The organism is Streptomyces sp. NPDC050287 (genome assembly GCF_044459385.1).
In the GTDB taxonomy this organism is placed as follows: Bacteria; Actinomycetota; Actinomycetes; order Streptomycetales; family Streptomycetaceae; genus Streptomyces.
Genome location: NZ_JBITIY010000003.1, coordinates 922747 through 1018652, shown reverse-complemented (window position 1 = coordinate 1018652; position 95906 = coordinate 922747). Strand labels below are relative to the sequence as shown.

The following is a 95906-nucleotide window of genomic DNA, read 5'->3' as shown; positions in this document are numbered from 1 at the left end:
TTCCTCAGCGCAGTAATCCAGACATCGGTTCCGCTCTGCCTGGCTCTCCGCTCACCTATGGCAAACCGGTGAACGTTGCCGGTCACAGCACTAGCCGCCTGGGTCTGTCAAACGAGCGGTGGAACTGGGTAGTTGGGGTTACTGACGGGCTGCGGAGAGGCGGCCGTCGAAGGTGATGTCGAAGGCGTTCAGTGCGGTCTTCCAGCGCATGGCCCAGCGGACCTGGCCTCGGCCGGTGGGATCGAGGGACATGATCGCCATGTAGACACATTTCAACGCGGCCTGCTCGTTGGGGAAGTGTCCGCGGGCCTTGACCGCCCGGCGGATCCGCGCGTTCACCGACTCGATCGCGTTCGTCGTGCAGACGATGCGGCGGATCTCGGTGTCGAACCGCAGGAACGGAGTGAACTCCTCCCAGGCGTTCTCCCACAGTTTCACGATCGCCGGATACTTACGGCCCCAGGCGTCGGCGAACTCGGCGAACCGGTCCAAAGCGGCCTCTTCGGTGGGAGCGGTTTAGACGGGCTTGAGGAGCTTGGCGATCTTGTCCCAGTCCTGGCGGGCGGCATAGCGGAACGAGTTCCGCAGCAGGTGCACCACGCAGGTCTGCACGATCGTCCGCGGCCAGACGGTCTCCACCGCCTCGGGCAGGCCCTTGAGCCCGTCGCAGACCAGCATGAGGACGTCGCTGACGCCGCGGTTCTTGATCTCGGTGAGGACGTGCAGCCAGTGTTTGGCGCCCTCGCCGCCGTCGCCGGCCCAGAGCCCCAGGATTTCGCGCCGGCCCTCAGTAGTGACGGCCAGGGCCACGTAGATGGGCCGGTTGGCGACCGCGCCGTCGCGGATCTTCACGTGGATGGCGTCGATGAAGATGACCGGATAGACGGCGTCGAGCGGGCGGCTCTGCCATTCGGCCATGCCCTCCAGGACCTTGTCGGTGATGGTGGAGATGGTCTGGCGGGAAACGTCGGCGCCATAGACCTCGGCCAGGTGGGCCTGGACCTCGCCGGTGGTCAAGCCCTTCGCGGCCAGCGAGATGACCATCTCGTCGACGCCGGTCAGGCGCTTCTGTCGCTTCTTGACGATCTTCGGTTCGAAGGAGCCGTCGCGGTCGCGGGGCACGGTTATCTCCACCGGGCCGACGTCGGTCAGCACGGTCTTGGAGCGTTTGCCGTTGCGGGAGTTGCCGCCGTTCTTGCCCGCCGGATCGTGCTTGTCATAGCCGAGGTGGTCGGTGATCTCGCCTTCCAGAGCGGACTCGAGCAGCCGCTTGGTCAGCTGCTGGAGCAGCCCGCCCTCGCCGGTCAGTTGCAGGCCCTCGGCCTGGGCACGGCCCACCAACTCGTCGATCAACTGGTCGTCCACGGCCTTCACCGACGCAGCCTTCGTGGGCTCGACGGTCTCGGACTCGGACACGTTCTCACTGGTCATCGATGCATCTTCCATGATCGGGAGTTACACCGAACGATTTACAGTCCCAGCCGCCTAGTTGTAGGAGGCCATGACGTTGCTGACGCCTTCGCGTAGCCGTGATGCTGGTGGCTGCCCGTTCGCTGTGCTGTGGGGGCGGTGGTAGTTGCAGTGGATGTTCCAGAACGCGAGGGCTTCCCGGCGTTGGTTTTCGGATGTCCAGGTGCGGGCGTAGAGGAACTCCTCGGAGATGATCCGGTTGTAGCGCTCTACTTTCCCGTTATGCCGGGGCGTGTATGGAGTGATCCGTTGATGCCGTGTCCCCAGGAGAGCCCGGGCGAACCCGTCGGCTCGGTAACAGGCACCGTTGTCTGTGACGATCCGCTCGATGTGGGTGATGCCGTGGGCGGCGAACCAGGCTCGTGCTCGGTGGATGAACGCGATCGCGGTGGCGGCTTTCTCGTCCGGGAGGGCTTCGGTGTAGGCGAGACGGGAGTAGCCGTCGATCGCGGAGTGGAGGTAGACGTAGCCGCCGCGCTTGGTCTTTCTCTTCGAGCGCTCGGCGTCTTCCGCCTTGGCGCTTCCGCGTCCGTGGACGCGCCAGCCACCGCCGTCGGGAACCTTGCCGACCTTCTTCACATCAACGTGCACCATGTGGCCAGGCCGCCGGGCGACGATCTTCTGTGGTTCACGGTTGGTGTCGCCGCTCGGGTCGATGAACTTGCGCCTGTTGAGTCCAAGGTCGGCCAGGTGGCGGCTGATCGTACGTCGGGAGACCTGGGTCCCATCTGCTGCGAGTTCGTAGGCGATGCGGGCCGCTGACCACTTGTCGGTACGCCGCATCTTTTCGATTCTCGCGACCATGTCGGGCGCGGTCGCAGTCGGTTGGCGATGTGGCGTCGAGCTTCTGTCGTGTAGCCCAAGCTCGCCGTGGTGGCGGTAGCGATTGACCCACTTCGATGCGGTCGCCCTGGAGATGCCCATCTCTGCGGCGACGTGCGCGATGGGCCGAGTGCGGCAACGTTCGACCAGACGCCGGCGTCCTTCAACACTCAGGGGTGCGTTGGCGTGCGTCATGGCGTGGCCTGAGTGTTGCGGAATGCGTGGTGTCGGGCCCCGGCGACGACGAGCAGGCTGACTGCCCCGAGGACGGCGGCTGACACGGCGACCACGGTGACGCCCGAGCTTTGCAGCAGGAGACCACCGATGATGCCACCAAGGGCCATCGCGGCGTTCCAGAGGGTGACGAGGACCGCTTGCGCGGTGTCAGCGGCAGCGCTGCTGCGCCGCATTCCGGCTTGTCCGGCTGCGGTTTGCAGCAACGTCGGTGCACCGCCCCACCCCAGGCCCCAAAGAACAGCGGCGACCCAGACGATCGCGTGTGTTGTGGTGACGGCAAGAGCTGCGGTGGCGAGAGTGAACAGCACCGCGCCGGTGACCATCAGAGCCCGTAGCCGGCGGTCGACATGGCGTCCGACGTACCAAATGCTCACCAGGCATGCGACACCGAAAGCAAGGAGAACCGCGTCGGTCGCTGACCCCAGCCCGGCGTGCTGTAGGTAGGGAGCGATGTAGGCATAGATGATCGTGTGCCCGAGAACGAACGTCGTGACCGTGACCATGATTGCCGCGACACCGGGCACCGCCAGGGTCTGCCGCAGGCGCGACTTCCCTGATTCTGGTGCGGGGTCCGAACGGTTGGCGTCAGCGTGTTCAACGGCGGGTTGCCCCACGCCGGGGACGGACACGCTGATCCAGCCGATGACGGCAAGAGAGACCAGGGAGACAGCGCCAAACGCCGCCCGCCATCCCACCTGTTCACCGATCAGCGTGCCGGCCGGAACCCCCAAGGACAACGCCACAGGGATCCCGGTCATCGCCACTGCGATGGCGCGGCCTTCCAAGCCGGCAGGTGCGATACGGCGGGCGTAGCCGGCGAGGATCGCCCACGCCAGGCCCGCGGCCACACCGGCGAGGAACCGGCCCGCAAGCAGGACGATGTATCCCGGTGCAGCCGCAGTCAGCGTGTTGGCCACCAGGAAGACGGCCATGGCGCCGAGCAGCAGTGGTTTCCGCGGAACAGACGCTGTCGCCGTGGCGAGCGGGATCGCGGTCAACGCCGTACCGGCCGCATAGACGGTGACGGTCTGACCGGTAGCACCCGAACTGGCGCCCAGTGAGGCCGACATCTCGGGCAGCACACCGGCAGGCAGAGTCTCCGTCAAGCTCGTGATGAAGACGGCAGTCCCCAGTGCCAACAGCGCCGACCATGGCAGGCCGACCTGTCGCGTACGAGACTGTGCGTCAGAAGACGTGGTGGTCATGGACCAAATCTTGAAACCTTCACATAGATGTGATGGTCAAGTCGAGGTGCGCCGAGTAGCTTCGGCGGGTGTGAGAATCGGTGAATTGTCGCGACTGACGGGTGCGTCCCGTCGGCTACTTCGCTACTACGAGGAGCAGGGGCTGATTGTCCCGGACCGGGGCGCGAACGGCTATCGGGAGTATGACGACCGCTACGTGGACCGGGTCAACCAAATCCGTGGCCTGCTGGATGCGGGGCTCCCCACTCGCATCATCAAGCAGATCCTTCCGTGCCTGGACAAACCTCGATCGATCCATTTTCCCGATGCAACACCGGAGATGCTGGCCTTGCTGGCCGCCGAGCGGGACCGGCTCACCGAACGGATCGACGTCCTCATCCGCAACCGTGACGCGATGAGCGAGTACCTGACTGAAGTCGGACAATGCCGAGCGCTGGCCCCTGACAGCTCTCACGGAACACCGAACTCCCCATCGGTGGTGTCACCAACGTCATGACCCGCAACAGTTATTGCGGGTCAGGACGTTGTGTACGCGAGTTGTCGGCGCATCAGCTTGTCTGCGAGCTGCGCTGCCTCCCACAGGTCCTCATGGGCCGTGTCAGACTCCGCGACCGGACCTGGCATTGACACCGCCGTCATCACGGTGGCCGAGGACACCGACCCCATGGCCGTCACGTGGCATGAACTGCGACGTCTTGCCCAAAACGGCCGGAGGGATGACACCGGTTGCCGAGGTCCCTCGGGTGGGTGCCGAAAACCCGGTGAACCTGCACACCGTTCACTGAAGGGTCGTACAGAACCTGAACGATCGTCACGTCGGTGTCGGCTCCAGAGGGCAGTGGGCGCGGATACTTCTTCTTGGGCTCCGTGGGCAACCGTCGCGGGTGCAGCACGACGGCAGGCCACGTGAAGGAATTGGCGTAGCCGGTCACCGCGACGTCACATCAATCAAGCCGGCTTGCACAGAGCGACCCGTTTGAGTCTGAGCTGCTGGCCGCAGCTTTGCCAGCGTGCTTTGATCCTTCGAGTGGCGAACGTCGTCGAGTAAATCCCAGTTTTCGGGGAATCAGGCGAACTCTGCCATTCAGGAAATGCTCACTCGAAGGGAACCGTCGTTATGAAGCTTGCCCCTCAGGTTGCAACCGCTGAGATGTCCGAGGCCGACCTGGACACTGTCTCCGGGGGCCTCGCGGCCGGCGGCTCCGGCGGGCTCTTCATGGAGACGCCGGTCGCAGACCTGTGCGCTGACGCCCTGGCTGTCGCCTCGCCCGAGGGCCTCGCGGCGGGCGCGGGCGTCCACACCACCGCTCTGTGACGACAGCTGCGCCACCCGTGGGGCCCGGATCACCTGATCCGGGCCCCATGCTGTGGGACGCCACTGCCGACGTCGCGCAGCCGACCGGAAAGTCGCGAGCAGAGCTGGTACTTGGTGGCCCGCATCGAGTTCGCAGCGGGCACCGCCGGGGCCCTTTGCGGACCGCTGCGGATCCGGCCCGCTGCGGCAGGTGCCCGGGCGGGATCCCTCCCGCCACTGCACGGGCCGGGCTGCCTGCTTCCCCGCGGCGACGGCCGGCTCCTTCACGCTCCTGGGCGCCTCGGGGTATGCAGGCTGGGGCGGGCGCCCGCGGCCGCTGTGGGGCGGGGCCTCGGAACGGATCACCGAAGCCACCATCGTTCACGTTTTCCTGAATTCAGGGTTTCCTGTACCGTCGTGAGGTGCTGTCTTTCGCCTCTGACATCGACGCCCTGACTCGATTCGGGCGCGCGCTCGCCGACCCGATCCGCTGCCGCATCCTGCTCGCCCTGCGCGAGGCACCGGCACACCCGGCCGACCTGGCCGACCGGCTGGAGATCTCCCGCACCCGCCTGTCGAATCACCTGGCCTGCCTGCGTGACTGCGGCATCGTGGTCACCGTCCCGGAGGGCCGGCGCACGCGCTATGAACTGGCCGATACCCGCCTCGGACACGCCCTGGACGACCTGCGCGGCGCCGTTCTCGCCGTCGAAGCCGACCGCACCTGTGTGGACGCCGCCGAGAAGGGATGCTGCTGATGAGCGCGCCCACCTCCGTATCCCCGGGCCCGGCCCCGGATCGCCGGGCCTCACTCACCCGACGCATTCGGCTCCTGGTCGCCGCCACCATCAGCTACAACGTGGTCGAGGCCATCGTCGCGATCACCGCAGGCACGGTCGCCTCCTCTACCGCCTTGATCGGCTTTGGCCTGGACTCGGTCATCGAGGTCTCCTCGGCTGCCGCCGTGGCCTGGCAGTTCTCCGCCGCCGACCACGCCGTACGCGAAGCCCGGGAGAAGACGGCGCTGCGAATCATCGCCATCTCCTTCTTCGCCCTCGCCGCGTACGTCACGGTCGACTCCGTACGCGCCCTCACCGGCACCGGTGAAGCCCAGCACTCCGCCCCCGGCATCGTGCTGGCCGCCCTCTCACTCGCGATCATGCCGTTCCTGTCCGCCGCCCAGCGCCGCGCCGGACGCGAACTGGGCTCCGCCTCGGCCGTCGCCGACTCCAAGCAGACCCTGCTGTGCACCTACCTCTCCGCCGTCCTGCTGGCCGGGCTGCTCTCCAACACCCTGTTCGGCTGGACCTGGGCCGACCCCATCGCCGCCATCGTGATCGCCGCCGTGGCGGTCAAGGAAGGACGGGAGGCATGGCGGGGTGACAACTGCTGCGCCGTGCCGCTCGGCACCATCACCGAAGCGGAGCAGGACAGTTGCGGCTGCGGCCCGGGGTGTTCCTGCTGTGAGTCTGGGGTGGAGCCGAGCGGGTGATGGCTGGCTGCGCTTGGTCCTCACTCGTCCTCCACCGGACGTGGCCGGTGCCGGCCTTCGGGGGCGCGCTGATTCAGCGCCACCACATCGGCGACATCGGCTTCCCCTGGCCTGCTTCAGGTCCGGCACCCGCCAGCAGGTCATGCCCGAACCAAGGGTGGGTTCCCTCGGCAGATGCGCTGGGTCGATATCGGCCGCCCGCCCAGCTCAGCATCCTCATCAAGGGCCCGAGATGCTGGAGTCCACCCGCCATGGGACGGATGACCCTCCAGGACGCGCACGTCGCCGAAGGGTTCGACGGATCTCGTCGGTGTTCGTCGGGAAGAACAGCATGCGGCTACGGTCCTTCAAGCAGCCGCATGCAACGCTGGTCCGCACCGTCCTGCCGCAAGGCCGCTACCGAGTGTGGCTCCTTGCCCAGCGAGGGCCGCCGCCGCGCGGTATGACCGCCCTGCGGCGCCCCTCCCGACAAGCCCCGCAGGCGCTGGCACCGTCACCGTGTCCAGCGACGGCCACCGCACCCGTCGGCGATCAGAATGGCCGCAACGACAGGCGAGAACTCCGGGTAACTGCTCCGCGGGAACAGCAAGGTTCTACGGCCACAATCCGATGGTCACGGACACGACCTACTATGGCGTTTAGGTTTTCGCAAGGCAGTCGTGGCGGAAGGGCGGTAGCGTGCGGGGTTTCGGTGAACTCGAGCAGGCGATCATGGATGTCGTCTGGGTCGCTGACGCACCGCTGACCGTGCGTGACGTGCTGGGGCGGCTGAATGAGCACCGGTTGCAGCCGCTGGCGTTGACGGGCTTCGTCCGGGACGCGGACTTACTGCCGCGCCGGTGTGGTCCCGGTGGCGGTCTCCGCGCCGGCCGCGGCACCGAATCGGACGAGGTCGGCCGCACGCTCCGCGAGCATGATGGTCGGGGCGTTGGTGTTTCCGCTGGTGACGACAGGCATGACCGAGGCGTCGACCACTGGTACTCGCGCTGCCCCGGGGCGGAGTTCCGGTCGCGTACGAAGTGGCCCGCCTGCTCGGCGTGCCGTTGGACGTGCTCGTGGTGCCCAACCTGGGCGTGCCGTGGCAGCCGGAGCTGGGTTTCGGCGAGGACGGCGTCCACGTAATCGGCCAGGACGTACTGCGCGAGTCGTGCCGTCGGGTGATGAGTCGGGGGGGCGGGCCTCGACCAGCGCGGCCGCCTCCGTGTCACTGGTCTGTGCGAAGTCGTGATACCAGGCCGCTCGGCACGCTGCTGGATCTGCTCACCGAGAACGAGGCACGCGACCGCCACGACGTCTTCGGCATCATCCTGCTGGCCCGACGCCTGCTTGCCGTCGCCCCCATGGCTGCGCCGCCAAACGGCCCTGCCCATGGGCTACGTCCGAGCCGGCACGGGCGCGGGCGCCGTACCGGAGACCGGCGCGGGAGACGACGTCCGGGGCGTCGTCTCCCGCGACGGCCGTCCGGACCTGGCCCGTCCCGCGGCACTTGCACACGTCGGTGCTCCGACGCTGCTGCTCGTCGGCGGACTCGACACACGGATGCTCGGCCTCAACCGGCTCGCGGCCGACTGGATGCCCTGCGTCCACCGAATCGCCGTGGTACGGGGCACCGGCCCACCTCCTCAACGAGGCCGGTGCCCTGGACACCGTCGCGGAGCTCGCCTGTGACTGGTTCGCCGCACACCTCACGCACCCGGACGCGGAGGCCCGGCCGATCAGGCCGGCATGAGCAATATCCCGATCCCCCATGGCGTCTCCACTCGGCCATGGGGGCTCGGTCATCGGGGCTCGTCCTCTCCCTGACTTCTACCGGCTCACTGCCTTCCTATCGGCTCTCCGCGCCGGCCAGTTCCTCGGCAACGCGTGCCGCCCACGTTTCGATCGCGGCGAAGTCACGGAAGTCCCCGCCCTTGCCGGATCGCAGGATCATCCGGGCGATGCGCCCTTTGCCCCCCTCTTCAAGGCAGCCTCCGAAGGTGACGTGCTCGGTGGTTTCCACTTTGTCCATGACGCGCCGCACTCCAGGCGTGGGCGGGACGTCCCGCTCCGAGGCCGAGGCGTCGAGCGGCCCACTGCTGAACAGCCAGACCGGGCGTCGGGCAAGGGACCGGCGGTGACGGCGGACGAAGCGGCGGGCGTCCCGGTGCCAGCGACCGGCGTACAGTCCGCCTCCGACCACCACGGCGTCGTAGGACGCCACGCTCGTCACGGACCGAGCGGGCAGGGCCTCGGCCGCGAACCCCCGCTGGTGCAGAACCTCGGCGACGGTGACGGCGATCTGTGCCGTCGACCCGTTCTTCGTGCCGTAGGCGACCAACACTTTCCTCAGCATGTCGGTCCCCTCCTCTCCTTCACAGACGGCGCAGCCAGTCGTCGGCCACGCCGTGCAGTGCCTGTTCGTCGGGCTGGAGTCGCGCGTCGTCCAGCCGGTAGGTGAGCTGGTCGACCACGTCGACCACACCGTCGATCCGCCGGGCCATGGACACGGCGATCTCGGTCTCGCTCCTGTGTTCCATGTCACCGTGCAGGGTGACGACACCTTCCGTCACCAGGACGTCGACGCTCCTCGGCGCCAGCAACAACCCGCGCACCAACACCTCCTCGATCACTTCCCTGCGGATCTCCGCGTCGGGGCGCAGGAAGACCTGGAGCAGGTCGCGGCGGGTGACGATGCCGACCAACCGCTCCTCCTCGTCGAGCACCGGCAGCCGTTCCACGTGCCGCCCGGCCATGACCCGTGCGGCCTCCACGATGGAGTCGTCCGCGTGCACGGTGACGGGCGGCTCGGACATCAGCTGTCCGGCCGTGCGGGCCTTCCCCTTCGCCGCCCGGCGCTTCGCGCCTGGAGTCAGCGCGGTGAACCGGAAACGCCGGTTCGGCTCGTACGGGTCCGGAGCCTGCGCCTGGTGCATCATCAGGTCGGTCTCGGAGATGACGCCGATGACATGTTCGTCCTCGTCGACGACGGGCAGTCCGCTGATCCGGTGGTCGGCGAGCAGCCGCGCGACCTCCTTGAACGGCGTTCCGTACTCGGTCCGGACGACATCGGTGGTCATCACGGAGCCGATCTTGTTGTGCTTCATGACCGTTCCTTCCTCAGCGCAGTCGGCGAAGACAGGGGTCCTGCGGCCGGCGCGGCAGCAGACGTATCCGTGCGTCGAGCACGGTGACCGAGCCGGGTGTCGCGAGGACCGGGTTGAAGTCGGCCTCCGCCAGCTGCGGCAAGTCCTGCGCCATGCGGGACAACCGCAGGAGCAGCTGCTCCAGACCCTTGAGGTCGACAGGCCCGCTGCCGTGCGCACCGAACAGGAGCGGGGCACACCGGGGGGCGGTGATGAGGTCGTGCACGTCGTGATCCGTCAGCGGCGCCAGGCAGGCCGCGTGGTCGGCGAGCACCTCCGTGGCCGTGCCGCCCAGCCCGAACAGGACCAGCGGCCCGAAGACCTCGTCCTGGACGACTCCGGCGAACAGTTCCGTGCCGCGCTCGGCCAGCGGCTGCACGACGACCCCGGTCATCACGCCGGCGAAGCGGGCTTCCAGATCCCTGAAGGCGGCACGCACCTGGGCCTCGCCCCGCAGGTCGAGGTGGACAGCGTGTTGTTCGCTCTTGTGCAGCAGTCCCGGCCAGTGAGCCTTCATGACAACGCGTCCGTCCGCTCCGCGCAGCCGCTCGGCGGCGAGGACGGCCTCGTCCTCTGTCTCGGCCCACGCCCAGCGCAGTTGGGGGATGCCGTAGCAGGTCAGCAGATCGGCGCAGGTGTCCGGCTCCAGCCAGCCGCCTTCCGGATGTGCGGCGAGGTAGCTCTCCACGACCTCAAGCGCGCGTGCCGGGTCGATTCCCTCCAGAGCCGGTACGGTGCCCGTCGGACGGCCGAGCCAGGCCGTACGACGCGCCGCGTGGGCCAACGCCCGTGCCGCCGCGCGGGGTTCCGCGTAGGAGGGGACCGTGCCGCCGTCCGTCGTGGGCAGCAGCCTGACCGGTACCTCCTGCTCCAGGCGTACGACGGCGACCGGTCGTGTCCGCCGCGCCGGTCCCCGAGTGACCGCCCGCACCAGGTCGTCGCCCGTTGCCGCGGCGACGGCGGTGGGAACGAGAGCCAGAACGACGGCGTCGACGCCAGGATGGCCCAGGATCCGGTCCACGCAGGCGCGCAGTGCGTCCTCCGTGACGACGGCGGTGGCATCCACGGGGTTGGCGAACGTCGCACCGGCGGGCAGCACGGCCTGCAGATCGTCGACCAGTTCGGAAGTGAGCTGCGGCAGCACGAGTCCCGCCTCCGCGCAGGCGTCGGCGGACAGGACTCCCGCACCACCGGCGTTGGTCACGATCACGACATGCGCACCCGACGGAAGCGGCTGGGAGTGGAGCAGGGCGGCGGTTTCGAGGAGCTCTCCCACGGAGTGGGTGGCGGTGATGCCCGCCTGGGTGAACAGAGCCTGCCGGGTCATGGTGCGCGAGGCCGCGGCCGCGGTGTGCGAGGCGGCAGCTCGCCGTCCCTCGTCCGTACGGCCGGCATCGACGGTCAGCACCGGCATGCGGCGGGTGACACGCCGGGCGGTACGGGAGAACGCCCGCGGATTGCCGAACGACTCCACGTGCACCAGGGCGAGGTCGGTACGCCCGTCACCCTCCCACCACTGAAGCAGGTCGTTGCCGCTGACGTCGTACTTGTCACCGAGGGAGACAAAGGACGATACGCCGATGCCGAGCCGGGACAGCCCGTCCAGCAACGCGACACCCACACCTCCGGACTGCACCGCCACGCCGGCCGTACCGGGTAGCGGATGGTCGGCGGCGAAGGTCGCGTCGAGGGCCAGTTCCGGTTCGGTGTTGGAGATGCCGAGGCAGTTCGGTCCGACCAGGCGCACGCCGTACGTGCGGCACGCGGTCAGCAGCGCCCGCGCCTGAGCACTGTCCAGGTCGGCGGAGACGACGACGAGGGCCCGTACTCCTGCCTTGCCGCACTCCTCCGCGACATCCGGTACCGCTGCGGCGGGCGCGGCGATCACCACGAGATCGGGGGTCATGGGTAGGGCGCTGACGGAGGCGTACGCGTGGACGCCCAGGATGACGGACGCGTTCGGGTTCACCGCGAACAGGCGTCCCGTGTAGCCGCCCGTGTGGAGGTGGTGCAGCAGAGCCCGCCCCACCGAACCGGGCCTGCGTCCGGCCCCGACGACGGCGACCGACTTCGGCCGCAGCAGCGGCTCCAGGCTGGCCACGTCGGCCGCCCGGCCGCGGGCCTCCACGGCCGTGAGGTAGGTGTCGTCCTCGTCGAGGGCGATGACGCAGCGCACCTCGGGCCCCTGGAAGCGCCGCGTGGCGCGCAGACCGAGGTCGGCGAAGAGCTGGAGGACTTCGCGGTTCTCGCTCAGTGCGTCAGCCGCGAAGGTGATGATGCCGTCCCCCCTGGCCGCCGACACCAGATGTTCGACGAGAAGGGTGCCCACGCCCCGGTGGTGCAGCCCGTCGGCGACGGCGATGGAGATCTCTGCGGTGCCCTCCTCCTCCCCCACCTCGTACTCGGCGAGCCCGATCACCTGCCCCATCGATTCGGCCAGCAGGGCCCGGTATCCGGTCCGCGGCGGGGCGCAGGCCCGGTCGGCGGCCATGGTGCCGGAACGGCGGCTCATTCCGAAGAACCGCAGGCGCAGGTTCTCCGGGGACATCTCCTGATAGAGCCCCTCCAGCTGATCGTGGTCGCCGGGCGCCGCTGGACGGATGCACACGGTGGTGCCGTCCGTGAGCAGGGCGTGGACCGGGGAGCGGTTGAGCGTGTCGTCCGACATCACAGATCTCCTTTGAACCTCTCGACACCTTGAGCATCCAGCTGTCCGCGGCACGGACCCATGGGCTGTCCGGGGCCTATGCGGGGCCGGACGGCCCCAAGCGGCACGATCGTCATCCGTCACCGACGCGTGGCGCACGGTCGAGGGGGGCGTCGACGTCCGGCTCGACAATCACGCGTCGGTGACCTCTCCGCTGCCGGCCGGCAACCGGAGGTCGTGCTATGACGGCGAAGGTAGGGATCCTGCTGCGCGGCGCTGGAACCGTTGCCGAGTTCCGCATCAGGTGAACGTGCCCGGGAGACTCTCGGCAGGGTGGCCGGACCGCCACCGTCGTCTGACCGGCTCAGGGCCGGCGGCTCGGCGGCTCCGGGTCGAGGACCGTCGGCGCGGCGCGCCGCGGGGTGGCGGGGCCTTCCGGACCGTAGCCGAGACGGATCAGCATCTGCGCGTGCCCGGTGTGCTCCGGGGCGTGGCTCAGTTCCCGGCGCAGGTCGGGCCATTCCATCGGCTGGTGCAGCAGGGACGTGCGCAGGCTGTGCGCCGTGGCCAGCAGCAGCACGTGTTCGAGCGCCTGCCCGGCGCGGAGCCAGTCGGCGCGACGGTCGTGCATGGTCGTCAGCAGGGCGATGACCGGGCCGGTCTCGAAGTCCTGTGCGGGCAGTCGCTCGGGATGGCGCTGCGCGGTGAAGTCACGCATGGGGATACGCTCACGCGCGTCCTGCGGACCGAGCGCGCCCTGCGGGAGACCACTGTCGGCGGAGTCGTCCGGGTCGAGGTGCACCCAGCGGCGGCTCTCCGTACCCCGGGCGGAATCCGCGTGGTTGCGGTGCTCGGCCTCCGCGGTCACCCGGAGCAGGCGTGCCGTCTCGGCCGCGTCGGGGAAGACGAGCGAGGCGCCCTCCGTGTGGGCGGCTTCGGCGAGTTCTGCATGTGTGTGCGATTGCAGCGGCCGACCGGAAAAGGGAAAACGGCTGCTGTGCCTGCGCCAGATCGCCGGGTAGAGGTCCGCACGGTGCCCCGTGGGATGTGAGCTGTGCGATTCCGTGAGCCGTACGGTGGCGAGCAAGCCCGTGTCCTGGGGACGCGGCAGCAGGCGAACGACGGGGGACCAGCCTGAATGGGCCACCGCGACGCGGAGGTTGAAGACGGACGCGCCCACCGACAGGTGCAGGGCGCGCGCCACGGGATCTACGTGGCGCAGGCCCCGTTCCGGGACGGCACGAACCTCGAAGGTGAGGGTGTCAGGATCCAGCCTGAAGCGCCACGGCTGGGTGTTGAAGATCGAGGGCGCGGCCACGGCGGCCGAGATGCAGGCTTCCAAGGTCGCGGCGTCGAGCGGCGCAGTGGGCATGGTGGCCTCCTCCCTTACGGACATCGGTCAGGTACCGGTGTCCTTCGAGGGTGGCGGCGCGGCGTGCGCGGGCAGAGGGGCCGTTGGTCCCTGGCCGGCGACCGGACAGGATACGGTCGGCCGCCGCGGTGCGAGGGCGGGGTGCGCAGCGCCGACCGGGGCACCGCGGCCTTCCGACCGCCCTGCCGCCACCGGACCGAAGGGCCCCTCTCGGGCACGGACTTGGGTCCCGGTCGGCCCCGCGATGCCCTCTGTTCGACCCATGCGGCTGACTGCTTCCACCTGTCACCTTCCTGACAGTGACTACGAGGAGGAGGTGCGGTCCGATGCGTGGCGGCATGCATACGAAGAAGCGGCTGTGGCGGTGGCGGAGCAACCCGCTACGTCGACGCGACGACGTGCTCGAGGCGTGGCTCGTCCTGGCCGTATGGGCGCTCATCGCGGTAGGCGGAACGCTCGCCGGGGCGGTGACGGCCCGGGCCGCCGACGATGTCTTCGCGCAGGAGCGCGCCGAGCGCACCCACGTGCGAGCCGTACTCCTCGTGGACACCCCGCACGCCGCATCGAACAGCTACCGGGTCGTGGCGAAGGTCCGCTGGACCGCCCTGGACGGTGTCGTCCACACCGAGAAGACACCTGTGGGCGCCGGGAAGAAGGCCGGGACCGAGATCGAGGTCTGGACGGACGCCCAGGACGAGTTGACCACCGCTCCGCCCAGCCGGGACGCGGCGGCCGTCGAGGCAGGCCTTCTGGGGGCCGCGGCCGCCCTCACCGCGTCGGGCGTCGCGTTCGGCGTCGGCGGGCTCGCGCGCTGGCGGCTGGACCGGCGGCGCGTCGATCAGTGGGACAGGGAGTGGGATCTGATCGGCCCGCAGTGGGGACACAAGACCGGCTGATCATGCCCGTAGAATCATGGGTCGTCAGCCGTGTGTCCGCGCGGCTTCTACTGCGTGGACACGTCCTCCGTCCAAGTGCACGGCCCGTGGGCCTCGTCCGAGGAGACACCAGCCACCGGCGAACCGGGCATCGCCCCCATCGACACCGGCCGTTCTGTCGCCGGCGCGGCGATAGCACTGGCAACCGGCGCCCACCACCCTGCCGCCGTCCGGCCCTGCAGATCGCAGCCCATCAGCCCGTCCAGCGGGAAGTCGAACTCCGATGTCCTGCTGACCTGCCGGCCTGTCTCGAAAACCGGCTCTGCTGCCGGTAGTTCCGGTCACCCTCCATAGGGGCGTGTCACGGCTCGTCCGTCACCGGCACCCGCCACACCAGAACGGTTCCGCCGCCGGCCGGGCTGTCGAACTCCAGCTCCCCGCCCAGTTGCTGGGCCCGTTCGGCCAGGTTGCGCAGTCCGCTACGGCGGCCCTCGGGTGGTATCCCCACGCCGTTGTCGGAGACCGTCAGTCGCACTTCGCGACCGTCGGTCTCCAGCGCCACGTCGGCACGGTCGGCACGGGCGTGCCGGGCGATGTTGGTCAGCGCCTCCGACAGGACCGCCTCCACCTGGTCCGCGATCGGGCTGGGGATCTCGGTGTCCACCAGGCCTTCCATCCGCACGCTGGGGGCGAAGCCCAGCACCGGGGCGGCTTCGCCCGCCACGCGCACCACGCGGGCGCGCAGTCCGGATCCGGCGCCCCCGTCGCGCGAACGCAGCCCGAAGATGGTCGACCTGATGATCTTGATGGTCTCGTCGAGGTCGTCGACCGCCCGGGCCACGCGGTCGGCGGCCTGCGGATGCTCGATGAAACGGCCCGCGCTCTGCAGCGTCATCCCGGTCGCGAACAGCCGCTGGATCGCCAGATCGTGCAGGTCCCGGGCGATCCGGTCGCGGTCCTGGAGCATGGCGATGTGCTCCGCGTCGCGCCGGCGCTCCGCCAGCTCCATCGCGATCGCGGCCTGGGAGGCGAAGGCCTGCAGCGGCTCGGTCTCCTTCTGCGTGAACACCGGCCGGCCCGCCTCGCGCACCAGCAGGACGACACCGCGCACGCTGGCGGCCGTTCCGATGGGAACGGCCACGGCCGCTCCGAGACCGTTGAAGCGCGGGGCGGTGTCGGACACCCGCTCGTCCTGATTGACGTCCGCGCTCGTGACCGGAGAAGCGGTGGAGAAGGCCCGCCCGATCAGGCTGCCTCCCACGGGAAGCACCAGGCCGCGGTGCTCCTCCGCGCCCTGCCCCATGGCCAGTTCCACTGTGAGCGAGTCGGTGTCCTCCATGGGCATCGCGACCACGGCCAGGGCGGCATCGGTGATCTCCCTGGCCCGCTCGGCGATCAGTCCGAGCGCCTCCGCGCGCTCACTGCCGGACATCAGGCTGTGGGTGATCTCCGCGTTCGCCTGCAACCAGCGCTCGCGCAGCCGGGACTCCTCGTACAGACGGGCGTTGTCGATGGCGACGCCGGCGGCCACTGCCAGCGTGGACAGGACCGACTCGTCCTCCTCGTCGAAATCCGTTCCCCCCTGCTTCTCCGTCAGGTACAGATTGCCGAAGACCTGGTCCCGCACCCGGATCGGGACGCCGAGGAAGGTGTTCATCGGCGGGTGGTCGGCTGGGAAGCCGTACGAGGCGGCGTGCTCGGAGAGCTTCGTCAACCGCAGCGGCTCGGGATTGCGGATCAGCTCTCCGAGGATGCCGTGGCCCTCCGGATAATTGCCGATCTGCGCGATCTGCTCCTCGGTGACCCCCACGGTGAGGAAGGCGGACAGCCGCTTGCCGTCCGGGCCGATCACGCCGAGGGCGGCGTACTGCGCGTCGACCAGCACGGCCGCCGCCTGCACGATGCTGTACAGCGCCTGTTCGAGGTCCAGCTCCCGGCCGACCGAGAGCACGGCCTCCAGCAGGCTGTGCACCCGGTCCCGGGTGCCGCGGGCCGCGTCGATGCGTGCCTGCAGCTCTTCCAGCAGGTCGTCCAGCTTCAGCTGCGGCAGCCGTACACGGGCCCCCTCAGGACTTCCCACCAGTACTCCTCACCCTGTCGGCCTCCGACGGCCGACCGTTTCAGTCACATGCCACCGTAATGGTGCGAGAGAAGTGAGGGTAAGGAATCGGCCCTGGTCATCCTCAGAAAGTCCGGCTTCCCGGTCAGCCTGGTCACCACGTCCTCGGTGAGGCCGGGCGGGCGGTCGGTCGGTGGAGCCCCACTCGTTTTGTACAACCGAAGACCTTCGGCGGCTCCCATCGGATGCCCTTCAGCGGCCGTTCGGCTGCCTCCCGAAAGCGGCGTCGACCTCGTCGACGGAGACGGGCCGGCTGAGCTCCGGGGTCCGGTGGATCGACGGTGTTGCTTGACGCTGTTGACACCCGCGCCCCCGCTCATGTCCGTCGCCCTGCCGATCGACTGTCCGGCGTGTACCGCACGGCTCGCGAACACCGGGACGGAAGGGGCCTGGGGCGGGCCCGGGCGCGTTCTGCCCTGGTTCCCGCACCGCGGTCGTCGAGGCGGGCTTCAGCGTCCTGCGTTCTTCAGCCGGTCCTGTGCCTGGGTGGCGATCACCGCGGCCTGGATGCGGCGCTCCACCCCGAGCTTGGCGAGCAGTCGGGAGATGTGGTTCTTGACGGTCTTCTCGGCGAGGTAGAGCCGCTCGCCGATCTGGCGGTTCGTCAGGCCCTCGCCGATCAGGGCGAGGATCTCCCGCTCACGCTCGGTCAGACCCGGCAGCGCCTCCGGCTCCGGTTCCCAGGTCTGCTCACCGCGCAGCCGGGCCATCACCTTGGCCGTGGCACTCGGGTCCAGCAGGGACTGGCCCGCGGCCACCGTACGGACCGCCGAGACCAGGTCGGAGCCCTGGATCTGCTTCAGTACGTACCCGGACGCCCCGGCCATGATCGAGTCCAGCAGGGCCTCCTCGTCGTCGAAGGACGTCAGCATCAGACAGGCCAGCTCCGGCATGCGCGACCGCAGCTCCCGGCACACGCTCACCCCGTCGCCGTCGGGCAGCCGGACGTCGAGCACCGCCACCTGGGGGCGCAGCGCGGGGACCCGTACGAGTGCCTGCTCCACCGTGCCGGCCTCGCCGACCACGGTGATGTCCGGCTCGTCGTTCAGCAGGTCGTGGACGCCTCGGCGTACCACCTCGTGATCGTCCAGCAGGAAGACCCGGATCGGTCCGCCGGTACCGGGCGTACCGGGCCGCTCGCTGTCCGCCATCAGGTGCTCCTTGTCATGCGTGGTACGTCGTGGCCACCTTCCGGACGAGATCGCGGCCCACCGGAGATCTTTCTCGTCTCCGGGCCGGACGGCCAGGGCCGGTCGGCCCTGTTTCGCCCCCGCTCGGTCCCCGCACCGGTGCCCGCTCATTCCACGAACGAAAACCGGCACCGCCACCGAGGGCCGACCGGCCCACCGCACGGGACCACCGGCACCTGCCCTCGCGCCCACCCTCGAAGGAGGCTGGCGGTAACCAAGGGCCGAGAAGCCGTGGCATGCGAGGCCGAGGAGTACAGGTCATGGTCCGTTACGTGTACGACTTCACCGAGGGCGGCCGCCACATGGCCGACCTGCTCGGCGGCAAAGGAGCGAACCTGGCGGAGATGACCCGGCTGGGCCTGCCCGTGCCGCCCGGTTTCATCGTCACCACCGAGGCCTGCCGGGCCTTCCTGGCCACCGGCGCCGAGCCCGAGGGGATGTCCCGGGAGATCTCCCGGCACCTGTCGGCCCTGGAGGCCGCCGCAAGACGGCTGCTCGGGCAGCCGGACGACCCGCTGCTGCTGTCGGTGCGCTCCGGGGCTCGGTTCTCCATGCCCGGCATGATGGAGACGGTCCTGGACATCGGCCTGAACGACGACTCCGTCCTCGGTCTGGCCAAGACCTCGGGCAGCGAGCGCTTCGCCTGGGACTCCTACCGTCGACTCGTCCAGATGTTCGGCAGCACGGTGATGGGCGTCGACTCTTCTCTGTTCGAGCAGGCCATCACCCTGCTCAAGGAAGTGCGCGGCGTCCCGGACGACGCGCACTTGGACGCGGCCGACCTCGCCCAGCTCGTGCAGACGTACAAGAGCCTGATCGAGTACGAGACCGGTGAGCACTTCCCGCAGTCCCCCGCCGAGCAGCTGCGCCGGGCCGTCCTCGCCGTCTTCCAGTCCTGGAACGGCGAACGGGCCCGCCTGTACCGGCGACGCGAGCACATCCCGGACGACCTGGGCACCGCGGTCACCGTACAGCGGATGGTGTTCGGCAACCTCGGCGCCGATTCCGGCAGCGGGGTGGCCTTCACCCGTGACCCGGCCACCGGGCGGCCCGGTCTGTACGGCGACTACCTGGTCGACGCCCAGGGCGAGGACGTGGTCGCGGGCATCCGCAACACCGTGCCTCTGACCGACCTGAAGCGGCTGGACCCCTCCTCCTATCTGGAGCTGCGTGCGCACATGGAGACCCTGGAGCACCACTACCGGGACCTGTGCGACATCGAGTTCACCATCGAGCGCGGGCGGCTGTGGATGCTGCAGACCCGCGTCGGCAAGCGCACCGCCGAGGCCGCCTTCGCCATCGCCGCCGAGCTGGCCGACGAGGGGCTCATCCCGGTGGACGAGGCCCTGACCCGGGTGAGCGGGGACGGGCTGGCCAGGCTGATGTTCCCCCGGTTCGACACCTCGGCCGTCGGCGAACCGCTGGCGCATGGCATCGCGGCCTCGCCGGGTGCCGCCGTCGGAGCGGTGGTGTTCGACTCGGCCGAGGCGGCACGGCGTGCCGCAGCCGGCGAGAAGGTCGTTCTCGTGCGGCAGGAGACCACCCCGGACGATCTGCCCGGCATGGTCGCCGCCGAGGCCGTGCTCACCAGCCGGGGCGGCAAGACCAGCCACGCGGCCGTCGTCGCCCGCGGCATGGGCAAGGTCTGCGTGTGCGGCGCCGAGCAGATCGCCGTCGCCCCGCAGGAACGCCGCTTCACCGTGGGCGGCACGACCGTGCGGGAGGGCGACGTCGTCTCCGTGGACGGCTCCGCGGGCACCGTGTACCTGGGCGCGGCTCCGCTGGTCGACTCCGCGGTCATGCGGTACCTGGAGACGGGTGCGCACGACGAGCGTTCCGCCCCACTGGTCGACGCGGTGGCGAGGGCCCTGCGACGGGCCGACGACGTACGGCGGTTGGAGGTGCGGGCCAACGCAGACACGCCCGAGGACGCCGCCCGGGCCCGCAGGTTCGGCGCGCAGGGCGTCGGGCTGTGCCGCACCGAGCACATGTTTCTCGGCAAGCGCCGCAAGCTGGTCGAGGAGATGATCCTGGCCTGCGACGACATGGAGCGCGCCCGCGCCCTGGAGGCCCTGTTGCCCCTGCAGCGGCAGGACTTCATCGGCATCCTGGAGGCGATGGACGGCCTTCCGGTCACCATCCGGCTCCTGGACCCGCCGCTGCACGAGTTCCTGCCCGACCGCACCGATCTCGCCGTCCAGGTCGCCACCACCGAGGCACGGGGAGAGCTGCCGGAGCCGCACGACGTCGAACTGCTCGACGCGGTCAACCGGATGCACGAGGAGAACCCGATGCTCGGCCTGCGCGGCGTGCGCCTGGGCCTGGTGGTACCGGGCCTGGTGGCCATGCAGGTACGGGCCGTCGCCGAGGCGGTCGTCGAACGCGTCCGGGCCGGCGGCGACCCCCGGGCGGAGATCATGGTGCCGCTGGTCGACACGGTCGAGGAGCTCCGCCTGGCACGCGAGGAGGTGGACGCGGTGCTCGCCGAGGTCGGCAAGGCAACCGGCGTCCCCGTCCGGTGCCCGGTCGGCACGATGATCGAGCTGCCCCGGGCGGCCCTGACCGCGGGCCGGATCGCCGAGGAGGCGGAGTTCTTCTCCTTCGGCACCAACGACCTGACACAGACCGTGTGGGGGTTCTCCCGCGACGACGTGGAGGCGGCGTTCTTCTCCACCTACCTCGACAAGGGCATCTTCGCCACCTCCCCGTTCGAGACCATCGACCGCGCCGGCGTCGGCCGACTGATCGAGATCGCGGTCGCCGAGGGCCGTGCCACACGCCCGGACCTGAAGATCGGCGTCTGCGGCGAGCACGGCGGCGACCCGGAATCGGTTCACTTCTTCCACGCCGCCGGACTGGACTACGTCTCCTGCTCACCGTTCCGCGTCCCGGTCGCCCGTCTGGAGGCCGGACGAGCCGCCCTGTCGGGGGCTGCGGACAGCGACAGCAGGTGACGGGGCCGGGCGGCTCACCGGCCGGCTTGCCACACATGGCACCACGATCACAAGGAGCACGTCACATGACCGACCCAGGAACCCGCGCCCAGAACGTCCCGGACGCGGTCCGGGTACGGGCCACGGGCGACGTGGACGACACGGCACTCGCGTACCTGCGGGAGAAGATCGCCGCCGCCCTGCACCGGCCGGGGCTTCCGGCCGTCAGCGGCGAGGTCCGACTGGAGCGGGCCGCCGCCCACCACGTCGAACTGCCATGGTCCGCCGGGGCGGAGATCCGGGTAGGAGCCGATCTGGTGGTCGTGCACGCACGCGAGGCGAGCGCGCGCGAACTCGCCGACCGGTTGGAGGACCGGCTGCGCAGCCGACTCGAGCGGACCCCGCACCACACGGACGCTGCCCGCAGGTCGGCGGCGCCGCCGTGGCGAGGCGGACGGCCCATCGGGCAGCCGGCCCAGGGCTCTGCGGCCCGTGCGCCGGACAGCGATGAGGCGACTGGCTGATGTGGCCATCTCCTCCCTGGAGACACCCCTGAGGTTCCACGCCCCGGCGTGACCGTCCCGCTGGGCCTCGGCATCGTCCGGCTGGTCTTCCGCGCCCTCAACCTGGTCGAAGCGCTCCTCGCGGCGGTGGTCGTCGTGTCCGTGGCGACCGGCTCGCCCGGCGTCTCGGCCACGGTGTCCACCGCCGCGGTGGTGCTGTTACTGGACATCCAACTCGCCGCGCTCCGTCCGGCCCTCAACCGGCGCAGCGACCGGGTACCGGCCGGTGAGGAACTCCCCCGCTCCCGCGCCCACCTCGTTTACATCGGCCTGGACCTCCGCAAGACCGCGGGGCTGATCGCCCTGGGGACGGCGGCCCTCGCAGCGGCGTGAAACGGTCCCGGGCGCCGCCGCTGGCGCGCGGCGGTGCCCGGGACCGGACCGGCGGCTCAGCCGTCCCAGGTCCAGGCCGTGAGATCCACCCCGTAGAGTGTGCGTCCGCCGAAGAGTTCCCGCCCGGTGACGAGTTCCGCTGCGATACGGACGAAGACCTGCCGGGGCCAGGGCGCCCACGAGCGGGGGCCGTTGCGTGCCAGCCGTTCGTGTTCGAGGGGATCGGTCACGACCGTGGCCGGGCCGGTGACGACGACGCTCCAGCCCGAGTGGGCGGCCGCGTCGACCTCGTCGGCCTCGAAGGCGACCACCGTGCCGTCGACGGCGCGGACCAGTTCCGAGGTGGCGGACGTGCACAGCACCACCGCGTCGTCGCCGTCCAGACAGAAGGTGACCGGCAGAACGGCCGGCAGGGCCTGGCGCGTGTACACGATCCGGCCGACCGGCACCTTCCCCAGCAGACGCAGGCACTCCAGCCGTCCGAGTTCACGGAAACCGTCGTTGCTGTACATGGCCAGTCCGTCTTTCGCTCAAAGCCGCGGTGGTGCCCTCCCGATCCATCCTCTGCCGGGCCTGGGACGACGGTGAGGGCCCCTCGGTCCCTCCTCGGCCGAAGACCGGCCCCTGTTCACACCGTGATCCGGCGCCCGGTGACAACATCGGGTTCCGATACGGATCCATAGGTCCCGTTGCCCTCCGGCCCAGGGCACGCTGTACACCCGTTCCGTGAGCCGGTGCGGTGCCGGCGGCCGTACGGAAGACGATCGCCCCGTCGACGCGCCGTAGTCGACCGGCACGAGGAGCGCCCGGCGGGCATGGTCCCCGCCAACGGGCCCACCCCGTGGGTGCCGAGCAGCTCCCGGCACTCCCGCTTGATCAGCTCGGTGAACTCCACGCTGCGGGCGGCCCGCCCGCGGCCGGGAGGCAGGTCGGCATGGCCGTCGGCGAGTTCCGGGGCGTCGTGCCCAGACGCCGGCCAGCCGCATGAGGGCACCCCTGCGAGCCCAAGGTCAATGCGGCGGCCGTCGGGCAGAGCCCGCAGTGGATCGCCGAACGGGCCGGCTTCAGCGTGCCCGAGGGCACCTCGATCATCCTGGTCGAGGCCGAACGGGTCGGCCCTGACGAGCCGTTGACCCGCGAGAAGCTCTGCCCGGTGCTCGCCGTGCTGCGGGCCGGCTCGCAGCAGCAGGGCTTCGACCTGGCCGCCGACATGGTCGCCTTCCACGGGCAGGGTCACACCGCCGTCGCGCACACCGAGGACCGCACGGTGGCCGAGGCGTACGGCATGCGGATGAAGACCGTACGGGTCATCGTCAACGCGCCTTCCTCGCAGGGCGCGATCGGCGGCATCTACAACAGCCTGCTGCCGTCGCTGACACTCGGCTGCGGCTCCTGGGGCAGCACCTCGGTGTCCAACAACGTCTCCGCCGCCCAACTGCTGAACATCAAGCGGGTCACCACCCGGCACAACAACCTGCAGTGGTTCAAGGTCCCGCCGAAGATCTACTTCGAGCCGGGGTCCATCCGCTACCTGGCGTCCATGCCGGACGTGCACCGCGTCACCGTCGTCACCGACGCGACCATGACCAGGCTCGGCTTCGTCGACCGCGTCTCACGCGTCCTGGAGCGCCGTCCCGAGCGCGTGACGCTGCAGATCATCGACAACGTCGAGCCCGAGCCCAGCATCGACTCCGTCCAGCGTGGCGCCCGCCTGATGCGCGACTTCCGCCCGGACACGATCATCGCGCTCGGCGGCGGCTCGCCCATGGACGCGGCGAAGGTGATGTGGCTGCTGTACGAGCAGCAGGCCTCCGGCACGGACCTGGACTTCGCCGACATGCGGCAGAAGTTCTCCGACATCCGCAAGCGGGCCTTCCGTTTCCCGGTCCTCGGCAAGCTCGCCCGCCTGGTGTGCATCCCCACCACGTCGGGCACGGGCGCGGAGGTCACCCCCTTCGCCGTCATCTCCGACGCCGCGACCGGAAAGAAGTACCCGCTGGCCGACTACGCGCTCACGCCCAGCGTGGCCATCGTCGACCCGCTGCTGACCGCCGACCTGCCGCGCGCCCTGGCCGCCGACAGTGGCTTCGACGCCCTCACCCACGCCATCGAGGCGTACGTGTCCGTGTACGCCAACGACTTCACCGACGGCCCGGCCCTGCACGCCATCCGCCTCGTCTTCGACCACCTTGAGGCCGCCGTGAACGACCGTGCGGGCAGCGCCGAGGCCAGGGAGAAGATGCACAACGCCGGCACCATCGCCGGTATGGCGTTCGGCAACGCCTTCCTCGGCATCGTCCACGCCATGTCGCACACCCTCGGCGCCACCTTCCACATCGCCCACGGGCGCACCAACGCCGTGCTGCTGCCGCACGTCATCCGCTACAACGGGACGGTGCCGAGCAAGCTCACTGGCTGGCCGAAGTACGAGAACTACCGTGCCCCGGAACGTTTCCAGGACATCGCCCGCACCCTGGGCCTGCCCGGCGCCACCCCGGCCGAGGGCGTCGAATCCCTCGCCATCGCGGTGGAACGGCTACGGGCAGCCGTCGGCATCGAGCCGTCCTTCCGGGCTCTCGGCGTCGACGAACGCGCCTTCCTCGACGCCCTGCCCCAGCAGGCCCTCAACGCGTACCAGGACCAGTGCGCACCGGCCAACCCGCGCATGCCGATGCTCGACGACATGCGGCAGCTCATGCGGGCCCTACCTTCTTTCGCACGGCCCGGTCGACATGCCCGGCGAGTAGGGCCGGTCGGACGCCGGCGTGGGCCGAACGGCCCCAGCGAGGCGAGATCGAACACTGTTTGATCGACCTCCTGGGGCCTGCCCACGGCCCCGCCACCCTCCCTGTCCGTACGCGGTGGCAGGTCCAAGCCTCGACCCACCGAAGTGAATCAGGGGTGCCGTGACCGGAGGCGTGAAGTGAGCGACGAGTCCGTACGGAAGTCGGCCATGAGAATCCACAACGGCCGGGAGACCTCTCCCGGGCCGCGCCGGAGCGTCGATCTCGACAGCTCCGAGGCCCTTCGGTTGCTCGGCAGCGTGTCCCTGGGGCGGATCGTCTACACCCGGCACGCGTTGCCGACCGTCCGCCCCGTCAACCACGTTCTGGACAACGGGTGCATCATCATCCGCACCCACGAGGGCACGGCACTCACCTCGCACACCCGCCAGACCGACCCACTCGGCGTCGTCGTCGCCTACGAGGCCGACGCCATCGACCCGAACACGCACCTCGGCTGGAGTGTCGTGGCCACCGGATACGCCCACTTGGTGACCGACCCGCTGGAGCTGACCCGCTACCGCGCAATGCTGCATCCCTGGGTACAGCAGACCATGGACTACGCGGTCCGTATCCGCCCCGACCTGGTCACCGGCATCCGGCTCATGGAGACCGACCGGCCCGCCGGCCTTTGAAACAGGACGCGGCGAGGACGTCAAGTACCAGTCACGCCCTGACCCTGACGCGGTGAGCGGGAACGCCGCTGCCCGGTGCCATTCCCGACAGCCCCGGTCCTCGGACTGGCCGGGCCCGCGTGAGGACTGCGGGCACATCGATGCCGCCGCGGGTGTGCGGCGGAAGGTCCACGGGCGTTGTGCGAGGAGGGCGCCCGTGTCGCTGCGGAACCAGGGCACGCACGGGATCGGGGCGAGGCGGTGCGATCCCGTCCTCGCCTGAGCGCCATTCTGGATGCATCGCTCGCGCATCCCTGCTCATCCGTGCCCATACGACATCTCAGTCGTGAGGAACCACCGCGGCCGGTGCGGTGGCGTGGGCCAGCACCGTGTGTGTCACCGGGCCGATGACGGCTTCCTCCGTCCCGTCGGCGGCGGGGAACCTCTCCCGCCACGGGCGCAGTGTGTCGGCCAGTCTGTTCCGCGGCCCGGCGGCCGGTTCGTCCTCCAGCCCCGCGTCCGGTTTGCCGTCCGAGCTCGCGGGGACGCAAGCCGGCTCCGGCCGTGGGTGACCGCAGGGTGGTGGCGCGCTGGGTGGCGGTGTCGAAGGTGAACCCGAGGACCGCGCCGTGGGGTCCGTGCAGGTCGAGGCCGAGCACGACATCGCGGTACGAGGTGGTCTGTGAACCGGTCCCGGGAGTGTCCGGCATGAGTTCTTTCACGACACCGCCCCAGACTGGTACGAGGACGACCGGCCGCATGGCCCAGGCCACCACAGCCGACGCCACGTCCCTGGGTGCAGCCGACAGGCCCGGTGATGACACTGAGGTGCCCCGGTCTGCTGGCTGCGGAAGTCAGAGCAGCCAGCGGTTGCGGCTGACGAACGGCAGTCGCGCCCACACCTTGCCCAGGCCCCAGGTCGCGCCGGCGCCCGCGGCCGCGAGGGCGATCAGGACGACGGCGTAGACGAGGTGGTAGTCGACGAACGGGTTCGTCGACATGCTGGCCGCACCGTCGGACAGGTGCTTGGCCGGCGGCCACTCCGCTATCCACATCAGGGTCATCATCGCGGTCCCGGCGACGGCCGCGAGCCGCAGCCCGATACCGGCGGTGACGGCGAGGCCGATGCCCAGCAGACCGAGCATGAACAGCCAGTCCACCCAGGCGTCGCCCGCCCAGGCCTGGAGGGTGGACTCCATCGGCCCGACGGCCACACCACTGAGAAAGCCCTTGGTCGGCGAGCCGCCGTCGATCCAGCCGTTGCCGGAATGGGTCGCGTAACCGAGGCCGAAGGTCTTGTCCACGAACGCCCACAGGAAGACGAATCCGGTCAGGACGCGAAGCCCGGCGAGGACGTACGCGCGGGTCGCCGTCGCCGCCGCGGTGGTCGTGCCGACGGACTCCGGTGCCGCCGTCCGGGTCCTGCGCAGGGACGGGAAGTGGAATCCCGGGTGCCGTTGCGGGTGGTTGTGGACTGCCATGATGCTCATCCCTTCCAAGGGGTGAATTCTGCGGGGTGTCGGCAACTCTCTTTGCGTCTCCAATGTCCCGCTCCAGCAGGGGAGTTCGGAGAGGCTGCAAGGCCCGGCAAGCTGGGCCGAACGTCCCGGATCCGCGGTCAGGCAGGACAAGCGGCGCCTGCGCCACCAGGTTGGGAGCCGCCTCATGGGCCCCGAACCGGAGCGGGCTGCCGCTCAGTGCTTCCATCGGACAGGAAAACGGCCCGGTTGACGGATTTCCGACCGGGCCGCTCACGTCGAGGCCGATGCCGGGTTTCAGGCCACCGAGGTGTCCTGTGCGTCGCCGCCGCGCTTGGCGGAACCGCCGCCCTACAGCCCTCCGAACACGCGGGGTGGCCTCGTCCGTCTGCCGGCGCGGGTGGCCCGGGCGGGCAGCCGTCCTCCCGCCGTGATCCCTCCCATCCTGGCGCATCCTGGTGAGGACACAGCCGCACCGGGACCAAGCCGTTCAGAACGCGGTCAGGCCCCGTTGCCGGAACTGCTCCCGGACCCGCCGGACCAGTTCGGGCCCCGGACTGGGAGTTTCCCGAAGGGGGAAGGGCAGGCCGAGAGCGTCGTATTTCGCGGCGCCGAGTTCGTGGAATGGCAGGATCTCCACGCGGTCGATGGTGCCGAGGCCGGCCAGGAAGCGGGCGAGGCCGTTGATGGCTTCCGGGTCGTCCGTCCAGCCGGGGACCAGGACGTAGCGGATCCACATGCTGTTGCCGAGGCGGTCCAGGCGGGTGGCGAAGTTCAGCGTGGGTGAGAGTTCGCCGCCCGTCAGTTTTCGGTAGGTGGTGACGTCGAAGGCCTTGATGTCCAGCAGCACCAGGTCGGTGTCGGCGAGGAGGTCGTCGGGGGCGCGGGCGCCCAGGAAGCCGGACGTGTCGAGAGCTGTGTGCAGCCCGGCCTCCTGGCAGCGGCGCAGGACCGCGGCGGTGAAGGCAGGCTGCAGCAGCGGCTCACCGCCCGTGATGGTCACCCCGCCGCCTGCGGTGCTGATGAATGCCCGGTACTTCTCGATATCCGCCATGACCTCGTCGACCGTGGCCTGCCTGCCGTCGCGCATGTGCCAGGTGTCGGGGTTCGCGCAGTACAGACAGCGCAGCGGACAGCCGCTGACGAACAGAACGAACCGGGTCCCGGGACCGTCCACTCCCGTGGACAGGTCCCAGGAGTGGATCCGGCCCGTCGTCCGGTCGGTCGTGGTGCTCACAGCGAGCCGTGGAAGGTGCGGCTGATCACGTCGAGCTGCTGCTCACGGGTCAGGCGGACGAAGTTGACGGCGTACCCGGAGACCCGGATCGTCAGCTCCGGGTACTTCTCCGGGTGTTCCATGGCGTCCTCCAGAGTCGCCCGGTCCAGGACGTTGACGTTCATGTGGAAGCCGCCGGAGGCCATGTAGGCGTCGAGGATGCCGACCAGGTGGCCGGGCCGCTCGTCCGGGTTGTGCCCCAGCCCGTCGGGAGTGATCGTGGTCGTCAACGAGATGCCGTCCCGGGCCTCCTCGTACGGCAGCTTCGCCACCGACAGCGCGGAGGCGGCCACCCCGTGCCGGTCGCGGCCGTTCATCGGGTTGGCGCCGGGCGCGAAGGGCTGTCCGGCACGACGGCCGTCGGGGGTGTTGCCGGTGTGCTTGCCGTACACCACGTTCGAGGTGATGGTCAGCACCGACTGGGTGTGCTCGGCGTTCCGGTAGGTGGGGTGGCGGCGGACCTTGGACATGAAGGACTTCACGAGGTCGACGGCGATGGAGTCCACACGGTCGTCGTTGTTGCCGTACGCCGGGAACTCGCCCTCGATCTCGTAGTCGACGGCCAGGCCGGTGTCGTCCCGGATCACCTTCACCCGGGCGTGCTTGACGGCGGAGAGACTGTCGGCGGCCACCGACAGTCCTGCGACCCCGCAGGCCATGTAGCGGTACACCGGGTGGTTGTGCAGCGCCATCTCTATGCGCTCGTAGGCGTACTTGTCGTGCATGTAGTGAATGACGTTCAGGGTGTTGACGTACGTGGCCGCCAGCCAGTCCAGCGTGCGGTCGTACGCGGCCGCCAGTTCCCCGTACTCCAGGTACTCGCCGGCCAGGGCGGGCGCCTCGGGTGCGATCTGCTCGCCGGTCATCTCGTCCCGGCCACCGTTGATCGCGTACAGCAGTGCCTTGGCGAGGTTGACGCGGGCACCGAAGAACTGCATCTGCCGGCCCACCGTCATCGCGGAGACACAGCAGGCGATCGCGGTGTCGTCGCCGGTGCGCGGGCGCAGCAGGTCGTCGGACTCGTACTGCACGGCGCTGGTGTCGATGGACACCTGGGCGCAGAACTCCTTGAACCCGGACGGCAGCCCGGGCGACCACAGCACGGTCAGGTTGGGCTCCGGCGCCGGGCCGAGGTTGTACAGCGTCTGCAGGAAGCGGAAGGAGGTGCGGGTGACCAGGGTGCGGCCGTCGCCGCCTATGCCGCCGATGGATTCCGTCACCCAGGTCGGGTCGCCGGAGAACAGCGCGTCGTACTCGGGGGTGCGCAGGAACCGCACGATGCGCAGCTTGATCACGAAGTCGTCGATCAGCTCCTGGGCCCGGGTCTCGTCGATCAGGCCCTCCTCCAGGTCCCGCTGCAGGTAGACGTCCAGGAACGTGGAGGTTCGCCCCAGCGACATCGCGGCGCCGTTCTGCTCCTTCACGGCGGCCAGGAAGCCGAGGTAGAGCCACTGCACGGCCTCGTGGGCGGTGGCAGCGGGGCGGGAGACGTCGCAGTGGTACGAGGCCGCCATCTCGGTCAGTTCGCCCAACGCCCTTATCTGTTCGGCCAGTTCCTCACGGTCCCGGATGACGTCCGGGCTCGAGAGCCGCGCGTCCAGCAGCGCGCGCTCGGCCCGCTTGGACTCGACGAGCCGGTCGGTGCCGTACAGCGCGACCCGCCGGTAGTCGCCGATGATCCGGCCGCGGCCGTAGGCGTCCGGCAGGCCGGTGATGATGCCCGCCTTGCGGGCGGCGCGCATCTCGGGGGTGTAGGCGTCGAAGACCCCGTCGTTGTGGGTCTTGCGGTAGGTGCCGAAGACGCGGGTGACGAAGGGGTCGGCCTGGTAGCCGTACGCCTTCAGACTGTTCTCGACCATGCGCAGACCGCCGTTGGGCATGATGGCCCGCCGCAGCGGGGCGTCGGTCTGCAGGCCGACGATCAGTTCCCTGTCGCGGTCGATGAAGCCCGGCCGGTGCGAAGTGATGGTGGAGGGGATGCCCGGGTCGACGTCGAGGATTCCCTTGCGCCGCTCCTCGGGGAACAGCGCGCTGACCTTGTGCCAGACCGTGAGGGTGCGCTCGGTCGGACCGGCCAGGAACGCGGAGTCGCCCTCGTACGGCGTGTAGTTGGCCTGGATGAAGTCGCGTACGTCGATGCGGGCCCGCCAGCGTGTCCCGGCGAAGCCTCGCCATGCCCCGGCCCTTCGGCTGCCCGCTGTCACCGTGGTGGTCATCGCCGGATGTCCTCTCCCTGTTCGGCTACGTGCGTCTCTCACCGCCGATATTTGCCTTCCGCCGTGCTCGCGGGCAGTGCCGGGCAGGCCTGTGGACGGTGCCGTCCGTCCCCCGGGCCGTAGGGCCGTTCGGCCCACCCGCCCCGCTCTGACGGACCTCAGCCGATGGACAGCTCGGGGCGGACGAGCGTCCCCGACCTGCCGTGGACGATCTCGTAGGCCGCGTCGAGGGCGCCGATGGCGGCCAGACCGCCGGTGCGTTCGACGAATCGGGCGGCGGCCTCCGTCTTGGGTCCCATCGAGCCGTCGGGGAAGCCGCCGCGCCGCAGGGCGTCCGGGGTGGCGTCGAGGACGGGGCGCTGGTCGGGGGTGCCGTAGTCGGAGTAGACGTTCGGCACGTCGGTGAGGATGAGCAGGAAGTCGGCCTTGAGTTCCTCGGCGAGCAGAGCGGCGGTGAGGTCCTTGTCGATGACCGCCTCCGCTCCGTGCAGTGCGCCGGTGTCGTTGTCGGCGGTGACGGGAACACCTCCGCCGCCGGCGCAGATGACGAGCGCGCCGCAGGTGAGCAGGTCGTGAATGGTCTCGGTCTCGACGATCCCCTGGGGCGCGGGCGAGGCGACGAGCCGGCGCCACCCGGCGGCGTCCTTGGCGATGTGCCAGCCGCGCCTTCGCGCGAGGGAGCGGGCGACGTCCCGGGGGTACACGGGGCCGACGCGCTTCGTGGGCCGCGCGAAGGCCGGATCGTCGGCCCCAACCAGGGTGTGGGTGACCAGTGCGGCGATCTTGCGGCCGGGCAGCGTGTCGTACAGGGCCCGGACCAGCAGCGATCCGATCAGGCCCTCGGTCTGGGCGCCCAGCAGGTCCAGCGGACAGGGGGAGGTCAGGACCGGGTCGGCCGCGCTCTCCATGGCGAGCAGGCCGATCTGCGGCTCGTTGCCATGGGTGATGACGACCTCGTGTTCGAGAGCGAGTGCGGCGACGGCGGTGGCCACCCGGTCGACGTTCGCCTGCCGCACGGCTGCGTCGGGGGGATCACCCCGACGCAGCAGCGCGTTGCCGCCGAGGGAGATGATGATGCGCACGGTTCAGTCCTCCAGAGTGACGACCAGCACGGCCTCGACGGCGTGCAGCCGGTTCTCCGCCTCGTCGAAGGCGGTCGTGGTGGCGGGGGAAGAATCAAGTTGGTCCACCTCCAGCCCGTCGAGGCCGTGGGAGCAGTCCCAGTCCGGGCGAGTGCCGTGGTCGTCGGGCGACGGCACTCGCCGGGAGGACAGGGAGAGCCGGTTCAGGCATGCGGTACGACTGCGACGGGGCAGGCGACATGGTGCAGCGCCGCGTGCGTCACGGGGCCGATGTGCGTGCCGAGGTGGCCGCCTAGTGTCCGGCGCCCCACGACCACGAGGGAGGCCCCGGACGACGCCCGCACCACTGCGGCGGCCGCCCTTCCCTCGGACACGGTCTCGGTCACGGAGACGTCCGGGAACTTCTCGCACCACGGACGCAGCGTCGCGACGACGACGCGTTCCTGTGCCGCGAGAATCTCCGGCCCGGATCCTGTGACCGCGTGAAGGTCCGCACCATCGGCCGACGGCAGGTTGAAGGCATGGATCACGTGCAGACCGGCGCCGTAGCGGTGAGCGGCCTCGAAGGCGAACTCGATCAGTTCGTCACAGGGACGCCGGGTGTCCAGCCCGAGGACGACATCGCGGTAGGGGACCTCGGGAATCTCCTCCGGCGAGACCCCGTCGGACACCGGAAGGTGTTCGTCGGCGGAGGCCTCGCCCGAGCGGACAAGCACCACCGGGCGCTCGGACCCGGCGACGACCCGCTGGGACACGGAGCCGACCACGACGCCGGCGACACCGCTGAGCCCGCGGGAACCGAGCACCACAAGCTCTGCCTCCGCCGCCGCCACGAGCAGGGCGGCCACCGCGGAGTCGGCCACCAGCCGGTCGACGATCCGCAGACCGGGATGCGCGGCACGAACACTGCCGACGGCTCGGTCCAGAGTCTGCTGGGCCCACTCGCGCTCGCTGAGGTCCGCCGGTACGGAGGAGGGCGGACGGGGGTGCCACTTCCACGCGTGCACCAGCCTCAAGGAGGCTCCGCGACGCAGCGCTTCCCGGGCCGCCCAGTGAGCGGCCGCGAGACTCTCGGTGGAACCGTCGACACCCGCGGTGACGTGGCGAAGCATGCTGTTTGCCTCCTTCGTCCCGAGCCGAGCCTGATTGCTCGTCCGGTTCGAGCGTGGGGCGGGAACGACTGTGTGGGCAGGTGCCGTACAGCCCCCCCTCGTCAAGCCTTTCGGCTCCGCTCCAGCCCCGCTGAGCCACGTTCCGCGCACTTCCGTGACCTCAGCGGTGGACCAGACGCCTGTCCGGCCAACGCGACCCTCCGGTCGTCCGCGTGAGCCCCGTCCGGCCGCGGACCCGTCGTCGCTGCACTCGTAGCGCCAGCGCGTCGAGCGCGGCGCTGAGCACGAAGGTGACCGCCGCGGAGATCACCAGGAGAATGGCGAACAGCCTCCAGAACTCCGGCGTCAGTGATGTACCCACGATGCACACCCCTTCCAGGGGTTTCCCTGTCGTCTTCATCGAACCGCCGTGCGCGTCCCAGCGCACGGGGCTTCCTGGGCCGTCACGGGGCACCGAGCGGCCCGACCAATGGGGCCGGGTGGCCCATCGCCCGGCCCCAGGCACAGGCACACGCTGGACGTAGCAGGTACAGACGCCCTGATCGGAGGCCCATCATGAACGCTCCGCCCACGGCCGGCATGCTGCGGGCGCTGCCCGCCGAGCACCGGCATCGGCTGATGCGCTTCGCCCGAGAGGTGTCGTTCCCCCAAGGCACTCGTCTCTTCGAGGAGGGGGCCCACGCCGACCGGTTCTGGATCATCCGCACCGGCACCGTCGCCCTCGACATGCACGTGCCCGGCCGCCGCGCGGCCGTTATCGAGACCCTCGGACACAACGAACTCATCGGCTGGTCCTGGCTGTTCGCCCCGCACGCCTGGCACCTGGGTGCCCAGGCGACCAGCCCCGTGCGGGCGTATGAGTTCGACGCCACCGCGATCCGTTCGCTGTGCCAGGACGACCCCGCACTCGGCCAGAGTGTCACCCAGTGGGTCGGCGACGTCCTCGCCCACCGCCTGCGCTCCGCCCGCACCCGACTGCTGGACCTGTACGCGCCCTACGGCAGCGGCAGCCTCCTGTGACCATCCCTGTGAGCCGAAGCGACAGTCACCAAGAGAGATCACGCACGGCACCCCGCGCATCGTGAGCGACGTCATGAGTGAGACGGTCGCCGCCATCGGCCGCGAGGCCGCCTTCAAGGAGATCGTGCGGATGATGGAGGACTGGAAGGTCAGCGCCCTGCCCGTCCTGGAAGGTGAGGGCCGTGTCGTCGGGATCGTCTCCGAGGCCGACCTGCTGCCCAAGGAGGAGTTCCGCGACGGCGACCCCGACCTCCCCCCGTCTCGACTTCGCTCGACCGGGGGACCCCCATCACCAAACTGCGACGCCTGTCCCACCTCGCCAAGGCCGGTGCGGCGACCGCCGGGGAACTGATGACCTCGCCGGCCCTCACCGTCCAGGCGGACGCGACCCTCGCCCAGGCCGCGCGCACCATGGCACGCGCCAAGGTGAAACGGCTTCCGGTCGTCGACGAGCCGGGCATGCTGCAGGGCGTTGTCAGCCGAGCCGACCTGCTGAGAGTGTCCCTGCGCGACGACGAGGAAATCGCCGAGGAAGTCCACCACGAGGTGGTGTCGTACCTCCTTCCCGCTCCGGCGTCATCCGCACGCGTGGCGGTACCGGACGCGGTGACGCTCAGCGGCGGCATCCGGGACGCGGTCTCGCCGATGGACCTTGAGTCACTCACCCGCCGGGAGGCCTGCCCGGGCCAAGGACGAGATGCTCGTGCACGCCGAATCCCGGAGGCGCCCTGGTACATCGTCGAGAGCGACGACAAGCGCCGGGCCCGACTGAACATGAGCGCCCACCTGTTGAACTCCGTGCCCTGCCAGGAGGTGCCGCCGCCGGTGCTGAAACTTCCCCAGCGGCCGCCGTCGACCGGCTGCCATCGCCCGCCGCGCGGTCTGCGGACCTACGTCCCCGACCACCCGGCGAGAGCCTCTGGAACAGCCAGTACCTGTCTCACACCCGTTCCGGCACGACGGCGACCGGGCAGGCCGAGTAGTGCAGGGCCGCGTGGGCGACACCGCCGAGCTGGAGCCCGAGACGTCCCTCGCGTCGGCGGGCGCCGATGACGAGCAGCTCGGCATCCCGGGCCGCGCGCGTCAGCACCTCGCCGGGACGGCCGCCGATCTGGTCCGCGGTCACGTCCACGCCGGGGTGACGCAGACGGAGCCCTTCAGCCGCCTCGCGCGGGATGCGCTCGCTCCAGGGCTGCTGAGTCTCGGCACCGAGCAGCGGGGCCTGTGCCATGGGCTCCGGGACGGGCTCCCAGACGTGCATCAACCGCAGCGGCAGGCCGCGCAACTTCGCCTCGCGGGCCGCCCATTCGGCGGCCGCACGGCTCTCGGACGAGCCGTCGAGGCCCACGGTGACGTTGCGGGACATACTGTCCACCTCCTGCATCGGGGTTCTGATTCCAGGATGTGGGCGGGGAGGGAGACAGAGCAGAGGCCGCAAGGTCCCCGTCGAGGGCCGATGGGCCCCATGGGCTGAGAGGCCCCCCGTGTCGCAGTGCCCGCGATTGCTGCCAGCGCCGGAGCGTCGCGCGCAGCCCCACCATGTCGGTGCCGAGCACCTCACCCCGGGAGCGGGGCATCGTCGCTGCCCGGCTCGTCGACCACGGCCGAACCCGGAGACGATGTCCTCGCGGGCCGTTCGGCATCTGCCGGGGGCCCAGGACCCGGAGGATCCTGATCCTTCGGCAGAAGGAGGATCATGTCCCAGAACTCGGGCCGCCCTGCTCCACGATGGCGCCGGAAGATGCCCGGGCTCGGGACACTGCTCGCCTACCAGCACTCGTGGCTGAAGAGTGACGTACTGGCCGGGGTGACCGTCGCCGCCTATCTCGTCCCGCAGGTGATGGCGTACGCGGGCGTGGCCGGCCTGCCGCCGGTCACCGGGCTGTGGGCCATCCTGCCCGCCCTCGGCCTGTACGCGCTGCTCGGCTCCTCCCGGCTGCTCTCGGTCGGCCCCGAGTCCACGACCGCGCTGATGACCGCAACGGTCGTCGGTCCGCTGGCGGCCGGTGATCCGGCCCGGTACGCGACCCTGGCGGCCACGCTCGCGATCACGGTCGGCGTCCTCTGCGTGGCGGCGTGGGCGGTGCGGCTCGGCTTCGTCGCCGACCTGCTCTCCCGGCCCGTCCTGATCGGCTACCTGGCAGGCGTGGCACTGATCATGATCGTGGACCAGTTGCCCAAACTCACCGGCATCCGCACCTCAGGCTCCGCTTTCTTCCCCCAACTCTGGTCCTTCGCAAGGCACCTGTCGCGGCTCCACCTGCCCACGGTGTTGTTCGCCGCCGTGGCACTCGGGATCCTCTTCACGATGGCGCACTTCTTCCGCTCGGCCCCCGGCCCTCTGCTCGCCGTCGTGTTCGGCACCGCGGCCGTGGCCGTCTTCGACCTCGACGACCGGTACGGCCTCAAGGTGATCGGCGACGTCCCGTCGGGCCTGCCCGGCGCGGCCGTGCCGGACCTGACCGACCTGCCACACCTCGTCCTCCCCGCCCTGGGCGTCCTCCTCGTCGGCTACACCGACTTCGTCCTCACCGCCCGGGCCTTCACCCGGCGCGACGACGAGGGCCCGGGACTCGACGCCAACCAGGAGTTCCTGGCCCTGGGCGCGGCCAACCTCGGCGCCGGTGCGCTGCACGGCTTCCCGGTGAGCAGCAGCGCAAGCCGCACCGCGCTCGCCTCGTCCGCCGGCGCCCGCAGCCAGATGTACTCGCTTATCGCCGGGGCGGTGGTCCTGGCAGTCCTGCTCTTCCTCAGTCCCCTGCTGGCCCGCACCCCGTCGGCCGTCCTCGGGGCGCTCGTGGTGTACGCCGCCGTCCGCCTGATCGATGTGACGGGCTTTTGGCGACTGGCGTCCTTCCGCCGCCGGGAACTCCTGTTGGCGCTGGGCTGCCTGGCCGGGGTCCTGGCCCTGGACATCCTGTACGGCGTACTGGTCGCCGTCGGCCTGTCCGTGGCTGAACTGCTCACCCGGGTGGCCCGACCCCACGACGCCGTCGAGGGGCTGGTGCCCGGCATTGCCGGCATGCACGACATCGACGACTACCCCCAGGCCAGCACCATCCCAGGCCTTCTGGTCTACCGCTACGACTCCCCACTTTTCTTCGCCAACGCGGAGAACTTCCGCCGCCGGGCGTTGGCCGCCGTCGACGAACAGACCAGTCCGGTCCGCTGGTTCGTTCTCAACACCGAGGCCAACGTCGAGGTCGACATCACCGCTCTGGACGCCGTCGACGAACTCCGCCGCGAACTCACCGAGCGCGGGGTCGTCTTCACTCTCGCCCGGGTCAAGCAGGACCTGCTGGACGACCTGACGGCGTACGGCCTCACGGACACCGTCGGCAGCGAGCGGATCTTCCCCACCCTGCCGACGGCCGTGGCCGCGTACCGCAAGTGGTGCCGCGACCAGTAGACCGCCCAGGGCGCCAGGCACCGCAGCCCGCCGCTTGCGAGCTGCCTGAGAAGGGCGCCGCAGTCGGCGCTCACCCCGGTAGTTGTACAGGACAGGGCCGTCGGGAGGTCGCCCCCAGGCCGTGTGGTCCTGTGGCGAAGCGCGTCGTGGGGGCCGATGTTCCCGAATCGATGGGGCCCTTCGGCCCCTCTTCGCCCAACGCCGCGAAACAGCGCCGAAACATGGTCCGGTGCCTGCTACACAGAAGATGCCGCCCGATGCGATGCGGCGCACTTCTCACCTCGTCCCACTGCCCGGGAGGCTCCATGCTGTCCGCAGAATCCGCCGCCGTGATCCGTGCCACCCTGCCCGCCGTGGCCGGAGCGCTCGACGAGATCACGACACGCTTCTACGGCGCGATGTTCCGCGACCGGCCGGAGCTGCTCGACGGTATGTTCAACCGGGGTAACCAGGCCAGCGGGGCCCAACGCCGCGCCCTCGCCGGTTCGATCGCCGGATTCGCGACCGCACTCCTCGACGACCCCGACACCCGCCCGGACGCCCTGCTGGACCGCATCGCGCACAAACACGCCGCGGTCGGCGTCACCGACGACCAGTACACGATCGTGCACAAGTACCTGTTCGGCGCGATAGCCGAGGTACTGGGCGAGGCGGTCACCCCTGAAGTGGCGGCCGCCTGGGACGAGGTGTACTGGCTGATGGCCGGTGCCCTGATCGGCCGTGAGGCCCGCCTCTACCAGGACGCAGGCATCGAGCCCGGCCGCATCTGGCGGCAGTGGACGGTCGTCGAGCGCCGCACCGAGACCGCTGACACCGTGTCCATCCTGCTGCGCCCGGCCGACGGCGAACCAGCCCCTCCTGCACGGGCCGGCCAGTACGTGAGCGTGCGCGCCCTGATGGCCGACGGTGTGCACCAACTGCGCCAGTACAGCCTGTCCTCCGATCCGGGAGCGGAACTGCGGCGGATCACCGTGAAGCGGGTGACGGGTGCGGCCGGTGAGCCGGACGGCGAAGTCTCGAACCTTCTCCACGCCCAGGTACGCCCCGGCAGACGAACTGACGCTGTCCGCGCCCTTCGGCGACGTCTTCCTCGACGACCCTGCCGACACCACCACCCCGGTCGTGCTGGTCTCCGCGGGCATCGGCTGCACCCCCATGACCGGCATCCTGGCCCACCTCGCCGCCCTCGCCTCATCCCGCCCGGTCCTCGTCCTGCACGCCGACCGCTCCCCCGCCGACCATGCCCTGCGCACCGAGACCCGCCGGCTCGCAGACCAACTGCCGGACGCCCGCACCCTGTTCTGGTACGAGCAGCCGGGCACGGAAGAACCCGAGGCCCGTACCGGCCTGATGAACCTGGACGGCATCGAACTGCCCGACGACGCCATCGTGTTCCTGTGCGGCCCGCTGCCGTTCATGCGCGAGGTGCGCGGACAGCTGCTGCGTACCGGCGTTCCGGCCAGGCGCGTCCGGTACGAGGTCTTCGGACCCGACCTGTGGCTGCCCGGCCCGTCGGCCTGAACGACGTCGCACATCCGCCGAAATGGCAGGCCATGATCGCACCACGAGCAGCGAAGAATCCCCTGGCGGGCCCCCGCCCTGACAGCCGACCACCGCCACTCAGCGCCTCATCGGCCCGACTGTTCGCCGCGCCAACCTCATCCGCAAGGCGAACCAGCGCGCAAGCTCACACCACCCTGCCCAGCGGCAACACGCTCGACAACCTAAAAGGGTGCGGATTCGACCCGGATTCGACCCGAGGGCCCCAGAAGCCACAACGAACAGTAGTTGACCTGCAGTGATGCTGATTCTTGCCGCTGTACCGAGCATCCGCCGACAGAGGAGTTCCACAATTTAAACTAAGCGGACATTTTCGGGCGATTGATGCCGCGCAGTGAGTAGTAGCACTCGCCGTCGCCGCCTACGGCTCCCCCGAGCGCGAACCGAATGGCCGCACCACGCGGCACTCCACTCTGGCGACTAGGGGTTGAACAGAGCAAGGCTCTGACCAGCCGCTTTACAGAAGTTCTTCCGCCTGACAGAAGCCGCCTTGCCGAGCCGACGCAACCTTCACGACCCTGATTCCAACCACGGCAAGCGGGGCGACGAGGCCCCGCCGAAAGGGACGGGAACCCCATGCCCCACATGACCGCCTTCGCCAGGAACCAGTGGTACAGCTAGCGCACCTTTCTGACCTGCGCTTGTGCGGGGGCGATGAGGCTGTGACCTGCTAGGACGGGTTGCAGAGGCGATCTGAGGCAGTCAGAGGAAATCGCTCTGATTCGACCCCGATTCGACCCGGGTCGCTCGGAGGCAGTCAGAGGCATCAGCCTCTGCAACTGGTCTCTGAGGGACCTGAGTTGGCCGGTGTGGATCAAGAGTGGACCACTCTGGCGGGGCTCTGTTTCGACCTCGGTCGAGCTGCGAGGGGGACGCCTGCCTCCGCTCGGGGCCAGGCAAACGAGGGCCTCCAGGACGGCCATTCTGGAGACCTTGCTGGCGCCGATGGAGGTCGGTTCCGGACACCACCCGTGGTTTTAGCGGGCCTGGGTGGCGTCCACGTCTTTGCGAGACGACCCCACCGTGCCAAACAGCACCCATCAAGCCCTCTCTCAACAACACTTCACCCAATTCCGCGGAATTCTCAGCCCCGCCCAACTTCCGTCGGCCGCGACCGATCTCATTCTGCTCGGAGACCTCACCGGCCGCTACGCCACCGGCAGTTACAGCAGGCTCGCCTCCGACGGCCGGACCGTGTCGCTGCGTCCAGACCGCCAGGGTACGGCCGAGCACGGTCACCGGATCACCGCGGCCATCGCCTGCCACGTGGCCCGTGCTGGCGGAACCGTCGACCAGCTGACGCAGCTCCTGCTGCACCCCGAGCACGACGGCGGCCGGCACACCCGGAACATCGCGCTGCGCTCCGGGCAGTCACGCGCCCTGGACTACATCCACCGGGTGTGGGCCAGCGCCTCGGAAGCGGTCAGCACCACCAGGGCGTTGGGATCCCGGCACGACGCGTACGAGGTGCTCGCCGCGCTGCGCGACCGCATCGAGACCACGCCCTGGCGCGGGGAGCGGGGACGGACCGCGCTGCGGGTGCTGCGGGCACACCTGAACTTCGCCGAGATCGCGGGCGGTCTACTGCACCACGCCAGTGAACGGCAGACCGCCGAAGAGGCAGGCATCTCCCGCACGACGCTGCGGGCTGTCTACGAAACGGTCCTCAAGCCGCATGGCTGGCTGCGCCGTCTGCGAGTCGGCCACGGCCGGGAGGGCTCCACCTGGTACCTCAACGCTCCGCCGTCTCGTTTCCGGACCACTCAGTTCCCCCCCGACCCGGCACTTGAGGAGTGGCCCACCCCTGAGACCGGCGCGGCGGCCGACATCGACTCCACCGTCATCGGCCGGCTGATGGGCCACGACGCCTTCGCCCACCACGGCCTCGGCAGCTCCGCCCTCATGCTCATCAGCGCTCTGCACCAGCGCACCCACCAGACAGTTGCTGAGCTCGTCAGTACCTCATCGGTCTCCCGCGCCACCACCTATCGGACCCTGCGACGCCTGACCAGCCACGGCCTCGTGCAGCACACCGGGGAGACCTGGGCCCTCGCACCGCATGCACTGGAGGGCCTCGGCAGCAACCTCCACCCCACTCCCCCTGCTACCAGGCTCGACACCGTGCCGGCACAGGGCTGGGACACGGTGGCCGAGCGGTACGGCACCACAGGTCTCGCCACCCAGCGCAAGGCCTTGCACGCTGCCCAACGCGCCGCGTACCGGGAGGCGTTGGATCGGCTTACGGACCACCGCAGCAAGGCCGTGGTGATCGTCCGCGACGGCCGCCAGGTCCTGATCCCCGCGCCGCGTCCCGACGAGATCCCCTCCGCCTGGCACGCCCCCGGCGGGTCTGTCCTCGATCCGGTCACCGGCCACACGATCCCCGACTGGCGGGTCGCCACCGACGGCCGCCTGATCCTCATCACCCCGGCTGATCAGCGCAGTTACGACGAGTTGGCCGCCGCCCATGCCGAAGCCCTCAGCGAATGGGAGTCCGCCGCATGACCGCACAACACCCTCCGACCACCTCCGCCGAGGGGCAACGTATGACCCCGGAGGCCTTGCGCGAGCAGTACGAGTCCGGTGCGACGGTCGACGACCTCGTCACCGCGAGCGGCTTGTCGTACGGCACGGTCCTCAACCGGCTGCACGGCGCCGGGACCGTGATGCGCACCTCGTGGCAGACCCGCAGGATGCGCCAGGACCCAGAGGCACGCCAGCGTCTCGCCGCCCGGCTTCGCACCCTGTACGAGAAGCACGGCTCCACCCTCACTGAACTCGCCGCAGCCGCGGGAGAGACAAGGCGTGCTGCCCGACGCCTGCTGATCGAGGCCGGCGGCACCGTGCGCACCACGCAGCAGACACTGCGAATGCGCACCGCAGGGCGGGCCGCCGAGCGGCAGAAACTCGCGCTGTCTCTGCGGGCGCGATACGAGGCTGGAGCCACGGTCCCGGAGCTTGCCAAGGAGTGCAACTACTCCGTGGCCACGGTCTACCGGCTCCTGCACCAGGCAGGCACTCCCATGCGGCCGCAGCACCGACATGGCCCCACTCGCCACGACGGGCAGCGGCCATGACCGCACCAGACAGAGCCCTCGACCGCTCCCATCGCGCCGATCAGATGCGGAAGTTACCCGTAGCCCATCCCGGCCGCATCTGTGCGGCGCGGGCGCCTCCCGACAGACCCCTCACAAGACAACTCCCCTTCCCTATCTAGGAGATCAAGCACACGTGAACGAGAACACCCGTCACAAGACCCTGGCTGCGGCCACAGCGAGCGCCTGGGACGCCTTCGTCATCGTTGTCGGCATGCTCAAGGGCGGCACCGGCAAGACGACCTCCGCCTGGTTCATCGCCCTCTACTACGCCGTCGTTCTGGGCCTGCCGACGCTGCTCCTGGACGCGGATGCAACCAGCCAGTCCGCCTATGACTGGTTCAAGGTCGCCCAGGCCGAGGGCTTCGAGATCCCAGAGCACCTGGTGGTCGAGCGGTACCCGTTCGATGACATCGCCGAGTACATCCGTGAGAAGCGTGCCGAGTTCGGCGCGATCGTGGTCGACGCTGGCGGCGGGAGCGCGAAGCTGTTCCACGAGGCTGTTACCGAGGCGAACCTGCTGCTCGTGCCGGTCGCCCCCACCAAGATCGAGCGCCGGAAGCTCGTGGCCACCTTCGACGAGGCCGAGCGCGCCGCGGCCCGCAACGACCGCGGCGTCACCGCCCACGTCGTGCTGGTCAAGGCCGACGACCGCACCAGCCTGCCCCGCAACGCAAAGGACAGGCTCCTGGATCCCGCCGAGGGTGAGGGCATCGGCCCGGACCGCGACGAGCCGTTCCCGCTCGCCGAGACCGTCATCCATTCCTGGGTGCACTACATGGAGGCCTTCGGCGAGATCCCCACCGAGCTGAGCGAGTACGCCAACCTGATGAAGGAGCTGACCGAGGCATGAGCGACAAGAACGAGAGGCCGAAGCCTCCAGCCCGCCGCGCCGGTCGCACGCTGGGCGGGGCCAGGAATGCGGCCCCGCCTCCTCCCCCGGCCGCTGAGCTCACCCCCGAGCAGTTCGCTGCTGAAGAGGCCGCCGCCCTGGGCGACAGCCGTCCCGGCCGGACCGAGACGGCCCCGGAAGTGGCGGAGCTCTCTGCCCAGCCGACGGTTGAGGTCACGCGGAGCGGCCCCGTGCCGGAGCCGGCCACGAGTCAGCCGGTTCGCCCGGCCGTCGTCGCCCCAGAAGCGGGGGCCGGGGCCGCTGGCGAGCCGGTGGAGCGGCAGGCCCCGCCTGTGGTCCCGGCTGCCGAGGTGGCCATTCGCCCAGCAGCTCCTCCAATAGCAGGCGGCACGACGTTCCCTGTGAGGACCGAGGGCCCGGGATACCAGGAACAGAACGCTCGATCGCAGGAGGCGCCCAGCGAGGGTACGCCGTATGCGCACGGGCCCGGTCGCCCCTCGGACGTTCCCGACGCCGCCGTCGTTCTCAACCAGCGCATCATCGCGCGCGAGAGCCTCGACTCGTCGGTCCCCGCTGCACTGAAGCTCAAGAAGCGGATCAAGCGCTTCGCGCTGGACAACGAACTCGATCACCTGCCCATAGGCGACATTGTCTCGGTCGCGCTGGATGAGTGGCTTACCGCCCGCGGCTTCTGAACACGACCGCAGCGCGCAAGGTGGCCGCATCCACGCCAGGGCGCGGCCACCTTCCCTGCCGACTATTCCAATAGCCCAATAGGCGGATAGCTATCCGCCTAGGAGGATCAACCGGAGCAGCTCTCGTGCCCAATCACTCCCGTCACGCACGCCTACTACGTGAAATCGCCGACGCTCTCGACACCGAGTTCCAGCCAAGCGACGACGCTCTCACGCCCCACCCGGACACGCTCGACATCATCAGCAACCGGCATACCAAACGCGGACAACTCAACTACGCCGTCCCCGATGTCCTCCACCTCCAGCGACGCATCCGCCGCTACAACGCCGAGACCGACATCGCCCACGGAGACATCGTCGCCCTGGCCCTCGATACCTGGCTCCGGGCAAAGGGCTACCCGCCCGATCCCGATCTCTCATGCCCATGACCGACATCCTGTAAGTCGGCGCCTACCATGCACCCTTTGCGCCATTCATTCAGGACCACTTGCACCGTTGTCGCCCATGTTCCGATTCCCGAAGTGCACCCACGGGAAGTGCCGCCGTCGGGGAGTTTCAACCTCAGGTGACTCAGTACTTGACTCCCGCCACAAATCGGGAACACCCGTGCGAATTAAATGCCACCTCCGGGGGAACGAATTCGCCTGACCGAATATGGCAGCTGCATGTTTGGCGGGAATACGCCTTTATCTCCGCCTCCTGGACGCTCGTAGCCTTGTGGGATCTTGCGGCCTTGCCGTGACCTAAGTTCACCGTTCGGGGGATTCAATGGGAGATCAGCTGTCGCTCGCGACAGTGGCCACGTCAGCCATGCCTCAGATATTCACCTTTCTCTTTGGCCGTCTCGGTGCTGTGCTCGACCGCCGTAGCGGAAATGACACCGCGGCCACGACCGAGCCGGCCACCTGCCCAGTCCTGGTTGAACCGGAAGCTCCCCTGCTCATTCACGACGAGGAGCTGACCGAGCAGCGGATTCGCCGGCTGGAAGCTGTGGCCCGGGAATTGGCCGTCTACCACCGCAACCCCGCTCTGATTCGACGCGATGACGAGCACCTGCTGCAAACGATGAGTGAACTGCGCGACGACCTGGAGGCGATCTACGGGCAGCCTCTGTCCTTCACGGGCGAACGGCGTTCTGCACCGGGCGTGAGAGTCAGGCAGATCCTTGACGAAGTCGAGGCAGACGGGGTGGCCCGGGCAGTCAAGGTGGGACAGGTGACCGCCGAAGCGTCAGCCGACATCGAACAGCGGACCCGAGTTGTGCGCCAAGGCGGCGAGGTCACTGCACTCGAAATCGACGGCACGCTCGGATAGCTCTCGCAGTCTGACTGGGATTCCGGGCGACACACCACGGGGGTACGGGTGAACGATCAGCAGGACTACGGGCTGAGGCCACCTCACGAGAACGGCCAGCGGTCCGAAGGCCCGCGCTGGGGCGAGACCAGCTCTTTCAAATCCACGGACACATCGCAGACGCCGGACAGCGTACCGCCGGACGCGGATGAGCAACTGGATGAGGAGCTGCAGGAGCGCCTCAAATACCTTCTGGACACGGAGGCGGTTAAGCGTCTCCGGCAGATGGCCCTGCTCAACCTGGGCGAAATGAACGCCCTGAAAGTCACGGCGAGTTTCGAAAACCCACTTGATCACAATGAGTTTTCGGACACCTACCTCAATGCGCTCCGCACCGTTTACGTGCACCCGCAGGGAGGTGACTCGTTCGACGACATCTATCAGCGGTGGAAGAACCCCGGATCTGTCGTGGTACTCGCCCAGAAGCCGAGCACGGGGCGCACGACCAATGCGTGCGCGCTCCTCGCGCAATTGCGTCATGAATTCCCGGCCGTGCGCGTGGGACCGCTCAGCTTCGGCGGTGGTCTGGAGTTCCCCTTGCGCCGCCTGCCGCAGGCGGAGAACCGCGGCTACCTGCTCGAACTCCCTCCTGATGAGGAAGGATTCGAGATAGCCGACACGTTCGGTGCAACGATCGAGCGATTGCAGTACACGCTGAAACGTCGCAGTGCCCGGCTCGTGGTGCTGAGCACACCGGAGCAGTGGCGCCGCGTGGGCGGTGGTGCACCTGACGGCATCAAACCCTCCCTGGGGGTGCCCTCGCCCTTGGAAATCGCTCGCAAGTGGCTGGGCGCGGAAGGTCCACCTGATCTGCCGTTCGACCGATGGTTGACCGATGACGACATCATCGCCTTGCTGAATGGTCAGCCACCGGTGGAGGCCCTGGAGATCGTCAGTCTCATTCTGGATGCGCACCATGCCAACGACAGCAACCTGCCCAACCTGGAGGCGCTGGCACGTAAACGGAAGAGCGGCGGTGACACACCGTTCGACCGGCAGGTTCTCAGCGTCATCGCGGCCCGCAACAACTGGCGTCCCCAGCTTCTGGCTTGGCACAAGGAGTCCGGCCGTACCAGCTTCCAGCGCAACTTCCTGCTGGCCTGCGCCACCTTGCGCGGAGCATCCGTTGCGCACGTCTACGCCAGCACGGCCGACCTGGCATCCGTCTTCGGGGACGGTGACCCATCCCTGAGGGGACAGCAGGAACCCGGCGTCATCGAGATGGTCGACTCGATCAATGCCGAACTGCTGGCCGACGACACCGTCACCTTCAACCGCCCCGAGTGGGACGACGCGGCACTGGAGTACTTCTGGGTCGATCGGCCCCTGTCTCGGGTGAAGTTCCTGGAGTGGCTGGCGGACGCCCCCTTGAAGAAGCCCAAGGCCGCGCTCGAAACGCTCACTGATGCAGAGCGGCAGACGATGGCCGAGCGCATCGGGAGCTTCGCTCTGCGGTGGGCGGTACGTCATCGTCGACAAGAACCACTGCGCCAGCTGGTCTGGTGCTGGCACAACACCCCGCTGTGGCCATCGGCCGTGGAACTCCTCACGTCAGCCTGTCTACAGACGGCCAGCGCCTCCTACATCCACGAAATGCTCCTGCAGTGGGCCAGGACAGGCAACGCCGCCCAACAGCTGGCCACCGTGCAGGTGTGCGCCGGGGAGTTCGGGGTCCTCCACACCGGCAAGGCGCTGCGGCGGCTGCGCCATGCAGCCGGCTCGGGAGACCCGGACGTGCGCCGAGCGCTGCAAGGAGCCGTGCACAGTCTGTGGAGCGATCCCAGCGCGCGCCGGACGCTATTCGGCTACGTCATCGACTGGTGCAGGGATGGTGGGACCAAGCTGGTAGCCGGGCAGGAAGCATTCAGGGCCCTGGCCGAGTCGACACACCCCGATGCTCCCACGCTCCCAGCCCTGCTCCCCCACAGCGACGAGGCGGAATTCACGGCTCCCATCGCCGATCTGATTGTCGGCTGGCGAGCACTCCTTCAAGGTACGGAAGGAGTCGAGCAGGACGGCCAGGCATCGGCAGTCGTGCGTCTGTGGCTGGAAGCGGCGCTCAGTCATCCCCACATACACGCTGACGTGCTGAAAGTCTTGAGCACAGCGGTGAAGCTCCCGGAGCAGGCCGACACGCCAGGCGAGAGCCCCCGCGACCGGCTGCGGGCAATCGCACGGCAATGGGCCAAGGCCGCCGCCCTCCAGCAATCGGCAGGCCGCATCGAGCTCCCGTCTGCCGGGCTGGCCCACCGCGCCGTGTACACGGAGCTCACACAACTACTCGACGACGGCATCATCGAGACCTTCCAGCAAACCCTAACTGAGGCCGGCAACGAGGAAGAGCCTGCATGATGCGACGCCGCACGCGCCGCGACAACCCTTCCGAGCTGGCCCGCCAGACGTGGACGTCCGTCTTCCACGACCGCCCGGAAAGCCGTGATGCAGGCCTGTCATTCGATGCAGTCATCCGCGTTGAATGGCGTCACTCACCGCATGGTCCGACGAACCCGGACGCCCGCCATGCAGCAAGCCGCGTCGCACGGCTCATGGTGGAAAAGCAACTGGCCAGCGACTCAGTGCTCCGCATCGCAGCCGCCGAACAGGAACTCGCAGCGGCGCTACGTGACCAACTGCCCCTCCATCGTGACGGCATTGAACTACTCAACGTCAGCGTGACCCTGCGCGTCGACGACGACGCAGCGGAACGCGCTCGCCTCATAGAACGCGCCCGGCATGAGTTCGAACTCGACGAGATGGACCGCCGTCAGGCTCGCGCCCGCGTGGAGTTCCTGCGCGAGGAACTCCTCGCGAATCCAGCAGCAGCACGCCTGTACATGCTGCTCCAACACTCCTCCCGCATCGGCGGCCCACCCGAGGGAAGCGATCCCGAAGAGCTGGTTCGGCAGATCCATCAGTGGCATCCGCATTCCCGCTGGGTGCTCATCGCCCAGACACTGCACACGTTCGTCGGCAGGCTCACGGAAGACAACGCGCAGGACTTCCTGAAAATCCTGCGCAGCGCGATGACCACACTCGGCCACCGGCACCTGGCCGAGGAGATCGCGGCCGCTGAGGAAGCGGAGTGAACCTCAGCCTGCTGCGCTGGGTACTGGACCCGCGCACGAGCCTGCTCGCGCGCCGCATCCGCAAGAACAGAGGTCACGAAATGTCCCCGGACACAGCCTGGCGGCTGGCCCGGTTACAGCTGCACCCCGACGAGGTGCCCTACCGCAACCATGGCCACGGCCCGCCGTCTTGACCAACGCCGGCTGACCGGGCTCAGCGCCTTCACTCGCACCTTGCTGACGGCTTGAGCTCCGAATCAAACGGTGGGGAGCGCATTGCGCGCGTGGATCTCGAGGACAGACCAGCCGCGGGCCGTCATCGCCTCGACGTACGGTTCGGCTCTTGTGCGGTGCGCGGCGAAGGCGAGCAGGTGAGTGGGGCGGGTGGCGCCCACGAAGACGAGTTGCGCTGCGCGCTGGATCGTGACCAGGGCCTTGGAGGCGTCCTGCTGTCGGCTCAGGAGTCCGAGGACCTCGTGTACGTCGTATTTCTTGCCGCTGCGTTCCAGGCATTCGAGGATGAGTGTGGCCGCGTGGGTTTCGCCCTTGGCGCTCTGGATCGATCCCGCGACCGACGCCACCACACCCTGGTCCGCGTCAGCCGACGCATCGGGCACGGGTGCTGGCTGGGCGACGTACGGGATGTGGGCAAGGGGATCTGCGAGACGGGCAACCCCCTTCAAGGGGCTCTGGGTCAGGTCGGGCAGGAGCCGCAGAAGCCGGCCAGTGAGAACTGCCCATTCGACGTGGCTGTCGAGTGGGCTCGTCAGCATGTCGTGCAGGAGCAGGCGTGCCCGGCCTCCAACGGTGGCCGGGTCTCGGTCCAGTCGCCTCAGCAGGGGCAGGCTGCCGGAACTGGCGAGTCGGGCTACGTCACGGATTGCGTTCCACAGGAGTGTGACGGCTGCGTGGTTGTCGCCGGATTGCCGCTGATTCTGGGCGGCGCGGGTCGTCGTGATGAGACTGCCGGTTGTCTGGGCAGGCGTGGTGGTGAAGCCGGGTACGTAGCAGGAGAGGGATTGGGGAAAGGCCTTGGCGCTTCCCCGCGTGAGGCGGGCGCCCAGGACGCGGGGTGGGTTGTCCAGGAGCAGCTGGCGGGGGACTGTGGCCGCTGCCATCCGTTCGAAGTTCGGTACGACGTCGGCGACGGTGTCGTCGTCGAAGAGCAGGAGGGCGACGGTCCCGTCGTGGCCGGCGCCGTCGATGCGTTGGCGGCGGTGGACCGTTAGGTCGCTGGCGAGTGCTGCGATCTTGCTGCCGAACCTGCGGCTGACGGGGAGTTGGGCGGCGTGCGGCAGGGGGAACGACGAGGGCTGTGCGGCATCCGGTGCGTCGGCGAAGATGCGCTGGTTGACGTCACCCACGCGCTGGACGACCGTGCCCGGCGGGCCGAAGACCTTGTCGAGCAGGCGTTGCTGGAGGTCGCTGGTGTCCTGCATTTCGTCCAGGAGGACGAAGGGGAAGCGATGGGCGGCGGCCAGCGCGAGCTGGGGGTGATGAAAGAGGTGATGCTCGGCGAGGGCGAACATGTCGTGGTAGCGGAAGATGCCTCGCTCGGTGAGCGTTTCCTTGAGCGCGGCGAATTGTTGGCCACTGTCACTGGATGCTTTGAAGGGCGGGGTGCCGTCAGGTCCTGTCGCGATCAGGTCTCCGGCGTCGCAGACGTAGCGGGCCTCGGCGACGAGTGCGGGGCCGTTCGTGCGGTGCCCGAGTGCGGTGTTGAGTTTCCGGAACCGGGGGTGGCGTTCGAGCAGCCGGAGGGCTTCGTCCGCGTAGGCGTCGTCGTCTACGGTCTGGACTTCAATGCCCCCGCAGCGCAGGGCCGGCAGGGCGAGGAAGGTGTTGGTGAAGGCCTGGATCGTGCCGATGAAGTGCGGGTACTGCAGCAGGCGGCGTCCCGCCGGTGTGGCGGTGAGGCGGTGGGTGATCTCGTCCTTGGCCGTGTTGGTGTGGGACAGGACGCAGATGCCGCGTGTAGGCGAGGCCCATGCCTGACCCAGGAGGGCCAGCTTGAGGCCGATCAGGCTGGTCTTGCCCGAGCCGGGAGCTGCCTGGAGGTCCAAGGATTCCGCGCTCTGGATGAAGTTCCACTGTTCCTGGTGCGGCAGGTCGAGGCCAAGTTGCTGGGCGAGGGCTTCGACCTTGTCCTTGATGAAGGCGTCAGGCGCGTACAGGGGTGTCATCGCTCAGACCTCGCTGCACAGGTACGTGAAGGCGGCCACGAGGTAGTGCGGCAGGTCCTCATCGGTCACGGGCGTGGTCTGCAGGAGCCGTGCGGCGTGCTGGGCTGCGATCGGCTTGTTGGCCCGGCCCATACGCAGGGGCTCGTAGATGTCCAAGGCCGCCTTTTCCAGCGGTACTTCGTCCTCGCGCCACTTCTTGACCTGTTCCTGGGCCAAGCGGTCCAGGTCGGCGAGTTTGTCCGCGGTGGGCCAGGTGGTCTTGGAGGCGACGGCGGCGCGGACGGCCTGGTGCATGAGGGTCGCCATGGTCCAGGAGGCGGCGGCCAGGTCGTACTCCAAGGTCCAGTGGTCGGAGACGAAGGTGCGCACGTGGCCGCTGTCCCTTTCCTTCAGCCCGGCAACGTACTCGGAGATCTGCTGTTGGGTCATCTCCGCCGAGCACTTGAGCTCCTTGCGCATCTCTGCCGAGGTGCCAGCGGGCACCAGATCCCGGTCCCGGATGCAGGCCACCGCGACCGAGATCTGCTCGCCGTCGCGTTGGAAGATCCGGCTGTAGCGGAAGAGACCGACGCCGCCGACGTTGACGACGCTGACGCCGCATTCGCTGAACGACCGGCCGACCGCCTGGGCGAGGGCGGGCAGGAGAATGGCTTCGGCGTCGCCTTCGACGATGGCGACGCTGCGGGCGAAGAACAGGTTGGCCTTGGTCACGTCGAGGAAGCGGGTGAGAAAGGCGTAGTCGCCCTCGTCGAGCCGGGTCAGCCCTGGGGCCAGGCGGAAGGTAGATCCGCGGGCGACCAGGGTGAGGTGTTCCACCGGGATGGCCGAGGCCAGGTTCGGACTGTGCGTGGTGAGGATGACCTGGACCGGAGGCGTCCCAGCTGTCTGGGCGGCCTCGGCACGTTCCCGCAGCAGGTCCATGATGCGGGTCTGCAGCTGCGGGTGGAGGTGGGCTTCGGGTTCCTCGATCAGCAGCAGGGGCGCGAAGGCGCTGTTTCCGAGCAGGAGCAATTCGGCTGCCATGAACAAGGCGTTGTTGTAGCCCAGGCCGTGCCGGGTCCACTCCCCCGTTCCCGCGAACAAGGTCAGCTCCAGCCGCTCCAGCGCACGGGCCAGGGTGGCGTCGCCGGCGACTCCGATCTCGCCGCGCAGGATGTCGGAGCCGATGGAGAACTTCTGCAGGTAGCCGGTGTTGATGTCATTCCGGGCCGCCTTCACCGCATCGTTGTCGCTGATGTGGTGTTCCGCGCGGCGCAGGATTCCGACCAGGGTGCTGGCGCTGTCACTCTCCTCGTCGAAGTCGTTCTCGCCCTGGGCGCGCATGGCCGGGTAGCCGGCAAGGATCTGCGACAGCCGCGATCCCCGGCCGGAGCGCAGCTCCGCCTCCGCATCCCGCAACGGACGTAGGTAGGTGGCCTTCAGCAGTTCACGCGCGGCACCGTCCAGGGCCGGCCCCTGCCCCTCGCGGCCGGTGCGCGTGGTCACCGAGACGCGGTGCGGAGGCAGCGGGTCCATCAACTCCGCCTTGACAGTGACGTAGAGGGCGACGTTGCCGTCGTCGTCGGTAGTGAGCAGTTCCAGGAAGACCGCTTGTTCTTCCGTCGTCAGGTCCGTGAAACCACAGGTGATCTTGAAGGTGTTGGCGCGTCCGTCCGGTGCGACGTGGAAGTCGTCACGGGTGATGCGGTAGAAGTCCGCCGCTGTCGTCAGCAAGCAGAGCCGGATCGCATCGATGATGGCCGTCTTCCCACTGTCGTTCTCGCCGACGAGGACATTCGTGGCGGGACCGAACTCCAGACACAAGCTGGCGTCCGCGTCGCCATCCTTCCTCGGCGTCGAACCGAAGATCCGAAAGTTCTCCGCGTACAGACAAGCCAGGTACAACTACGCCCCCGAGAGCCTGAGGCCCGCGCCCTCGACGACACAGGCGGTCGCAACCGCCTCAAGTTCCCCACCCGTACGCGGTCTTGACGCATCATACGATTGACCCCAACACTTGCGCCCCACGAACGAAATACATCCCCACTGCTAGAAATGGGCACGTCAAATAACGTCGGCCGCCTCCAGTGTCAGGGCACGACAGTCAGATCACCCTGGCGCGGCCGGAAGAGGGATCAAAGGGAAGCACCCACAGTCGGCACGCACGGCAGTGCGTCAAGAGCTGGGCGCCTCGACGGGCGCCTGCACACCACACGCGCGGGCCTCAGGACGAACCGCCAGACGGCAAGAACAGGCCACGACCCCACAGGTCTGACGAAATCACGATCCTCGGATTGTCAGCTCGAACCACCAGGGGCCGATTTACCGGATTCTTCCTGGGCGATGTGATTGACGGGTTCCCCCGGTTCTACATCGAGCCCTGAAGCGATGTCCAAGAGCGTAAGAACGCTGGGGCTGCGCTGTCCGTGCTCGATATAGATGAGGCCGCGGAAGCTCAGCCCGCTGCGCTCTGCGAGTTCTTCCAGGCTGTATCCCCGTTCCTCCCTGAGGCGACGGATTTGCATACCCAGGGACAGGAGTCGCGGGTCCGGTGACGGTTCACGTGCTGGCACACGGCGACTCGACCGTCACACCTTTGCGCGCACCATGAACAGCTGTGCATAACTACTGGTTGTAGCGGACAGCATCGCTCTGACGGACAGCAACAAGCCGTCGCGCACGTTCCCTAAACTAGGTCCGCCCCACTGTTGCCCGCCCCTTGAATACGCCACTTGCCGCCCCCGATCGGCACACAGCGCCGCCGCATGCTCTCACCAAGGACATCGGGCCAACGCGTTCGCTCTGACCAAACGACCTCGGTCAGGTCTGCGTGGCTCAGGTTCGCGCCGGCCAAGTCCGCGTGGCTCAAATTCGCGTCGGCCAGGTCCGCGCCGGGCAGATTCGCGCGGGCCGAGTTCGCGCGGTCAGGTCAGCGCCGGCGCTGCCGCCGCGCTCGCCATTGGGCCGCCGCCGATCACGTACCCGGTAGGTGACCCAGGTCCGTATCGGTGCGTGTGACCCATTCGGGTTCGTGGACCAGAAGGCTCAGCTGCCGGTCCTGGAGGTCGACGTCGACGACGAACCGGAAGCCGACCGCCTCCGCGTGTTGCTGGGCGACGCGGTCTCCCTCCCCCACCGCGTACACCACCCGGCGACAGCGTGGATCAGCTACTCGAACGGCTTCCAGCAGTGTTCGCAGAAGGGCAGGTACCGTCTGTGCGCGCTGATCCGACTCCAGGACGAGTTCCACGTCATGGGCCGCGACGGGATAGGCGTCCCGGAGCCGGCCGGCCGCGCAGCGCTCCACGCGGACGAGGACGTCGGTGTCGCGCCGGCGCAGGCGCAACGTGCCCGTAAGGCGGCTCCATGACTCCCTCGTCGTCTGCCATGTGCCTTCGACGTCCAACTGTGGGAGCGCGGGGATCGAGAGCACGTCAGCCGTCCCTTCCGGCCAGGTGTCGGACGTGGGCCTTGTCGAGCTTGCCGGAGGCATTTCTGGGGACGGCGGGCACGATCGTCAGCCGTCTCGGCAGCTTGTAGCGGGCCAGGCGTCCGGCTGCCCAGGCGTGCACAGCCTCCAGTGTGATCTCCGAGGCCTCCTCCACGCTCACCACCGCCGCCACGGTTTCCCCCCATTGGTCGTCGGGCACTCCGACGACGGCGACGTCGACCACACCGGGCATGGCGGACAGGACGCGCTCGACCTCGGCGGGGTAGACGTTCTCGCCGCCGCTGATGATCATGTCCTTGAGGCGGTCGACGATGTAGAGGTAGCCGTCCTCGTCGAGGTAGCCGATGTCGCCCGAGTGGAACCAGCCGTCCTCGTCGAAGGCCGCCTGGTTCGCCTCGGGGTTGTTCCAGTAGCCGGCGGTGACGTTCGGGCCGCGGACGACGATCTCCCCGCTCTCCCCCGCCTTGACCGGCAGGCCGGTCGCCGCGTCGACGACGCGGACTTCAGTGAAGGGCATGGGTATACCGGCGGAACCCGTTTTCTCCAGGGTGCGTTCGGCCGGCAGGTGGGTGGCGAAAGGAGCGGTCTCGGTCAGTCCCCATGCCTGCTGGAGCAGGATGCCGTGCTGGGCGTAGAGCTCGATCAGGGAAGGCGGCACCGGCGCTCCCGCGACCACGACGGACCGCAGTCGGCTGAGGTCCGCCTGGAAGACGCCGTGAACGCGGGCCAGCGCTGAGAACATCTGGGCCACCCCGAATATGGAGTTCACCTGGTGGGTGACGAGGTCGTCGAGACACGTCTGTGGCTCGAAGCCCCGCCGGATCACCACCGTGCCGCCGCGCACGAGGGTGCGCATCACGAAGCTGTTCAGGGCACCGATGTGGAACAGCGGGGCCGCGGCATACGTGACGTCGCCGCGCCGGGTGTCCAGGCGCAGCTCCACGTTCACTGAGTTCCACCAGATGTTTCCGTGGGTCAGGACGACGCCCTTGGGCGTGCCGGTGGTTCCGGAGGTGAACATGAGCATCGCGGGATCGTTGGCGCCCTTGGCCGGGACACCGGCGGCCGGCTGGGCCGCCCCGAGCAGTGGCGCCCAGGGCTCCCATCCCGGCGCCCCCGTCGTCGGGGCTTCCGGGTCGTCGTCCACGAGAAGGAAGCGGGCGAGGCTCGTCCGGCCGCGTACCTTGTCGACGCTCTGCCGGTGCCCCTCCTCGCAGATCAGAGCCGTGGCTCCGCTGCCGTCGAGCACAGCCTCCAGCTCCGCTTCGGCGAGCCGGAAGTTGACCGGCACGAAGACGGCGCCGAGCCGGAACGCGGCCAGCATCGTCACCAGGAAGGAGCTGCTGTTGAGACCGAGGTAGGCGACCCGGTCGCCGTCCGCGACGCCGCCGTCGGCGAGGACTCCGGCCAGGCGGGCAGCCTTGTCGTCAAGTTCGGCGTAGGTGAGGTCACCCCCGGGGTAGCGGATGACGACGGTGTCACCGTGGTAGCGGGCGTTGCGTTCGACCGCGGCGGCAGGGTTCAGGTCGACCCGCAGGCCGGAGTTGGCCGGGTGCGGGGTCACGGCTGAGAGCGTGGTCACGAGCGGCTCCTCGTTGAGCTTCAGAGATGGTCGCCGCCGGCGGCGGTCGCGAACCCGCGTACGCCGATGCCGCCGTCGACGGTGATCGCGTGCCCGGTGATCGGGCCGCTTTGGGCACGGGAGGCGAGCAGCACGTACGGCCCGGTGAAGTCGCGGGGGTCGGTGCTGCAGTCGTGCAGGGGGATGGGCGGCGGCGGGGAGCCCGGTGCCTTCTTCGCGAACGATGCCGAGATCGAGCGGTCGGCGAGCGCCAGCGCTGAGGGGCCGCGCAGGTCGGTGTTCATGCCACCGCAGGCGACACCGTTGACACGGACTTTGGGGGCCAGCTCGTAGGCGAGCTCGCGCATCAGGCCGAGGCAGGCGTGCTTGCTGGCGGTATAGAGCGGGCCGCCTCCGTTCACGTAGAAGGAGGCGTTGGACAACGTCATCACAATACTGCCGCGGGTCTTCACCAGCTCGCGCCAGGCGGCCTCGGCGGCCAGGAGGTAGCCCTTGACGTTGACGGAGAAGATCTCGTCGAAGGCCGTGTGCAGTTCCCCGCCGGTGAGACGGGTGAGCTGTCGCTGGTAGTCCCAGACGCCCGCGTTGGTGACGAGTGTGTCGAGTTTGCCGAAGCGTTCGACGGTCTGCTCGACGGCGGCGTGCATGGCCTCGCTGTCGCGGACGTCGGCCGTGACAGTGTGGATCCGCTCCGGGTCGGCGGCCTGGCGTACGACGTCGTCGAGCCGGTCCTTGTCCCGGCCGAGGATCGTGACGGAGGCGCCCTCGGCGAGGAAGCGTTCGGCGACCGCGCGGCCGATGCCGGAGCCGCCGCCGGTGATCAGCGCCGCGTACCCGTCCAGCCAGCCGCCACTCATGATCGCTCCGTGAGGAAGCCGGTGATCAGTTCCTCGAACTCGCGCTGCCGCTCCATCTGTACCCAGTGGCCGCAGCGGCCGAAGACGTGCAGTTGTACGTCGCGGATGTGCTTGAGCAGGAGCTGGGCGCCGTCGAGGGTGATGGTGCGGTCGTCGCGGCCCCACAGCAGCAGCGTCGGCGCCTTGATCCTGTGCAGGTCGCGCCAGAGCGGGTCCATGCCGCCGCGCTTGGCGAACGCGGCGTTGTAGTGGTGGTAGAAGGCGCTGTGGCTCTCGTCCAGGGAGGCCTCGTAGCGGGCGCGGACAACGTCCTCGCCGAACTGCCTGTGGTCGAAGACCATGGTGCGGATGAACGCGGCCATCTTCTTCTCGCTGGGCCCGCCGCCATTGTAGTAGCGGAACATCTCCTTCTGGCCCTCGGTGGGCGTGGGGCCGAAGGGCAGCCAGCCCCCGCCGGGCGCCATGAGGACGAGCCCGGTCACCCGCTCGGGGCGCTGCTGGGCCATGGCGATGGCGGCGGCCCCGCCCAGGCTGTTGCCCAACAGGTGGAAGGTGTCGATGCCGAGCGAGTCGAGTGCCTGGTACAACGCGTCGACCGTGATCTCGGTGATCGACCGCTTCTCCAGGTCCTCTTCGGTGGGCCGGTAGCTGCCGCCGAAGCCCGGCTGGTCCGGCAGGACCACACGGAAGTTCCGGGCCAGGGCCTGAAGGTTCTGGTGATAGTTGCTGACGCCGGAGGCGCCGGGCCCGCCGCCGTGCAGCATCACCAGCACGGGGCCTTCACCGGTTTCGGCCACGGTGATCTCACCGAGGGTGGTGGGAACGCGGTGGTGCCTGAGGTCGAGGTCGGTCACGAGGTGTCCCATCAAAGTGGAGCGGCGGCTCAGAAGAACGTCGAGATGTTCTTCGCCAGCAGGATGTTCTGGTCGAGGAGGATGGTTCGGCGGGCGACCTGGAGGCGGCCGCCTGTGGTACGGCGCAGAAGGTCGGTCCGGGAACCGGCGAAGACGTTCTCCTCGCGCTCCAGGCGGTTGCGGTAGACCAGGAACGCCGATTGCGCCCACAGATCGTTCTCGCCGACCCCGTCGTGTTCGGCGGGGTCGGCGTGCCGGACCATCACGTTGGTCACCAGGTGGCGGGTGCGCGACGGCGGGTCCTCGGCCCAGGCCATGCCGGAGTCGAAGCGGCGGATGCGCCAGGCGAGGCTGTCCTTGGTCTCGTCGTAGAAGGCCGCCTCGCCACGTGCCGCGACGGACAGGGACTGCTGGCGGCGCAGGCGGTTGGTGCGCGTGGGCATCCAGTAGTCGAGGTCGTCGGCGAGCAGGTCGAGCCAGTCGGTGTAGCGGCCGGCGTCGAGGAGGTCGGCTTCCTCGTAGTAGAACTGCTCGACCTCGAAGTGGGTGTCGCGGTCGGCGCGGGCGCCAACTTGCGACCGGGTCGGCTCAGTGGTTGTGCTCACGGTGTCATTCGATCCCTTCTCGGACCGGGGGCGGTACGCGCCGTGCCGCTGTGCGGCACATCAGCCGCGGAGCAGCGCGCGCAGGTTCACGGACGGGTCGGCCAGCCGGGCGGCGTCCACGGGGAGGCGGCGGTCGATCATGCGCTGTGCCGCCCGTACGGCCTGCGGGTCGTCCACCGACGCAGCAGCGACCACGTGCCCGTCACGCAGGCCGAAGACCGAGAAGCTGGGATTGTCGAAGGAGCCGCGTACGACCCTCTCGGCGGCCTCGTGCATGTGACCGACACTCTCGAGGTGGCAGCCATGCCGGTCGGACCAGAACCACGGTGCGGTGGGCGCCGGCGGCTCGGCACCGAGAAGGGTGGCCGCCGCGCGGGCCCCGTCCTGCTGGGCCGCCTCCCAGTGCTCGGTGCGTGGCAGGAGGACGCCGTCCAGGCTGGTGCGCGCGGGGTCGCCGACCGCGAGCACGTGCGGGTTGGAAGTGACCTGGTCGGGGCCGACGACGATGCCGCGATCCACCTCCAGCCCTCCTGCGCGGGCGAGTTCGGTGTGCGGCACCATGCCGACGCCAAGCAGCACCGCGTCGAAGAGCCGGGGCTCGGCCGCTCCGGCGAAACGGGCTTCGATGCCGTCGGCGTGGTCGGTGAAGGACTCCACGGTGGCCTGTGCAGTAGCCACGTCGTGGCGGGCGTGCTGCGCGTGCAGCCAGTTGGCCAGCTCCGGGCCGACCGCGGTGGACAGCGGCGCGGCCACGGGGTCCACCAGCAACACCTCGCAGCCGAGCTGTACGGCGGTGGAGGCGGTCTCGGCTCCGATCAGGCCGGCGCCGACGACCAGCAGACGGGCGCCGGGCACGAGTGCCTTGCGCAGCCGGTCGGCGTCGTCGGCGGTGCGCAGCACGTGGACGCGAGTGCTGCCCGCGCCGGGGATGGGCGGGCGGGCGGCGGCGCCTCCGGTGGCGAGCACGACACCGTCGGCGGGCAGCAGGCCGCCGTCGGCGAGTTGGACGGCCCCCTCGCTGGGCCGCAGGGCGGTCACTGTGGTCCGGTTCACCAGCCGGACCCGCTGCTCGTCGTACCACTGCGGGGACTGGAGAGCGATCTGGCCGATGTCCTTGGTGCCGGCGAGGAAGTCCTTGGACAGCGGGGGCCGGTCGTAGGGGAACTCGCCGGCGTCGACGAGGGTGAGGTCGCCGTCGAAGCCGCCCGCGCGCAGGGCGCTGGCCGTGCTGACCCCGGCGACGCCACCGCCCACGATCACCACACGGTTGCTCACGGCGTCTCCCCCGGGAAGAGGTAGACCTCGCCGTTCCGCACCACGACGCGGTGCGGGGAGACGTTCCTGGTCGCGGGCAGCCCCTGGACCTCGCCGTTCTTCAGGCAGAACTTGCTGGAGTGCAGCGGGCACTCGACATAGCCGTCCTCCACCCAGCCGTCGGCCAGCGAGGCGGTCTCGTGGGTGCAGGTGTCGTCCAGGGCGTAGACGATGTCGTCGGTGTCGCGCAGCAGGGCGATGTTGTCGGCCGTTCCGGTGATTGCCTTGTCGATGGCGATGCCCTCGCCCTGCGGGATGTCGTCCAGGGCGGCGACGCGGATGCCGTCACTCATTTTTCGTGCTCCTCGTGCCAGGCGGGGGTGTTCATCAGTTCGCGCCAGCGCCCGTAGAAGGCCCTCCCTGCGGCGTCGCTGTACAGCTCGCTGGTCGTGCCGGGGTGGCGGCCGTCCTCGCGTTCGGAGTCCATGCCCATCTGGTAGTTGAGGGCCACGTTGTTGGTGACGAAACCGTGCGAGATGGCCTGCACCTCGCTCCAGTTCTCACCGTCGTCCTGCTCGAAGATGCCGCTGGGACCGAAGGTGCGCAGGTTGTACAGGCGCTGGGCCTCGCGCACTTCCTCGGGCATCGACGTGTTGACGATGGTCCAGGACCACACCTCCATGCGGTCGGGTCCCTTGGGGTGCCAGACGCGGATGGAGCCGTTGACCGGCAGATAGGAAAAGTTGGGGAAGACGGTGGCGTGGCCGTTGGTCAGTGGGCCCTCCACGCGGGCGTCACCGAGGCGTTCGCGCAGAGCTTCATAGTCCGTCCATTTGTGCACGGTCTGCGCGTCGAAGCGGTTCTTGGGGTGGACCGGGAAGCCGGCGCCGTTGCCATTGGCGTCGGAGTACTGGCGGCCGGTGCGGTGCACGACCTCGGCCTTGGGCGTCTTCCCGGAGGGCGAGAGGACCATGAGCGCCGAGGCGTGGCTCATGTTCACGTGGTACCAGTCGGTGGCGAACTGCTCGGCCGCCAGCTTCCAGTTGCCCTCCAGCACCCACTTGTGGACACCGCCCACCACAACGGTGCCGTGCTCGTCGTGGTCGAGCATCGCGTCCAGGTACCAGGCCATGTCGCCGAGCTGCTCGCGCAGCGGCACCGCGTCGGGGTTCCAGGTGCCGAAGACCAGCCCGCAGTAGGTCTGCACGTGCGGCACTTCCACCAGGCCCCAGTCCTCGGTGCGGAAGGAGTCCGGGTAGCCGTCCTGGTTGGGCACGCTGACCAGTGAACCGTCCAGGTTGTACGACCAGCCGTGGTAGGTGCAGGTGAAGTTGCGGGTGGTGCCGACGTCGGCTCGGCAGACACGGGCGCCGCGGTGCCGGCAGGAGTTGAGGTAGGCCCGGATCCGGCGGTCGCGGTCGAGGGTGACGATGACCGGGTCCTCACCCATGTACGTGGTGAAGAAGTCGCCGGGCTTGTGGAACTGGTCGGTGTGCGCGAGGAACAGCCAGCTCGGTGCGAAGACTCGGCGCAGTTCCTGCCGGTACAGCTCCTGGTCGGTGAAGATCACCCGGTCCAGGAGTCCGCCCTCGGTGTCCACGAGCCCGGAGACGTCGATGGTGCGGGCCAGGTCCGCCGGGCGCCGCAGGGTTCCGCGCGGCGTGGTCGGCGCCCCGCCCTGGGGTTCGTTCGTGGAGGTCATGGCGACAGGCAACAGCAGTACGACAGATCCCTGCCACGGCTCGTTCCGTACGGCGGCACGCTGACTGTCCGCGGACCGTACTGCCGGGGGAGCGTGGCCGCATGCTTGCTGCAACCGCCGTCGCCCAGAGCGCGACCAACCCGCTGGCCGGGCTGGTCCTGGGCGACGTTCCCAAGCCCGAGCCCCGGCCCGGCTGGTCAATCGTCCGCGTCGCGGCGTCCTCACTCAACATGCACGACCTGTGGACGCTGCGCGGGGTCGGCCACCCGCCCGAGCGGCTGCCGATCGTCCTCGGCTGCGACGCCGCGGGCTACGACCAGGACGGCAACGAGGTCCTCGTCCACCCGGTGATCGCTGACCCGGACGCCGGCGACGGCGACGAGACACTCGATCCCGGCCGTGCCCTGCTGTCGGAGCGGCACAACGGCGCGTTCGCCGAATACCTGTCCGTCCCCACCCGCAACCTCGTCCCCAAGCCGTCCTGGCTGACCTTCGACGAGGCCGCCTGCCTGCCGGTCGCATGGGGGACGGCGTACCGGATGCTGTTCACCCAGGCACAGATCCGCGCGGGCGACCGGGTGTTGGTGCAGGGCGCCGGCGGCGGGGTCGCCTCGGCCGCAATCAAGCTGGCGGTGGCTGCGGGTGCCGTGGTGTATGCCACCAGCCGCAGCGTCGACAAGCGGGCACAGGCCGAGTCCTGGGGTGCGCGCAAGGCCGTACCCACCGGCGAGCGGTTGCCCGAGCGGGTGGATGTCGTGGTGGAGACGGTCGGCGAGGCGACCTGGGCCCACTCGATGCGCTCCCTGCGTCCCGGCGGCACCATCGTGATCGCGGGTGCCACCAGCGGCACTAACCCGCCCGCAGACCTGGCCCGGATCTTCTACCTCCAGCAGCGCATCCTCGGCTCGACCGGCTGCACCCGCAGCGAGCTCGTCGGACTGCTGAAGCTGATGGACGGCACCGGTGTGCGCCCAGTGATCCATCGCACGTTGCCGCTGGACGAGATCCACAAGGGCTTCCAGCTCATGATCGACGGGCGGCTCACCGGGAAGCTCGTCATCCGCCCCCAGGGAGAACCGTCGTGAACGCTGCCGCCATAGGGCTGTCCCACTCCCCCCTCATCGGCAAGAACGACCCCGCTGCAGAGGTGGTCGCCTCCGTCGACGAGGCCGTCGAGACGGCACGCGGCTTCGTGCGCGCCTTCGATCCCGACCTGGTCGTCCTGTACGCCCCGGACCACTACAACGGCTTCTTCTACAAGGAGATGCCCCCCTTCTGCCTGGGCACGGACGCGCACGCGGTCGGCGACTTCGGCTCGAGCGCCGGCCCGGTGTCGGTCGACACCGACGCCGCCCGGACGCTGGCCCGCGGCGTCCTGGACCGAGGCATCGATCTGACCGTCTCGGCCCGCATGACCGTGGATCACGGTTTCGTCCAGCCCCTGGAGGTCCTCTTCGGCGGCATCGACAACGTCCCGGTCGTCCCCGTCTTCGTCAACGGCGTCGCCACACCGCTCGGCCCGGTCGGCCGTATCCGCGCCCTGGGGACCGCGCTCGGCGAGGCCGCCGCTGAACTGGACCGGCGGGTGCTCTTCCTGGGCTCCGGCGGCCTGTCGCACGACCCGCCGGTACCGGTGCTGGAGGGCGCTCCGCCACGGGTAGCCGACGCCCTCATCGAGGGCCGTCCGCCCACGCCCGACCAGCGGGCCCGGGGCGAGCAGCGGGTGATCCAGGCCGGGCACGACTACGCGGCGGGCTCGACCTCGATGGTCCCGATCAACCCCAACTGGGACAACCACGTCCTCGACACCCTGGAAAGCGGCCGCCTCACCGACGTGGACGACTGGACCGTGGAGTGGATGGCCAAGGAGGGCGGCGGCTCCGCGCACGAGGTGCGCACCTGGATCGCCGCGTTCGCCTCGCTCGCCGCCACCGGCTCCTACCGCATGACCTCCCGCTTCTACACCCCGATCCCCGAGTGGATCGCGGGCTTCGCCGTCGCCACGGCAGAACAGGAGCCGACCCGATGACCGACCACGCAGAGGCGATCACCGCCGCCGTCGACCGGCTGCGGACCGCCGCCGAGAAGGGGCAGCCATGCGCCCCGGTCCGCGAACTGCTGGGCACCGCCGACCTCGACGCCGCCTACCGGGTCCAACGCGGTCTGACTGAGCACCGGTTGGCCGCCGGCGCGGTGGTGACCGGCCGCAAGATCGGACTCACCTCGCCGGCCGTGCAGCAGCAACTCGGCGTGGACCAGCCGGACTTCGGGGTCCTCTTCGCCGACATGGACGCCTCCGGCCTCGCTGAGGTGCCCACCTCCCGGCTCTTGCAGCCGAAGGCGGAGGCGGAGATCGCCTTCGTGCTGGCTAAGGACCTGGACCGGGACGATCTCGGCCTGTCCGCCGTCCGCGCGGCCGTCGCCTACGCGGTCCCCGCCCTGGAGATCGTGGACAGCCGCGTCGCCGACTGGGACATCTCTCTGACCGACACCGTCGCCGACAACGCCTCCAGCGGCCTCTACGTCCTCGGCGAGACATGGCTTCCCCTCGACGCGTTCGAACCGCGCGAGGTCACCATGCGCATGTACGCCGACAGCACCCTCGTCTCCGAGGGCAACGGCACCGCCTGTCTCGGCGACCCCCTCAACGCCCTGCTGTGGCTGGCCCGTACGGCCCGCGACTACGGAGACCCGCTGCGCACCGGCCAGGTCGTCCTGTCCGGCGCGCTCGGCCCCATGGTCAGCGTCTCCCCCGGCATGACCGTGTCCGCGGAGATCTCCGGCCTCGGCACGGTCAGCGCCACCTTCACCGCCAACCATTCTTAGGGACCCGTCATGACCGTCATGAAGAAGACGAAAGTGGCCGTGATCGGTTCCGGCAACATCGGAACCGACCTGATGATCAAGATCCTTCGGCTGTCGCAGACGCTGGAGATGGCCGCGCTGGTCGGCATCGACCCCGACTCCGACGGCCTCGCCCGCGCCCGCCGCCTGAAGGTGCCGACGACACACGAGGGCGTGGACGGCCTGATCGCCCTGGACGGCTTCGAGGACATCGACATCGTTTTCGACGCGACCTCGGCGAAGGCGCACGTCGCCAACGCAGCACGGCTGCAGCCGTACGGCAAGACGTTCATCGACCTGACACCGGCGGCGATCGGGCCGTTCGTCATCCCACCAGTCAATCTCGACGCCCACCTGGGCGCCAGGAACGTCAACATGGTCACCTGCGGCGGCCAGGCCACCATCCCGATCGTGCACGCCGTCGCCCGCGTCACCCCGATCCCCTACGCCGAGATCATCGCCTCCATCGCCTCCAAGTCGGCGGGCCCCGGCACCCGGGCGAACATCGACGAGTTCACCGAGACAACCTCCGCGGCCATCGAGAAAGTGGGCGGCGCCGCCCGCGGCAAGGCCATCATCGTCCTCAACCCGGCCGAACCACCGCTCATCATGCGGGACACCGTCTTCTGCCTGATCGGCGACACCGACCACGACGCCATCCGCTCCTCCGTCACCGACATGGTGGCCGAGGTGGCGAAGTACGTGCCCGGCTACCGCCTCAAGCAGGACGTCCAGTTCACCCCCGTACCGGCGGACGAACCCGTACACACCCTGCTGCCCGAAGGAGCGCCCGCGGTGACCACCCGGGTCTCGGTGTTCCTGGAGGTCGAGGGCGCCGCCCACTACCTGCCCGCGTACGCCGGAAACCTCGACATCATGACCTCGGCCGCCCTGCGCACCGCCGAGCGCATCGCTCAGCACGCAGACCAGGGGGCAACGGCATGACCACCGACCTGTATGTCCAGGACGTCACCCTGCGGGACGGCATGCACGCCGTACGGCACCGGATCGCGCCCGCCGACGTGTCCCGGATCGTCGCGGCCCTGGACGCGGCCGGCGTCGACGCGATCGAGGTCGCCCACGGCGACGGCCTGGCGGGCGGCTCGGTCAACTACGGCCCCGGCAGCAACACCGACTGGGAGTGGATCGAGGCCGCCGCCTCCGTCCTGGAGCGCGCCACCCTCACCACGCTGCTGCTGCCCGGCATCGGCACCATCGCCGAGCTCCAACACGCCTATTCCCTCGGCGTGCGGTCCATCCGCATCGCCACCCACTGCACTGAGGCCGACGTTTCGGCCCAGCACATCGCAACGGCCAGGGAACTCGGCATGGACGTCTCCGGGTTCCTGATGCTCAGCCACATGGCCCCCGCCGAGAAGCTGGCCGAGCAGGCCAAGCTCATGGAGTCGTACGGCGCGCACTGCGTGTACGTCACCGACTCCGGCGGTCGGCTCACCATGGACGGCGTCCGCGAACGCGTCCGCGCCTACCGGGACGTGCTGGAGCCGGAGACCCAGATCGGCATCCACGCCCACCAGAACCTCTCCCTGGCGGTGGCCAACTCGGTCGTCGCCGTCGAGGAGGGGGTCACCAGAGTTGACGCCTCCCTGGCCGGGCACGGCGCCGGCGCCGGCAACTGCCCAATCGAGCCCTTCGTCGCGGTCGCCACCCTCCAGGGCTGGAAGCACGGCTGCGACCTGTTCGCTCTCCAGGACGCGGCCGACGATCTCGTACGACCGCTCCAGGACCGCCCGGTCCAGGTCGACCGCGAGACCCTCACCCTCGGCTTCGCCGGCGTCTACTCCAGCTTCCTGCGGCACGCCGAGGCCGCCGCACGGCAGTACGGCGTCGACGTCCGCACCATCCTGCTGGAGGTCGGCCGGCGCGGCCTGGTCGGCGGCCAGGAGGACATGATCGTCGACATCGCACTCGACCTGCTGGAGCGTGAGCCGGCCACGAGGTGAGGCCGGCACCGAAGCATGGAGCGGGCGGCCGGGGACGAGATGTCACCGGCTGCCCGCGCGCGCCTGCTCAAGGCATTCCCGACCCGCCGTCACATCCGCCGGGCCCACGCCTGCGACGCGGCGGCGGCGATGCGGCGGACCTGGCCGCTCACCTGTCGTGTGTCGATGTGCCCGCGCCGACCGGCGACTGACAGCGCCGCCACCGCCCGTCCGCTGCGGCTGAGAACCGGTACTGCCACGCAGGCCAGACCCGGCTGGTACTCCTCGTCGTCGAGGGCCACCCCGGTGCGGCGGATGCGTTCCAACTCAGCGGAGAGCGCCTCGGGTTCGGTGATGGTGCGGTGGGTGAAACGCGGCAGCGGCCGTCGCACCGCCTCTTCGGCCGCGTCGACGTCGAAGGCCAGCAGTGCCTTGCCCACCGCCGTCGCGTGGGCCGGGAGGCGGCCGCCGATGCGTGAGGGCACGGCCGTCGAGCGGTGACCGTACAGCTTGGCGAGGTAGGCGGCGTGGGTGTCGTGGAGCACCGCCAGGTGCACCGTCTCCCGGGTCAGCTCGTACAGGTCGGTCAGGAAGGGCAGCAGGACGTCGCGCACGTGCTCGGCTTCCGGGCCGTGCACCGCTTGTCCCAGGCGGTGCAGGCGCTCGCCGAGTCGGTACCCGGTGCCGTGACGCTCCACGACGCCATTGCGTTCGAGCATCCCCAGCACGCGGTAGGCGGTGGACTTGCTCAGCTGGGCCCTGCGAGCGAGCTCGCTGACGCCGGCTCCCCTGCCGGACCGGTCACCCAGCGCCACGAGAAGACTCACCGCCTTGTCGATGGCGGCCCGGTCGTCACGTACGGCGTCGGCGAGGGTCGCGGTCATGGTCATTCACCTCGGTTCCCATGAGCGGCGTCACTTTCAGTTGACCACTCGGACATCTTTACGTGACAAGAATGCGAACCAGACCCTACGTCCGTCAATAATGACGCCATGCACATTAAAAGTGACACCCCGCGTGAGACCGAACTCGTGGCCCGCAATGTACGGCGCTTCCGGCTGGAGCGGGCGATGTCTTTGGGCGAGCTCGCGCGCCGGTCGGGCCTGTCGAAACAGACCCTGTCCAAGATCGAGCAGGGCTCGGGCAATCCCACGGTCGAGACGCTGTCCCTGCTCGGTGCGGCACTCGACGTCCCGGCGCGCCGACTGCTCACGGAATGGGGCACACCGGTCTACGTACAGCGCCAGGACGAAGGTGCGTGGGCGGACGGGGCCAACTGGACGGAGCGCCTCTTGGACGAGACCTACGGCTCCGGGTATGTCCGCACTCTGCTTCTGCGCCTCGAGCGCAGCGGCAAAGCCCCGGAAGTGGTCCCGCCCCACGCCTCGGGCACCCTGCACCATGTCTACGTGATTACCGGCAAGCTGCGCACCGGACCGCTCAACGAACCGGTGGACCTGGCCGCGGGCGACTTCGTCCGCTTCCCCGGCGACGTCCCGCACCGGCTCCTCTGCCTCAGTGAACGGGTCGCGGCCCACATGGTGACCACGATCCCCCAGGTCCGACAGTTCGGCCCGACCATCACCAGGGGAGTCACAGCGGCAATGGGCGACGCGTCCCCAGATTCCGTCGCGTAGCCCCGGGGAGGCGATCTGAGCAAGCGGACGCGTGGTGACCGAAGCGCGCGGACCGGAGCGAACCCACCGCCACCAACGGTCTACCGACCCCGCGGTACCCCGAGCGCCGCCGCAGCCCGCTCCCGTGGGTGGCCAGCCCGACCGAGGCGGCGTAACCCGTCGACGGAAGCAGCCACACGAACGCTCCCTGCCGCTCGAACTCCTGTTCGCCCGATGTAGGAGCCGGTCACCCGGGCAATCCGCTCGGCGGCGAGCAGCACGGCCAGCCCGGTCTCCATCGCCCCGCAGTTGTTGGAGACCATGCTGAGACCGCCGACCCCGCGCTCTGACGTGCAGCTTTCACGATGCACCGTGCTCACTCGTACTGGAGGTTCAGCCAGTGCATCGCGTCCAGGGCGATGCCGACATTGGTGCCGTGCCGGTCCAGGGTGACGGGAAGGCGGTCCTGGGCGCGTCGAATGCGTTGCAGGACCGTGTTTCGGTGGGCGAACAGAAGCTCTGCTGTCCGCGATGCGTTGTACCGCTGGTGGATGAACATCCGCAGTGTGTCACGTAGTTCCTGTGGACCCGAGGCGAGCGGGCCGAGAATGGCGTGAATGAACTCGCGCAGCCGGGCGTCGTCTCGGGCCAGCAAGAGGACGGCCGCGACCTCGTCATAGAAGGCGACCTGGTGGGCGTTGTGGGTCTGCACCAGCCGCTGGGTCTCGACCGCACGGTCGTGGGTGCGTCGGAAGCCGTCCACCCCCTCGTCCAGAGAGCCGATCGCAAGCCTGACGTCGCGGTAAGGGGCTACGGCTGCCTCGAGCGCCTCGGGCGAAACCGGGATTCCGGGCGTCAGCCACAGCCACAGCGACGAAGCACTGGCCTGGACGAGCAGTTGGTTCCTGGACTCCGCGACCCGGCCGAGCCGGCTCGCGACCTGCACGAGTGTCTCGCGATCGGCGACCTGTGCTGGCGCCCAGAGGATCACGCCCAGGTGTTTGGCCCGCAGCGGGTATCCGAGTCTCTGGTCAACAGCGGTCGCGGGAACCGGTGCCCCGCCCAGGATGAGATTGATCAGCTCAAGGCGTCTCACGTGCTGGTCGCCCGACAGAGCTGCGCGCTCCTGCTCGAGGATGTCGATCAGGGCACTGACCGTGCCCTCGATCCAGAACGACAGTGAGCGGGAGGCCCGGTCAAGAGCAGGCAGCAGGACGTCTGGTTCGTCGCACAGCGAAAAGGCGATCTTCATCCAGATGGACCACATCACCTGCTGGCCGGCGTGGTACGAGGCGCGGAAGGTGTCCTCCTCGCCCCAGCGATATCCATCGCGAGCGATGCCGACGATCTGGCTGGTCAGATTGGGCTCGACGTCCCGCTGCGGGTCTTCGTACATTGAGCGTGCCCAATGCTGGGCGTTGGCCCGGGTGGCCTCACCTATCGCCTCTGCAATGGAGGGGTCCGATCCGAAGCGGCGGTCGGTGGCGTTGGCGACAGCTTCCTGGATAGGCCGCAAGAGGGTCGGATCGGCCAGGAGCACCTTGGACGTGTTGCGCAGCAACACATCCGTAGCGCCCCGCAAACTGCTGCTCGGCATTGGTAGTCAGGGGCGCCGGTGCCGCCGCCTGGCGGTCCGGGTTCCCCATCCCCCTTTCAATCCGTACGTGCGGTTTTCCCGCATATGGCGTGCCGACGGTCTTCTATGCATGGTTACGCTGCCTTCGGGTAGCGGATGGTGCCCATGAGCTGGTGAAGCCCCTGGTCGTGGAACCAGGTCCGGGTCCAGCGCCCCACCTGTCCGGCGCGTAGGTTGTGGCCCCTGCTTCTTGATCAGAAGCCGTTTCAGCCGCCACGCGACGTACCGGTCGAGCTCGATGAACTTGTCGGCTGCGTTGCCAGTGCGGAAGTAGTTGCCCCACCCCGAAGGAACAGGTGCAGGGCGTCGATGACGTCCTCCAACTTCATCCCGACCCGGCGACGATCGGTGAGGTCCTTGAACCTGACCCGCGCCCGTTTCATCGACCGCTGCGAGGCCAACGGTGCAGGTAGTAGCGGACGACCCGCTTTTATTTCCACAGCCGACCCAACATGCAGGCATGCAGGCATGCAGGTGACAGCCCAGGAAATCGAACCCCTCCCTGCCCGGCCGCAGACGGGTCTCTCCTGCCTCCAGACGAGACCTTGATCATGTGCCATCTCCCCTACCCCGGCAAGACCCGACAGGCGAACCCCGGACCAGGGCCTGCCGGACATGGCCTTCGCAGTGACATGAACGGCTCGGCTCTTTCGCTGCACTTCTGACGAGCCTGCAGAGTTCGCTTAACGCTACGGCCCGCGATCTTGCTCCCTCCGAACCAGGACGCGACACGCAACAATACAAGACCCACCTGTGCAAGTAGCACAGATCACCCGCCCAAGAATGTGCAACCCGACATTGAGTAGCGCCCGTCACTGATCGACCATGAGTGCACCGGTGCTCTCGGCCCGGCCCGCGATCGGACAAAGACGAACGGCGATGGGAGAGTCAGATGACTGGTGTATCAGGGCCTCGGACTGAAGCGCGATTCAGGTCCGGGGACGGCGAGTGCGAAGCCTCGATCTTCCGTCCCGCCGCTTCCGACGATCGAGGGCTCCTGCCGATCGTCGTGCTCGCGCACGGGCTGTCAGGAGTCAAGAGCCTCCGGCTCGACACCTATGCCGAGAGGTTCGCGCGACGCGGCTACCTGGCGATGACGTTCGACTACCGCCACTTCGGCGCGAGCACGGGCGAGCCAAGAGAGTTCGTCGACATCCCGCTGCAGCTGGAGGACTGGCGAAACGCGGTGGCGTTCGCCCGGACCATCGACGGCGCCGACCCCGAGCGTGTGATCCTCTGGGGCACCTCCTTCGCCGGTGGACACGTGATGATCACGGCAGCGGACGACCACCGAGTCGCCGCGGTGATCGCGCAGTGCCCCTTCTCGGACGGAAAGGCCACCGTGAGCACGATGCCTAAGAAGGCAGCCCTGCGCCTGATGCGGACCGCACTGAAGGACCGGGTGGTTGCAATGCTCGGCCGTCCACCGGTGCGCGTGGCCGTCGTCGGAGCCCCAGGTGACGTGGCGGTGATGACGTCCCCGGATTCCCTCCCAGGGTTCCGTGCGATCTACGCGGCCGCAGGGATGCCCTTCGAGATCCCCCAGATTCCAGCTCGGTACATGTTCCAGGTCCCAAGCTACCGGCCCGGTCTTCGCGCGACCGACGTGACGTCGCCGCTGCTGATCTCGCTGTGCGAACGGGACGTGGTGACCCCTGCCAAGGCAACCGAAGAACTGGCTCGCCGCGCGCCGCGGGGCGAGATCAAGCGATACGACGCCAGCCACTTCGACATCTACGTCGGTGACTTGTTCGAGACGGTGGTCGCCGACCAGATCGAGTTCATCGAACGCCACGTGCCCATCGGCACCACCGCACCGCGCTGACGAAGGGTCAGAAGATGGACGCCTCGACGAACGACCGGCTCGGCGAACTCCTGGCCTCGCGCAGCGAAGATCCCCGGCGCCCTTCCGCGGTCTCACGGCGTGCCGACCTGCTGACGGATCGTAGGCCGGGGGCCGGTCGTGGGCGCAGCCGAACCCGGCATCCCGCCGGAGCCAGACCTGCCCGATGATCTACGCCATGGTCATCGGCCGCCGTCCAGCACGAGTACCCAACTCGCCATTCACACCAGACCCGTGACCTGCAACTTCACGATGCACACCGCTCATTGAGCCTGGCGGCGACGCCGCCCACTACCCGTCTGCCAGCAGTGCAAGGCGCCCTCTGGTGAGACGCTGCGAGGGCACATCCAGGGCAATGAGCCTGGGAAACGACGTTGACCCGCGGGACTACGGAGAGAAGTTTTCCCAGGTCAACGCACATTTCCCTGCGAAGCCCCAGGTCAGCCCCCTCCCGCCACCAATCGCTGGGCGTTCGGCAGCGAGGTGCCGTCCGCCAGGGCTTCACAAGCCACCTGGAGTACCTCGGTGCCCAGCTCGGCCGCCGTGAGGTTGGTCAGGGCCGGCAGCCCGATGGTGCAATGGGAGTGCAGTCCCTCCACGGCAGCAGCGGATCGATCCGATCCCACGACACATCGACACTAGCGATAGGACTCGGTGCCGGTCTCGATGAGGGTGGCGTCCCTGGACGACGCGGGTGTCGACGCCATCGAAGTTGCTCATGGCGATGGACTCGCCGGCTCATCGGTGAACTACGGGCCCGGCTCGAACACTGACTGGGAGTGGATCGAGGCGGCCGCCGATGTTCTCGAGCGCGCGCGTCTCACCACGCTTCTCCTCCCGGGAGTCGGCACGATCCACGAGCTGAAGCAGGCTTACCAGATGGGCGTCCGTTCGGTGCGAATAGCCACCCACTGCGCTGAAGCCGACATCTCCGCGCAGCACATCGCTGCAGCTCGCGAGATCGGCATGGATGTCTCGGGTTTCCTGAGGTCGCGAACTCGGTCACGGCTGTGCAGAACGGCGTCCATCGTGTTGACGCATCGCTCGCCGGGCATAGCGCCGGCGCGGGAAACTGCCCGATCGAGCCGTTCATCGCGGTTGCGGACCTGATGGACTTCAAGCACGGCTGCGACCTCTTCGTACTCCAGGACGCCGCCGACGACCTGGTGCGACCGTTGCAGGACCGTCCGGTACGTGTTGACAGGGAGACCCTGACCCTGGGGTACGCCGGCGTGTACTCGTCATTCCTGAGGCACGCGGAAGTTGCCTCTGAGCGCTATGGGGTTGACGTGCGGGACCTGCTGATGGAGTGCGGCCGTCGCGGGCTCGTCGGTGGTCAGGAGGACATGATCTACGACATCGCCCTTACCGAGGTTTCCGCGCCGGAGCACAAGGCATGAGGACGCGCTGATCCTCAGGCAAGCGCGGCTCCGCCCGCGAAGCGAACCTGGCTTGTGCCGCTTGCGGATGCGATCGGCTGTCTTGAGCGCTGCGGGCTCGATGGTTCCCCGGGCCGCGTCCACCACGCGGTCTGGGAGACCATCAGTTGGCAGGGGCGACGGCGGGAAACTCCGGGACCGCCAGACCGCCGACGTCGGTGGCGGCGATGAAGCGGTCCGGTCGTACGGCCAGGACGCGTACGCCACTCTCCTCCAACCACGGGAGCAGCGTTCGTGCGGTGTCGACGCACGTATCGGGTCCGGATGCGTGCGCGTTGGCAGGACTGACTGTCACGTAGCGGGCGCCCAGCCCATCCCACCCATCCTTCTCGGCAGGGCTCAGCACGGTGGCGGGATCAACGCCAGCTCCAAGCAGCACGAAGCCGTCGCCGAGAAAGTCGTCGAGAAGCATTCGCCGGCCGTGCGTCGTGGTGACCAGCGGCTGCGGGATCATCCGACCTACGAGTGAGCCGGACGAGAACTGACCTCGGAGCCAGCCGGCCGCTAGCCGTGGAGTGGAGCGCTCCACAGTCGAGTCCTGTGCACCGGTTCGTGGGGTGAGGCGAGCTTGCTCCTCCGGGGAGAGCTCCTGCTTGATGATGCGGCCGAGCTGTACGGCGAGATCGGTGTAGTAGGCGACGTTCGGGCGCCGCTCTACCTCGTAGGTGTCGAGCCACTGCGGTGACAGCCTCCCGTTGAGCACCCGACCAAGTTTCCAGCCCAGGTCGTGAGCATCACGGATGCCGGACTGCATCCCGGCGCCCGCCCATGGCGGCATCATGTGGGCCGCGTCGCCGGCCAGGAAGACGCGTCCAACTCGCCAGGTGTCCGCCATCCGCGTGTGGTGCTGGTAGAAGGCGTGCTGAAGAATCTCCACGTCATCCTCGGAGACGCCGAGGGCCTGGAGCAGGTTCCAAACCTCCGTGGTGGTCGGATAGTCCGCCGGCGACTCGTCAGGCCGCAGCGGAATCTCCCAACGGTGATTGCCTGCCGAAAGGGCGACGTCCACGGCGGGGCGGTCCTTGTCGGACCAGAAGGTCAGGATGTCGCGGTCGGGCCACCAGCGCTTGACCCGGCAGTCGATGACGACCCACGTCACATTCAGCGTTTCGCCGACCAACCGTGCACCGATCGCCGAACGCGTCTTGGAGGAACCGCCGTCGGCTGCGATGGCATAGCGCGCTCGCACGGATGTCGATCGGCGGGTGGCGACTTCGGTAGCGGTGACGGTCACTCCGTTGGCGTCTTGATTGACGTCCGTGACGTTGTAGCCAAAACGGGTGTCGATCTCAGAACGCTCCTCGGCGCAGGCGCGCAGCTCGGCTTCCAGGGCTGGCTGGTAGATGTTGTAGAAACGCGGTTCCTTGCCGAGGAGCGACGGGGGGTGCTCGACGCGGTAGATCTCAGCGTGGTCGTAGGTCAACCAGCGCGACGCGCGTTGCGGTTCCAGCGTAGGTGCAACCCGGTCGTCGACCCCGAGGGACTGAAAGATCCGCACCGTCCAGTCGTTGACCGTCATGGCCCGCGCTCGCTGGTAGATCCCTTCCTCGCGTTCGAACACGATCGTCGTGGCACTCTCGTGCGCCAGCGACAGGGCCGCCAGGACCCCGGTCGGTCCGTAGCCGATGATCGCCACATCGGCGTCGAACTGGTCGTCCATCTTCATCCTTCTCAATATTCCGTAGATCCCACGGCGATGCTGGTGCTGGGCCGTTACTACGGGTTGGCCGGCCGTTCCTTCTATGAACGCGGAGGTAGTGCCTTCTCAGGCGACCTGGAGGTGGCGTACACGACTGCGCCTGCTGCGAGATCCAGCTCGATGGCAGCAGAGGACACGCCTCCTCCGGTGCCCTGGACCAGGACTTGATCGCCGGCGCGGACCCCGGCTTGGGTAAAGAGCATCCGATACGCCGTGCCCCAGGCGACCGGCATGCAAGCGGCCTCGTCCATGCTGAGCCCGTCCGGCACTGAGTACTCCGCTCCGATCTCGGCGATCTCACTCGCCGTCAGTCGGCGTTGTGGGCCTGTCAGAAATTCAAAGTTCCTGACAGACCCGAGCGTGGAACCTCGACGGCTCCACGCTCGGCCAGGAGGTCTTCACCCGTCTACCAGCGGATCACACCTCGTCCGAGGTCCGTCAACAGCACACCTAGCGGGACACCGGGACGGTCGCGTTCTCGGCGAGCCACTCCGCGGATCGCGCGACGAGCTGCTTGTACCCATCTCCGATGAGGACGGCGTAGTGCTGGCCGTGGTGCTCCTCAAGGAGCTTCGGGCTGCGCACCTGCTCGAAGAACTCGCGGGCGTCCTCAACCCGGGAGATAGTGTCCTCGCTCCCGACGATCAGCAGGAGCGGGGCGGTGATCCTGGCAGCGAACGGCAGCAGCTCAGTCTCGAAGAGGCGACCGAGTGACGTCAGGGACACCTCGTTGCGGTAGCTCGGCAGCCCGTCGAACTGTTTGATGAACTCCGCGCCGATGGGGTCGTCGAACATGACCTCCGGTCCGCCGGGAACACGCTCGCCAGTGGCCTGCAGGACGGGGGACTGGCCGCCGAGCAACTGCTCACGGCGACCTGCCTCGACCGCGGCGTCGACCGCCGGCAGCGCCTCCGGCGGGAACAAATCGCGCGCCGCCAAGCCGCTGATCGGGGCGACGACCGAGACGACACCAGCAACCCGACGGTCGACGCCGGCGACCAGCAGATCGATCATCCCGCCGAGGCTGAACCCCGAAAGGGAAATCCGTCGCTCATCGACGTCGTCGCGATCCGCGAGCAGCGTGATGACGTCCCGGAGATCGCGGGCGAAGAGGAGCGGGTCGACTTCCTGACGCAGGTCTCCACCGCTGTACCCGAACCCGCGGTGGTCGTAGAAGAGGACAGCCAATCCGAGGCTTGTGAACAGGTCAGCGAACCCGTAGTTCCCTTCCGCCACGCTGCCGAGGCCCGAGTGGAAGATGACGACCGGGTGAGGGCCGTCGCCGTCCGGTCGATAGATCCGGCCGTGGAGCTGCACGTCCGGGAGCGAGAAGGTGACGTCTTCGTACATGGGATTCCTCTGAATCATTCCGGTGATCGGGGAGGCGGTTGATCCGCCGACCCTCTCGTCGGCATAGCGGTAGAAGCCCTCACCGGTGCTCCTGCCGAGCTTGCCGTTGTCGATGTACTCCGTCTTGACGAGCTTCGCGAAGCGCTGCTCGACCTCGTTGCCGACCGAGTAGACGTTGTAGACGGTCGTCATGCCGACCATGTCGAGGAGTTGGAACGGCCCAAGAGGCGTGACCATGGAGACACGGAACGCCTCGTCGATCGTCGGCATGTCCGCGACCTCGTTGAGGTAGAGCTCGATGGCCGCGCGCAGGGTCGCGAACAGGATCGTGTTGGCCACATATCCCGGCTGCTCCTTCTGCACCCGGATCGGAATCATGCCCTGTTCCTCAGCGAAGGTGACGACCTGCTGGAAGACGTCCGGGTCGGTGTACTCGGTGCGCATGACCTCGGCGATATTGCGCTGCCAGATGTTGTTCGCGTAATGCAGCGCGAGGAAGCGGTCCGGCCGACCGGTAGCGAGGGCCATCGAGCTGGGCAGAAGGCTCGAGGTGTTGGTCGCGAAGATCGTCTTCTCCGGCGCGGCCGCGCCGACCTTCGCCCAGACGTCGCGCTTGAGCTCAAGGTTCTCCGGCACGGCCTCGATGACGAGATCGGCGTCCTTCACGGCGTCGGCGAAGTCGCTCGTCCCGCGGATCCGCTCGAGCGCGGCCTGCGGGGCATCCGGGCTCGGGAGCTCGACCTCAGAGGCGTAGACGCTGGCCAGCTGAGCGAACCGCTCCTTTGCCCGTTCGAGGGCGGGACCGTCGATGTCCCACACCGTCACCTGGAACCCGCGGAATGCCGTCTGATAAGCGATCTGCGATCCGAGGACTCCCGTTCCCAGCACGGTGATGTTCTTGAAAGTGGTCATGTCAGAAAGCTCCATCGCTTTCGATCGGTGGTGGCCAGTTCGACCTCGCGATCCTTGGCCCGGGGCCGCGGCTCATCGAGTCGTCGCCTCGCGTAAATGTGAACTGGGGCATGCCCCAACGAACTACCGTGCCTTTGTCGTTAGGACCTGCGAGACAACTGTCGACCATCACAGGCGAGCGAACTAATCGTCGTTCCGCAGTGCGGCACACAGATCGGGTCGCCGACCGCAATCCCTGCAGCTTTCGCGAAAGGATCCTCGGCGAGACAGGCTGACGAACAGGCCACGGCCTCCCGCGGCGAACGTCTACGTGCCAGTACCTGAACGTGGTGTCCGCAATTGGAGCGCTGTGCAGCGTCGCCGACTCGAGCGCGAGCACCCGGTGCCGCACTACTGGGACCACGTCAAGTGGGTCTGGGGCTACGACGACCTCGATGAGTTCATCGCTTTCGCTGACACCATCCACCTGGACGGTGTCGTCGAGAGGATCACCGTGCCGTTCCTGATCGTGCACGGGGAGAACGACCGCCAGATCCCACTGGAGTACGCGCAGCGCTCGTACGACCTGGCGGACAACGCGCCGTCGCGCGACCTGCGCATCTTCACCCGCGAGGAAGGTGGCGCCGAGCATGTCGGTCTCGACCACTTTCCGCAGGTCAGCACGTACATCGCCGACTGGGTCAGCGACACCTTCGCCGCACGCGTGCCGGCAGGCTCCTGACCGTCGACCTCTCACGTCTCCCGACGAGAGCGCCATTGTCCACGTACGACGACGTCGACACCTCCAGCCCGTTCTGTACACCAACCGCAGAGGCCGCCATCGCCCAGACGGCAGCGCGGGTGTCCCACAAGGTTCGGTGGGGTGCTGACGAACATCCTCGGCACCATGGACTTCATCGACGACGCCAAGGGCGTCGAGGGAGCCGGCCTCGTCCGGCGCGGAGCGGCTTTCCCGCTGGCCCCTGGCTACGACAGCAACGGCCCGCAGACAGGTGGCGCCGGCGCATGAACCCGATCCACACGATGGTCGACAGGCGTCGACGCCGAGTGCGGCCCGGTCGACCTGCCGCACGGCAACGGCGGAGTTGACGACTGCACCGTGATGGCGGCGATGCTTCAGGGTTGTCGGTCACGACGGCCGGTTGGCTTCATGAGCGCGAGATCGCCGCCGTGGCCACAGACACCTGGGTGTTCGAGGTGCGTCCCCACACGTTCGAGAACGCCTTGCAGCCGTTGCACCACGTGGTCATCCTTCATAAGGCTGTACATCGGCGAGAGGCGGGACCTCGACGAGCTGGCCGCCGACGTTCGGCCTGCGGTCACGACGGCGCAGACGGCCGAGTCGAGCATCCGCTGGGGGCCAGCAGGTGAGGCGGACGTCTGCGAGGTCAGCCGCGGAGGGTGTACCCGGCCTCAGCGAAGGAGGCCGCGCCGAGGTATCCGATGATGTGCTCTGACGGCTCCTCGCGCTCCATCGCTCGGAGCCCGTGCCACTCGTCAGCCGGGATGTACACGAGGTCGCCGGGCTTCAGCGCCGACTCTCCCTCTTCGCTCAACGCGTGTGCGGTGCCGGACATGACGTACATGAACTCGTCCCGGTCATGTCGATGGAGCTCGTGCGAGCCCTGGTTGGAGGCGAAGCGCGAATGGCCGACAAGGACCGCACGAGCTGTGACCGTGTCCGAGGTGACGAGTGGGCGCGTCACGATGTTGAACATGCCCATCGCCGGGTTGGTCATCGCCACGCCCCCAGCGTCGTCGATGCTTGTCAGCACGACATCGGAGGCCGCACCAGACGGCGGTAGACCTGCGGGCAGGGCGGTCGACGCAATCCAGAGCATGCGCGTGGGCTCAGTGACGCTGAGTCGGCAACCGACGCCGCGGGGCAGGAACACCACAGTCCGGGCGCGCGCCGGGCGCTCGCCGCTGCTCGTGCCCAGCACGAGTTCGCCGGAGAGCACCACGAACACCCGTTCAGCCTCGGGAACAGCGGCGACGTGCTCGGTGAAGCCTGGATCCAGTTCGCGGGCAGTCACGACATCGCCGTCACCGCCCACGTAGCCGTCGCCGACGTGCCACGTACGGCATCCGGCGATCGACTCTCCGGCCAGGCGGTTGCTGTCGGTAGGTGGTGCACAGCAACTCCTCCTGATCTGCACTAGTGCATCCGGATACCACCGTCGACGTTGAACGCCGCGCCGGTGATGTGCCTGGCCCGGTCGGAGGCGATGAACGCGATCATCTCCGCGATGTCGCGGGGAGTCTGGTACTCGCGCTGGGGAACGAGGTTGCGGAAGTGCTCCTTGGCTTCCTCCAGTGTCATGCCTTCCCGCTTTGCCCAGTCGTCGAAGTCGTGCATTCCGGTCTCGAGCAAGCCCGGGTACACGGAGTTCACCGTGATGCCGCGCGACGCGTATTCCGCCGCCAGAGCATGGGTGATCCCGATGATCGCCGCCTTGGACGCGGTGTAGGGAAGAATGAAGGGCGTTCCCATCTGACCCACGATCGAGGAGAGGTTGATGATCCGCCCGCTGCCTTGCTCGATCATCCCGGGCAGGAACGCTCTAGTGGTCACGAAGGTCCCGCGCGCGTTGGTGTCCATCACGCGGTCCCACTCCTCGTCAGAGATGTCGGTCACCGCAAGCGTGGGCGAGTTGACCCCGGCGTTGTTGACGAGGATGTCCACCCGACCGAACACGTCCTTGGCGCGCGCAGCGAGAGCGACCCCGGAGTCGCTATCGCGAACGTCGTGCTCCACGCCGATCGCTTCGCCCTCGAGCGCAGCCGCAACCTGCGCGGCCTCCGAGCCGCGCAGATCAGCCACCACGACCCTGGCGCCCTGCTCTGAGAGGCAAGCAGAGGTTGCTCGGCCAATGGCGCCGGCGCCACCCGTCACCACCGCCACGCGTCCATCGAGGTCCGGCATCATGCGCTCCCTTCGATGGAACCGACTGACGATCGACCAATATCGAACGGGCGAGCGATCGCGAGGTCGAGCGGACAGCCCCCGTTCCGTTGCGTTGCCGCGGACCCCATCGAACGTTGCACTACGAACCTCCCGGTATCGACTCGAGATGTGACCTGCCAATGGACACTAGTCTCACGTGTTACATCCTGCTAATAATGATTGGTGATCTCTGCGTATTGACGAGGACAATGCCTCGTCGCCGAGTGGCTCGTCGTACGAGGCCGTTGCCCCGGATCTGTGAATCCCACGTTGTGATGACGCAGCAGCTCGCATGTAGCCCCGCTTGGAGCCAGCGCCAGCTACCAATGACCCCATAGGAGCTCGAGAATTCCGGCGGCGCATCGCACGGTGCCACGCCATCCGCGACCGTCCTCCGAGCACCCGGAGGCGAGAGCCGGGCGATCACGTCCGGCTCTCGCCGATCACGACTGCCCGGACAGTAGCCGGTTACTGGGACACGCTCCTAGGCGCTCGTCGTCCAGTCGGCATCGTGACCGTGGCCTCTGTGTGCAAGAGACATGCTGCGAGACTACGTCGACCAGGTCGCAGGAACGTCGCCCGAGAGGGCTGCTCAGAAGGTTTCTGTCTCCCGCGGCTTGAGCTCGGGCGGGTAGCCCTTTGCGCGGAGCCAGATGTCGAGGGCGAGAGCGACGATGTCTCCGTGCGGTACGCCAGTGTCGGCGTTGCAGCGGCGGATTCGGCGCTGGAGCTGGAGGATTTCGGGGACGGCATGGTTGAGCTGTCCGCGTTTGGTGTGCCGGTTTCTGATGACGTCCAGAGTGTCCGGATGCGGTTTAAGGTGGAGTTCGGGATAGGCTGGCCAATCGGCAACGGCACGCACGTCAACGGTCGTACGGTTGAAGCACGTTCAGCAGGAAGACGGCATGCGCGCCTCTGCGGCCCGGTGTGGTGCGCCGAGGCGCGGCACTCAGGCCGACGGGTAGCTGCTGATAAGCTGGCCCATGCTCATGAGGGCCCGGTTCAGGGTGCCCGAGTCGGCGATCACGGTCTGGCCTGTCATCACCTTGTTGTGCCGGGATGCGAGGAGTGCGTAGAAGGGCCCGTACTCCTCCGGGGTGGGCAGGTGCTGAAGGGGCGTGCCCCATTCGAACTCCGCGCGGAAGGCGTCCGCAGGAATGTCCGACTGCTTGGACTCGTGCAGGTCGAGAGCACCGGGCCCGCGGAGCTGACTGCCCGCGATGCCCGTAGGGGCGACGGCGTTGACCCGTACCCGCGGGGCGAACTCGAACGACAGCTGGTTCACCAGGCTGACCACCGCCCCCTTGCTGGACGTGTAGGCCGCACCGCCGCCGTCGGCTGCGAACGCCGCCTGGGACGCGGTGAGCACGATCGCCCCTTCCTCGGCCTGCAGCAGGTCGTGCATGATCCGCGCGGTCAGCGCGTAGCCCTTGACGTTGATCGAGAAGACCTCGTCGAACAGTTCGCCGACACGCTCGACGGGGATGTCGGCCAGCCGGACGTTACCGTCGAAGATGCCCTGCGCGCCGATGAGGGAGGTGAGCCGGCCGTAGCGGTCCTCGATCTGAGATCGGCAGGCACGAAGATCGTCGATGTTGCGTACGTCGCCGTGCACGACGAGGATATCGTCGCCGAACTCCTTCTTCAGCCCGAGTACCTTGGCCTCGTCGTACTCGAGGATCGCGATCTGCGCGCCCTCTTCGAGACAGTGGCGGGCGACGCCGAGACCGAGGCCGGAGCCGCCGCCGGTGATGAGTACGACGTGGTCGTCAAGCAGCTTCATGGGTGGTGCATTCCTTTCGGTTGACGCACGACACGGTGGTGTCGAGCGCGGGATTGTTCGTGCGGGCGAGAGCGAGTGCCTCGTCCCAGGTGCCGCCGCGTGCGAGCAGCTTGCGGTAGTCGCGCAGCGAGCGGACACGCCCGCAGGCGAACGCGGCGTGGAACTCGCCGGCGTGGCCGAACAGGACGAGAAACTCGCCCGCGTCGAGGGACCCCTCGACGACGAGGCTGCGGTCGCCCGCACGGCGGCGGCCGTAGCACTGGAACCGCATGCCGTACTGGTCGGTCCAGAAGTACGGCACTCCTTGGTAGGGCCTGGTCTCGCCGCGGGCGATGTTCAAGCCGATGTGCCGGCCCTGCTCGACCGCATGGGTCCAGTGCTCCACGCGTACGCGCTGTCCCAGCAGCGGGTAGTGGAACGCGGCCACGTCACCGGCGGCCCACACGCCGGGTACGTTGGTCCGGCCGGCGGCGTCGGTGACGATCCCGCCGGTCACCTCGATCCCGGAGCCCGCCAGCCAGTCGACGGCGGGTTCGGCGCCGATACCCGTCAGCACGAACGGGGTCCGGTGCACACTTCCGTCCGTGAGCCGGACCTCGTACGCCCCTGGTTGTCCCGTGACCGACGCCACCGCGACGGCACCGCGGAAGCGGACCCCGCGTGCGGTGTGCAGGTCGCGGAGATGGGTGGCCAGCTCGGTCCCCAGTACGGGCTCCAGCGGCAGGGGGAGCGCGTCGAGGACCGTGACCGCCACGCCCCGCGCGACGAGAGCGGCTGCGACCTCCAGTCCGATGAAGCCGGAGCCGATCAGGGTCATCTCGCCGTATCGCGCCGCGGCCTCGCGCAGCACCCGCAGGTCCTCGGGGGTGCGCAGGGCCGGCAGTACCTCGCCCGCGAGGCTCCTCATCTCGCGGGGGCGGCTGCCGCAGGCGACGACCACAGCGTCCCAGGGAAGCGCCTCGCCGTACGTGGTCACCACATAGCGGCGGTCGACGTCGAGCCCCGCCGCGGCGTGCCCGAGACGCAGGTCGAGGCGGTTCGCCTTGATGCGTTCGGGAGAGCGGAGTTCGAGGAGTTGCGGGTCCTCCTCGGCGACAAGCAGGGCCTTCGACAGCGTGGGCCGGTCGTACGGCTGGTGCAGCTCGGCGCCGAGGACGGTGATGGAGCCGGTGAATCCGGCCTCCCGGAGGCCGTCGGCGGCGCTGAGGCCGGCGGCGGAGGCTCCCACCACGACGACTCGCTCGGAGCCGCCGGTCACGGCTTGGGTCCCGAGTTGAGCGCGATGGCCTGTGCGGGGCAGGCGCGGGCGGCCTCTTCGAGGTCCTCCCGCTCGTCGGCGTGGACGGTGTCGCGCAGGAGAACAGCGGTCGGGCTGCCGGGCGGGGTGTCGAAGACGTCGGGCATGACGCTGACGCAGATGCCGTAGGCCTTGCAGCGGGTGCCGTCGAGGGAGACGGAGAGGTTGTCGCTCACAGGAAGACTCCAAGGTTCGGAGTGGCCAGCGCCGTTTCGGTCAGTACGATTTCGCGGGACAGCAGGCGTGGGCCCGACGGTGTGAGGCGGAGCTGGTCGTAGCGCCTGCACGGGATGAGATCGAAGTGCGGGTCGATGCCGCGCTGGCGGTAGACCAGCAGGGCGCTCGACACCTTGATGACGTCGGGGCGGTCGATCTGCTCGACCTCGACGCTGCCCACGATGCGCAAGGTGCGGGACGGAGGTATTTCCGAGTACGCGTGGTCGGTGTTGAGCCGGTCCAGGCGCGTGCGTACGTGGGCCTTGGTGTCCCGGATCCGGAAGGCGTTGCGGTCGATCTCCTGGGAACGCGGTTCCGCTGCCTGTCGGATCGGCACGGTGTAGAGAAGTTCGTCGTCGAGGAGTCCGTACCACTCCTCCTCGCGGCCCTCGTCGAGTAGCCGGGCCTCCAGCGCCAGGAACTGGGTGGCCAAGGCCTGAAGTTCGGGGTTGGCGCTCACGGGCGGGACGATGCGGGGTGTGTCGGTCGTGGTCATGCTGACTCGGCTCCCTCGGTGCCGGCGCCGGTGTTCCCGCGCATCACGTTCAGCCAGTGGCGGTAGAAGTGGATCTGCGCGTGCTCGCCGTAGCCGGTGTTGCGCTTGCGGCCCGGGCCGGACCACGAGGGGTCGTGCGACTGGTCGACCTGACTGTTGTTGCCCTGCTGGTAGTGGAACTCCATGCCGGCCTTGCGCATCCACGGACTGCGGGCGGCGCGCGGTGCGCCTTCCCAGGCGACGGTGTCGTCCTGCTCGAAGATGCCTGCCGAGCCGAAGGTGAACTGGCCGGTGACGTAGGAGTCGCGGGCCTCGTCCTCCGACATGCAGTCCCAGACGAACTGCCAGTTCCACACTTCGATCTCGCCGGGGCCGATCGGCTGCCACTGCCGGAAGGTGGTGATCACCGACAGAGGACCGCCCGGCACAGACGGGGCGTTCGCCCGGAGGAAGCTGAGGTTCGGGAAGATCGTTCCGACCGTCGGCGGCTCGTGGTTGACCACGTGGAGCTGTGCCTCGTCCAGGCCCGACAGGTCGAAGTGCTGGGTGATTTCCGGCGCGTAGCCCCAGAGGACGTAGCCGGGATGGACTGCCTTGGTCCAGGCGTGGCCGGCGAAGGCGTGGCCGTTCTCGAATTCGTAGATGCGCGCGATCTCGCTGTTCATCTGCAGCCCCTGGGCGATCGCGATTTCTTCCGTGCTCCAGTGCAGCGTGTCGACGTGGTAAACGTCGCCGGCGAAGTTCTCGGCGGCCGTCTTCCAGTCGGCGTGCAGCCGGTAGCGCTCCGGAGGCCCGGCGACCCGCATGCCGCCGGGTGCCAGCCCGACGATCAGGTCGAGCATCCACCCGGCGCCGCCCAGGTACTCGTCCAGCGACGGTCCGTCCGGGTCCAGCGAGGCGAAGACGAAGCCCTGCCGGGTGGCCACCCGGGGCGCGCGTATCAGGCCCCACGCCTTGGGGTCGAGACGCTCGCCGTAGGCGTCGTGCATGTGCGGGGTGCCGACCAGGTCGCCGTTGTTGCTGTAGGTCCACCCGTGGTAAGGACACTTGAAGAACCGGGAGTTGCCGGCATCGGTCTGGCACACCTGGGTGCCCCTGTGACGGCAGTAGTTCGACAGCACGTTGATGCCGCCCTTGCCGTCGCGCGTGACGATCACCGGATCGAGGCCGATTCTGCGCTGCACGAAGTCACCCGCCTTGGGGATCTCGCTCTCGTGCGCCACGAAGACCCAATACTTGGTGAATATCTGCTCTATCTCGGCGCGGAACACCGCCTCGTCGTTGAAGATTTCCACCGGGACGAGATCGTTCTTCAGCGAGGCCTCGACGCGGTCCAGGATTGCAGCGGCATCAGCCGTTTCTGGAGAGATGGCAGTCATGGGGCTCCCTTGCCTCAGTCGTGCTTGGCAGGGACGATCAGCGGAATTCCGTGGCCCTGCCTGCGGCTCGAGACGTCAGGTTAGGACTGTCATCACATGGTGAAAAACAACTCCTGTCGATGCGTCGGCATTGATCCAATCGATGGAACGCGGCCAGGCTCCTCCTGACCGGTCCTGTCTCAGCCGGCTGCCGGGGCGGGCGGTGTGCCCTGGATGTAGGCATCTGCGAAATGGTGCATGCGCTGCCGCAGCCAGGCGTGGCCCGGATCGTCGTCCATGCGTTTCGTCCAGACCATCATTTCGGTGGCCCACGGCAGCTCCATGGGAGGTTCGAGCAGCCGCAGGCCTGTCGCCGGGGCGATGCGGCGCCCGAACGTTCTGGGGATCAAGGTGATGAGCCGGGTACCGCGGATCAGGAACGGGGCGATTTCGAAACTCGTGGTGACCTCGACGCGGCGCGGGATGCCGAGCATGTCGAGTTGCAGTTCGGCCAGGGCGGGTCGTCGGTCGGGGCTGATCGCGAGGTACGGCAGCTCGCTGAACTCCTCGACCGAGATGCTCTCGCCCACATCGGGGTGCTCCTGATCGACCGCCAGCATGTAGCAGTCGGTGTACGCGGCCTCACTGCACACGTCCAGTCCGCTGGGCACCATCTCGCGCGGAACGATGACGAGGTCGATCTGGTCGCGGGCCAGCTGTTCCGCGTACTCCTCCGCGAAGGGCTGGATGCGCAACCGCACGTTCGGAGCCTCGGTAGGCAGCTGCGCCAACATCGGATGCAGTACAGCGACGGCCGAGTAGCTGGTCGCCATCACCGAGTACGTCCTGTGGTTGGTCGCGGGATCGAAGCTGTCGCGCTGTGACAGCAGCGACTTGATGTCGGTCAGCGTCTTATGCACCGGCTGCACCAACGACTCGGCAACCGGTGTGGCGACCATGGTCCGCCCCTGCCTGACGAGGATCGGGTCGTTCAGGAGCTTGCGGAGCCGAGCCAGCGTGGAACTCATGGCCGGCTGTCCGACGGACAGACGCGCCGCGGCCGCGGTCACGCTCCGTTCCGCCATCAGGGCGTCGAAGGCGACGAGCAGGTTCAGATCCACCCGGTTGAGATCCAGGGGCGCATTTGTGGTGGGCATCGACCGGAATTCCTGTCTGTGCTGAAGGCATGCCGGAAGAAGTCGGCTGCCGCGGCTCGACGGTCGACTTCGACCACGGATTGATGTCATCAATCCGAACGCATCACTATCGATTGTTTGTATCGAGGAGTGCGTCTGTCTAGCGTCTTGCAACGGGAAAAGCGACGCGAACGTCCTGTTCAGCGTCACTGGAGAGCAGGAGTCGACGATGACCGCGGCCTTCCGTCCGATCACCCATCTCAGACATGTGGGTATCGGTGTGCCCGACTACGGCAAGGCTCTGGAGTTCTACAAGAACATCTGGGGACTGCAGCCGGTGGCCGACGACAGCGGTGTGACCTTCTTCGCCACTCCCGCGGACCCGGAGCAGTACGTCCTTCGCGTCCGGCAGGACCAGGACAAGCGACTGGACCTCATCGCCTTCGGTGTGAACTCTCCCGAAGAAGTCGACGAGCTGGCCCGGCGGCTGGCGGCCGGCGGGATCACTCTCGACCGGGAGCCCGACAAGCTGGACACCCCGGGCGGCGGATACGGCGTCCGGTTCTTCGACCCCGACGGCCGACTCGTCGAGGTGTCCGCCGGCGTCGCGCAGAAGCCCTTCCGGGAGCTCGAGGAACGCGAATCCGTCCCGAAGAAGCTCAGCCACGTGGTGATCAACTCCACCGATGTGGCCGCGACCAAGGCGTTCTACGAGACGTACCTCGGCTTCCGCCTCTCGGACTGGCTCGGCGACCTGATGTGCTTCATGCGCAGCGGGACCCAGCATCACATCCTCGCCATCTCCCGAGCACCGAGCGTCTCGCTGAATCACATTTCCTTCGAGATGCGCGGCATCGACGAGTACATGCGCGGGACCGGGCGTCTGATGCGCGCCGGTCACCGCCCGCTGTGGGGGCCAGGCCGGCACGGCCCGGGAGACAACACCTTCACCTACTTCCTCGACCCGAACGAGAACGTCGTCGAGTACACGACGGAGCTGGAGACGATCGAGGACGAGGAAGCGTGGGAGCCCCGCGTCTTCGACAGCACCTCTCCTCAGTCGCAGGACCAGTGGGGGACCGGTGGGTCGATGACCGAGACCATGCTGCCGGTGCTGCTCAAGCAGACGGACGGCGGTCTGTGGACCCCCGCGCCGATCTGATCCCTCCCCCTCCTTCGCAAAGGCCACTGAAGTGACTCTTTTCCTTGATGACGCAGCGGTACGGGCGGCCTTCGACTGGGAGCTGGCTACCTCGGCGGTGCGCGAGGCATACGCGACGAGCGTGGACGGAGCACGCTATCCGGCCCGCGGCATGGCCCGCGGAGACCACGGCTGGCTGCGCACCCTCACCGGCGTACCGGCCGGCCGCGAACTGATGGGAGCGAAGATCATCGCGGCCGCGATGCCGACGCGCCGCGCCTCCTACCTCATCCCCCTGTTCGACCAGCGGACGGCCGAGCTGGTGGCCCTGCTCGACGGCCACTCCATCACCGGTTACCGGACGGCGGCCACCTCGGCCGTCGCGGCGGACCTGCTGTCGCCGCCCGGCGCCCTGACCGTCGCCGTGATCGGCTCCGGTTTCGAAGCGCAGAACCATGTGCGCGCCCTCGCCGTCGCGCGAGACCTCAAGGCCGTACGGGTGTACAGCCCACGACCGGAGAGCCGAGCCCGATTCGTCGCCGAACTGTCCGACCTGCCGATCACGCAGGCGGCCGGCGCCGAGGAGGCCGTCGCAGGCGCCACGCTGGTCGTCTGCGCCGCCCGGTCCCGCGACGAGACCCCCACCCTGCTCGGCAAGTGGCTCCGACCAGGCATGACCGTGGTGTCCATCGGATCCACCCTGCCCGAGCAGCGTGAGGTGGACCCGGAGGTCATTGCCCGTGCCGACGTCATCGTGGCGGACATGGTCGAGGAGGTGCTCGACGACACCGGGGACCTGATCGCCGCGCGAGCCACCGGTCTCGACGTGGCGGGCGAGATCTGCTCGCTGGCCGACCTCGTCGGCGAGCGCGTCCCCGGGCGCACCCACGTCAACCAGATCGCGCTGTACAAGTCGGTCGGCTCAGCGGCCCAGGACCTGGCGGTCGCCGGCATGTGCGCGCGCAACGCCGAGCGGCTGGGACTCGGAACCCGGATGCCGGCCACCATTCATCCCGTGCAGAAGTGAGAGAGCCGCCATGACCATGGAGACGACCGTTCCACTCGGTCTGTCCGACCCCACGCTGCTGCGCACGGCCGCCTACGTCGAGGGCAAGTGGCTGGAAGCCGGCGACGGCGGTCGGCTCACCGTCCGCAACCCGTCTACCGGTGACCTCATTGCGGAGCTTCCGGCACTCGGCAGAGCGCAGACCGCCGAGGCCGTCGATGCCGCTCATCGTGCTCTGCCCGAGTGGCGGGCGCGGTCGGGCAAACAGCGCGCACAGGTGCTGCGGCGCTGGTTCGACCTTGTCACCGAGCACACGGAGGACCTGGCTCGGCTGATCGTCCTGGAGGAGGGCAAGCCACTCGCTGAGGCCCGCGGGGAAGTCGCTTATGCCGCCTCCTTCATCGAGTGGTTCGCCGAGGAGGCCAAACGGATCCGCGGCGACGTGTTCGCGGCACCGGAGGCATCGCGCAGGGTGCTGGTGCTCAAGGAGCCGGTCGGGGTGTGCGTGGCCATCACCCCGTGGAACTTCCCCGCCGCGATGATCACCCGTAAGGCCGCTCCGGCACTGGCCGCGGGCTGCACGATGGTCGTCAAGCCCGCCGAGCAGACCCCCTTGACGGCACTGGCCCTCGCCGAGCTTGCCGAGCGGGCCGGTGTACCGGCCGGGGTCCTCAACGTGGTGATCGGCGACCCGCGCGAGATCGGGCCCGAGCTGACCGGCAATCCGCTGGTCCGCAAGGTCAGCTTCACCGGGTCCACCGAGGTCGGCAGGCTGCTCCTGGCCCAGTCCGCCCAGACGGTGAAGAAGACCTCGATGGAACTGGGCGGCAACGCGCCGGTGCTCGTCTTCGACGACGCCGACGTCGAGACCGCCGTCGCCGGTGTCGTCGCCACCAAGTACCGCAACACCGGCCAGGCCTGCATCAGCGCCAACCGTGTCTACGTGCAGGCGGGAGTCCACGACCGGTTCGCAGAGGCGTTGACCCGCAGGGTCGAGGACCTTGTCGTCGGAGACGGCTTCGACGACGGCGTGCAGCAGGGACCGCTCATCGACGAGGCAGCGGTGGCGAAGGTCGAGGAACATCTCGCCGACGCCACGAACCGGGGTGCCAGGATCCTGTGCGGCGGTTCGCGGCACCGGCGTGGAGGGCTCTTCTTCCAGCCCACCGTGCTGGCGGACGTGGCCCCGGGCATGCTCGTCACCCGCGAGGAGACCTTCGGCCCGCTCACCCCGCTCATCCGCTTCACCGACGAGGCCGAGGCCGTCCGCATGGCCAACGACACCGACTACGGTCTGGCCGCCTACCTCTTCACCCGCGACGCCGAGCGGACCTGGCGCGTCTCGGCCGCCCTGGAAGCGGGGATGGTGGGCATCAACACCGGCCTGATCTCCAACGAGGTCGCCCCCTTCGGCGGCGTCAAGCAGTCGGGGCTGGGGCGGGAGGGCTCCGTCTACGGCATCGACGAGTACCTGGAGATGAAGTACCTCGCCTGGGAAGGCGCCGGCGCGCCCTGAGCCGACTGCCGCGCCGGACACCGCAGCACAGACGAGCGCGCCGAGACCAACCCTCCAGGCGCTGAGTCACCACCCCCATCACCCACGCACCGAGGCAAAGGACGACCATGCCCGCATACACCCGCACCGAGGCCCGGGACTGGGCCCGCGAAAAGCTCGTCGGAGCCGTCAACTGCACGATCCCGTCGTTCACCGCCGACCTTCGCGGCATCAACGAGCAGGGCATCAGGCACGACATCAGGCTCGCCCAGCAGCACGGATTCCTCGGCACCCTCGGCGTCTCCGAGGTCAGCATCACCCTGCCCGAGTACCTCGACTTCCTGCGTATCGTCCGTGATGAGGCGGGCGACGACTTCGTCGTGGTCCACCACGGCAGTTGGAGCACCCTGGAGCAGAACATCGAGGCGGTGCGCGGCGCCGAAGAGGCCGGTGCCGACCTGGTGCTCCTGTCCTACCCGCCGAACTTCTACCCGGAGTCGGAACAGGAGATCTACGACTACACCAAGGCCGTCTGCGACGCCACGAACCTCGCGGTCATGCTGTTCCCGATGTTCCTGTGGGGGTTCAGTCCCCGGGTGCACCCCTCGGACATCCCGACGCGGCTCATCCGCCGCCTCATCGACGACTGCCCCAACATCGCGGTCATCAAGGCCGAGGGCGGCTTCCCCAGCATTCAGAGCGCTATCGAGTGCCACCGGCTCTTCGGCGACGAGGTCGTCATCTCGGTGCCCATCGAGAGCGAGCTCATCCCGCTGGCACAGGTCATGCCGATCCAGCTGTCCGCCACGAGCGACCACGAATACTACGGGCCCATGATCCCGCGCGTCATGCAGCTGCTGCGCGAGGGCAAGTACGACGACGCCACCGACATCTACTGGCAGCTGCATCCGGCCCGCAAGATCAAGGGCGGCCTTGCTCCCGTGCTGAACGGCGGTGCCTTCATCAACCGGCAGGCATGGAAATTCCAGGGGTGGCTGCAGGGCTACAACGGCGGACCGCTGCGCCAGCCCACCCAGCGCATCCACGACGCCCAGATGCACGCCCTGCGCAAGGGACTCCTCGACGCCGGCCTCGAACCCAGCATGGACCCGTTCCGTGAGTTCTTCATCGGAAGGAACCCGGCGTGACCCCGGACGAACTGGACCGTGCCAACCCCGCCGGCGCGATTGCCGATGCCGCCAAGCGCTGCTCCAACTGGGGGCGTTGGGGACAGGACGACGTCCTGGGCACCCTCAACTTCCTCGACGAGGGCGTTGAGGGCCACATTGGTCCCACCGCAATCTGGAGGACATTCCCGTGAAACCCGCAGCCGCTTCCGTGTCCTTCTCCGGACCCTTCGCCCTTGGCGTTCTCTCCGCCTCTGACCAGGCGCCTTTCCCCGGTCTCGTGATCCCCGGGGGGCGCGCGCTGGATCTTCGTACGGCCCTCGGAGAGCCCACCCTGACGACCCGGGCGATCTTCGACCGCTGGGACGAGATACTCCCTCGCCTGCACGAACTCGCGGCCGACGAGACGGCCGACTGGCTACCGTCGGAGCGCCTGCGGGTGCACGCGCCGGTCGAGCCCCGCCAGGTCTTCCAGTCCGGCGCCAACTACCGGCAGCACGTGATCGACCTGGAGGTCGCCCACCGCTCGCCCGACGACCCGCGCACCGTGGAGGAGGCGCGCGCGGAGGTCGCCGCGGTCATGGACCGCCGGGCCGCCGAGGACCTGCCGTACGTGTTCATCGGCCTGCCGAGCGCGATCACCGGCCCCTTCGACGATGTCGTACTCCCGGACTGGGCCGAACAGCCCGACTGGGAGCTCGAGTTGGCGGCCGTCATCGCCAAGCCCGCCTACCGGGTGACGGTCGAGGAGGCCCTGGAGTACGTCGCCGGGTACACAATCGCCAACGACCTCACCGACCGCGCCACCGTCTTCCGCCGGGACATGAAGGCCATCGGCACCGACTGGCTGCGCAGCAAGAACGCCTCCGGCTTCACCCCGCTGGGCCCGTGGATCGTGCCCGCCGAGTCAATCGCCGACCCGGGCGACCTGCAGGTCACACTGAAGCTCAACGGCGAGACCATGCAGGACGAGTCCACCAAGGACATGCTCTTCGGCATCGCCCGGCTGGTGTCCTACATCTCCCAGACCTCCCGGCTGCTGCCCGGCGACCTGGTGCTGACCGGTAGCCCGGCCGGCAACGGCATGCACTGGGGACGGCTGTTGCGCGACGGCGACGTCATGGAGGGCTCCATCACGGGTCTGGGCGCGCAGCGCACCCGCTGTGTCGCCGACAGGACCGCGTCGTGACGGCCCCGCTCGACCCCACGGACGCCGAGGGCGCGATCAACGAGGCCGCCAAGCGGTATTCCAACTGGGGGCGTTGGGGCGAGGACGACGTGCTCGGCACGCTGAACTTCCTCGACGAAGCCAAGCGACGCGAGGGTGCGGCACTGGTCCGCCGGGGCGTGAGTTTCTCGTTGTCGCAGCCGTTCGACATGGACGGCCCGCAGAAGGGCTGGCGCCGCCGCACCAACCCCGTCCACACCATGCTGGCCACGGGAACGGACGCGGCCCTCGGCAACCAGGGCATGCCGCACGGCTTCGGCGGCGCCGACGACGTGATCGCGATGCCGCTGCAGTGCTCCACCCAGTGGGACGGGCTCGGGCACATCTTCGACCACGGCAAGGCCTGGAACGGTCGGGCGGCGGAGAAGGTCGTCACCTCCGACGGCGACCTCGTCACCGGCATCGAGCACATGGCCCCGTACGTCGCCGGGCGCGGAGTCCTCCTCGATGTCGGCCGGGTGATCGGCGGTGAACGCGGAGAGCTGCCGGACGGTTTCGCGATCACCGTGGAACACCTGACCGCGACGGCCGAGGCGCACGGCGTGGCCGTCGGCCGCGGGGACATCGTCGTCGTCCGGACCGGGCAGCTGGCGCGCGCCCGCCGCGAGGGCTGGGGCGACTATGCGGGCGGCGACTCTCCCGGCCTGTCCTTCACCACCGCCGGCTGGCTGCACACGAGCGAGATCGCCGCCATCGCCACCGACACCTGGGGCTTCGAGGTACGGCCGAACGAGTTCGACCGCGCCTTCCAGCCGCTGCACCAGGTCGTCATCCCCCACATGGGCCTGCTGATCGGCGAGATATGGGACCCCGACGCCCTCGCGGACGACTGCGCCTCCGACGGCGTGTACGAGTTCTGGCTCACCGCCGCGCCCCTGCCCATCACCGGAGCCGTCGGCTCCCCCGTCAACCCGGTCGCCGTCAAGTAATCCGCCCAACAAAGGAGTTGGCGATGGAAAGCCAGAGAGCACTGGTCATCGGAGGAGGCACCCAGCCCCCGGCTACCGCCGGGAGCCGCCCCTCGTCGAGCACGGACGCGCACACTTCCCCGACGGTCGACGTCCACGCGCACGTCCTGATCCCCGAGGTCGAGGCCCTGGTGGCCGGCCTGCCGGGCCTGGCACAGGCCAAGGCCCTCGACGCCCGCCGCAACGGGCCCGCGGCCCTGGCCGTCAGCGGCCCCATGGTCGCCGAGCGCATGCCGAGGCTGACGGACGTCGCCGTACGACTGGCCGCGATGGACGCGCAGGGTGTGGACGTCCAGCTGGTCAGCCCGTCGCCCTCGCACTACCACTACTGGGCGGACGAGGAGACGGCGGAGAAGGTGTACCGCCTGGCCAACGAGGCGACGGCCGCCCACTGCGCCCAGGCGCCCGGTCGGCTGCACGGTCTGGGCCTCGTCCCCCTGCAGCACCCGGAATCGGCGGTGCGCGCGCTCGAACTCGCCGTGAGTATGGGCCTGTTGGGTGTCGAAATCTCCTCGCACGCGCCGGGCCGGGAGCTGTCGGACCCCGCCTACGAACCCTTCTGGACCCGGGCCGAGGAAACGGGAGCGATCCTCTTCCTGCACCCCTTCGGCTGCACGCTCGACGAACGCCTCGACCAGTGGTACCTGTCCAACACCGTCGGCCAGCCCACCGAAAACGCCGTCGCGCTCTCGCACCTGATCTTCTCCGGGGTGCTGGACCGGCATCCGGAGCTGAAGGTCATCGCCGCGCACGGGGGCGGCTATCTGCCCACCCACATCGGCCGCTCCGACCACGCCTGGTCGGCCCGTTCCGACGCGGGCGCGGGCTGCGCCCACCTGCCCAGCAGCTACCTCAAGCGCCTGTACTTCGACTCGCTGGTCCACGACCCGCAGGTACTGCGGGCACTGATCGGCGCGGCCGGCCCGGACCGTGTGCTGCTCGGCTCCGACTTCCCCTTCGATATGGGCACCGAGGACCCCGTCGGCGCACTGCGCGCCGCCCGCCTGCCCGACGACGACTTCCACGCCGTGCGCGGCGGCAACGCCGCAACGCTGCTGCGCCTCACCTGACCCCCCGCAGGAGGAAAACCCATCATGAGCGCACGCCTGCTCACCCATCTCCGGCACGTCGACCTCGCCGTGCCCGACTACGACAAGCAACTCGACTTCTACGCCGACGTCTGGGGCCTGACCAAGGTCGCCGAGGACTCCGGCATCTCCTTCCTCGCCGCCGAAGGCAGCCCCGAGCAGTACGTGGTACGGCTGCGCAAGGCCGAGGAGAAGCGCCTCGACCTCGTCTCGTACGGCGCCGCGAGCGCGGCGGACGTGGACACCCTCGCCGAGCAACTCCTCGCCGGAGGAGTGCAGTTGATCTCCCAGCCGGGCAAGGTCGACACCCCCGGAGGCGGGTACGGCTTCCGGTTCTTCGACGTCGACGGACGCACCATCGAGGTCTCCGCGGACGTCAACGTCCGGCAGCACCGCAAGATCGAGGAGAAGGAGGCCATCCCGGTCAAGCTGTCGCACGTCGTCCTCAACTCCCCGGATCTGAACCGCACTCGGGAGTGGTACGAGCGTCACCTCGGATTCCGGCTCTCCGACACGCTGATGCATCCGAAGATGGGCGAGGCGATGCACTTCATGCGCATCAGCAACCAGCACCACTCCATGGCCATCGCCCAAGGGCCGCACACCGCCCTGCACCACGTCTCCTTCGAGATGCGCGGCATCGACGAGTACATGCGCGGCTCCGGCCGCGTGATCCGCGCCGGCTTCCAGAAGGTCTGGGGGCCCGGCCGGCACCTGGCGGGCGACAACACCTTCACCTACTTCCTCGACCCGCACGGCAACACCGTCGAATACACGACGGAACTGGAGCTGCTGGACGAGGACACCTGGCACCCCCACGTCTATGACTTCTCCCAGCCCGGGGTCGCCGACCAGTGGGGCACGGCGAACCCGATGAACGAGCTGATCGCCAAGGAGTCGTTCAACGACGTCGACCGCGGCTGCTTCGTCGCCCCGCCGGTCTGACGCCTCGAACCGCGGGGACGCGGTGGCCCTGTCACCGCCCTGACGCCCTTGCCGCGTCCCCGCTTCCCACCGCTGTCGAAGACCGCCAGAGCCTGGAGCCGTGCATGCGTTTCGCCACCTATGAACACCGACACCAGCGCAGGGTCGCCGTCGTGGAGGAGGACGGCACCCTTCACCCGGTTCCCGGGGCGCGCTCGCTCACGGAGCTGATCAGCCGCGGCGACGGACTCGACGCACTCCTGCGCGCCGGCGCCGCCACGCTCGACGTCCCGCCGGGCCCTCACGTGTCCGAGGTGCGGCTGATGCCACCGCTTCAGCCGCCCACCGTGCGGGACTTCGTCACCTTCGAGGAACACGTCGAAGGGGCACGGCGGTCCATGGACGGCGTCGGCGGGGTGCCCGAAGCCTGGTACGACGCCCCGACGTTCTACTTCACCAACCCGTACGCCGTCATCGGCGCCCACGACGACATCCCGGTGCCGCCGGGCAGCGAAGTCCTCGACTTCGAGCTGGAAGTCGCCGCCGTCATCGGCCGGGAGGGGCAGGACCTGACGCCGCAGCAGGCACGGGACCACATCATCGGCTACACGATCTTCAACGACTGGTCCGCCCGCGACCTGCAGTCCCGCGAGATGCAGGTCCACCTCGGCCCGTGCAAGGGCAAGGACACGGCCACCACCCTCGGCTCGTACCTGGTCACCGCCGACGAACTGGAGCCGTACCGCGACACCGACGGCTTTCTGCGCCTGGCGCTGACCGCCTCGGTGAACGGCGAGGTCGTCGGCAAGGACCTGCTGTCCAACATGAGCTGGACCTTCGAGGAGATGGTCGCCTACGCATCCCGCGGCACCGTCGTCCGTCCCGGCGACGTGCTCGGCTCCGGCACCTGCGGCAACGGCGGCTGCCTCGCCGAGCTGTGGGGCGTCCGGGGCGAGCAGACCCCGCCCCCACTGAAGCCGGGCGACACCGTCACCCTCACCGTGGAGGGCATCGGCACCGTCTCCAACACCGTGGTAGCGGGCAGGGATCCGCAGCCCTTGCCGACCGCCCGCCGCCGCACCCGGGAACGGCCGTGAACGACCTGCACCCCAAGAGACTCCTCGGCAAGGTCGTCGTCGTCACCGGCGCAGCGCGCGGCCAGGGCGCCGCCGAGGCCGAGGCCCTGCCCCGCGAAGGCGCCCGTGTCATCGCCACCGACGTGACCGAGGCCGCCGGCTGCCGCCACCTCGACGTCACCGACGAGGAGCACTGGGCGAAGCTGGCCGCCGAACTGCGGGAGTCGTACGGCCGGGTGCACGGCCTGGTCAACAACGCGGTGGCGCCGTGATCGCCCTGACCCGCAGGCTCGCTGCCGAAGGCGCCCCGCACGGCATCCGGGCCAACTGCGTCAGTCCCGGGATGGTCGACACCGAGGGCTCGCGCGGTGACCTGCTCTCCACCGATCACCCCATGCGCACCATCGCCCGCCACATCCCCCTCGGCCGCGTCGGCCTCCCCGACGAGGTCGTGGGCGCCGCCGTCTTCCTCACCTCCGACGAGGCCTCGTACATCACCGGCGCCAACCTCGTCGTCGACGGCGGCTGGTCATCCGTACTTCCCGGCTGAAAGGTTGCTGAGTGAACAAGGTCAGCGCGAACGCCGCCGAGGCGGTCGCCGACATTCCCGACGGCGCTTCACTGGCCGTCGGCGGCTTCGGCCTCAGCGGCATCCCCGAAGTGGTGATCCGGGCCCTGCACGAACAGGGCGCCACCGGCCTGCAGGTCGTGTCGAACAACTGCGGTGTGGACGGCCGCGGGCTGGGCGTGCTGCTCGCCGCCGGCCGGATCGCCCGTGTGACGGGCAGTTACGTGGGCGAGAACAAGGAGTTCGCCCGCCAGTACCTCTCGGGCGAGCTGGAGGTGGAGCTGGTGCCGCAGGGCACACTGGCCGAACGGCTGCGCGCCGGCGGCGCGGGCATCCCCGCGTTCTACACCCCGGCCGGTGTGGGCACCCAGGTCGCGCACGGCGGTCTGCCGTGGAGGTACGCGGCGGACGGCTCGGTCGCCGTGGCCTCCCCGCCCAAGGAGACCCGCGACTTCCACGGCCGACCGCACATCCTGGAGCACGCCATCACCACCGACTTCGCCCTCGTCCGGGCCTGGCGGGGGGACCGGCACGGCAACCTCGTCTTCCGCCGCGCCGCGGCCAACTTCAACCCGCTCGCGGCGATGGCCGGCCGGATCACAATCGCCGAGGTCGAGGAGCTCGTGGAACCGGGCGAGCTGAGCCCCGACGCCGTCCACCTCCCCGGCGTCTTCGTCCAGCGGATCGTGGAGCTCACCCCCGCTCAGGCCGCCGACAAGCAGATCGAGAAGAGGACGGTACGAGCATGAGCCCGACGACGGACACACCCCGCGGCTGGACCCGCGACCAGATGGCCGCCCGCGCCGCCGCCGAACTCACCGACGGCTCCTACGTCAACCTCGGCATCGGCCTGCCCACCCTCATCCCCGGCCACCTCCCGCCCGGCGTGCAGGTGGTGCTGCACTCCGAGAACGGCATCCTGGGCACCGGCCGCTATCCGACCTCGGACGAGGTCGACCCGGATCTCATCAACGCGGGCAAGGAGACGGTCACCGTCCTGCCCGGGGCCTCCTTCTTC

86 protein-coding genes and 10 pseudogenes (1 of these 96 running past the window's edge) are annotated in these 95906 nt (G+C 68.8%); 48 read left to right on the top strand and 48 right to left on the bottom strand.

All coding sequences use genetic code 11. The features are described from left to right. Nucleotides 1–138 precede the first annotated feature (138 nt). The 3 genes and pseudogenes from ACIBK3_RS15020 to ACIBK3_RS15010 form a co-directional block, all read right to left on the bottom strand. Nucleotides 139–1431: pseudogene (locus tag ACIBK3_RS15020) on the bottom strand (IS256 family transposase). A 54-nt stretch (nucleotides 1432–1485) separates the two neighbouring features. Beyond that, nucleotides 1486–2487 (bottom strand): IS481 family transposase, encoded by a 1002-nt coding sequence (locus ACIBK3_RS15015; protein WP_399365520.1) that lies wholly within the window; start codon nucleotides 2485–2487, stop codon nucleotides 1486–1488. Further along, on the bottom strand, nucleotides 2484–3734 hold the full coding sequence (locus ACIBK3_RS15010) for an MFS transporter (protein ID WP_399365518.1): 1251 nt from the start codon (nucleotides 3732–3734) through the stop codon (nucleotides 2484–2486). The genes ACIBK3_RS15015 and ACIBK3_RS15010 overlap by 4 nt, the downstream gene beginning before the upstream one ends. 70 nt (nucleotides 3735–3804) lie before the next feature. Here ACIBK3_RS15010 and ACIBK3_RS15005 point away from each other — a divergent pair, with 70 nt between their 5' ends. Together ACIBK3_RS15005 and ACIBK3_RS15000 are read left to right on the top strand one after the other, a co-directional pair. Next, a complete protein-coding gene (locus tag ACIBK3_RS15005) occupies nucleotides 3805–4230 on the top strand; it encodes a MerR family transcriptional regulator (RefSeq protein WP_399365516.1) in 426 nt (141 codons plus the stop codon). A gap of 654 nt (nucleotides 4231–4884) precedes the next feature. Beyond that, on the top strand, nucleotides 4885–5049 hold the full coding sequence (locus ACIBK3_RS15000; RefSeq protein WP_399365611.1) for a hypothetical protein: 165 nt from the start codon (nucleotides 4885–4887) through the stop codon (nucleotides 5047–5049). 207 nt (nucleotides 5050–5256) lie between these two features. On the opposite strand, the pseudogene ACIBK3_RS14995 reads toward ACIBK3_RS15000, so the two are convergent. Beyond that, nucleotides 5257–5406: pseudogene (locus ACIBK3_RS14995) on the bottom strand (transposase); the annotation flags it as partial. 44 nt (nucleotides 5407–5450) lie between these two features. Between ACIBK3_RS14995 and ACIBK3_RS14990 the strand changes: the two are divergent. Both ACIBK3_RS14990 and ACIBK3_RS14985 read left to right on the top strand, forming a co-directional pair. Next, nucleotides 5451–5786, top strand: a complete 336-nt coding sequence (locus ACIBK3_RS14990; protein ID WP_399365514.1) for an ArsR/SmtB family transcription factor — start codon at nucleotides 5451–5453, stop codon at nucleotides 5784–5786. Further along, nucleotides 5777–6520 carry a cation transporter gene (locus tag ACIBK3_RS14985; protein ID WP_399365512.1) on the top strand — a complete coding sequence of 248 codons (744 nt, stop codon included), beginning with the start codon at nucleotides 5777–5779 and terminating at the stop codon, nucleotides 6518–6520. The genes ACIBK3_RS14990 and ACIBK3_RS14985 overlap by 10 nt, the downstream gene beginning before the upstream one ends. Nucleotides 6521–7345: 825 nt before the next feature. Here the strand turns inward: ACIBK3_RS14985 and ACIBK3_RS14980 are convergent. From ACIBK3_RS14980 to ACIBK3_RS14960, 5 genes are all read right to left on the bottom strand, one after another. Beyond that, nucleotides 7346–7477 (bottom strand): hypothetical protein, encoded by a 132-nt coding sequence (locus tag ACIBK3_RS14980; protein WP_399365510.1) that lies wholly within the window; start codon nucleotides 7475–7477, stop codon nucleotides 7346–7348. A gap of 868 nt (nucleotides 7478–8345) precedes the next feature. Then, nucleotides 8346–8852: a flavodoxin domain-containing protein gene (locus tag ACIBK3_RS14975; RefSeq protein WP_399365508.1), complete on the bottom strand. Its 507-nt coding sequence runs from the start codon at nucleotides 8850–8852 to the stop codon at nucleotides 8346–8348. 19 nt (nucleotides 8853–8871) lie between these two features. Next, nucleotides 8872–9603 (bottom strand): CBS domain-containing protein, encoded by a 732-nt coding sequence (locus tag ACIBK3_RS14970; protein ID WP_399365506.1) that lies wholly within the window; start codon nucleotides 9601–9603, stop codon nucleotides 8872–8874. 13 nt (nucleotides 9604–9616) lie between these two features. Next, entirely contained in the window at nucleotides 9617–12310 is a 2694-nt protein-coding gene (locus ACIBK3_RS14965) for a GNAT family N-acetyltransferase (protein ID WP_399365504.1), read from the bottom strand. Between the two features lie 343 nt (nucleotides 12311–12653). Continuing rightward, nucleotides 12654–13661, bottom strand: a complete 1008-nt coding sequence (locus ACIBK3_RS14960) for an Acg family FMN-binding oxidoreductase (protein ID WP_399365502.1) — start codon at nucleotides 13659–13661, stop codon at nucleotides 12654–12656. 338 nt (nucleotides 13662–13999) lie between these two features. On the opposite strand from ACIBK3_RS14960, the gene ACIBK3_RS14955 reads away from it, so the two are divergent. Continuing rightward, nucleotides 14000–14557, top strand: coding sequence for a hypothetical protein (locus ACIBK3_RS14955; RefSeq protein WP_399365500.1), 558 nt, complete (start codon nucleotides 14000–14002; stop codon nucleotides 14555–14557). Nucleotides 14558–14897: 340 nt separating this feature from the next. Here the strand turns inward: ACIBK3_RS14955 and ACIBK3_RS14950 are convergent, their stop codons facing one another. Together ACIBK3_RS14950 and ACIBK3_RS14945 are read right to left on the bottom strand one after the other, a co-directional pair. Further along, nucleotides 14898–16616: a GAF domain-containing protein gene (locus tag ACIBK3_RS14950; RefSeq protein WP_399365498.1), complete on the bottom strand. Its 1719-nt coding sequence runs from the start codon at nucleotides 16614–16616 to the stop codon at nucleotides 14898–14900. 488 nt (nucleotides 16617–17104) lie between these two features. Further along, on the bottom strand, nucleotides 17105–17806 hold the full coding sequence (locus tag ACIBK3_RS14945; RefSeq protein WP_399365496.1) for a response regulator: 702 nt from the start codon (nucleotides 17804–17806) through the stop codon (nucleotides 17105–17107). Between the two features lie 299 nt (nucleotides 17807–18105). On the opposite strand from ACIBK3_RS14945, the gene ppdK reads away from it, so the two are divergent. The 3 genes from ppdK to ACIBK3_RS14930 all read left to right on the top strand — a co-directional run bounded on the left by ppdK (nucleotide 18106) and on the right by ACIBK3_RS14930 (nucleotide 21674). Continuing rightward, complete coding sequence (gene ppdK, locus ACIBK3_RS14940) at nucleotides 18106–20799, top strand: pyruvate, phosphate dikinase (protein ID WP_399365494.1); 2694 nt, start codon at nucleotides 18106–18108, stop codon at nucleotides 20797–20799. Nucleotides 20800–20864: 65 nt separating this feature from the next. Further along, a complete protein-coding gene (locus ACIBK3_RS14935; protein ID WP_399365492.1) occupies nucleotides 20865–21302 on the top strand; it encodes a hypothetical protein in 438 nt (145 codons plus the stop codon). 48 nt (nucleotides 21303–21350) lie between these two features. Then, entirely contained in the window at nucleotides 21351–21674 is a 324-nt protein-coding gene (locus ACIBK3_RS14930; RefSeq protein ID WP_399365490.1) for a hypothetical protein, read from the top strand. 56 nt (nucleotides 21675–21730) lie between these two features. Here the strand turns inward: ACIBK3_RS14930 and ACIBK3_RS14925 are convergent, their stop codons facing one another. After that, on the bottom strand, nucleotides 21731–22186 hold the full coding sequence (locus ACIBK3_RS14925) for a pyridoxamine 5'-phosphate oxidase family protein (RefSeq protein WP_399365488.1): 456 nt from the start codon (nucleotides 22184–22186) through the stop codon (nucleotides 21731–21733). Nucleotides 22187–22671: 485 nt separating this feature from the next. Here ACIBK3_RS14925 and ACIBK3_RS14920 point away from each other — a divergent pair. Together ACIBK3_RS14920 and ACIBK3_RS14915 are read left to right on the top strand one after the other, a co-directional pair. Next, nucleotides 22672–24483, top strand: a pseudogene (locus ACIBK3_RS14920) (iron-containing alcohol dehydrogenase); the annotation flags it as partial. Nucleotides 24484–24627: 144 nt separating this feature from the next. After that, nucleotides 24628–25092, top strand: coding sequence for a pyridoxamine 5'-phosphate oxidase family protein (locus ACIBK3_RS14915; protein WP_399365487.1), 465 nt, complete (start codon nucleotides 24628–24630; stop codon nucleotides 25090–25092). 833 nt (nucleotides 25093–25925) lie between these two features. On the opposite strand, the gene ACIBK3_RS14910 is transcribed toward ACIBK3_RS14915, so the two are convergent. The 7 genes from ACIBK3_RS14910 to ACIBK3_RS14880 all read right to left on the bottom strand — a co-directional run bounded on the left by ACIBK3_RS14910 (nucleotide 25926) and on the right by ACIBK3_RS14880 (nucleotide 32662). Beyond that, nucleotides 25926–26552: a hypothetical protein gene (locus ACIBK3_RS14910; protein WP_399365485.1), complete on the bottom strand. Its 627-nt coding sequence runs from the start codon at nucleotides 26550–26552 to the stop codon at nucleotides 25926–25928. A 487-nt stretch (nucleotides 26553–27039) separates the two neighbouring features. Further along, entirely contained in the window at nucleotides 27040–27786 is a 747-nt protein-coding gene (pflA, locus tag ACIBK3_RS14905; RefSeq protein ID WP_399365483.1) for a pyruvate formate-lyase-activating protein, read from the bottom strand. After that, a complete protein-coding gene (gene pflB, locus ACIBK3_RS14900; protein WP_399365481.1) occupies nucleotides 27783–30041 on the bottom strand; it encodes a formate C-acetyltransferase in 2259 nt (752 codons plus the stop codon). The genes pflA and pflB overlap by 4 nt, the downstream gene beginning before the upstream one ends. Before the next feature lie 158 nt (nucleotides 30042–30199). Beyond that, on the bottom strand, nucleotides 30200–31123 hold the full coding sequence (locus tag ACIBK3_RS14895) for a carbamate kinase (RefSeq protein WP_399365479.1): 924 nt from the start codon (nucleotides 31121–31123) through the stop codon (nucleotides 30200–30202). A gap of 3 nt (nucleotides 31124–31126) precedes the next feature. Continuing rightward, nucleotides 31127–31300, bottom strand: a complete 174-nt coding sequence (locus ACIBK3_RS14890) for a hypothetical protein (RefSeq protein ID WP_399365477.1) — start codon at nucleotides 31298–31300, stop codon at nucleotides 31127–31129. Between the two features lie 26 nt (nucleotides 31301–31326). Continuing rightward, on the bottom strand, nucleotides 31327–32235 hold the full coding sequence (locus ACIBK3_RS14885; RefSeq protein WP_399365475.1) for a universal stress protein: 909 nt from the start codon (nucleotides 32233–32235) through the stop codon (nucleotides 31327–31329). 160 nt (nucleotides 32236–32395) lie between these two features. Then, nucleotides 32396–32662: a hypothetical protein gene (locus ACIBK3_RS14880; protein ID WP_399365473.1), complete on the bottom strand. Its 267-nt coding sequence runs from the start codon at nucleotides 32660–32662 to the stop codon at nucleotides 32396–32398. 128 nt (nucleotides 32663–32790) lie between these two features. On the opposite strand from ACIBK3_RS14880, the gene ACIBK3_RS14875 reads away from it, so the two are divergent. Together ACIBK3_RS14875 and ACIBK3_RS14870 are read left to right on the top strand one after the other, a co-directional pair. Next, nucleotides 32791–33255: a Crp/Fnr family transcriptional regulator gene (locus tag ACIBK3_RS14875; RefSeq protein ID WP_399365471.1), complete on the top strand. Its 465-nt coding sequence runs from the start codon at nucleotides 32791–32793 to the stop codon at nucleotides 33253–33255. Nucleotides 33256–33328: 73 nt separating this feature from the next. Continuing rightward, nucleotides 33329–34308: pseudogene (locus ACIBK3_RS14870) on the top strand (CBS domain-containing protein). On the opposite strand, the pseudogene ACIBK3_RS14865 reads toward ACIBK3_RS14870, so the two are convergent. Beyond that, nucleotides 34211–34621, bottom strand: a pseudogene (locus ACIBK3_RS14865) (universal stress protein); the annotation flags it as partial. The pseudogenes ACIBK3_RS14870 and ACIBK3_RS14865 overlap by 98 nt on opposite strands. Nucleotides 34622–34951: 330 nt before the next feature. Here ACIBK3_RS14865 and ACIBK3_RS14860 point away from each other — a divergent pair. From ACIBK3_RS14860 to ACIBK3_RS14810, 11 genes and pseudogenes are all read left to right on the top strand, one after another. Then, nucleotides 34952–36664, top strand: a complete 1713-nt coding sequence (locus ACIBK3_RS14860) for a SulP family inorganic anion transporter (RefSeq protein WP_399365469.1) — start codon at nucleotides 34952–34954, stop codon at nucleotides 36662–36664. A gap of 305 nt (nucleotides 36665–36969) precedes the next feature. Further along, nucleotides 36970–38185, top strand: a pseudogene (locus ACIBK3_RS14855) (globin domain-containing protein). A gap of 1062 nt (nucleotides 38186–39247) precedes the next feature. Beyond that, the gene (locus ACIBK3_RS14850; RefSeq protein WP_399365467.1) at nucleotides 39248–40729 is read left to right on the top strand and encodes a helix-turn-helix domain-containing protein; all 1482 of its coding nucleotides are present in this window, start codon (nucleotides 39248–39250) and stop codon (nucleotides 40727–40729) included. A 41-nt stretch (nucleotides 40730–40770) separates the two neighbouring features. Next, the gene (locus tag ACIBK3_RS14845; RefSeq protein WP_399365465.1) at nucleotides 40771–41301 is read left to right on the top strand and encodes a helix-turn-helix domain-containing protein; all 531 of its coding nucleotides are present in this window, start codon (nucleotides 40771–40773) and stop codon (nucleotides 41299–41301) included. A gap of 154 nt (nucleotides 41302–41455) precedes the next feature. After that, the gene (locus ACIBK3_RS14840; protein WP_399365463.1) at nucleotides 41456–42172 is read left to right on the top strand and encodes a ParA family protein; all 717 of its coding nucleotides are present in this window, start codon (nucleotides 41456–41458) and stop codon (nucleotides 42170–42172) included. After that, nucleotides 42169–42867 (top strand): hypothetical protein, encoded by a 699-nt coding sequence (locus ACIBK3_RS14835; protein ID WP_399365461.1) that lies wholly within the window; start codon nucleotides 42169–42171, stop codon nucleotides 42865–42867. Before ACIBK3_RS14840 ends, ACIBK3_RS14835 begins: the two co-directional genes overlap by 4 nt. Before the next feature lie 125 nt (nucleotides 42868–42992). Further along, nucleotides 42993–43295 (top strand): hypothetical protein, encoded by a 303-nt coding sequence (locus ACIBK3_RS14830; protein ID WP_399365459.1) that lies wholly within the window; start codon nucleotides 42993–42995, stop codon nucleotides 43293–43295. 382 nt (nucleotides 43296–43677) lie between these two features. Next, on the top strand, nucleotides 43678–44181 hold the full coding sequence (locus ACIBK3_RS14825; RefSeq protein WP_399365457.1) for a hypothetical protein: 504 nt from the start codon (nucleotides 43678–43680) through the stop codon (nucleotides 44179–44181). Between the two features lie 48 nt (nucleotides 44182–44229). Beyond that, complete coding sequence (locus tag ACIBK3_RS14820) at nucleotides 44230–46572, top strand: hypothetical protein (RefSeq protein WP_399365455.1); 2343 nt, start codon at nucleotides 44230–44232, stop codon at nucleotides 46570–46572. Next, nucleotides 46569–47306 (top strand): hypothetical protein, encoded by a 738-nt coding sequence (locus tag ACIBK3_RS14815; RefSeq protein ID WP_399365453.1) that lies wholly within the window; start codon nucleotides 46569–46571, stop codon nucleotides 47304–47306. Before ACIBK3_RS14820 ends, ACIBK3_RS14815 begins: the two co-directional genes overlap by 4 nt. Further along, nucleotides 47303–47479: a hypothetical protein gene (locus tag ACIBK3_RS14810; protein ID WP_399365451.1), complete on the top strand. Its 177-nt coding sequence runs from the start codon at nucleotides 47303–47305 to the stop codon at nucleotides 47477–47479. Before ACIBK3_RS14815 ends, ACIBK3_RS14810 begins: the two co-directional genes overlap by 4 nt. Before the next feature lie 63 nt (nucleotides 47480–47542). Here the strand turns inward: ACIBK3_RS14810 and ACIBK3_RS14805 are convergent, their stop codons facing one another. From ACIBK3_RS14805 to ACIBK3_RS14790, 4 genes are all read right to left on the bottom strand, one after another. Continuing rightward, entirely contained in the window at nucleotides 47543–49468 is a 1926-nt protein-coding gene (locus ACIBK3_RS14805; protein WP_399365449.1) for a UvrD-helicase domain-containing protein, read from the bottom strand. Nucleotides 49469–49471: 3 nt separating this feature from the next. Then, complete coding sequence (locus ACIBK3_RS14800; protein WP_399365447.1) at nucleotides 49472–51352, bottom strand: AAA family ATPase; 1881 nt, start codon at nucleotides 51350–51352, stop codon at nucleotides 49472–49474. A gap of 392 nt (nucleotides 51353–51744) precedes the next feature. After that, entirely contained in the window at nucleotides 51745–51972 is a 228-nt protein-coding gene (locus ACIBK3_RS14795) for a helix-turn-helix domain-containing protein (RefSeq protein WP_399365445.1), read from the bottom strand. 161 nt (nucleotides 51973–52133) lie between these two features. Continuing rightward, nucleotides 52134–52346: a pentapeptide repeat-containing protein gene (locus ACIBK3_RS14790; protein ID WP_399365609.1), complete on the bottom strand. Its 213-nt coding sequence runs from the start codon at nucleotides 52344–52346 to the stop codon at nucleotides 52134–52136. Between the two features lie 132 nt (nucleotides 52347–52478). Between ACIBK3_RS14790 and ACIBK3_RS14785 the strand changes: the two genes are divergently transcribed. Then, a complete protein-coding gene (locus ACIBK3_RS14785) occupies nucleotides 52479–52817 on the top strand; it encodes a hypothetical protein (protein ID WP_386347184.1) in 339 nt (112 codons plus the stop codon). Nucleotides 52818–52881: 64 nt separating this feature from the next. On the opposite strand, the gene ACIBK3_RS14780 is transcribed toward ACIBK3_RS14785, so the two are convergent. The 7 genes from ACIBK3_RS14780 to ACIBK3_RS14750 are packed head-to-tail and all read right to left on the bottom strand — an operon-like array spanning nucleotide 52882 to nucleotide 59752. Beyond that, nucleotides 52882–54480 carry a long-chain-fatty-acid--CoA ligase gene (locus tag ACIBK3_RS14780; RefSeq protein ID WP_399365443.1) on the bottom strand — a complete coding sequence of 533 codons (1599 nt, stop codon included), beginning with the start codon at nucleotides 54478–54480 and terminating at the stop codon, nucleotides 52882–52884. Nucleotides 54481–54500: 20 nt separating this feature from the next. Continuing rightward, on the bottom strand, nucleotides 54501–55337 hold the full coding sequence (hcaB, locus tag ACIBK3_RS14775) for a 3-(cis-5,6-dihydroxycyclohexa-1,3-dien-1-yl)propanoate dehydrogenase (protein WP_053740133.1): 837 nt from the start codon (nucleotides 55335–55337) through the stop codon (nucleotides 54501–54503). Beyond that, nucleotides 55334–56191, bottom strand: coding sequence for an alpha/beta fold hydrolase (locus ACIBK3_RS14770; RefSeq protein WP_393415807.1), 858 nt, complete (start codon nucleotides 56189–56191; stop codon nucleotides 55334–55336). The genes hcaB and ACIBK3_RS14770 overlap by 4 nt, the downstream gene beginning before the upstream one ends. A 29-nt stretch (nucleotides 56192–56220) precedes the next feature. Next, nucleotides 56221–56796, bottom strand: coding sequence for a 3-phenylpropionate/cinnamic acid dioxygenase subunit beta (locus ACIBK3_RS14765; protein WP_399365440.1), 576 nt, complete (start codon nucleotides 56794–56796; stop codon nucleotides 56221–56223). 60 nt (nucleotides 56797–56856) lie between these two features. Beyond that, nucleotides 56857–58071 (bottom strand): NAD(P)/FAD-dependent oxidoreductase, encoded by a 1215-nt coding sequence (locus tag ACIBK3_RS14760; RefSeq protein WP_399365438.1) that lies wholly within the window; start codon nucleotides 58069–58071, stop codon nucleotides 56857–56859. Then, nucleotides 58068–58403: a non-heme iron oxygenase ferredoxin subunit gene (locus ACIBK3_RS14755; protein WP_399365436.1), complete on the bottom strand. Its 336-nt coding sequence runs from the start codon at nucleotides 58401–58403 to the stop codon at nucleotides 58068–58070. Before ACIBK3_RS14755 ends, ACIBK3_RS14760 begins: the two co-directional genes overlap by 4 nt. Continuing rightward, nucleotides 58400–59752 carry an SRPBCC family protein gene (locus ACIBK3_RS14750; protein ID WP_399365434.1) on the bottom strand — a complete coding sequence of 451 codons (1353 nt, stop codon included), beginning with the start codon at nucleotides 59750–59752 and terminating at the stop codon, nucleotides 58400–58402. The genes ACIBK3_RS14755 and ACIBK3_RS14750 overlap by 4 nt, the downstream gene beginning before the upstream one ends. A gap of 101 nt (nucleotides 59753–59853) precedes the next feature. Here ACIBK3_RS14750 and ACIBK3_RS14745 point away from each other — a divergent pair, with 101 nt between their 5' ends. Genes ACIBK3_RS14745 through dmpG form a run of 5 tightly spaced genes read left to right on the top strand, consistent with a single transcriptional unit; the run spans nucleotide 59854 to nucleotide 64560 of the window. Then, on the top strand, nucleotides 59854–60837 hold the full coding sequence (locus ACIBK3_RS14745; protein WP_399365433.1) for a zinc-binding dehydrogenase: 984 nt from the start codon (nucleotides 59854–59856) through the stop codon (nucleotides 60835–60837). Next, nucleotides 60834–61781, top strand: coding sequence for a 3-carboxyethylcatechol 2,3-dioxygenase (locus ACIBK3_RS14740; RefSeq protein ID WP_053740127.1), 948 nt, complete (start codon nucleotides 60834–60836; stop codon nucleotides 61779–61781). Before ACIBK3_RS14745 ends, ACIBK3_RS14740 begins: the two co-directional genes overlap by 4 nt. Further along, nucleotides 61778–62578, top strand: coding sequence for a 2-keto-4-pentenoate hydratase (locus tag ACIBK3_RS14735; protein WP_165264703.1), 801 nt, complete (start codon nucleotides 61778–61780; stop codon nucleotides 62576–62578). Before ACIBK3_RS14740 ends, ACIBK3_RS14735 begins: the two co-directional genes overlap by 4 nt. 18 nt (nucleotides 62579–62596) lie before the next feature. Next, the gene (locus ACIBK3_RS14730) at nucleotides 62597–63541 is read left to right on the top strand and encodes an acetaldehyde dehydrogenase (acetylating) (RefSeq protein ID WP_165264712.1); all 945 of its coding nucleotides are present in this window, start codon (nucleotides 62597–62599) and stop codon (nucleotides 63539–63541) included. Further along, on the top strand, nucleotides 63538–64560 hold the full coding sequence (dmpG, locus tag ACIBK3_RS14725) for a 4-hydroxy-2-oxovalerate aldolase (protein WP_399365430.1): 1023 nt from the start codon (nucleotides 63538–63540) through the stop codon (nucleotides 64558–64560). Before ACIBK3_RS14730 ends, dmpG begins: the two co-directional genes overlap by 4 nt. Before the next feature lie 89 nt (nucleotides 64561–64649). Here the strand turns inward: dmpG and ACIBK3_RS14720 are convergent, their stop codons facing one another. Next, nucleotides 64650–65423 carry an IclR family transcriptional regulator gene (locus ACIBK3_RS14720; RefSeq protein WP_399365428.1) on the bottom strand — a complete coding sequence of 258 codons (774 nt, stop codon included), beginning with the start codon at nucleotides 65421–65423 and terminating at the stop codon, nucleotides 64650–64652. A 108-nt stretch (nucleotides 65424–65531) separates the two neighbouring features. On the opposite strand from ACIBK3_RS14720, the gene ACIBK3_RS14715 reads away from it, so the two are divergent. Further along, on the top strand, nucleotides 65532–66176 hold the full coding sequence (locus ACIBK3_RS14715) for a helix-turn-helix domain-containing protein (RefSeq protein ID WP_399365426.1): 645 nt from the start codon (nucleotides 65532–65534) through the stop codon (nucleotides 66174–66176). Between the two features lie 98 nt (nucleotides 66177–66274). Here ACIBK3_RS14715 and ACIBK3_RS14710 read toward each other — a convergent pair. From ACIBK3_RS14710 to ACIBK3_RS14700, 3 genes and pseudogenes are all read right to left on the bottom strand, one after another. Next, nucleotides 66275–66502, bottom strand: a pseudogene (locus tag ACIBK3_RS14710) (succinyl-CoA--3-ketoacid-CoA transferase); the annotation flags it as partial. A gap of 29 nt (nucleotides 66503–66531) precedes the next feature. Further along, nucleotides 66532–67719 (bottom strand): PucR family transcriptional regulator, encoded by a 1188-nt coding sequence (locus tag ACIBK3_RS14705; RefSeq protein ID WP_399365424.1) that lies wholly within the window; start codon nucleotides 67717–67719, stop codon nucleotides 66532–66534. 39 nt (nucleotides 67720–67758) lie between these two features. Next, complete coding sequence (locus ACIBK3_RS14700) at nucleotides 67759–68253, bottom strand: group II intron maturase-specific domain-containing protein (RefSeq protein ID WP_399365422.1); 495 nt, start codon at nucleotides 68251–68253, stop codon at nucleotides 67759–67761. A gap of 430 nt (nucleotides 68254–68683) precedes the next feature. Here ACIBK3_RS14700 and ACIBK3_RS14695 point away from each other — a divergent pair, with 430 nt between their 5' ends. Beyond that, nucleotides 68684–69616 carry an alpha/beta hydrolase gene (locus ACIBK3_RS14695; protein WP_399365420.1) on the top strand — a complete coding sequence of 311 codons (933 nt, stop codon included), beginning with the start codon at nucleotides 68684–68686 and terminating at the stop codon, nucleotides 69614–69616. Nucleotides 69617–70074: 458 nt separating this feature from the next. Here the strand turns inward: ACIBK3_RS14695 and ACIBK3_RS14690 are convergent, their stop codons facing one another. Continuing rightward, nucleotides 70075–70233, bottom strand: a complete 159-nt coding sequence (locus ACIBK3_RS14690; RefSeq protein WP_159049434.1) for a hypothetical protein — start codon at nucleotides 70231–70233, stop codon at nucleotides 70075–70077. Nucleotides 70234–70306: 73 nt separating this feature from the next. Here ACIBK3_RS14690 and ACIBK3_RS14685 point away from each other — a divergent pair. Continuing rightward, nucleotides 70307–71034, top strand: a pseudogene (locus tag ACIBK3_RS14685) (4-hydroxy-2-oxovalerate aldolase); the annotation flags it as partial. 142 nt (nucleotides 71035–71176) lie between these two features. On the opposite strand, the gene ACIBK3_RS14680 reads toward ACIBK3_RS14685, so the two are convergent. The 3 genes and pseudogenes from ACIBK3_RS14680 to ACIBK3_RS14670 all read right to left on the bottom strand — a co-directional run bounded on the left by ACIBK3_RS14680 (nucleotide 71177) and on the right by ACIBK3_RS14670 (nucleotide 75034). Then, nucleotides 71177–72733 (bottom strand): bifunctional 3-(3-hydroxy-phenyl)propionate/3-hydroxycinnamic acid hydroxylase, encoded by a 1557-nt coding sequence (locus ACIBK3_RS14680; protein WP_399365418.1) that lies wholly within the window; start codon nucleotides 72731–72733, stop codon nucleotides 71177–71179. Between the two features lie 101 nt (nucleotides 72734–72834). After that, nucleotides 72835–73038 (bottom strand): annotated as a pseudogene (locus tag ACIBK3_RS14675) (Zn-dependent oxidoreductase); the annotation flags it as partial. A gap of 184 nt (nucleotides 73039–73222) precedes the next feature. After that, nucleotides 73223–75034, bottom strand: a complete 1812-nt coding sequence (locus ACIBK3_RS14670; protein ID WP_399365416.1) for a 3-hydroxyacyl-CoA dehydrogenase — start codon at nucleotides 75032–75034, stop codon at nucleotides 73223–73225. Nucleotides 75035–75383: 349 nt separating this feature from the next. On the opposite strand from ACIBK3_RS14670, the gene ACIBK3_RS14665 reads away from it, so the two are divergent. After that, the gene (locus tag ACIBK3_RS14665; protein WP_399365414.1) at nucleotides 75384–75755 is read left to right on the top strand and encodes an alpha/beta hydrolase family protein; all 372 of its coding nucleotides are present in this window, start codon (nucleotides 75384–75386) and stop codon (nucleotides 75753–75755) included. Nucleotides 75756–75896: 141 nt separating this feature from the next. Further along, nucleotides 75897–76043 carry a hypothetical protein gene (locus ACIBK3_RS14660; RefSeq protein WP_399365412.1) on the top strand — a complete coding sequence of 49 codons (147 nt, stop codon included), beginning with the start codon at nucleotides 75897–75899 and terminating at the stop codon, nucleotides 76041–76043. 379 nt (nucleotides 76044–76422) lie between these two features. Here the strand turns inward: ACIBK3_RS14660 and ACIBK3_RS14655 are convergent, their stop codons facing one another. The 9 genes from ACIBK3_RS14655 to ACIBK3_RS14615 all read right to left on the bottom strand — a co-directional run bounded on the left by ACIBK3_RS14655 (nucleotide 76423) and on the right by ACIBK3_RS14615 (nucleotide 84288). Continuing rightward, complete coding sequence (locus tag ACIBK3_RS14655) at nucleotides 76423–77070, bottom strand: cupin domain-containing protein (RefSeq protein ID WP_399365410.1); 648 nt, start codon at nucleotides 77068–77070, stop codon at nucleotides 76423–76425. Between the two features lie 122 nt (nucleotides 77071–77192). After that, nucleotides 77193–77963, bottom strand: coding sequence for an SDR family NAD(P)-dependent oxidoreductase (locus ACIBK3_RS14650; protein ID WP_399365408.1), 771 nt, complete (start codon nucleotides 77961–77963; stop codon nucleotides 77193–77195). A 610-nt stretch (nucleotides 77964–78573) separates the two neighbouring features. Then, nucleotides 78574–78843, bottom strand: coding sequence for a hypothetical protein (locus ACIBK3_RS14645; RefSeq protein WP_399365406.1), 270 nt, complete (start codon nucleotides 78841–78843; stop codon nucleotides 78574–78576). Between the two features lie 87 nt (nucleotides 78844–78930). After that, nucleotides 78931–79764, bottom strand: coding sequence for an SDR family oxidoreductase (locus ACIBK3_RS14640; RefSeq protein ID WP_399365404.1), 834 nt, complete (start codon nucleotides 79762–79764; stop codon nucleotides 78931–78933). After that, nucleotides 79751–81022, bottom strand: coding sequence for an NAD(P)/FAD-dependent oxidoreductase (locus ACIBK3_RS14635; RefSeq protein ID WP_399365402.1), 1272 nt, complete (start codon nucleotides 81020–81022; stop codon nucleotides 79751–79753). The genes ACIBK3_RS14640 and ACIBK3_RS14635 overlap by 14 nt, the downstream gene beginning before the upstream one ends. Further along, nucleotides 81019–81237, bottom strand: coding sequence for a ferredoxin (locus ACIBK3_RS14630; protein ID WP_399365400.1), 219 nt, complete (start codon nucleotides 81235–81237; stop codon nucleotides 81019–81021). The genes ACIBK3_RS14635 and ACIBK3_RS14630 overlap by 4 nt, the downstream gene beginning before the upstream one ends. Beyond that, nucleotides 81234–81773: an aromatic-ring-hydroxylating dioxygenase subunit beta gene (locus ACIBK3_RS14625; protein WP_399365398.1), complete on the bottom strand. Its 540-nt coding sequence runs from the start codon at nucleotides 81771–81773 to the stop codon at nucleotides 81234–81236. Before ACIBK3_RS14625 ends, ACIBK3_RS14630 begins: the two co-directional genes overlap by 4 nt. Then, nucleotides 81770–83152, bottom strand: a complete 1383-nt coding sequence (locus tag ACIBK3_RS14620; RefSeq protein ID WP_399365396.1) for an aromatic ring-hydroxylating dioxygenase subunit alpha — start codon at nucleotides 83150–83152, stop codon at nucleotides 81770–81772. Before ACIBK3_RS14620 ends, ACIBK3_RS14625 begins: the two co-directional genes overlap by 4 nt. A gap of 179 nt (nucleotides 83153–83331) precedes the next feature. Further along, nucleotides 83332–84288 carry a LysR family transcriptional regulator gene (locus ACIBK3_RS14615; protein WP_399365394.1) on the bottom strand — a complete coding sequence of 319 codons (957 nt, stop codon included), beginning with the start codon at nucleotides 84286–84288 and terminating at the stop codon, nucleotides 83332–83334. Between the two features lie 208 nt (nucleotides 84289–84496). Here ACIBK3_RS14615 and ACIBK3_RS14610 point away from each other — a divergent pair, with 208 nt between their 5' ends. The 14 genes and pseudogenes from ACIBK3_RS14610 to ACIBK3_RS14545 all read left to right on the top strand — a co-directional run. Further along, complete coding sequence (locus ACIBK3_RS14610; RefSeq protein WP_399365392.1) at nucleotides 84497–85429, top strand: VOC family protein; 933 nt, start codon at nucleotides 84497–84499, stop codon at nucleotides 85427–85429. A 31-nt stretch (nucleotides 85430–85460) separates the two neighbouring features. Beyond that, the gene (locus ACIBK3_RS14605; protein WP_399365390.1) at nucleotides 85461–86435 is read left to right on the top strand and encodes an ornithine cyclodeaminase family protein; all 975 of its coding nucleotides are present in this window, start codon (nucleotides 85461–85463) and stop codon (nucleotides 86433–86435) included. A 16-nt stretch (nucleotides 86436–86451) separates the two neighbouring features. Continuing rightward, on the top strand, nucleotides 86452–87930 hold the full coding sequence (locus ACIBK3_RS14600) for an NAD-dependent succinate-semialdehyde dehydrogenase (RefSeq protein WP_399365607.1): 1479 nt from the start codon (nucleotides 86452–86454) through the stop codon (nucleotides 87928–87930). Between the two features lie 107 nt (nucleotides 87931–88037). Then, nucleotides 88038–89057: a dihydrodipicolinate synthase family protein gene (locus tag ACIBK3_RS14595; protein WP_165270295.1), complete on the top strand. Its 1020-nt coding sequence runs from the start codon at nucleotides 88038–88040 to the stop codon at nucleotides 89055–89057. Next, nucleotides 89054–89179, top strand: a pseudogene (locus ACIBK3_RS14590) (cyclase family protein); the annotation flags it as partial. The gene ACIBK3_RS14595 and the pseudogene ACIBK3_RS14590, both read left to right, overlap by 4 nt. 47 nt (nucleotides 89180–89226) lie before the next feature. Continuing rightward, on the top strand, nucleotides 89227–90225 hold the full coding sequence (locus ACIBK3_RS14585; protein ID WP_399365387.1) for a fumarylacetoacetate hydrolase family protein: 999 nt from the start codon (nucleotides 89227–89229) through the stop codon (nucleotides 90223–90225). Continuing rightward, the gene (locus ACIBK3_RS14580) at nucleotides 90222–91193 is read left to right on the top strand and encodes a cyclase family protein (RefSeq protein ID WP_399365385.1); all 972 of its coding nucleotides are present in this window, start codon (nucleotides 90222–90224) and stop codon (nucleotides 91191–91193) included. Before ACIBK3_RS14585 ends, ACIBK3_RS14580 begins: the two co-directional genes overlap by 4 nt. 23 nt (nucleotides 91194–91216) lie before the next feature. Further along, nucleotides 91217–92302, top strand: a complete 1086-nt coding sequence (locus ACIBK3_RS14575) for an amidohydrolase family protein (protein WP_399365383.1) — start codon at nucleotides 91217–91219, stop codon at nucleotides 92300–92302. 24 nt (nucleotides 92303–92326) lie between these two features. After that, nucleotides 92327–93265: a VOC family protein gene (locus tag ACIBK3_RS14570; RefSeq protein WP_165259185.1), complete on the top strand. Its 939-nt coding sequence runs from the start codon at nucleotides 92327–92329 to the stop codon at nucleotides 93263–93265. 104 nt (nucleotides 93266–93369) lie between these two features. Continuing rightward, the gene (locus ACIBK3_RS14565; protein ID WP_399365381.1) at nucleotides 93370–94341 is read left to right on the top strand and encodes a fumarylacetoacetate hydrolase family protein; all 972 of its coding nucleotides are present in this window, start codon (nucleotides 93370–93372) and stop codon (nucleotides 94339–94341) included. Further along, nucleotides 94338–94592, top strand: coding sequence for an SDR family NAD(P)-dependent oxidoreductase (locus ACIBK3_RS14560; protein ID WP_399365380.1), 255 nt, complete (start codon nucleotides 94338–94340; stop codon nucleotides 94590–94592). The genes ACIBK3_RS14565 and ACIBK3_RS14560 overlap by 4 nt, the downstream gene beginning before the upstream one ends. Continuing rightward, nucleotides 94589–94870, top strand: coding sequence for an SDR family NAD(P)-dependent oxidoreductase (locus ACIBK3_RS14555; protein WP_399365378.1), 282 nt, complete (start codon nucleotides 94589–94591; stop codon nucleotides 94868–94870). The genes ACIBK3_RS14560 and ACIBK3_RS14555 overlap by 4 nt, the downstream gene beginning before the upstream one ends. Nucleotides 94871–94881: 11 nt before the next feature. Next, complete coding sequence (locus ACIBK3_RS14550; protein WP_053740097.1) at nucleotides 94882–95637, top strand: CoA transferase subunit A; 756 nt, start codon at nucleotides 94882–94884, stop codon at nucleotides 95635–95637. Beyond that, nucleotides 95634–95906: the 5' end (the start) of a CoA transferase subunit B gene (locus ACIBK3_RS14545; RefSeq protein ID WP_399365375.1), read on the top strand. It continues 402 nt past the right edge of the window; only the first 273 of its 675 coding nucleotides appear in the window; the start codon lies at nucleotides 95634–95636; the stop codon falls past the right edge of the window. Before ACIBK3_RS14550 ends, ACIBK3_RS14545 begins: the two co-directional genes overlap by 4 nt.

Bases quoted from the DNA above. Each gene is read 5' to 3' on its own strand.
- ACIBK3_RS14745 (WP_399365433.1), top strand. From the start codon at position 59,854: ATGCTTGCTGCAACCGCCGTCGCCCAGAGCGCGACCAACCCGCTGGCC.
- ACIBK3_RS14570 (WP_165259185.1), top strand. From the start codon at position 92,327: ATGAGCGCACGCCTGCTCACCCATCTCCGGCACGTCGACCTCGCCGTG.
- ACIBK3_RS14955 (WP_399365500.1), top strand. From the start codon at position 14,000: ATGCATACGAAGAAGCGGCTGTGGCGGTGGCGGAGCAACCCGCTACGT.
- ACIBK3_RS14715 (WP_399365426.1), top strand. From the start codon at position 65,532: ATGCACATTAAAAGTGACACCCCGCGTGAGACCGAACTCGTGGCCCGC.
- ACIBK3_RS14700 (WP_399365422.1), bottom strand. From the start codon at position 68,253: ATGCCTGCATGTTGGGTCGGCTGTGGAAATAAAAGCGGGTCGTCCGCT.
- ACIBK3_RS14915 (WP_399365487.1), top strand. From the start codon at position 24,628: ATGAGAATCCACAACGGCCGGGAGACCTCTCCCGGGCCGCGCCGGAGC.
- ACIBK3_RS14795 (WP_399365445.1), bottom strand. From the start codon at position 51,972: ATGCAAATCCGTCGCCTCAGGGAGGAACGGGGATACAGCCTGGAAGAA.
- ACIBK3_RS14575 (WP_399365383.1), top strand. From the start codon at position 91,217: ATGGAAAGCCAGAGAGCACTGGTCATCGGAGGAGGCACCCAGCCCCCG.
- ACIBK3_RS14610 (WP_399365392.1), top strand. From the start codon at position 84,497: ATGACCGCGGCCTTCCGTCCGATCACCCATCTCAGACATGTGGGTATC.
- ACIBK3_RS14975 (WP_399365508.1), bottom strand. From the start codon at position 8,852: ATGCTGAGGAAAGTGTTGGTCGCCTACGGCACGAAGAACGGGTCGACG.
- ACIBK3_RS14885 (WP_399365475.1), bottom strand. From the start codon at position 32,235: ATGCTTCGCCACGTCACCGCGGGTGTCGACGGTTCCACCGAGAGTCTC.
- ACIBK3_RS14720 (WP_399365428.1), bottom strand. From the start codon at position 65,423: ATGACCGCGACCCTCGCCGACGCCGTACGTGACGACCGGGCCGCCATC.
- ACIBK3_RS14620 (WP_399365396.1), bottom strand. From the start codon at position 83,152: ATGACTGCCATCTCTCCAGAAACGGCTGATGCCGCTGCAATCCTGGAC.
- ACIBK3_RS14860 (WP_399365469.1), top strand. From the start codon at position 34,952: ATGTCCCAGAACTCGGGCCGCCCTGCTCCACGATGGCGCCGGAAGATG.
- ACIBK3_RS14735 (WP_165264703.1), top strand. From the start codon at position 61,778: ATGACCGACCACGCAGAGGCGATCACCGCCGCCGTCGACCGGCTGCGG.
- hcaB (WP_053740133.1), bottom strand. From the start codon at position 55,337: ATGAGTGGCGGCTGGCTGGACGGGTACGCGGCGCTGATCACCGGCGGC.
- ACIBK3_RS14640 (WP_399365404.1), bottom strand. From the start codon at position 79,764: ATGAAGCTGCTTGACGACCACGTCGTACTCATCACCGGCGGCGGCTCC.
- pflB (WP_399365481.1), bottom strand. From the start codon at position 30,041: ATGACCACCACGGTGACAGCGGGCAGCCGAAGGGCCGGGGCATGGCGA.
- ACIBK3_RS15015 (WP_399365520.1), bottom strand. From the start codon at position 2,487: ATGACGCACGCCAACGCACCCCTGAGTGTTGAAGGACGCCGGCGTCTG.
- ACIBK3_RS14750 (WP_399365434.1), bottom strand. From the start codon at position 59,752: ATGACCTCCACGAACGAACCCCAGGGCGGGGCGCCGACCACGCCGCGC.
- ACIBK3_RS14755 (WP_399365436.1), bottom strand. From the start codon at position 58,403: ATGAGTGACGGCATCCGCGTCGCCGCCCTGGACGACATCCCGCAGGGC.
- ACIBK3_RS14615 (WP_399365394.1), bottom strand. From the start codon at position 84,288: ATGCCCACCACAAATGCGCCCCTGGATCTCAACCGGGTGGATCTGAAC.
- ACIBK3_RS14970 (WP_399365506.1), bottom strand. From the start codon at position 9,603: ATGAAGCACAACAAGATCGGCTCCGTGATGACCACCGATGTCGTCCGG.
- ACIBK3_RS14565 (WP_399365381.1), top strand. From the start codon at position 93,370: ATGCGTTTCGCCACCTATGAACACCGACACCAGCGCAGGGTCGCCGTC.
- ppdK (WP_399365494.1), top strand. From the start codon at position 18,106: ATGGTCCGTTACGTGTACGACTTCACCGAGGGCGGCCGCCACATGGCC.
- ACIBK3_RS14875 (WP_399365471.1), top strand. From the start codon at position 32,791: ATGAACGCTCCGCCCACGGCCGGCATGCTGCGGGCGCTGCCCGCCGAG.
- ACIBK3_RS14815 (WP_399365453.1), top strand. From the start codon at position 46,569: ATGATGCGACGCCGCACGCGCCGCGACAACCCTTCCGAGCTGGCCCGC.
- ACIBK3_RS14945 (WP_399365496.1), bottom strand. From the start codon at position 17,806: ATGGCGGACAGCGAGCGGCCCGGTACGCCCGGTACCGGCGGACCGATC.
- ACIBK3_RS14625 (WP_399365398.1), bottom strand. From the start codon at position 81,773: ATGACCACGACCGACACACCCCGCATCGTCCCGCCCGTGAGCGCCAAC.
- ACIBK3_RS14925 (WP_399365488.1), bottom strand. From the start codon at position 22,186: ATGTACAGCAACGACGGTTTCCGTGAACTCGGACGGCTGGAGTGCCTG.
- ACIBK3_RS14960 (WP_399365502.1), bottom strand. From the start codon at position 13,661: ATGCCCACTGCGCCGCTCGACGCCGCGACCTTGGAAGCCTGCATCTCG.
- ACIBK3_RS14595 (WP_165270295.1), top strand. From the start codon at position 88,038: ATGCCCGCATACACCCGCACCGAGGCCCGGGACTGGGCCCGCGAAAAG.
- ACIBK3_RS14670 (WP_399365416.1), bottom strand. From the start codon at position 75,034: ATGACCACTTTCAAGAACATCACCGTGCTGGGAACGGGAGTCCTCGGA.
- ACIBK3_RS14680 (WP_399365418.1), bottom strand. From the start codon at position 72,733: ATGGACGACCAGTTCGACGCCGATGTGGCGATCATCGGCTACGGACCG.
- ACIBK3_RS14695 (WP_399365420.1), top strand. From the start codon at position 68,684: ATGACTGGTGTATCAGGGCCTCGGACTGAAGCGCGATTCAGGTCCGGG.
- ACIBK3_RS14935 (WP_399365492.1), top strand. From the start codon at position 20,865: ATGACCGACCCAGGAACCCGCGCCCAGAACGTCCCGGACGCGGTCCGG.
- ACIBK3_RS14805 (WP_399365449.1), bottom strand. From the start codon at position 49,468: ATGACACCCCTGTACGCGCCTGACGCCTTCATCAAGGACAAGGTCGAA.
- ACIBK3_RS14835 (WP_399365461.1), top strand. From the start codon at position 42,169: ATGAGCGACAAGAACGAGAGGCCGAAGCCTCCAGCCCGCCGCGCCGGT.
- ACIBK3_RS14650 (WP_399365408.1), bottom strand. From the start codon at position 77,963: ATGATGCCGGACCTCGATGGACGCGTGGCGGTGGTGACGGGTGGCGCC.
- ACIBK3_RS14910 (WP_399365485.1), bottom strand. From the start codon at position 26,552: ATGGCAGTCCACAACCACCCGCAACGGCACCCGGGATTCCACTTCCCG.
- ACIBK3_RS14730 (WP_165264712.1), top strand. From the start codon at position 62,597: ATGAAGAAGACGAAAGTGGCCGTGATCGGTTCCGGCAACATCGGAACC.
- ACIBK3_RS15010 (WP_399365518.1), bottom strand. From the start codon at position 3,734: ATGACCACCACGTCTTCTGACGCACAGTCTCGTACGCGACAGGTCGGC.
- ACIBK3_RS14600 (WP_399365607.1), top strand. From the start codon at position 86,452: ATGGAGACGACCGTTCCACTCGGTCTGTCCGACCCCACGCTGCTGCGC.
- dmpG (WP_399365430.1), top strand. From the start codon at position 63,538: ATGACCACCGACCTGTATGTCCAGGACGTCACCCTGCGGGACGGCATG.
- ACIBK3_RS14980 (WP_399365510.1), bottom strand. From the start codon at position 7,477: ATGCCTGTCGTCACCAGCGGAAACACCAACGCCCCGACCATCATGCTC.
- ACIBK3_RS15000 (WP_399365611.1), top strand. From the start codon at position 4,885: ATGTCCGAGGCCGACCTGGACACTGTCTCCGGGGGCCTCGCGGCCGGC.
- ACIBK3_RS14965 (WP_399365504.1), bottom strand. From the start codon at position 12,310: ATGTCGGACGACACGCTCAACCGCTCCCCGGTCCACGCCCTGCTCACG.
- ACIBK3_RS14845 (WP_399365465.1), top strand. From the start codon at position 40,771: ATGACCCCGGAGGCCTTGCGCGAGCAGTACGAGTCCGGTGCGACGGTC.
- ACIBK3_RS14985 (WP_399365512.1), top strand. From the start codon at position 5,777: ATGCTGCTGATGAGCGCGCCCACCTCCGTATCCCCGGGCCCGGCCCCG.
- ACIBK3_RS14825 (WP_399365457.1), top strand. From the start codon at position 43,678: ATGCCTCAGATATTCACCTTTCTCTTTGGCCGTCTCGGTGCTGTGCTC.